At 52.5% G+C, this 115343-nt stretch carries 101 protein-coding genes, 2 pseudogenes and 1 riboswitch (2 of these 104 cut by a window edge); of the genes and pseudogenes, 48 read left to right on the top strand and 55 right to left on the bottom strand.

The window, feature by feature from the left end:
• Positions 1–124, bottom strand: the beginning of a protein-coding gene (locus DDY07_RS06520) for a GNAT family N-acetyltransferase (protein ID WP_171695257.1). 308 nt of this gene lie to the left of the window's left edge; 124 of the gene's 432 nt are visible here — the first part of the coding sequence; it begins with the start codon at positions 122–124; its stop codon lies beyond the left edge, outside the window.
• 234 nt (positions 125–358) lie between these two features.
• On the opposite strand from DDY07_RS06520, the gene DDY07_RS06515 reads away from it, so the two are divergent.
• Positions 359–1069 (top strand): autoinducer binding domain-containing protein, encoded by a 711-nt coding sequence (locus tag DDY07_RS06515; protein ID WP_171695256.1) that lies wholly within the window; start codon positions 359–361, stop codon positions 1067–1069.
• A 27-nt stretch (positions 1070–1096) separates the two neighbouring features.
• Here the strand turns inward: DDY07_RS06515 and DDY07_RS06510 are convergent, their stop codons facing one another.
• The gene (locus DDY07_RS06510) at positions 1097–1645 is read right to left on the bottom strand and encodes an MAPEG family protein (protein WP_171695255.1); all 549 of its coding nucleotides are present in this window, start codon (positions 1643–1645) and stop codon (positions 1097–1099) included.
• Positions 1646–1753: 108 nt separating this feature from the next.
• Between DDY07_RS06510 and DDY07_RS06505 the strand changes: the two genes are divergently transcribed.
• Together DDY07_RS06505 and DDY07_RS06500 are read left to right on the top strand one after the other, a co-directional pair.
• Complete coding sequence (locus DDY07_RS06505; protein WP_171695254.1) at positions 1754–2170, top strand: helix-turn-helix domain-containing protein; 417 nt, start codon at positions 1754–1756, stop codon at positions 2168–2170.
• A 288-nt stretch (positions 2171–2458) separates the two neighbouring features.
• Complete coding sequence (locus DDY07_RS06500; RefSeq protein WP_171695253.1) at positions 2459–3286, top strand: spondin domain-containing protein; 828 nt, start codon at positions 2459–2461, stop codon at positions 3284–3286.
• Between the two features lie 60 nt (positions 3287–3346).
• On the opposite strand, the gene DDY07_RS06495 is transcribed toward DDY07_RS06500, so the two are convergent.
• The 5 genes from DDY07_RS06495 to DDY07_RS06475 all read right to left on the bottom strand — a co-directional run bounded on the left by DDY07_RS06495 (position 3347) and on the right by DDY07_RS06475 (position 8293).
• Positions 3347–3994: a methylamine utilization protein gene (locus tag DDY07_RS06495; protein WP_171695252.1), complete on the bottom strand. Its 648-nt coding sequence runs from the start codon at positions 3992–3994 to the stop codon at positions 3347–3349.
• On the bottom strand, positions 3964–5262 hold the full coding sequence (locus DDY07_RS06490; RefSeq protein ID WP_171695251.1) for a hypothetical protein: 1299 nt from the start codon (positions 5260–5262) through the stop codon (positions 3964–3966). Before DDY07_RS06490 ends, DDY07_RS06495 begins: the two co-directional genes overlap by 31 nt.
• Before the next feature lie 7 nt (positions 5263–5269).
• Positions 5270–7027, bottom strand: a complete 1758-nt coding sequence (locus tag DDY07_RS06485; RefSeq protein WP_171695250.1) for an ATP-binding protein — start codon at positions 7025–7027, stop codon at positions 5270–5272.
• The gene (locus tag DDY07_RS06480) at positions 7024–7746 is read right to left on the bottom strand and encodes a response regulator transcription factor (RefSeq protein ID WP_033158711.1); all 723 of its coding nucleotides are present in this window, start codon (positions 7744–7746) and stop codon (positions 7024–7026) included. The genes DDY07_RS06485 and DDY07_RS06480 overlap by 4 nt, the downstream gene beginning before the upstream one ends.
• A gap of 406 nt (positions 7747–8152) precedes the next feature.
• Entirely contained in the window at positions 8153–8293 is a 141-nt protein-coding gene (locus tag DDY07_RS06475; RefSeq protein WP_165385959.1) for a DUF1697 domain-containing protein, read from the bottom strand.
• Between the two features lie 264 nt (positions 8294–8557).
• Here DDY07_RS06475 and DDY07_RS06470 point away from each other — a divergent pair, with 264 nt between their 5' ends.
• Entirely contained in the window at positions 8558–8956 is a 399-nt protein-coding gene (locus tag DDY07_RS06470; RefSeq protein ID WP_033158712.1) for a nuclear transport factor 2 family protein, read from the top strand.
• Complete coding sequence (locus DDY07_RS06465) at positions 8928–9443, top strand: ATP-binding protein (protein WP_253734423.1); 516 nt, start codon at positions 8928–8930, stop codon at positions 9441–9443. The genes DDY07_RS06470 and DDY07_RS06465 overlap by 29 nt, the downstream gene beginning before the upstream one ends.
• A gap of 10 nt (positions 9444–9453) precedes the next feature.
• On the opposite strand, the gene DDY07_RS06460 is transcribed toward DDY07_RS06465, so the two are convergent.
• Both DDY07_RS06460 and DDY07_RS06455 read right to left on the bottom strand, forming a co-directional pair.
• On the bottom strand, positions 9454–9825 hold the full coding sequence (locus DDY07_RS06460; RefSeq protein WP_171695249.1) for a TfoX/Sxy family protein: 372 nt from the start codon (positions 9823–9825) through the stop codon (positions 9454–9456).
• 87 nt (positions 9826–9912) lie between these two features.
• Complete coding sequence (locus DDY07_RS06455; RefSeq protein ID WP_171695248.1) at positions 9913–11688, bottom strand: serine hydrolase; 1776 nt, start codon at positions 11686–11688, stop codon at positions 9913–9915.
• A 305-nt stretch (positions 11689–11993) separates the two neighbouring features.
• Between DDY07_RS06455 and DDY07_RS06450 the strand changes: the two are divergent.
• Positions 11994–13194 (top strand): annotated as a pseudogene (locus DDY07_RS06450) (IS3 family transposase).
• 62 nt (positions 13195–13256) lie between these two features.
• Here DDY07_RS06450 and DDY07_RS06445 read toward each other — a convergent pair.
• Positions 13257–13613, bottom strand: a complete 357-nt coding sequence (locus tag DDY07_RS06445; protein WP_171695247.1) for an Lrp/AsnC family transcriptional regulator — start codon at positions 13611–13613, stop codon at positions 13257–13259.
• Positions 13614–13796: 183 nt separating this feature from the next.
• Between DDY07_RS06445 and DDY07_RS06440 the strand changes: the two genes are divergently transcribed.
• The 4 genes from DDY07_RS06440 to DDY07_RS06425 all read left to right on the top strand — a co-directional run bounded on the left by DDY07_RS06440 (position 13797) and on the right by DDY07_RS06425 (position 16399).
• Positions 13797–14546, top strand: a complete 750-nt coding sequence (locus DDY07_RS06440; RefSeq protein ID WP_171695246.1) for an IS5 family transposase — start codon at positions 13797–13799, stop codon at positions 14544–14546.
• A 318-nt stretch (positions 14547–14864) separates the two neighbouring features.
• Positions 14865–15521, top strand: coding sequence for a transglycosylase SLT domain-containing protein (locus tag DDY07_RS06435; protein ID WP_253734422.1), 657 nt, complete (start codon positions 14865–14867; stop codon positions 15519–15521).
• An 18-nt stretch (positions 15522–15539) separates the two neighbouring features.
• Positions 15540–15851 (top strand): flagellar transcriptional regulator FlhD, encoded by a 312-nt coding sequence (locus DDY07_RS06430; protein WP_171695245.1) that lies wholly within the window; start codon positions 15540–15542, stop codon positions 15849–15851.
• Positions 15848–16399 (top strand): FlhC family transcriptional regulator, encoded by a 552-nt coding sequence (locus tag DDY07_RS06425; RefSeq protein WP_171695244.1) that lies wholly within the window; start codon positions 15848–15850, stop codon positions 16397–16399. Before DDY07_RS06430 ends, DDY07_RS06425 begins: the two co-directional genes overlap by 4 nt.
• Before the next feature lie 177 nt (positions 16400–16576).
• Here DDY07_RS06425 and DDY07_RS06420 read toward each other — a convergent pair whose 3' ends face one another.
• Positions 16577–17929 (bottom strand): IS1182 family transposase, encoded by a 1353-nt coding sequence (locus DDY07_RS06420; RefSeq protein ID WP_171695243.1) that lies wholly within the window; start codon positions 17927–17929, stop codon positions 16577–16579.
• A 210-nt stretch (positions 17930–18139) separates the two neighbouring features.
• Here DDY07_RS06420 and DDY07_RS06415 point away from each other — a divergent pair, with 210 nt between their 5' ends.
• The 3 genes from DDY07_RS06415 to DDY07_RS06405 all read left to right on the top strand — a co-directional run bounded on the left by DDY07_RS06415 (position 18140) and on the right by DDY07_RS06405 (position 19704).
• Positions 18140–18484 carry a UPF0175 family protein gene (locus DDY07_RS06415; RefSeq protein ID WP_033159614.1) on the top strand — a complete coding sequence of 115 codons (345 nt, stop codon included), beginning with the start codon at positions 18140–18142 and terminating at the stop codon, positions 18482–18484.
• 6 nt (positions 18485–18490) lie between these two features.
• Entirely contained in the window at positions 18491–18979 is a 489-nt protein-coding gene (locus DDY07_RS06410) for a DUF3368 domain-containing protein (protein ID WP_171695242.1), read from the top strand.
• A gap of 122 nt (positions 18980–19101) precedes the next feature.
• Complete coding sequence (locus tag DDY07_RS06405) at positions 19102–19704, top strand: hypothetical protein (RefSeq protein WP_129871397.1); 603 nt, start codon at positions 19102–19104, stop codon at positions 19702–19704.
• A 3-nt stretch (positions 19705–19707) separates the two neighbouring features.
• Here DDY07_RS06405 and DDY07_RS06400 read toward each other — a convergent pair whose 3' ends face one another.
• The 3 genes from DDY07_RS06400 to traF all read right to left on the bottom strand — a co-directional run bounded on the left by DDY07_RS06400 (position 19708) and on the right by traF (position 25428).
• Positions 19708–22905: a conjugal transfer protein TraG N-terminal domain-containing protein gene (locus DDY07_RS06400; RefSeq protein ID WP_171695241.1), complete on the bottom strand. Its 3198-nt coding sequence runs from the start codon at positions 22903–22905 to the stop codon at positions 19708–19710.
• Positions 22906–22969: 64 nt separating this feature from the next.
• The gene (locus tag DDY07_RS06395; RefSeq protein WP_171695240.1) at positions 22970–24421 is read right to left on the bottom strand and encodes a conjugal transfer protein TraH; all 1452 of its coding nucleotides are present in this window, start codon (positions 24419–24421) and stop codon (positions 22970–22972) included.
• Positions 24418–25428, bottom strand: a complete 1011-nt coding sequence (gene traF / locus DDY07_RS06390; RefSeq protein ID WP_253734421.1) for a conjugal transfer protein TraF — start codon at positions 25426–25428, stop codon at positions 24418–24420. Before traF ends, DDY07_RS06395 begins: the two co-directional genes overlap by 4 nt.
• A gap of 488 nt (positions 25429–25916) precedes the next feature.
• Here traF and mobI point away from each other — a divergent pair, with 488 nt between their 5' ends.
• A complete protein-coding gene (gene mobI / locus DDY07_RS06385) occupies positions 25917–26402 on the top strand; it encodes a conjugative transfer protein MobI(A/C) (RefSeq protein WP_171695238.1) in 486 nt (161 codons plus the stop codon).
• 444 nt (positions 26403–26846) lie between these two features.
• On the opposite strand, the gene DDY07_RS06380 is transcribed toward mobI, so the two are convergent.
• The 5 genes from DDY07_RS06380 to DDY07_RS06265 form a co-directional block, all read right to left on the bottom strand.
• The gene (locus DDY07_RS06380) at positions 26847–28241 is read right to left on the bottom strand and encodes an HlyD family type I secretion periplasmic adaptor subunit (protein ID WP_171695237.1); all 1395 of its coding nucleotides are present in this window, start codon (positions 28239–28241) and stop codon (positions 26847–26849) included.
• Positions 28242–28262: 21 nt separating this feature from the next.
• Positions 28263–29534 (bottom strand): glycosyltransferase, encoded by a 1272-nt coding sequence (locus DDY07_RS06375; protein WP_171695236.1) that lies wholly within the window; start codon positions 29532–29534, stop codon positions 28263–28265.
• A gap of 126 nt (positions 29535–29660) precedes the next feature.
• Complete coding sequence (locus tag DDY07_RS24290) at positions 29661–42071, bottom strand: calcium-binding protein (RefSeq protein WP_367650855.1); 12411 nt, start codon at positions 42069–42071, stop codon at positions 29661–29663.
• Positions 42072–42567: 496 nt separating this feature from the next.
• On the bottom strand, positions 42568–43188 hold the full coding sequence (locus DDY07_RS06270) for a hypothetical protein (RefSeq protein WP_171695235.1): 621 nt from the start codon (positions 43186–43188) through the stop codon (positions 42568–42570).
• Between the two features lie 139 nt (positions 43189–43327).
• A complete protein-coding gene (locus DDY07_RS06265) occupies positions 43328–43819 on the bottom strand; it encodes a hypothetical protein (protein WP_171695234.1) in 492 nt (163 codons plus the stop codon).
• A 939-nt stretch (positions 43820–44758) separates the two neighbouring features.
• Here DDY07_RS06265 and DDY07_RS06260 point away from each other — a divergent pair.
• Positions 44759–45430: a hypothetical protein gene (locus DDY07_RS06260; RefSeq protein WP_171695233.1), complete on the top strand. Its 672-nt coding sequence runs from the start codon at positions 44759–44761 to the stop codon at positions 45428–45430.
• Between the two features lie 172 nt (positions 45431–45602).
• Here the strand turns inward: DDY07_RS06260 and DDY07_RS06255 are convergent, their stop codons facing one another.
• The 3 genes from DDY07_RS06255 to DDY07_RS06245 form a co-directional block, all read right to left on the bottom strand.
• Positions 45603–47474 carry a peptidase domain-containing ABC transporter gene (locus DDY07_RS06255; protein WP_367650854.1) on the bottom strand — a complete coding sequence of 624 codons (1872 nt, stop codon included), beginning with the start codon at positions 47472–47474 and terminating at the stop codon, positions 45603–45605.
• A gap of 1354 nt (positions 47475–48828) precedes the next feature.
• Positions 48829–49698, bottom strand: a complete 870-nt coding sequence (trfA, locus tag DDY07_RS06250; protein ID WP_171695231.1) for a plasmid replication initiator TrfA — start codon at positions 49696–49698, stop codon at positions 48829–48831.
• A 10-nt stretch (positions 49699–49708) separates the two neighbouring features.
• On the bottom strand, positions 49709–50173 hold the full coding sequence (locus DDY07_RS06245; RefSeq protein WP_171695230.1) for a hypothetical protein: 465 nt from the start codon (positions 50171–50173) through the stop codon (positions 49709–49711).
• Positions 50174–50304: 131 nt separating this feature from the next.
• Between DDY07_RS06245 and mobH the strand changes: the two genes are divergently transcribed.
• The 3 genes from mobH to DDY07_RS06230 are packed head-to-tail and all read left to right on the top strand — an operon-like array spanning position 50305 to position 55204.
• Complete coding sequence (gene mobH, locus DDY07_RS06240; RefSeq protein ID WP_171695229.1) at positions 50305–52734, top strand: MobH family relaxase; 2430 nt, start codon at positions 50305–50307, stop codon at positions 52732–52734.
• Positions 52731–54575 carry a conjugative transfer system coupling protein TraD gene (traD, locus tag DDY07_RS06235; RefSeq protein ID WP_171695228.1) on the top strand — a complete coding sequence of 615 codons (1845 nt, stop codon included), beginning with the start codon at positions 52731–52733 and terminating at the stop codon, positions 54573–54575. The genes mobH and traD overlap by 4 nt, the downstream gene beginning before the upstream one ends.
• Positions 54572–55204, top strand: coding sequence for a DUF4400 domain-containing protein (locus DDY07_RS06230; RefSeq protein ID WP_171695227.1), 633 nt, complete (start codon positions 54572–54574; stop codon positions 55202–55204). Before traD ends, DDY07_RS06230 begins: the two co-directional genes overlap by 4 nt.
• A 76-nt stretch (positions 55205–55280) precedes the next feature.
• Here DDY07_RS06230 and DDY07_RS06225 read toward each other — a convergent pair whose 3' ends face one another.
• Genes DDY07_RS06225 through DDY07_RS06210 form a run of 4 tightly spaced genes read right to left on the bottom strand, consistent with a single transcriptional unit; the run spans position 55281 to position 57382 of the window.
• Positions 55281–55967 (bottom strand): response regulator transcription factor, encoded by a 687-nt coding sequence (locus DDY07_RS06225; RefSeq protein ID WP_216614720.1) that lies wholly within the window; start codon positions 55965–55967, stop codon positions 55281–55283.
• Positions 55930–56268 carry a sensor histidine kinase gene (locus tag DDY07_RS06220; protein WP_171695226.1) on the bottom strand — a complete coding sequence of 113 codons (339 nt, stop codon included), beginning with the start codon at positions 56266–56268 and terminating at the stop codon, positions 55930–55932. The genes DDY07_RS06225 and DDY07_RS06220 overlap by 38 nt, the downstream gene beginning before the upstream one ends.
• Positions 56234–57121, bottom strand: a complete 888-nt coding sequence (locus DDY07_RS06215) for a histidine kinase (protein WP_171695225.1) — start codon at positions 57119–57121, stop codon at positions 56234–56236. The genes DDY07_RS06220 and DDY07_RS06215 overlap by 35 nt, the downstream gene beginning before the upstream one ends.
• A 21-nt stretch (positions 57122–57142) precedes the next feature.
• Positions 57143–57382, bottom strand: a complete 240-nt coding sequence (locus DDY07_RS06210; protein ID WP_171695224.1) for a hypothetical protein — start codon at positions 57380–57382, stop codon at positions 57143–57145.
• A 315-nt stretch (positions 57383–57697) separates the two neighbouring features.
• On the opposite strand from DDY07_RS06210, the gene DDY07_RS24285 reads away from it, so the two are divergent.
• The 6 genes from DDY07_RS24285 (at position 57698) to DDY07_RS06180 (ending at position 64301) form a co-directional block, all read left to right on the top strand.
• On the top strand, positions 57698–57925 hold the full coding sequence (locus tag DDY07_RS24285) for an ATP-binding protein (RefSeq protein ID WP_367650911.1): 228 nt from the start codon (positions 57698–57700) through the stop codon (positions 57923–57925).
• Between the two features lie 137 nt (positions 57926–58062).
• Entirely contained in the window at positions 58063–58812 is a 750-nt protein-coding gene (locus tag DDY07_RS06200) for an IS5 family transposase (RefSeq protein ID WP_171695223.1), read from the top strand.
• A gap of 235 nt (positions 58813–59047) precedes the next feature.
• Positions 59048–59209 carry a hypothetical protein gene (locus tag DDY07_RS06195; protein ID WP_171695222.1) on the top strand — a complete coding sequence of 54 codons (162 nt, stop codon included), beginning with the start codon at positions 59048–59050 and terminating at the stop codon, positions 59207–59209.
• A 193-nt stretch (positions 59210–59402) separates the two neighbouring features.
• Positions 59403–61232, top strand: coding sequence for an IucA/IucC family siderophore biosynthesis protein (locus DDY07_RS06190; protein WP_171695221.1), 1830 nt, complete (start codon positions 59403–59405; stop codon positions 61230–61232).
• Positions 61229–62431, top strand: coding sequence for an MFS transporter (locus DDY07_RS06185; protein ID WP_171695220.1), 1203 nt, complete (start codon positions 61229–61231; stop codon positions 62429–62431). Before DDY07_RS06190 ends, DDY07_RS06185 begins: the two co-directional genes overlap by 4 nt.
• A gap of 37 nt (positions 62432–62468) precedes the next feature.
• Entirely contained in the window at positions 62469–64301 is a 1833-nt protein-coding gene (locus tag DDY07_RS06180; RefSeq protein ID WP_171695219.1) for an IucA/IucC family siderophore biosynthesis protein, read from the top strand.
• Positions 64302–64442: 141 nt separating this feature from the next.
• Here DDY07_RS06180 and istB (DDY07_RS06175) read toward each other — a convergent pair whose 3' ends face one another.
• Positions 64443–65258, bottom strand: a complete 816-nt coding sequence (gene istB, locus DDY07_RS06175; protein WP_171695131.1) for an IS21-like element helper ATPase IstB — start codon at positions 65256–65258, stop codon at positions 64443–64445.
• The gene (istA, locus tag DDY07_RS06170) at positions 65251–66792 is read right to left on the bottom strand and encodes an IS21 family transposase (RefSeq protein WP_171695130.1); all 1542 of its coding nucleotides are present in this window, start codon (positions 66790–66792) and stop codon (positions 65251–65253) included. The genes istB (DDY07_RS06175) and istA (DDY07_RS06170) overlap by 8 nt, the downstream gene beginning before the upstream one ends.
• Before the next feature lie 88 nt (positions 66793–66880).
• On the opposite strand from istA (DDY07_RS06170), the gene DDY07_RS06165 reads away from it, so the two are divergent.
• From DDY07_RS06165 to DDY07_RS06125, 9 genes are all read left to right on the top strand, one after another.
• Positions 66881–67408 carry a hypothetical protein gene (locus DDY07_RS06165; RefSeq protein ID WP_216614719.1) on the top strand — a complete coding sequence of 176 codons (528 nt, stop codon included), beginning with the start codon at positions 66881–66883 and terminating at the stop codon, positions 67406–67408.
• Positions 67409–67526: 118 nt separating this feature from the next.
• The gene (locus DDY07_RS06160; protein WP_171695218.1) at positions 67527–67859 is read left to right on the top strand and encodes a hypothetical protein; all 333 of its coding nucleotides are present in this window, start codon (positions 67527–67529) and stop codon (positions 67857–67859) included.
• Positions 67859–68860 carry a YqaJ viral recombinase family protein gene (locus DDY07_RS06155; RefSeq protein ID WP_171695217.1) on the top strand — a complete coding sequence of 334 codons (1002 nt, stop codon included), beginning with the start codon at positions 67859–67861 and terminating at the stop codon, positions 68858–68860. Before DDY07_RS06160 ends, DDY07_RS06155 begins: the two co-directional genes overlap by 1 nt.
• A 221-nt stretch (positions 68861–69081) precedes the next feature.
• A complete protein-coding gene (locus tag DDY07_RS06150) occupies positions 69082–69303 on the top strand; it encodes a hypothetical protein (RefSeq protein WP_171695216.1) in 222 nt (73 codons plus the stop codon).
• Between the two features lie 153 nt (positions 69304–69456).
• The gene (locus DDY07_RS06145) at positions 69457–70398 is read left to right on the top strand and encodes a MoxR family ATPase (protein WP_171695215.1); all 942 of its coding nucleotides are present in this window, start codon (positions 69457–69459) and stop codon (positions 70396–70398) included.
• A gap of 2 nt (positions 70399–70400) precedes the next feature.
• Positions 70401–71168: a hypothetical protein gene (locus DDY07_RS06140; protein ID WP_171695214.1), complete on the top strand. Its 768-nt coding sequence runs from the start codon at positions 70401–70403 to the stop codon at positions 71166–71168.
• A gap of 84 nt (positions 71169–71252) precedes the next feature.
• The gene (locus tag DDY07_RS06135) at positions 71253–72458 is read left to right on the top strand and encodes a DUF3150 domain-containing protein (protein ID WP_171695213.1); all 1206 of its coding nucleotides are present in this window, start codon (positions 71253–71255) and stop codon (positions 72456–72458) included.
• Positions 72459–72546: 88 nt separating this feature from the next.
• Positions 72547–74367 carry a VWA domain-containing protein gene (locus tag DDY07_RS06130; protein WP_171695212.1) on the top strand — a complete coding sequence of 607 codons (1821 nt, stop codon included), beginning with the start codon at positions 72547–72549 and terminating at the stop codon, positions 74365–74367.
• Between the two features lie 353 nt (positions 74368–74720).
• A complete protein-coding gene (locus DDY07_RS06125) occupies positions 74721–75257 on the top strand; it encodes a hypothetical protein (RefSeq protein WP_171695211.1) in 537 nt (178 codons plus the stop codon).
• Here DDY07_RS06125 and DDY07_RS06120 read toward each other — a convergent pair.
• Positions 75235–75612 (bottom strand): hypothetical protein, encoded by a 378-nt coding sequence (locus DDY07_RS06120; protein ID WP_171695210.1) that lies wholly within the window; start codon positions 75610–75612, stop codon positions 75235–75237. The two genes, DDY07_RS06125 and DDY07_RS06120, sit on opposite strands and share 23 nt — an antisense overlap.
• Positions 75613–75632: 20 nt before the next feature.
• On the opposite strand from DDY07_RS06120, the gene DDY07_RS06115 reads away from it, so the two are divergent.
• From DDY07_RS06115 to DDY07_RS24405, 6 genes are all read left to right on the top strand, one after another.
• On the top strand, positions 75633–76439 hold the full coding sequence (locus tag DDY07_RS06115; RefSeq protein ID WP_253734420.1) for a hypothetical protein: 807 nt from the start codon (positions 75633–75635) through the stop codon (positions 76437–76439).
• Positions 76440–76588: 149 nt separating this feature from the next.
• Positions 76589–77086 carry a hypothetical protein gene (locus DDY07_RS06110; RefSeq protein WP_171695209.1) on the top strand — a complete coding sequence of 166 codons (498 nt, stop codon included), beginning with the start codon at positions 76589–76591 and terminating at the stop codon, positions 77084–77086.
• Between the two features lie 113 nt (positions 77087–77199).
• Positions 77200–78963, top strand: a complete 1764-nt coding sequence (locus DDY07_RS06105) for a DUF4942 domain-containing protein (RefSeq protein ID WP_171695208.1) — start codon at positions 77200–77202, stop codon at positions 78961–78963.
• 132 nt (positions 78964–79095) lie between these two features.
• Complete coding sequence (locus DDY07_RS06095) at positions 79096–80748, top strand: ATP-binding protein (protein ID WP_253734419.1); 1653 nt, start codon at positions 79096–79098, stop codon at positions 80746–80748.
• Positions 80749–81034: 286 nt separating this feature from the next.
• A complete protein-coding gene (locus DDY07_RS06090) occupies positions 81035–81610 on the top strand; it encodes a hypothetical protein (RefSeq protein ID WP_171695207.1) in 576 nt (191 codons plus the stop codon).
• A 175-nt stretch (positions 81611–81785) separates the two neighbouring features.
• Positions 81786–82133 (top strand): hypothetical protein, encoded by a 348-nt coding sequence (locus DDY07_RS24405; RefSeq protein ID WP_171695206.1) that lies wholly within the window; start codon positions 81786–81788, stop codon positions 82131–82133.
• Here DDY07_RS24405 and cysG read toward each other — a convergent pair.
• The 15 genes and pseudogenes from cysG to DDY07_RS06010 form a co-directional block, all read right to left on the bottom strand.
• Positions 82065–83454 (bottom strand): annotated as a pseudogene (gene cysG, locus DDY07_RS06080) (siroheme synthase CysG). The gene DDY07_RS24405 and the pseudogene cysG overlap by 69 nt on opposite strands.
• A 17-nt stretch (positions 83455–83471) precedes the next feature.
• The gene (locus DDY07_RS06075; protein ID WP_171695205.1) at positions 83472–83816 is read right to left on the bottom strand and encodes a ferredoxin; all 345 of its coding nucleotides are present in this window, start codon (positions 83814–83816) and stop codon (positions 83472–83474) included.
• Positions 83809–85170 (bottom strand): precorrin-3B C(17)-methyltransferase, encoded by a 1362-nt coding sequence (cobJ, locus tag DDY07_RS06070; protein WP_171695204.1) that lies wholly within the window; start codon positions 85168–85170, stop codon positions 83809–83811. Before cobJ ends, DDY07_RS06075 begins: the two co-directional genes overlap by 8 nt.
• On the bottom strand, positions 85167–85559 hold the full coding sequence (locus tag DDY07_RS06065) for a cobalamin biosynthesis protein (RefSeq protein ID WP_171695203.1): 393 nt from the start codon (positions 85557–85559) through the stop codon (positions 85167–85169). Before DDY07_RS06065 ends, cobJ begins: the two co-directional genes overlap by 4 nt.
• Positions 85560–85563: 4 nt before the next feature.
• A complete protein-coding gene (locus tag DDY07_RS06060; RefSeq protein WP_171695202.1) occupies positions 85564–86301 on the bottom strand; it encodes a cobalamin biosynthesis central domain-containing protein in 738 nt (245 codons plus the stop codon).
• Positions 86294–87070 (bottom strand): precorrin-2 C(20)-methyltransferase, encoded by a 777-nt coding sequence (gene cobI, locus DDY07_RS06055; RefSeq protein ID WP_033158752.1) that lies wholly within the window; start codon positions 87068–87070, stop codon positions 86294–86296. Before cobI ends, DDY07_RS06060 begins: the two co-directional genes overlap by 8 nt.
• Positions 87060–88367, bottom strand: a complete 1308-nt coding sequence (gene cbiE, locus DDY07_RS06050) for a precorrin-6y C5,15-methyltransferase (decarboxylating) subunit CbiE (protein ID WP_171695201.1) — start codon at positions 88365–88367, stop codon at positions 87060–87062. Before cbiE ends, cobI begins: the two co-directional genes overlap by 11 nt.
• Positions 88368–88369: 2 nt before the next feature.
• Positions 88370–89473: a cobalt-precorrin-5B (C(1))-methyltransferase gene (locus tag DDY07_RS06045; protein ID WP_253734418.1), complete on the bottom strand. Its 1104-nt coding sequence runs from the start codon at positions 89471–89473 to the stop codon at positions 88370–88372.
• A 4-nt stretch (positions 89474–89477) separates the two neighbouring features.
• The gene (locus tag DDY07_RS06040; RefSeq protein WP_171695200.1) at positions 89478–90146 is read right to left on the bottom strand and encodes a precorrin-8X methylmutase; all 669 of its coding nucleotides are present in this window, start codon (positions 90144–90146) and stop codon (positions 89478–89480) included.
• 6 nt (positions 90147–90152) lie between these two features.
• Positions 90153–90974, bottom strand: a complete 822-nt coding sequence (locus DDY07_RS06035) for a sirohydrochlorin chelatase (protein WP_171695199.1) — start codon at positions 90972–90974, stop codon at positions 90153–90155.
• Positions 90975–90976: 2 nt separating this feature from the next.
• Entirely contained in the window at positions 90977–91777 is an 801-nt protein-coding gene (cobM, locus tag DDY07_RS06030; RefSeq protein WP_171695198.1) for a precorrin-4 C(11)-methyltransferase, read from the bottom strand.
• Entirely contained in the window at positions 91774–93072 is a 1299-nt protein-coding gene (locus tag DDY07_RS06025; RefSeq protein ID WP_171695197.1) for a cobyrinate a,c-diamide synthase, read from the bottom strand. The genes cobM and DDY07_RS06025 overlap by 4 nt, the downstream gene beginning before the upstream one ends.
• A gap of 2 nt (positions 93073–93074) precedes the next feature.
• Positions 93075–93722 (bottom strand): CbtA family protein, encoded by a 648-nt coding sequence (locus DDY07_RS06020; RefSeq protein ID WP_171695196.1) that lies wholly within the window; start codon positions 93720–93722, stop codon positions 93075–93077.
• 1 nt (position 93723) lies between these two features.
• A complete protein-coding gene (locus DDY07_RS06015; protein ID WP_081607879.1) occupies positions 93724–93900 on the bottom strand; it encodes a CbtB domain-containing protein in 177 nt (58 codons plus the stop codon).
• An 87-nt stretch (positions 93901–93987) separates the two neighbouring features.
• Positions 93988–94118: riboswitch (cobalamin riboswitch) on the bottom strand.
• An 80-nt stretch (positions 94119–94198) separates the two neighbouring features.
• Positions 94199–95077, bottom strand: a complete 879-nt coding sequence (locus tag DDY07_RS06010; RefSeq protein ID WP_240618037.1) for a hypothetical protein — start codon at positions 95075–95077, stop codon at positions 94199–94201.
• A gap of 191 nt (positions 95078–95268) precedes the next feature.
• Here DDY07_RS06010 and DDY07_RS24000 point away from each other — a divergent pair, with 191 nt between their 5' ends.
• Genes DDY07_RS24000 through DDY07_RS05990 form a run of 4 tightly spaced genes read left to right on the top strand, consistent with a single transcriptional unit; the run spans position 95269 to position 97341 of the window.
• Positions 95269–95913: a flagellar transcriptional regulator FlhD gene (locus DDY07_RS24000; protein ID WP_240348310.1), complete on the top strand. Its 645-nt coding sequence runs from the start codon at positions 95269–95271 to the stop codon at positions 95911–95913.
• Positions 95903–96511: a FlhC family transcriptional regulator gene (locus tag DDY07_RS06000; protein WP_171695195.1), complete on the top strand. Its 609-nt coding sequence runs from the start codon at positions 95903–95905 to the stop codon at positions 96509–96511. The genes DDY07_RS24000 and DDY07_RS06000 overlap by 11 nt, the downstream gene beginning before the upstream one ends.
• A gap of 32 nt (positions 96512–96543) precedes the next feature.
• Positions 96544–97137: an STAS-like domain-containing protein gene (locus DDY07_RS05995; protein ID WP_171695194.1), complete on the top strand. Its 594-nt coding sequence runs from the start codon at positions 96544–96546 to the stop codon at positions 97135–97137.
• A 12-nt stretch (positions 97138–97149) separates the two neighbouring features.
• On the top strand, positions 97150–97341 hold the full coding sequence (locus tag DDY07_RS05990; protein WP_253734417.1) for a FlhC family transcriptional regulator: 192 nt from the start codon (positions 97150–97152) through the stop codon (positions 97339–97341).
• 141 nt (positions 97342–97482) lie between these two features.
• On the opposite strand, the gene istB (DDY07_RS05985) is transcribed toward DDY07_RS05990, so the two are convergent.
• Complete coding sequence (istB, locus tag DDY07_RS05985) at positions 97483–98298, bottom strand: IS21-like element helper ATPase IstB (protein WP_171695131.1); 816 nt, start codon at positions 98296–98298, stop codon at positions 97483–97485.
• The gene (gene istA, locus DDY07_RS05980) at positions 98291–99832 is read right to left on the bottom strand and encodes an IS21 family transposase (protein ID WP_171695130.1); all 1542 of its coding nucleotides are present in this window, start codon (positions 99830–99832) and stop codon (positions 98291–98293) included. Before istA (DDY07_RS05980) ends, istB (DDY07_RS05985) begins: the two co-directional genes overlap by 8 nt.
• Before the next feature lie 567 nt (positions 99833–100399).
• Between istA (DDY07_RS05980) and DDY07_RS05970 the strand changes: the two genes are divergently transcribed.
• Entirely contained in the window at positions 100400–100660 is a 261-nt protein-coding gene (locus tag DDY07_RS05970; protein ID WP_203531396.1) for an AlpA family transcriptional regulator, read from the top strand.
• On the opposite strand, the gene DDY07_RS05965 is transcribed toward DDY07_RS05970, so the two are convergent.
• Positions 100620–101888, bottom strand: coding sequence for a tyrosine-type recombinase/integrase (locus DDY07_RS05965; protein WP_171695193.1), 1269 nt, complete (start codon positions 101886–101888; stop codon positions 100620–100622). The two genes, DDY07_RS05970 and DDY07_RS05965, sit on opposite strands and share 41 nt — an antisense overlap.
• Positions 101889–102054: 166 nt before the next feature.
• Between DDY07_RS05965 and mutS the strand changes: the two genes are divergently transcribed.
• The 4 genes from mutS to DDY07_RS05945 all read left to right on the top strand — a co-directional run bounded on the left by mutS (position 102055) and on the right by DDY07_RS05945 (position 108392).
• Entirely contained in the window at positions 102055–104655 is a 2601-nt protein-coding gene (mutS, locus tag DDY07_RS05960; RefSeq protein WP_171695192.1) for a DNA mismatch repair protein MutS, read from the top strand.
• A gap of 139 nt (positions 104656–104794) precedes the next feature.
• On the top strand, positions 104795–107056 hold the full coding sequence (locus tag DDY07_RS05955) for a CHASE2 domain-containing protein (RefSeq protein ID WP_171695191.1): 2262 nt from the start codon (positions 104795–104797) through the stop codon (positions 107054–107056).
• Between the two features lie 284 nt (positions 107057–107340).
• Complete coding sequence (locus DDY07_RS05950; protein ID WP_225892855.1) at positions 107341–107787, top strand: FecR domain-containing protein; 447 nt, start codon at positions 107341–107343, stop codon at positions 107785–107787.
• Between the two features lie 14 nt (positions 107788–107801).
• Positions 107802–108392, top strand: a complete 591-nt coding sequence (locus DDY07_RS05945) for an OmpA family protein (RefSeq protein WP_171695190.1) — start codon at positions 107802–107804, stop codon at positions 108390–108392.
• 53 nt (positions 108393–108445) lie between these two features.
• On the opposite strand, the gene DDY07_RS05940 is transcribed toward DDY07_RS05945, so the two are convergent.
• The 8 genes from DDY07_RS05940 to tsf all read right to left on the bottom strand — a co-directional run.
• Complete coding sequence (locus tag DDY07_RS05940) at positions 108446–109156, bottom strand: DsbC family protein (protein ID WP_171695189.1); 711 nt, start codon at positions 109154–109156, stop codon at positions 108446–108448.
• Positions 109157–109220: 64 nt separating this feature from the next.
• The gene (gene rseP / locus DDY07_RS05935) at positions 109221–110585 is read right to left on the bottom strand and encodes an RIP metalloprotease RseP (protein ID WP_171695188.1); all 1365 of its coding nucleotides are present in this window, start codon (positions 110583–110585) and stop codon (positions 109221–109223) included.
• Between the two features lie 4 nt (positions 110586–110589).
• A complete protein-coding gene (ispC, locus tag DDY07_RS05930) occupies positions 110590–111774 on the bottom strand; it encodes a 1-deoxy-D-xylulose-5-phosphate reductoisomerase (protein ID WP_171695187.1) in 1185 nt (394 codons plus the stop codon).
• On the bottom strand, positions 111771–112694 hold the full coding sequence (locus tag DDY07_RS05925; RefSeq protein ID WP_171695186.1) for a phosphatidate cytidylyltransferase: 924 nt from the start codon (positions 112692–112694) through the stop codon (positions 111771–111773). Before DDY07_RS05925 ends, ispC begins: the two co-directional genes overlap by 4 nt.
• Positions 112695–112734: 40 nt before the next feature.
• Positions 112735–113499, bottom strand: a complete 765-nt coding sequence (locus DDY07_RS05920) for an isoprenyl transferase (protein ID WP_171695185.1) — start codon at positions 113497–113499, stop codon at positions 112735–112737.
• A 12-nt stretch (positions 113500–113511) separates the two neighbouring features.
• Entirely contained in the window at positions 113512–114069 is a 558-nt protein-coding gene (gene frr / locus DDY07_RS05915; protein ID WP_020481855.1) for a ribosome recycling factor, read from the bottom strand.
• 4 nt (positions 114070–114073) lie between these two features.
• Positions 114074–114793, bottom strand: a complete 720-nt coding sequence (gene pyrH, locus DDY07_RS05910) for a UMP kinase (RefSeq protein WP_020481856.1) — start codon at positions 114791–114793, stop codon at positions 114074–114076.
• Positions 114794–114876: 83 nt separating this feature from the next.
• Positions 114877–115343 carry the 3' portion of a translation elongation factor Ts gene (tsf, locus tag DDY07_RS05905; RefSeq protein WP_171695184.1) on the bottom strand. The gene runs 412 nt beyond the window's last position, so only the last 467 of its 879 coding nucleotides appear in the window; its start codon lies beyond the right edge, outside the window — the gene reads right to left on this strand; it ends in the stop codon at positions 114877–114879.

Here is a 115343-nt window from a genome sequence, read left to right as displayed (position 1 = left end):
GTCGCTGGCGGCGAACCTGGGCTAGAAACTGCTCTTGCTTGAGGTGCGGGCGCAACTCGCTGAACACCGGAAAACAGGCTTGAATTTCCGCGTCGGTAGCGGCGATGAAAATATCGAAAGTCATGGCTACGGGTTAATACTCAAAAAGGGGGCTGTTGGCTTGAAACATAATACCGGGTGCAGTTTAAACACCTACCTGCTTAGCCGGATTAGACGCTATTTACAACGGTCTAACAACTGTCAACATCGACAGCTTATACCGCCATTCTGGTTTGCCGGTAAGTATTACCGGACATGGGGTTTCCGTGAACTCAGCCTTTAGGATAAGCTGTCGAACAGATTTAACGACGGTAAGCTCATGAAAGCCTGGCAAGAAATTCAACTTCAAGCATTGCAAACCAGCGACAGCGAGCATCAGCTTTTCCAAACCATTGCGGCGTTGGGTGCGGAATTGGGTTTTGATTATTGCGCCTACGGCCTCCGGTTGGTGCTGCCGTTGAGCAAGCCGAAGATCGTGAAAGTGAGTAATTATCCATCGGCTTGGCAAGCGCAATATCAAACCAAAAACTATTGTGCGATCGATCCCACAGTCAAACATGCTCTCCGCTCGTCAAAGCCCATTCTATGGACCGACGGTTTGTTCGCCTCGACGGCGGCGTTTTGGGAAGAAGCCCGCTCGTTCGGCTTGCGTTACGGTTGGGCGCAATCCATGCGGGATGTCCCCGGCGCCACCGGCATGCTCACTTTGGCGCGATCCGATGAGCCGCTGAGCGAAACCGAGCTGGCGGACAAGGCTTTTAAAATGGCTTGGTTGACCCAAACTGCGCATATGGCCCTATCGCGCCGCTTATTGCCCAAATTGCTGCCGGAAGCGGATGCGAAACTATCGAACCGCGAGATTGCGGTACTACGCTGGACGGCCGATGGCAAAACCGCCGGCGAAATTGCCAATATCATGAAAATTACCGAGCGAACGGTCAATTTTCATATCAGCAATGCTGCGGCGAAATTAAATGCCAGCAACAAAACCGCGGCGGCCGTTAAAGCGGCGATGCTCGGTTTTTTGTAACAACCATCGCCTGGACTCCATCCAAGCTTATCCCAACCCAACTGCCGTCACAAAGCGAAACCAAAGTGCGCCCAGAACGATGCAGCTTGAAGCCCACGTCGCGAAGCGATACGGCACCCAGTTTACCGCCATATAAATGATGGCATGGACATACCTGAGTACAACAAAAGCCCAGGCAAGCGCGATCTGAACGTTGTCCACTTCTTTCTCGACAAGCATCAATAGACAAATAACATAAAAAAGCGCGGGTACTTGCATTAGATTATTGAAGGTTCGAGCCGGACGCTCGAATCGATCATCGGCAGGAATATCCGCCTTGTAATCCGCGAAATACCTGATCGACGCATGCCCTCGAATAACGGCAACATTTCGCGCCACGACCATAATCAACCACACCAAAGCCGTCAGAGTAAAAAGTGCGGCCATGGGAGAAATGAGCAGCTCCGGTCGTACAGAGTGATGTTCACCGGCCAATAGCCAGAGTAGCCAAGCTACGACCGATCCAACAATAATGCCTAGGGCCGTGTAAATCCGAAGCAAAGACATTTCGGGGGCTTTAGAATTAATAAGCGACATATACGATCTCCTTATGTACGTGGTTTGCGGGATAACTCTTGGTTGATATACTTGCAATATGCAACCAATTATCCTATTTCAATTGCAATGTGCAAGTAACTAAACCAAATGTCCGACTTGAAGCTCAAAAATAGATGCCCAATTGATTATGCCCTCGAAGTGTTCGGAGACCGATGGACGCTGATCGTACTTCGCGATCTGATGCTAAGCGGCAAACGGCATTACCGGGAGTTGATGACTTCAAAAGAAGGAATCGCAACCAATATTCTGGCTTCGCGACTGAAGAAAATGGAAGCGGACGGACTCGTTATCCGTAAACACAAGCCCGAAGACAAACGCCAAGTGTTTTATGAGCTAACGGAAAAAGCGCTCGATCTGGTACCTGTGCTACTCGAAATTAGCCGCTGGAGCGTCATTTACGACCAGCATACGGCAGCTCCTCCGGAACTCATGCGCCGCTATCGAGAAGAGCCGCAGCAGCTGATAGCCGATTTGCAGCAAGCGGCACGAATTCGGCAATCCTGATCGTTTTGCAACAAAAACGAAAATCCGGAGGGCCATGGATAATCTGAACAGCGTGAAGCACATCGTTCGTGATCGGTGTGGTTCGTGAATTCAACGCTCCCAATGCCTTCCATCTAAGACTGGTAATTCTGTTCCGTCTGGCTGTTTTTGACCGAACTGATACCTTCTGGCATTTGACCCAATGACAGCTCACATCTCACGTGCATTTGACCTCCCCGTGAAGATTTCGTGACTTTTCCGATTGCACAATGGCCGCGCCATTTGGCATTCATATTAAGGAGAATCACGATGCAAAAAAACCATGCTTTTACGCTGTCGGCGCTGTTGTTAGCGGCCAGTGCGGCACCTTTAAGTTCGGCAGAGGCCGCGCAGGTCACGCTGAGTTTCAGCAATTTGTCTGCTGCCAACGGGCCGGCCTTGAGTCCGTTTTTCATCGCCTTGCACGACGGTTCGTTCGACGCGTTCGATGTCGGCACCACTGCGTCGTCGGCCATCGAAGCGATTGCCGAATTAGGCAGCGGCGCCGGTTTGTCGTCGGCATTCGCGGCCAGCAGCGCGGCAGCGGCCGGCGGTTCCAGCGCGACGGTGACCGCGTCGGTCAACGCCTTCGGCCCTGGCATTTTCCTGCCCGGCGCCAAAGGCAGCGTCACCCTGGATCTGGACCCGGTGAAAAACCGTTATCTGAGTTATTTCGCGATGGTGGTGCCGTCCAACGACCGTTTCGTCGGTAACGATTCGCCGACCGAAATCGAATTGTTCGACGCCCAAGGCCATTTCACCGGCGGCACCTTCGTCGAGAACGGCAGCAGCATTTGGGACGCCGGCACCGAACTGGACGGCACCACTGGCGCGGCGTTCCTGGTCGGGTCTAACGCGGCGGATAGCCCGGCGCAAAACGGCACGATTCAGGCCAACCACGACTTCGCGGTCTATGCCGGATTAGGAACGCCGGCCGGTTACAACTTTACCGACCTGCCCGGCGCCAATACGCCGCTGCTGCAAATCAGCGCGGTGTCGCAAGTGCCGGTTCCGGCGGCGGCATGGTTGTTCGGCAGCGCGTTGCCGTTGTTCGGTTGGTTCCGGAAGCGCGCGCCGGTGTCGGCTTTGCCGGCTTGAGGCGGTCGCTTCAACGCAGTGGAGTGCAAAACTAGATTTGTACTCCAGCTTCGCACCGCATCAAAACCCGTCGCCGTAACCCTGATTTTGCAAGCTGGCTGGCGGCTTGCCGGTGGGGAAGCGGGCTTTCAATTCCACCGTCACCGCGAGTTCACCGGCCGGTACGCTGACGATTTGCTCGGCCGTTTGTTCGGCTGCGTCCGGATGCCAAAAGCTCAGGCGGTAGCGGCCCTCCGGCAAATCCAGCGTCCAGCGGCCCTCGGCGTCGGAAACCGCAAGGTAATCGGCATCGCTGACGTAGACGTAACCCAGCATCCAATCGTGAATGTTACAACCCAGCGCGACGATGCCGGGCTGGTCGAAGCGCACCGGTTCGCGCGGCACGCCGCTATAGAGCTTGATCTCAAATCGCTTGGCTGCGGAAAACGAATAGACGTGGTGCTTGATCGCGTCGCTGTTCGGGAAATACACCGGGGTGCCGCTGCGCACCGCCAACACGTGCGGGACGAATTCGCGGCTTTTCTGGTCCAACGCCATTGCCGCCGGCGCCGGCGGCGCTTTGACCCGGCCGGCGGCATCCAAGGCTTGGGCGGCGACCACCAGATCGGCCAACGGCCGGCCGCCGGCGACGGCCTTGCCCGCCAATTCCGCGGCCGGCGCGACGGCGGCCCAGGCCGTTAAAAAAACAGCCGGTAAGCGACTTGCCACAGCGTGTCCTCCTGATAAACGGCTTCGCCGCGTTCCTGCCGCGCCGGGCGGGTGCTGAAAATGCGGCTGAACTCGACGTTCAATTGATGGTGCTGGGCAAAGGTCAGATTGTAATTGACGGTCCAGGCTTGGCCGTGTTCGCCGTTGCGGTCTTGCGGCAGGTAATCGCGTTCGTCGCTGTCGAAGCGTTCGTAGCGCACGCTGAAACGGCCGTCGCCCAGCGGCCGGCTCAACAGCCAGCTCGCCGACCAAAATCCAACATCGACCGCGCGCAAGTCGCCGAGTAACTCGCCCATGCTGGTACGGCCGGTCAGCACTTGCGAAATCAGCGTGGTTTCCCACGGTAATTCGGCCTTGGCGCCCAGGCTCCAAAAGCGGGTGTGCCAGCCGTATTGGCCTGCGGACACAAAGGCCGGATCGGCGTTGTTGTCGTAATACAGCGCGCGCAGCGTGTAGCGTTGCGACAGTTCGGCGGCAATGCCAGCGTAAAAGCCGGGCCGGCCGTCCACTTCGACGAAGGTCTGGCTGGCGTTGGCCTGCTTGGGAAACAGCGCCGGAATGCGAATGCCCTCCGGCAGACGCAGGCGGCCGGTCAACGTGGATTCGAAGTCGTGCAAACTCCAGCCGCGCCAGGTCAGCATCAGGCCGGCGGTGTCGTTATTGGCGAAACCGGCGCCGAACACGCCGAGTTTGTCGCCGGCTTCGGTTTGGTAATCCAGCCGCAACTCGCCGCCGAAGGCGCGCAATTCTTCGCCGACCCAGGCGTTGATCGTCGACGAGCTCAAGGTGTACGGGCTGCTCCAGGCGATGCCGGTGTTTTCCAACGAAATCGGCGGAAAGAACATGCCCAGGCGGCCGGCCAGACGCCAGCCGGCGGCGCCGACCGGCCGGTAGGCCAGATAGGCTTCGGTCAAGTCCAGCGGTGTCGATTGACGGTCGGCGTATTTGACGGTGGCGTTCAGCATCCAATCCCAGTCCAGCCTGACTTGCAAGGTGGCGGCGGCTTCGTTAACCCGCCAGCGGTCGCGCTCGCCGCCGGCGCGCAGCTTGCCCAGGCCGTGTTCCAATTCACCCGGCGCGGCGTCGCTGTGTTGGTAGCGCAGGTCCAGCAGGCCGTGCCAGGTCACTTCCGGAAATTGGCCGTCGGCGGCTCCTCGGGCTGGTGACTGCAAGCTGGAAACAATCAGCAACGCTACGGAAAATCTGCGGCAGACCGAAATCGCGGACTCCGGCCTTAACGGGAACGACGCTGGCGGTCTGCTGCGCATGGTTCGGTTACCGGTTGCCGTCGGCCGCGCGCGCCGAATCTGCCAGCGGCAAATCGAAGCGAAATTCGCTGCCAACGCCCAAGGTACTTTCCACTTGCAAGCGGCCGCCGTGCAGCTGGGCGATCTTACCAACCACGATCAAGCCGAAACCGCCGCCGTCGGCGCGGGCGCGGCGGGCCAGCGGCGAGTCCCAATCGCACAAGGTTGGTAGATATTCCGGGGCGATGCCGATGCCGGTATCGCGCACCGCCACCGCTATCCGGCCGCGCGCCGGCCAGGCGTCCAGCCGAACTCGGCCGCCTGGCGGGGTGTGGCGCAAGGCGTTGTCGATCAGATTGGTCAGCAGGCGCTCGATCAGGCCAATATCGGCGCTGATGAGTGGTAATTCCGGGCGCAGTTCGGCTTGCAAGCTGACGCCGCGCTGTTCGGCCTGCAGCCGGTATTTTTGGGCGACGTCTTGCAGCAATTCGGCCAGATTGAAGGGTTCGGGATTCAAGCTGGCGTCGTCGCATTCCAACTTGGCCAGTTCGAACAGTTCCTGCGCCAGCCGACTGACTTTTTCGGTCTGGCGCAACGCGGTATCCAGAAAATGCTGTTGTTCGGTGGCCGGCAAGGTCTCGGCCTTGCGCTGCATGGTTTCGAGAAAAGCGCGTAACGCAGCCAACGGCGTGCGTAAATCGTGCGACATCGAAGCCACCAGTTCGCGGCGTTCCTGGTCTTTTTGGCGCAGTTCGCCCAGTTGGCCGGCCAGTTGGGCGGCGCGAACGAAGGTATCGGCCAGTCGGCCCAATTCGTCGTTGCGGCCGGTCAGCGGCGAGGCAGCGAAATCGCCGTTGACCGCTCGTTCGCCGGCACCGGCCAAGGCCCGTAGCGGCCGCGACAGATTGCGGGCGATGACCACGCTGCCAGCCAGCGTCGTCAACAGGCCGAGCAGCAACACCCCGGCCGCCAGTAACAGCATATGGCGGTAGCCGGCGAAGGCATCGGTGAACTTGATTTGCAGCAATGCGGCGACGCCTTGATCGCCGCCGGCCGCCGGCAACGTCAGTATGCGGCCGAGGTAGCGGCCTTGCGCGGTATCGACCGTGGCTGCCAGCGCCCGGTTGGTCGAGCTGTGCAGCAAGGCCAGGGCCGCGTCCGGTGCCGACGCGGCCAGCAGGCGGCCGCCGTCGGCACTGAGTTCGGCCAAACCGATGTGCAGCGGCAATAGCGAGTTTTGCCGAAATCGGGCGATACGCTGCTCGTCGACAGCCTGCGCCACTGCCACCCAGCCCACCGGCAGCGGCGCCGACACCGGCACCAGCGCCCATTCCTGCAAGCGGCCGTCCAACACGCCGAACCAGACCAGTGAGCGGGTGGCGTCGGTGTTTGCCAAGGCTTGCGCATACGGAAACGGCTGGCCTTGCCACTGGCCGGCGCTATCGGCGAGCACCTGAAATTGTGGATCGATAAACAAGCCGCGTTGGGCGTGGATGCGCAGCAGCAGGTTTTCCAAGGCCGAGGCGATGGTGGCCGGGTCGCCGCCGGTGACGGTGCTGCGAAACCCAAAATCGGCGACCAGCAAGCCGGCCTCGCCGGCGACTCGTTCGGCGCGTTCGACCAGCAGTTGCCGGAAGGCTTGCTCGGCGTAGCGCAAGTCCTGGTCGAGTTGGTGCAACAGGTTGTCTCGCACCGCCACGTAAATGCACGCCACCGTCAGCGCCTGCACCGCGACGAACAGCGCCGCGAACAATAGAGCGATGCGGCTTTGGAAGCTCAGCGTCATGCGTCGGCGGTGTCCGCTTCGGCAAACTTGTAACCAACGCCCCACACCGTCAGTATTCGCGCCGGTTTGGCCGGATCGGCTTCGATTTTGGCGCGTAAGCGATTGATGTGGGAGTTGACGGTATGTTCGTAGCCGTCGTGGTTGTAGCCCCAGACCTGGTTCAACAGTTCCAGCCGGGTGAACATACGGCCCGGATGGCGAGCGAAGAAATGCAGCAAGTCGAATTCGCGGGCGGTCAGCGCCAGCGTTTGGCCGTCCAAAACCACCGTGCGGCTTTGCACATCGATCCGCAAACCGTGAGCGACCAGAACGGCATCTGCTTGAATGGCGATGGGTTCACTCAACGCCGCCACCCGCCGCAACAGCGCCCGTACTCTAGCGACCACCTCGGCCAATGCAAACGGTTTGACGATGTAGTCGTCGGCGCCCATTTCCAAACCCACCACCCGTTGCACGTCGCTGGATTTGGAACTGACGATGATGATGGGGGTATAAACCGGCCCGGCCCGCACCCGCCGGCAAATTTCCAAGCCGTCCACACCGGGCAGCATGACGTCCAGCAGCAACAAGTCGTAACGATTGCCGGCAATCGCGGCCAGCGCGGCCTCGCCGTCGGCCGCCCAATCCACGCTGTAGCCTTCCTCGCGCAAATTGGCGGCCAGCAGGCCGGCAATGTCGGGATCGTCTTCGACCAGGAGCAGGTGTTTCGTAGGCGGCATGGTTGGCGGTTTTAGACAAAATAAAGCTGATTATCGGCCAAGCGGAGCCGTAAATCTAATCACGAAATTATCACGGCGGCATCAGTTCTCGACAAATTCGCCGAATTTGCCAACCAAACGTTAAGAAATGGGAACGAGCCCGAGCGGCCGCATGCACTGGGCAAGCACATGACGAATGCGCGGGTAAACCAAATGCCGTCTCGCACTTGGCTTATCGATCCGCGGCGTTTGGGAGTGTCATGCTTCTCGCCAGTTCGACGAGCTTGCAAACCGTTCGCCAATTGCGGCCGATCATCGCCACACCAAGGCGCTTTTCGGCCTGGGCCGCCAGTTTCGAGCGGCCGATTCCTTCCGGTGCATGCAGGTAGAAAACTTGATCGATCAGACTAAACCGTTCGCTGTCTTTCTAGATAGCAGCCAGCGCGGCCAGGTCGGGGTTGGCCGGTGCGGACAGCAAAAAATTCAGGTGCAATGTATCGGGCTGGGTTTCCGCGTCGGGAAAGGGATAGGTCCGCACGGCCTGTTCCAGTTCCGCTAGTTCCAGCAATACTAACTGCGGCTCGATCTGTTAGCGTTGTTTTATTGCACGCAGATTCGAATTACTAAAAATGCTCAGCTAGTTTATCGTTTGATCGGCACTATAGCTTCTGTTAGCATCCCATCATGATTAACGTCCTCCCAACCCTGCTGGCTATTATTACCACCATTTCAACAATGGTGGGTTAGCACGTTTACTTTCTACTGCAACCCGCCCTGAGGCGGGTTCAATATTGCCTGTCTCTTGGTGCCTTAACCTACCAAGGAGATCGATATGGCTTACCATCCACTTAAACAAATTATCGAAGCTGCTGACAAAGCAATCACTGAAGAGGACTTCGTTACCTTGATGGCTTTCTACGCAGACAATGCAACGCTCGTCATCAAGCCAGGCTTGATTGCTACAGGCAAGGAACAAATCCATAAGGCGTTCCTCGCGATCACCGAATATTTCAACCATAGTCTTGTGGTCAAACAAGGCGCGATGCATGTCATTCAGAGCGGAAATACGGCTCTAGTGATCATGGAAACCGTTCTGGAAACGGCGGATGCTGCCGGTGTAGCGAATTGCATGTCAAGGCGCGCCACCTATGTCTTTCGGGAAGACCCTGTCGGCAAGTGGCTTTGTGTTATCGATAATTCGTATGGCACTGACTTACTGGGAGCCATATAAAATGCCAAAGCTACTGCCAACATTGCATCTGCTCTGCGGAAAAATCGCCTCTGGCAAATCGACATTGGCAAAGGAACTGGCCAAGACGCCGGACACGGTGATCCTCAGCGAGGACACTTGGCTTGTACATCTATATCCAGACGACATCAAGACTGTGGCGGACTATGTTCGATGTGCTTCGAATTTGCGTGACGCGATCGGTCCACACGTGACCGATTTGCTTCGAATAGGTGTGTCCGTGGTATTGGATTTTCCAGCCAACACCGTCGCAAACCGAAAATGGATGAGATCTCTTATCGACAGAGCCGAATCAAGGCATGTGTTGCATTTTCTTGATGTATCGGACGACAAATGCTTGACACGTTTACGTGCGAGAAACGCGTCTGGCACTCACGCTTTTGTAGTGGCTGATACCGAATTTGACCTAATCACAAGTTTCTTCGTCGCCCCTCAGCAGGAAGAGGGGTTCAACATTATTCGATATTAGGTGTTCTGAATCAGTCTAAATGACGTATCACTGTCGTGTCCGTTTTGCTTTTGCGTTTTTTACGTTGGGCTCTACGCGCGGCGTCGTACGAGCGCCGCGCCCACAGAACGGCCTGCTCCCGGTCTTCCATAAACTCGGCCGGCGCTTGGTAATATGACATTTTCGTCATTTTGCCTTCCCGCTGATATTCGAATGGCGCAAGCCCCTGTTCCTCGAAAAATTTGGCATTCTCGGCATCCGCCTTGAGATACAGAGTATCGTCCGCCACCAGCGCGAACATCAAGCCATCGTGGTAGACACCATAGCCCCCAAACATCTTACGGATCTGAATGGTGCCGAACAGTTCGAACACTTCAGGCAAATAGGCGGTAAATTCGCTCATCGGCATACCTTATTGACGGACGATGGCAAGATGGGGAACACTCATAAAACCCGTTTTGACTGGAGATCGCGATCCTAAAGGCTTTGCTCATTTCTTCCGCAATAAATACCCGGAATAAGCCACAAACTCTTGGCCATTAATCGTCTCCAGCCGCACGGTTTCCTGCATGCCGCGTCCTAATCCAAGAATGACGGCGGCGTTTTCCGATACCGGTACAATCGGGAGGGTCAGATTATTCAGGTCGAATGCGGGAATGGAATACTCCAGCATCAAAAAACCGTCCCGCTCGCGTAGCGCGCATTTTTCCGGAACCATCGCCTCGCCTTCGGCAAGATTGACGATTTCGTAATCGCCCAAGCGGCTGCGCATGGCGGCGGGAATCGGTACGGGTTGGATTTTCTCACCTAATACCAAGGTTTGGCCGTGCCAATGGGCCAGCGCCAGATCATGGCCGTCGACATGGCGCACCGACACGCCGACTTCGGCCAGCTGCTTGGGTTGTATTGGAATCAAGCCCAGCAGTTTATAGCGAATGCCGAATTTGCCATCTTCCCTACCAACCAAATCCAGACTTTTGCCGTTCAGTTCGGTGACCAGGATGTCGCCATCGGCTGATAACTTGATGTAGCCTAGCGCGGTTGCATACTGCCCTGCCCCCAATTGTTGCTCTTGCGCGGTTAAGCCGCGTGTTTCGATTTCAGGCGTTTCGGCGTCCTCCAGCAGCGGCTGGCCGGTTTTTATCGCAACCGCCAGTTTTAGTGCCTTATCGGTGACTTTGTCGATCAAGTCGCCGGTGGGCGGGGAATTCGCCAGCACGACCACGCCTAGCTTGTGTTCCGGCAGCACCGTCAGCAGGCTACGGTGAAAAAGCGTTGCTCCGCCGTGTGCGGCCACATCGCCGATACCGGGCTTGCTGGTCAAGAACCAGCCCAAACCGATTTTATTGCCCACATCCAGCGCCACGTCCTGGTTTTGCTGGCGCAGCATTTCATGTAGGGTTTCCGGCTTCAATAGTTGCCGGCCATTGGCTTTGCCGTCCGCCAAGACCATGGCGATAAAACGGCTTAGATCCAAAACATTGGCATTCAAGCCGCCGGCCGGCATATCGCGCAGTGCCACTTCGGCCTTTTCCTGATCACTCTTATAGGCTTTGGAGGCCAGCTCTCCCGCTATGCCCGGCGCAAATGCCGCATGCGTCATGCCCAGTGGTTTTAATAGCTGCCGGTCGGCATAAGGACTGAAATCCTCGCCGGTCAGCCTTTCCAACATCGTCCCTAATAAAGTGATGCCCAGATTCGAATAGGCCCAAATGCAATTGGGCGGATAGGCGGCATATTCGTCTTTCAGCGGGTCGACAAGCAGACTGAACGGCGCCGGGTTGTTAGTCCACATGCCATTGCCTCTATCACCCGGCAAACCGGAATGATGGCTCATGATGTTGCGCAGCGTTATCGACCCGGCATCCGGGAAGCGACTTTTGATCGCAAAATTCGGCAGATAGGTTTGTAGCGGCTGATCAATATCCAGCTTGCCCTGCTCCGCCAGTTGCATGACCAGCGTATCGGTGAAGAGCTTGGAGATGGAGCCGGTTCGATAAACCGTTTCCGGTGTGGCGACAATCTGCTTGGCTTGATCGGCATAACCAAAACCTTTCGCCCAAACGACCTGCTGATCGTCGACCACGGCGATACTCAAGCCTACCACGTCCTGTTCGGACATTTCCTGCTCGATCAGCCAAGCAAGATGGGCTTGGAGGTAAGTGTAATCGCCGTGTTGTACAGTATTCGGTTTTAGCGGCTGCGAACCGGCGCAACCGCTTAGCAAAAGCAATATCGCGCTTAAATATGTCAAGTAGGCTTTCATCTGGTCCTTGAAGGGGTGATCATCGGTTAGTCCGCCAGCAAGATTTTAAGCCCGTGTGGCGGGGCTGCGAGGCTTTTACCAAAGCCATGTTGGGGCGAGAATAGTATTTGGCGAGCCAATCACAGTCAAACGTTTTAACAGTGCGGCCTTGAGCCTACGCGAAGGCGGACTCTTGCATTGGAAGTAGTTGCGCGTTGAATGATAATTGCGGCGTTCATTTTTTGTGTAACGGTTTGAGTGTAGTGGTCTAATAAAAATGGACACCCAGATAGGTTGATAAACTATCAATCTACCAGGTGAGCATAATGAAACAAGAAAGACGAAGTTTTGATGCGGCGTACAAGCTGCAAGTAGTGAAGATGATTCAGGAGCAAGGCCTGACAGTGGCGCAGGTTTGCCAGGAACTGAAACTGGGCGAGACGGCGGTGCGTCGCTGGCTGAAGCAGGTGCAGGCGGAGCAATCGGGCCAAGCGGGCATCGGCAAGCCGTTAACACCGGATCAGCAGCGGATTCGGCAGTTGGAGCTGGAAAATCGTCAACTGCGCGCGGATAACGAATTGCTAAAAAAGGTTTCGGCCTTTTATGCCCTGTGGGTATCTTTGCGAAGGAACTGCGATGAAACACGAAGTGATTCAGAAGCTTAGCGCAGAGAAGGCCGCGATGGTACGGCGGGTGTGCCGGTTGTTGGGCGTCAGTCGGTCGGGCTGGTATGCCGCTCGGCAGCGGGCGTTGAAACCGCAAACGCTTTGTGGCACGCGGGTTCGGCTGCGCAGTGTGTTCGAGGCGACCGGTCAATGCTATGGTAGCCGCCGTCTGCGTAAGGCCTTGGCGGGACAGGGTATCGAGATGGGTCGGCATCGCGTACGCAGCTTGATGAAGGAGCTCCAGCTCAAGCCAACCTGGAAGCCTAAGTTCGTGCACACCACCGACAGCAATCATAACCTGCCGGTGTACGAAAACGTGCTGGATCGCCAATTCGAGCAAACCGAGGCCAACCGGGCCTGGGTCTCGGACATCACTTACATACGGACCCTGAGCGGTTGGCTCTATCTGGCGGTGGTGTTGGACCTGTATTCGCGCAAAATCGTGGGCTGGGCCATGGCGCCGAATATGCCGGCGGAACTGGTTTGCACGGCCTTGCAGATTGCCATTGCCCAGCGTCGGCCGCCACCGGGCCTGATTGTCCATTCCGATCGGGGTAGCCAGTATGCCAGTCACGAGTACCGGGATTTACTGACCCGCCATGGTTTTCAAGGCAGCATGAGTCGAAAGGGCAACTGTTGGGACAATGCCGTGATGGAGCGCTTCTTTCTCAATCTGAAAATGGAGCGCGTCTGGCGTCGCCAATACGCCAACCACACCGAGGCCATCCGCGACGTGACCGACTATATCGTCAACTGCTACAACAGTCGGCGCTTGCATTCGTCATTGGGCTACCTGCCACCCAATGGCTATGAAATGAAAATGGCAGCTCAACAACCTATCTCGGTGTCCGAAAAAAGTTGACCACTACAGAGTCAGTGATTTGCCATGTTTGCAAACTCTGCCCAGCAGTGGATTCGGAATGATCATGGCCCTACCCCCACCGGAAACGCCGTCTTATCCACGACCCGCCGTAACAAGAAGCTGGAATGCACTGCGGTCGCGCCGGGAATGCCGGCAACCGCCGCCTCGAACGTGTTGAAACATTCCGGCGTATGTCGGTCTATCGGAATGTGGCTCAAGGCCATCAGTGTCAGACCCAAGGCTTTGGCATCCAACAAGGCCCGATAGCCGCCGATCAGGCCGCCCTCCTCCACCGCTCGCACCCACCGCAGGCAGGGTGATGCCGACAGGCCTATGCGGTCGGCCAGTTCCCGTTTGCTGATGCGGCCGTCGGCTTGCAGTCTGACCGCGTCGCTCGGCGCAATGTTTAGCGGCGTCAATCGCTTATCGGTCGACTAAAAACAGCCCACGTCACTACGGTTTTCGGTTAGCGACGGACAATATCAACGACTTTGCTCATCTCTGCAATTTCATTAGGGGCTGTTGCCATTTTGTCATAATCCCTTTGAAAATCGATTGGCGAGCCATACTGATTGAGTTTTCAATCAAACGATAACTAGCGAATGCCACGCCAACTGCTTACAGATACCCACTGGGAAAAGCTAAAAACGATTATGTTGAGTTTCAGCATTTACGACAACCCCGGTCTTCGGCAAACGGTCGAAGGGATTTTTTATCGCTTGCGTGTTGGCTGCCCTTGGCGAGACTTGCCCGTCGCTTTTGGCAAGTGGAATGCCGTGTACAAGCGCTTCAATGCCTGGTCACTGCAAGAAAAGCTGAGGGGTATCTTTCAGGCGCTAGTGATTGAGCCTGATTTGGAATGGCTATTTATTGATGGCAGCATTATTAAAGCCCATCAACACAGTAGCGGCGGCGCCCATGAAAACCCAACAGCCATCGGGAAATCGGTCGCAGGCAACACGACCAAAATCCATATGGCGGTTGATGCCGGTGGACTTCCCATCCAGTTCTCGATTACGGGGGGCGAAGTACATGACTGCAAAGAGGCGCCGGAATTTGTGGCCAAGCTCCCCCAGGCGGGCTACATGATTGCAGACAAAGGGTATGACAGCGAGCCGTTACGGATTCAAATTCGAGATCAAGGCACAGTCCCCATCATCCCAAGAAAACAAAATTCAATAGTCGGGAATGAGGAAATGGACTGGTGTCTCTATAAATATCGCCACCTCGTTGAAAACGTATTTGCGCGACTGAAACATTTTAGAGCTATCGCCACCCGATATGACAAACTAAAACGCAATTTTGAAGGCGCTATCGCCCTGGCTTGTGCATTTATATGGTTACCGATGTGAAAAGGCAACAGCCCCCTATCATTCAACCTAACCATCTCCCGCAACCTACCCACCAAAAACCGCCGTTCCTATTCCTGTCTGGTCAATATCGAGGCTTGCTTGGGTTGTAGAACGATGGGTTGTCTTTCACCTATTTGACGGTCAGTATGATAGGGGCGCTCCGGGTAACAAGGATTCCTTCCGTTCATAAGATTAAGTAAAAAAACAAGGCCAAACTCAGAGGATGGGCGAAAAACAGCTTAAAGAGTGGTTTTTCGAACATATAGAATTTCTGGCAACGTCGTAAACTCGCTTCAAGACCATAACGGTGAGCTCGCGATGTTAATTATTCACATAAAAAAACAGGGGGTTAAGCACCCTGGCGTTTCAATCCAAAACCCTATTCAGCATCTTTGGATTGGATTGCTCAGTGGCCTTTGCCTCATCAGCCAACCCATGGAATCAATGGCTGCTGATTCCATTCAACCGAATGGCAACAGCCAACAGTCCCTGGCATTAAACACCAAATTACAAAACACGCAGTGGGGACAAGTTGCCCGTAGACATCGCATTGATCCCTATATTCTGTATGCCGTTGCGCTCATGGAGTCGCGGAAAAACGGTGAACAGAATCGTGTCATGCCCTGGCCCTGGGCCATCAATAACGCTGGCAACTCTTTTATTCCTAACAGTCAGCAGGAGGCAGAAGCTTTACTCAATCAAATGCTGGACCAAGGCAAGCGCAATATCGACGTCGGCATCATGCAAGTGAATCTGCGGTGGCATGGCCACCGCGTTGCGAAACCCGAACAACTCTTGATCCCGAGCATCAATATCGAAATCGGCGCCAGCCTTCTCAACGAGGCCATCCAATCGGCGCCAGACAATCTCGCTCATGGAATCGGCCGATATTACAGTTGGCAAAACGAGCCAGTAGCCATCCAGTACGGACGAAAAGTTATTGCCTTAGCCGATCAAATCCGCGCGATTCTTTAGTCCATCAAGGATTGCAGAATGGATGAGAATCTATACAAACTCAATCTCGACTACCTCATCGTCGCGCAGTCCTTAATTTTTTCCGAGAGCGAGCAAAAAGCCATGTTCTGCTTAGGCTTAACAACCGAAGCGGTTTCATTACTCCGAAAAATGCCGCTCGAACAGATGAAGAGCCTGGCACGAAGCGATTGCTTGACTTTTGTTCCCCGTTTCAATCCCCATAAATGGAGCAAATTTCTAAACGTCGAAAAATACGAAGATCCCAATGCACTCGACGCACGAACCATCGACCTTCTGATGCTCTTGTCTGCTCACCCGCTTGAGTCATGAGCAAACATTGCCCATTTGCTACTCGGCTTAAAGATCAGTATTGGGCCTATCAATTACTGAAACGAAAGTTGCGTACAAAATTGGCCAGTCGGGTCATCAAAACCTTGCGCCCTAAAGAATTGTGTAATCTTTACTTTTCGCTGCACCGCGAAAGCCCAGTGGCGGGACTGGTCCCCAGCATTATGGCAATGCCGCAGTCACGCGAGTCGTTTCTTTACATGGCCCTATTTGCTTCAATCTATCGAAGCGCTTGCTCAGGCGCTATCAGAGCGGAAATAGACCTGAATGCCATGGTATTTGCCTGGGACACTTTTTGTAAATTCTACCCAAACCATATTCAGGAACGCCGGCCGTTTGGCCGCATACGGCCTGCAAATTTCGATGAAGCCTGGATTATCGTCGAAGCCCTGAGAGACGGACTCGCTGAATTACCTTACTGTACGACCTGCCATACGCCCTATTTGGTCATTCATGGCTGTAAGTACCCGCAAGTCTGCCAAATGTGCATGCTAAGCCAAATCCCTAAAACCAGAATCATCACCGATTAATTGATCCTAGGAGCCCGTCGGACTTAAGTTTTTTTAAGCCGAAAATTTGGCGTCAGCCAAATGATCGAAGCCCTCAAGCTGTCGTAAAGTTACTCAGCCGGTCTTGAGAATTGATGTAGACGCGCTCCCCTTAGGTTATTCGACGGCATGCAACCCTATCATTGAGTTCGGCGGGGCTTATGCCCCGGCCAGCGCATACATCCGTTTCAGGTTAAACGCCATCGCCACCAGCTTCCATTCCCCGGTTACCGCGTCCAGTCCGCGTAGCGAGAACTGGCGAAAGCCCAGTACCTGCTTGATGATCCCGAATACGGGTTCCACCGTGCATTTGCGCTTGGCATAGCGGGCCTTGCCTTCGCGGGTTTTCAGGTACCAAGCCATGTTTTCCACCGGGCCGCCGGTGTTGGGTTTCGGCGCGTCGGCCGCCAGATATTCAGCCAGGGGCACAGGGTGGCTGTCGCGGCCCATGGCGATCAAAGGTTTGATGCCGCTTCGTTCGCAAGCCTGAACGTTGGCGGCGCTGAAGTAGCCCGTGTCCGCCAGCAGGGCATCGACTTGGCCCAACGTCTCGGGGAGTTTTTTCAGCTCGGCCAACATCGGTTCGACTTGTTGCTTATCGTTGGTCTGTTGCGTGACGCTGGTGGCGACGATCAGCATCGTGTCGACGTCGACGGCGGCTTGGTTGTTATAGCCTTGCACGAAGCCTTCATGACTGGGCATGATGCGAGATTCTTCGTCGGTCAGGTTGATTTGGTCGTCAGGCTTGGGGCCTATTTCCGGGGCCTTGGGCTCCGGCCCTCTGGGCTTTTTGCCGGCCTGCCGCCCGGTTTCCCGGCGGGCAATCTTCGCCTCATACGCCTTTTGTGCCTGCTCATCGCGCGGCTTGACCCGCTCGGCGATCTGGGTTTTGGCATCGCGCAGGGCTTTCAATCGGTCTTCACGCCGCGCCAGTTCGGCCGGCAAGTCCAGATCGTCGCGGTCGTCCGCCGCATCGGTTTCGGCGGCCTTTTGTAATAAGACCTGGACCTCGTCCCGCAGCTGCGCTTCCAGCTTTTCGATGTGACCGTGGGACAAGGCTTTATGCCTGGAGGCGTTCGCCTTCACTTTCGTACCGTCCAGCGCAATTTGCCCCAGTTTCACCAACTTCATCGCTTGGGACAGGCTGAGGACCTGGACGAACAGATCTTCCAGCTCGATCAGGAAGGTTTTGCGGAAATGGGCCAGCGTATCGTGGTCGGGATGCGTATCCGCGGACAGGAAACGGAACGCCACCGAATCGTAGGTCGCTCGTTCGATCTTACGGCTGGAAAACACGCCGGTGGCGTAACCGTACACCAGGAGCGCCAGCAACACCGAGGGATGATAGGCCGCACTGCCGCGTCCCTGGTAACGGCTGGTGAATTGGCTCAGATCCAGTTGCTCGATGACTTCGACAACAAAACGGGCCAGATGAGCCTCCGGCAGCCATTCGTCCACCGAAGGCGGTAGCAAGTAAAGTAGATGGCGGTTGACGGGAATGAATCGACTCATCACAGGCTCCGTATATCTGATCTTTTGACCCTCCTTATTTTACCAAACCGATGTCGCGGTTAGATCTACTGCGCTAAAGTCCGACAGGCTCCTAGGAGCAACGTTGTCTTGGCCACATAGGAGATCATTGTCCAGGGAGAAAACTTTATGCAGCAATTTTCATTTAGAGGATTATAATCCACCTATCCAATCTTCCTATGTAATCAGGCCATGAAAACCGTGAATGTCAGTGGTCTAAAGAACAACCCCAGCGAAGCTCTGCGCATGGCTCACGAGGATATGGTCTTGGTTATGAATCGAAACGAACCAGACGCGGTGATGGTCGGCCTCAAAGCCGCCAAAATCATTGGAATGCCGGGCGTGCGTAAAGCCTTGGCAACGGCACTTTTCAAGGACGGTAACCTGTCCCTTGCCCGCTCCGCTAAACTGGCCGATATGCCGTTGGCAAACTTTATTGCGCACGTCTCGCGCCTGGGTATTTCCGTCATCGAGCAAACGGCTGATGAAGTCGAGGATGATTTGGACACTCTGGACCAGTGGCTCAACCAAGCCTGATCGCGGATGACCAAAAAAGTAATTGTCGATGCCAGTCCATTGATCGGACTGGCGTTGGTGGAGGGTTTAATCTGGCTACCGAAGTTATTTGGCCAGGTTTTCGTACCCGAATCGGTGAAACAAGAAGTGTTACCGGGCAAATCTGCGCCAGGTGAACAAGCGCTGGCTCACGCATTTGATTCAGGTTGGCTAACGGTATGGCATGAATCCATAACACCACATTTGGACATTGATCTGGACACCGGAGAAACGGATTGCATCAACATTGCGCTGTCGTCACCCCAAAACTATTTGCTGATCATGGACGAACGTGCCGGCCGGGCTGTGGCCAAAGAATATCAATTACATGTCGCAGGTACTACCGCCGTCATCGGACAGGCCAAAAAGCAAGGTTTGATTTCGTCTGCTCGAGCCACTTTTGAAATTTTGCATCGATCGGATTTTCGGATTTCGGCTACCGTGATCAACAAAATTCTGGCAAGTGTCGGCGAGTAAACCGTTCGATATGCAGGTCATCTTTCTTTGCCTTGTTGAAATAGTTTTGATTTAAAAAACCGACTTGGAACGTTAGCTCAATCGCGGTAGGATTTCCCAACCGCTTAAGCATGGAGAATACAATGTCTTCACAGTCATCACTCTCAGATCGGTTCAAACGGCCCAGCCAATCGATTCAAACTCGATCAAATCACTCAATGTTTAATGGCCATCATGCAACTGTCGATTGTCCCGAATGCAACCGATCCATGGTGCCGAGAGTGGTCGTTTACTATGGCCGACCAGTCAAGTCAGTTTGCCCTTTCTGCGGCGCTACGTTTGCACGGTTTCCGAGCGGAGTTAGACAATTTTTACAGCGTTTTTCACAAAAGTCCCTTTCATTCGATGCTTTTAAACGAATAGCTTTGGTAACCGTTGGCTTTGGTTTGATTTGGCTCCTTGCAACGATGGAAATATTGCCTAACGAAATGGAAGCCCTTGGGATATTCGGTAGCATCATTTTCAGCGCTTTCGGCCTAGCTGAACTTTTTTATCAAACGATCGAATTCATTGCGAAACAGTTATCGCACAACAGTAGCCATTATTGGTCCGCTATAGGTTTGATCGCAATTCTGATTCCGTATGTTAGAGATGATCTAACCCGTTACGTCATGACGGCTTCCTTTCTGATGATAGCTCGATGGATACTGGCCGGTTTTGCAGCCGCCAAAAGTCTCTCTCATTGAAAGTTAATAGTTTATGCGGCCTCGCGCCCGATTGTAATTCCCAATCTGATCAATAAGGTCCACGCGGCCTTGACCAGCCGCACTTTTAAGTAGCTTGGCGATATCATTACCTTCGACACTGCCTTCCTCTTCTATCAACTGGCTTCTAGCGATACCAAGGTTGCCGCCATACTCGCCAGCAACAGCAATCCCCGCAAACGCCTCAAACATCGCGGCACGATAATAAGTTTGCTGAGTCGGAGTTAATTTATCTGTAACCTCATTTACTCTTTGATTTGCCCATACTTGAGAAGCCTCCTTAAATCCAGAATACGATTGGTTTGAAGCAAATTTTATTGAATCCCAAATTCCCATTCCTTGCGCTTGAGATTGTTGAACATATTCTGCAAACTCCTTGATATGTTGGTTACTAACCGATCCTAATGCTTCCAAATTTTTCGCGGAGTTATAAAGACTGCCCGCCAGATAATTGTAAGAAGCCTCTGCAGACGAAGGCGTGTCATTGGCCGCTGCCGCAATCGATTGCCTAAAATGCTCCGCTTTGACATTCGCCAATTGACCAAAGCCTTCTCTTGAGTTTTGTTCACGCTCTGCCAGATTGCGATCATGTTGCGCTTCGACTCGAGCTTCGCCACCGGCAATTTTTCCCGTCGCTGAACCAATCTGTGCTCGTGCTCGTTGATTTAGCGATTCGGTTTCAGCGCGTGGGTCTTTGAGATTGGCCTGTTCGACTGCTGCTTGAACCTTGCCAGTTTCTGGTGCATTGGTTTTCAGGAATTCGTTCCGGTTGGCGTTCCAGCTTTGATCGGCCTGTGGCGCATTAAACGCATCGCCGAGCAGCTGGTAACCCGAGATGTGCGCCTGGTGCGATTGTTGATCATCCAGGGTGCGGTAACTGGGTGACGAAAACCCGGTCAATAACGACATGCCGGCGGCAGCATAGGCTTGATCGGCATCGCTGATCCAACCTGATGCTTTCCATTGTGAGGCCAGTCGCTGCGTATCGCCGCGCAGGCCATATTGGTCTAACGTGCGATCCAGACGTTCCATAAGTCCGGGATCGTGAGACATTATGTATCCAGTCTCCGCCGCACCGAAACTAGCTTGTGTTCCAAAGCGTTGTTGAGCAGATAGGGTTTGTTGATAGGACTCGCTGGCGGATACCGCATCGGTTGCGCTGTGTTGCAGCGAAGACAGCGATTGATTTTGCAGTCCCATTGAGGCTACGTTTCGGGTGCCGGTTTGGGCATCCATCGCCAGGCTTTTGGCTAAGCCGGCTTGGTAGCCTTGGCTGTCGTTGACCGTTTGGCTGATATCCGCGGCAATCGCATCAGACTTATCCTGACTGACTTTGAAATCGTTCTGCAAGCGGCCAGATATTGCGCCGCTCAATTGGTCGCTACCCAACTTGGCTCCGGCATTGGCACTGCCGGCTACCAACGCCGAGAACTGATCGGCGGATATACCGGTATCGGCATGCTTCTTGGCAAAGGCTTCTCCGAACTGATGGTTATAGGCATCGGTATAACTGGAACTGCTGGCGATTTGATTGCCCAAGGAGCGACTATCAAAGGCATCGCTACTGATGCTGGTCGATTTCGTTGCCGTTGACGACACGCTGTGCATGAAGCTACTTGTTGCCTGTTCCGAAGCGCTGTAAGCCGACGATACCGCCGCACTCATGTCCTTGCCGGCGGTGAACGTCGGCAACACCTTATCGACACCGGTTTGGGTGACTGCCGACAACGGACTGTATTGGTGTTGCGCCTGTGCATTCAATACCGGCGCCGGACTGATCACGTCGGGCGTGGCGATTTTTTCATTCACGTAATCGCCACCGTCCATCCGTCCCAGAAAATGGGTGGCAGTGACTGCACCGCGATAAATCAGCATTAAGGTAATGGCCGGCGTTGAAGCGGCCAGCATGCCGCCGATCGACAACCATTGCTGCAACTCCATGTCCAACTGGTAAATGCCCATCATCGACGGCAGGTTATAGGTGGCCGTGATCAGCGCCGCCATCTTGCCCGCAGCCGACATCTGGATGAACAGATTGATCACCGCCAGTATCGGCATCCATAGCTGGATCCAAAGCAACATCGAGAAATAACCGATATTCATCCGGATACCGACATTGCCCAGCATCACCACAAAGGCCATGATCGGCGCGATGGCATAACTCAAGCCTTCGATGAACGCCATCATCGGCCGCACGATCTTGGCAAACAGGGTCTGTTCGGCGGCCCATTGGGTATTGCGTTGCTGAATGGCTTGTTCGACCATCGCCGCCTTGTTCCAATGCAAACCGTCTTCGTGCCGGCCGATGACGCCTTTCTCGAACATGGGCAGGATGGCCGACATCAACATGTAATCGGCGGCATCGACCACGCCGGGGCCGGCTAGCGCATCGAAGGCATCCTGTATTTTCGGTACCGTATCGCCTGCAGTCGGCACGCCCAAGGTCGGTTGCAACAAGCCTTCCAGCGCCGTCGCGAAATTGCCGTTGACCACCCCACTCAAATCGGCCCAGGCATCCGTGCAGGTTTTGGTCTGCGGTTGGCCGCCGACAAAAATTTGGGTCATGTAGATATCGGAATCAAACCTGATCGCATTCAGGGGATCGGCATCACGCAAGATAGCATCCACCGATTTCTGATTCAGATCGACACCGGTTAAGGTGCATTCGCGCACGTAATTGGCAAACGAGGTTTCCATATCACTGCCGGCATTTGGCACGTTGGCCGCGCCTAGATTCACTCGAGACAATAGATTCTTCCGCACCGCCGTCAAGGTCTGCAAACTGTCGGCAAAACCATTGCCGGTCATCGACGGTGTGCCAAAGCCCTGCTCAAACAAGCGTGTGGTTCGATAGCCCATGTTCGACATCACGCTACCGACTACCGCCGGTCCTAACGGTACGTTGTCGACCACCACCACGCTGCCGGTATAAGCATCCTCGATCGTCACCCGCACCGACGGTGCATACAGCATCAGCCACAATACATAGGCCAGGAGTAAATCCTGATAGCGAATACCGCGACCATCCCATTGCAACAAGGCCCGAAGCATGACGATGATGACGCCGATCAAACCGCCGACGGCCGCTGCTGTGCGGTAATCGCCGGTACCGGAGATCATCGCGATGGCATTTAGTACGGCTTGCAAATAGGCGGAATCGCCCACGGAAAAGATTTCAAACATGGGCGACCTGCCTTTTAAACAACGAGGGAGAAAACCACCATGGGGGGGAACGGGAAATGAGTGTTTAAGGACTTGGCCAAGCCATCCCGGAGGCCGGCAACTGCGCCACGGTACCGTAGTGTTTGGGCTTCACGGTGGTCATCAACTGCTGGTAAAACGCCATCAAGGTTTGCGGATTACCATAACGACCGGCGATGGTGACGTATTCGTCTTGAATCTGCTCACGGGCATCTTTCAAGGCGTCCATCAGCAATTTGGCATAGGCGTGGTCGTTCATGTGCGCCGCGGTCTGCACAGCATTCAGTAAATCGTTGACGATCAGCTGTGCCAGTTCCAGAGCGATCACCGGTGCGGCTTCTTCGGCCCAAAGCTTGGCAATGCCGGCATCCTCCCTTGCCAGGTTATGGATCATGCCGCCGATGGCATCTGGTACGGTTTGCATGAAGGCCTTTTCGCTGTCGGTAATTTGGCCGCTGTTGGTCGAGAATTTGTAGATCAATCCGTTGCCGGAATTCGCCGAACCAAGCAGGATCTCCATCACCCGTTGCTTCAAGCCCACCAGATTGACGTTTTGGACGATGGGTTTGAGACACTGATCGGCGTTGTGACCATCCGAACAGGTGTATATCCTGACGGTTTGATAACTATTGCCGGCGTCATTGCCGTACATCAGATCCTTGATCCGCAGCACCGGCGGCGGCGCGCTGATGGCATTGTTTTCGCCTTTGCCGTCGGGCGCGGCTTGCGGCGCATCGACAATCACGGTACCGGATATGCTCATCGCCGCTTCCAGCAAACTGTTTCCACCGAAGCGAAACCAGCCGCCGGCGTTTTGATTGACCAACGCTCGCCACACCAGATTACCTTGGATGATCTTGGTCATATCGGTCGGGTCATTCTGCTTTATCTGCTGTACCGGATCACCCAAGGTGCTGGTATTGGTCCAGCTGGAAAACACATCGGAAATGCCTTGGGTAAACGAGGCATTGGATAGATTGGTTTTGCTTTGCAGATCGAAGGCTTTGACCGTATCGTTGACTAGGCCTTGTGCCAGTCGGCAGGAGTTGCTGAACATCTGGTTCATTTCCTGGATTTTCTTTTGCAGGTCGGTCATCACCGAGGCACACCAGGGACACATCGCTCCAACCGCTAGTTGAAACGCGTAACCCGCCGCATTGCCGGCCACGTTGCGCATCAATTGCACGAACTGGTTGAAGTTAATGAAACTGAAGCTGCCGGCGAACAAATCGATCCCTCCGCAGCCGGCGCTGAATGACGGCGGCACGAACGACACCAGGTTGGTATTGGTGATGCCATTGCGCGGCACCAAGCTACCACCGGTAATTACGCCGCGGCGTTGGCCCAAATGCGCGGTTGGGGCCGTAAAGTTGGTCATGGTGCCGAACATGCTGTCCATTTCCTGTTGCAGGTCGGCATAGGCTGGAAGAGAACTCTCGATCAACAGGATCAATACAACGACCTGGCGATAGCGTAATCGAATCGTAAACGACGTCATGGCGTGCTCCCCAAATGCGCACTGCGTTGCAATGCCTGGATCAGTGACAGTGGATCTCGAGTGACCGCAGGGCTGATGCTACCGGCCGTCGGTAACAACATCGGCGTGTTACGAATGCCCTGGGTGGTTTGGTATTGCGTGGCATCGATCCAGCCGGCTTCCTTGGCCGCCAGCAGAATCCGACCGGTGATTTCTTCCAGCGACAAGGCGCCTTGCGCCAATGGCACAATTTGCTTGGGCGGTTTCATCAGAAACAGCGCCGGGGTTTGCTCAACCCCCAACATCGCAGCCTGACCGTTATCACGTTTGAACTGACTGAAAAATCCGTTCGGCATCGGCAAGCCATCCAGCGACACGGGATAGATTTTGAAGCCGTAGGCGTTTTCCAGCATCGCTAAAATCGGCGCTTGGACATGGCAATAAGGGCAATCGGACCGGAAGAAAAACAAAATGCCGGCTTGGGCGGCAATCCCTTTCAAGGCCCGTTCGGCCACCACGCTGGCCTGATGATTGGCTTCATTGGCCGCATAGGTCGCCACCGGTCGGCGCACGGTTTCATCGAGTTGCGGATCTGACATCACCACGTAGCGGGCGGCATTGGTAAAACGCTCGGCTTTGTCCATCATCACCCGCTGCAGGTAATAAAACGCCGCCACATTCTCGGGACTGGGATCGTCGATGGCCTGGTTCAAGTAATGCTCCAGGTTTTGCTTCAACCAGGCCGAGGACAGTGGTTGGGGTTCTGCAGAGGGCTTGGCTTGTGTTTTTGGTTCAATTTCAGCCTGAAAGTCACTGGGCGGTTTGATGTCAGGTTTGGGTTTTTCCTGATCGGCTTGGGTTTCGGGTCTGGCTTTTTTAGCTGGTTCCGGCAACACCTCATACCAAAACCAGCCGCGCTGTTTGTCGGCAAAATAGGAAACCTCGGGCGCGTCGTCTTTACCCATCGCCAGCGAGGCTCTGAGACACAAACTCATGATGATTGGTAAAGAAATGGCGATTCGGTTCATCGCGCCATTGTCCGTCAGATCTTCCCAGCGACTTTTGCAGCTGACGACGAAAACGCCATCAGCTGCAAGATGGTTCGAAAAGCGATCGCAGACCGTGACCGTAACGGCAGACGATCGCAAATTCGGCGTCAACTGCAATCGGTATCCCATATCGGTTGCCTAAAATGCCGGCGTTGTTGCGAACGGGCGATGACCCGTAAATCCCAATAGGAAATCGACTTTCGATTTGCCTACGTTAGTAGGGAAACGAGGCAACGGCAATCGGCCTGAAAGCCGAAGTTATTTCCTATATAGGCATGAATCACGCCGTTTTGCCAAGGCAATGCCTAAATGAGCCATCGAGAAAATGACAGTGATGTGCCTACTGCGGTAGGCATTTAAGGTGCAAATACCTATGCACTAAGGCGCTTTCCAAGTCTCGCAATGAACAGAAAATGCCGTTAGGCATTGTCCATGTCTATCCCTACAGTTAGGTAATAGGAAAATTCATGTCTAGCGAACAACCGTTCAACAGTCAGCCCAATCTTACTGAACAAGACCTGCTGCATTGGATCGAAACCCAGTGCAATCATCTCCAGGCGCAAGCCAAAGTGTTGGTCGACGATTATTGGCGCCAATTGAGAAGCCAACGCCAGAAACACACCAAAAGCGAATCGGGCCGAATCGGTGTTCGGATCCGCTGCCGGGAAAACCAACGCGCTTTCAGCATTGAGTGGTATCGCATGGCCACATTGCGACAAAACGGTCAAACCAAGCCAATTGCGCAGTACGTTAAGAAAGGCCGCGGCTATCGTTATCCGCTCGGCAACCTACTGAAAGGCGAACCCACCTGGGAGGCAGAATTAATCGAAGAACTGGAAACCGAGTTTGCCCATATCCGGCAACAGCTCGATCGACTGGGAAAAATTCGCGACGCGGTGCAGCGATATTGCAAGGTAATTGACGCCGATGCCAATAACAAATTCTTCGGTTGAGATTGCAAGATTACGAGCATTGTTCCAATGGGCTTGCTAGAAAGATAGACCCCGGTACGGCGATTACCTGTCGGTCGGGATGGCCATTCAATTTCAACGATTAATACATCCTGTAATCCATTCAAATGTCCGGAATTCGGCGAGCAAATTGACGTTATCGCTGGCTCGCCTGTGAAAGCTTGATGTTGGGAACAGAAAAATTAATGTGGACTGCATGTTATTTATGAATGGAAAAGATCTTTGCGACGACTCGACACTTCCCTCTAAATTTATCAGTAGAATCGAAAATTCATCTATCCCCATTTTTCTTCTGATAGCGTTCCTACCATCTTGATGAGGTACAAACCGGCATGAATTCGCTTTTATTTCCCCACACAAAAAACAGGTAACCGTAATAAAACGTCCAAATTAAAATCAAAAAGCAGACTACGAGCAGCCTGAATGTTAGCGTTCTCGGGCCGCTTCATGAAAGGCTTTACGTACTGGCGAAAGTAAATATTCTAATACCGTACGCGTACCAAGCTTGATTTCTGCTGATACTTGCATGCCTGCCGTCAGTACATATTGCCGCCCCTCATTTTCCAGGTAAGGAGCTCTCAAATCAGCTAATGCCCTATAGGCTAATGGAACTGCGGTTTTATTGTTTTTTTCAGCCGGCTGTGACATACCATCCGAGGATTGTTTATCTACGGCATCGGCACTTACATGACTAATATTTGCTTCCACCAAGCCATATTTCTGAAAGGGAAACGCCGAGAGCTTCAATTTAACCGGTTGTCCAGGTCGAATGAAGCCAATATCCTCATTGGTAACCCATACTTCCGCACGCAGGTTCTCATTCATAGGTACCAGAGTCATAAGGATGGTACCCGGCGACGCAACTGTACCGATGGTATGGGTCGCTAGGTCTTTGATTACAGCAGCTTGTGGGGCCTTGAGTTCGAGAAGTTCGTTTCGGTGTTCGATTTTTGCTAACTCCTGGCGCAGTTTTTCTAGTTTTGTCGCAACATCTACTCTATCGGCTTGTAGTTGACGACGATAATCGGCAGAAATCTGCTCAATATGGGTCCTGCTTTGAGTAATCGTCGCTTTCGCTGCCTGTATCACCGATGCTTGGGTCAATAAATCCTGTTCCTTTTCAATTCGTTCACGGACTTTTTCACTGGCTTGGATGCGACCGCCATATCCACGTTGCGCGAGTTGCTCAAAGGCATTTTCCTGCTCACGATAATGCGGCAAGGTTTGAACTAACTTTGCTTTGACTTGTTCCGCTGCCGCCAAATCATGTTGGGCTTTTTCCAATACGCTACGCTCTTGCGACAGTGCGTTTCGGTAGGCATGGATATTAGCCGCGTATTGTGACGCAATTTGACTGTACAGTTCCGGTGGATCAAGATCATCTTTTTGCAACGGACGGTCGGATAATTGGGCATCAATACGTCGCAGTGCGAGGCGATTACTGTGGTAATCGTTAGTCAGTGCTTTACGGTCAGCATCTGAATATACGGCATCCATACGCATTAATACTTGGCCAGCTTCTACGCTTTCGCCCTCCTGCACTAGAATTTGCTTGACGATCCCTTGCTCAGCCGGCTGGACAATTTTGAGGTAACTAGTAGGTACCAGTTTACCTTCGGCCACCGCGACTATGTCGAGCTCACCAAACGCCGCCCATGCCAACAGCAACACCAATAGAATAAGTAGTGAATAAAGCACTACGCAGGCCATAGGATGCGGCGGCTGCCGTTGTATCCTTAATAAACCAGGCTGAAAATCCAATAGTTGTCCACTATTCGTAGCGGGTTTGCTGGGCGCATTATTGAGATTGATGTGGCTCATAAAAACATAGCTAAATAAGGACTAAGGAATCGATTTTATGAGTGGCGTTAGCGATTGATCAGACCCTGATGAACTAGTCTTAACCTTACTGATACCGCCGTATGACAGCATCGTCTCTACTAAATACACCGCTTTGTCGATGACTTGATGGGGCTTGAAGCCGGCATAGCGATTGGCAAAATCAATGGCGCTCTGCCGATAAACCGGATTACAAAGCAAACGCTCTAACAGTTCAGAGAAATGCCCCTGCGTTCTCAATTGCTTGGCCACAAGACCTGCCGCTAAGCTCTCAACACAGTGCCCCATCAAATACTGTTCGATGTTTTGCGGCACGAGTAATAAGGGAATGCCGGCTAGCAAAAAGGCGCTGACTGTACCGATACCACCGTAAGTTATTGCAATGTCAGTGGATTTTAGCAGGCTGGAATCTAAGCGCCCTGGCTGTGCAAACACCTGAAAACCCGGTCTGGTGAGTGCTTCAGCCTGAGCACGTCGAATACCTGGTGCCACTACGACAATGTCAGCCGACTGCTTGGACAAGGCTGTCAGCAAGGCCTCGAAACCAGGTACGCTAGGTCGCAAATAGGCGAATATATGTGTGCTGTCCATCGTGGACCAACTGATTGCTTGGCCGGCATCACGACGATAAATGGGCCCGGTATAGTTTTCGCCGTCGCGTAGCCCGTAATGATCCAGTTCTCCAAAAGTTGCCAATATCTTGCCGGCACCTTCGAATAGTTCCGAGATTCGGCTTAGTGTCCGCCCACCTAACGCTGTAGCAATGGCATTGAGTCGTTCCAAGACACGCTCTTCAGACCGACATAAGCTATCGACATCTATTGCTTCCCACGGTCTGATTGACGGTAATGGTGAGCAATTCGGAGGGATTTCAAAACCGCTACCAATGATTGTAGAGGGCAACCCGATCAATCGAGCCGTGAATAGCGCAGTAGGCGCATGATCAGCCACTATGATATCCGCGTTGAACATTTTCATCAGACTCAACCAGCTCCGCACCATTCCCCACAACGTTGCATGTTCACTGTAGCCGGATGCCAAAAGCATTTCGGCATAATTGGCAGGGGGCCTAACCAAGCGTTTATCACTGGTATCAAGTGGGGCTTGGGTAAACGCAATACCATGCGGCCCAAGTAGATTCGCCGCCACAGTAGTATCTCGAACGACAAAAAACACTTGATGGCCTTTCGCTCTCAAGCGCAAGGCGATAGGTAACTGGCGGGTTAGGTGACCATAATTAGCACCTAACTCCCACGCAAAAAGAATGAGACTCATGCAATGTTATCCATAATCCCCAGGCAACCAACAGAGGAAGCATTTACTTTGAAAGACACGGAGACCCCAATACAGGGGTTCCGTCAAGCAGTCGGAAAACTGCATTACGCCACCCCGTGACCCGATCTACACCAACTTCGTCATGCCTTCTTGCAAACTGGATAGAGAATGCAGAGTTTGGGTTTGTGTGCCCAATCCAGGTGCGGCAATGGTCTCTTGCGCCGCGCTGGTGCTGATACCGCTCAAACTACCATTTTTGCCGTACTGATAGGCCAAGTCGCCGCCAAAGGCTTCGGAATCAGAGCCTCCCAAGTGAAATTGACTCAAGGCATTACTCAGCGCCCAGCTGGAAAGGCCCGGTCGAGACGCTCTAGCCGTATCGAAGGAATCGACTAGACCCGAAAAATCAAACGTTTCGATCTTGTTATCCATGAGCGGATTGGCTGAGTTTTGATCGAATCCAGTCATGGCCTCGGCCACTACCTGCAAATTCAGAACAGTTTTATGTCCGGCACAATCATACCAATCCTCGAATTTGATTCGATCACCATTACCCATGTCCAACACCAGATCGTCACCGTTCTTACGGAATTTTAAATCGCTATAGCGAATACCGCCGCCAAGCGATAAGGTATCGTCCTGCGCGCCCGAGGAATCCAGCGTATCCGCCCGATCACCTCGATTGAATAGAATTACGTTGCTGCCTCCGGACAAGGCCAATTCATCGTTACCGATGCCACCAATCACTACGGCAGCATCGCCAGAGACGGACAGTTCATCGTCGCCGGCACCGCCATCCAATAAATTGTGGCCTTGGATGTCTCGCAAGTTATCGTTGCCGTAGCCACCCTGCATAAGATCGTTGCCGAATCCGCCGGATAGTTGGTCGTTACCGGTTCCGCCTTGCAATACATCATATCCGGCGCCACCATCGATACGATCATTGCCGCTACCGCCCAGTAATAGGTCATTACCGGCAGACGCCCAAATTACGTCCTTGCCGCTGCCTCCGTCAATTTTGATGTCACCGTAACCATAGCGACGGCTGGTTAAATCAACCACGTCATCACCTCCACCCATTTGGATCTCTTCGATCCCGACTAATCGAGGGCCCGACTGACCGGCGGGGTAAGGACTGATATCGTCATCCAGTAATAGAGCATCGCTACCCGAAGTGCCCTTCAAAATGTCGTATCCAGCGCCGCCATTATAAATATCGTAGCTCCGATTTCGTTCCGCCAGGCTGACTGTTTCAGCAGAGCCTTGATATCCGGGACTACCGACATTAATCCTCCGTCCGGATTCATCTTCGCATGAGTGCTCGCCGTCGTCGTGACCATGGTGATGGTCGTTTTCGTCATCCTCATGATCATCGTGGTCATCATCGGTCCAGCGGCTGTCAACAGAATACAGCAGAGTATCGTCTCCCAAAGCTGCCTGCAGCCAATCCCGACCCGCTTTACCGTTGAGCGTATCGTCACCGGCTGTTCCAATCAGTATATCGTCGCCGTCGGTACCGTCGATAACCTGTCCTTGCACCACATTTGGCGCAATATTCAACACAAAGTCATCGGCTACCGATAAACCGCCTGCATCGCTAACTAATATGCGGAGCGACACGATACCCACATCCAGCGCACCGGGCATGCCGCTTAAAGTACGCGACGTACTATCGAAACTTAGCCAGCTCGGCAACGCGCCACCATCGGCCAAACTTAGACCGTAACTCAGCGAGTCGCCGACATCGATATCCATAAAGGCATTCGCCGGAATCTGATAAGCGAAAGCAACACCTTCCTGGGCCGCTTGATCGAGAACCGGGACCACTAGGATCGGTGCGTCGTTGATATCAGCAATAGCGAGATCAAAGTTAGCTGTCGCGCTAGCGCCGACTGAATCGATTGCTGTCAAACGGATACTAAGATTGCCGACATCGCTATTTGCGGGGGTACCGGAAAAACTCAAAGACGCCGCATCGAACTGCAGCCAACTTGGCAATACGGCACCATTGGATAAGGTCGCCGAATAACTCAAGACATCTGCTGCGTCTATATCGACAAAACTGTCGGTCTGCAGTGCGTATTGAAAAGCTTGATCCTGGGTTGCTGCCTGATTAGTCAGTGGGATAGCGAGGAAAGGTGCATCATTAACGTTTTGCACGGTTAACACAAAGCTATCTTCCGCAGTGCTCCCGGCCGAATCGCTCACCAACAGTTTGATCGAGTATGTCCCAACTTCATTGTTACCTGGAGCACCACTGAAGCTTTGTGTGGCAGCGTCAAAGCTCAGCCAAGCCGGTAAAGGCTGCCCGTCAATCAGCGTCGCACTGTAACTTAACGTATCGCCGGCATCGATATCCACAAAGGACGCCGGAGGTGGGGTGAATAAAAATGGCTGATTTTGGGTTGCGATTTGATCAGCGAAAGGCGTTAACAATATCGGAGTATCGTTTACGTTCGTCACGTTGACGGCAAAATCGGCTGTTACATGACTGCCGGATGTATCCGTGGCCGTGAGCCGAATGGCCAAACTACCGACATCGGCATTCGCCGGTGTACCGCTAAAGCTCAGCGATGCGGCATCAAAAGCTAACCAACTAGGCAGCGCTGAACCATCACGTAACGTAGCGGAGTACGTCAAATGGTCACCCTGATCGACATCAACGAAAGTCGTGTCAGGCAGAGTAAATGTCAATATTTGATCCTGAGTGGCAATGATATCGCTGGGATTGACTGCTACTATCGGTGCATCATTAGCGTTTATGATAGCCAGATTCCATTGCGTTTCCGCCGTCGCACCGAAAGCGTCGGTACCGGTTAAGCGAATCGCATAGCTGCCAACTTGCTCATTTGCCGGCGTGCCGGAGAACGTCGCGGTAGCTTGATCGAAATGCAGCCATGCCGGTAACGCGCTGCCGTCAGCCAAGGTGGCCGATAAAATCAGTGCGCTATTGGCATCGGCAAACAGATCGCTTGGCACTTGATAGTGTATCGGCTGATCTTCCCAAGCCATATGTTCGGCCAATACCACACCGACGCCCGGTCCGGCATTAAGCGCGGCTTCAATCGGCAATGCCCCACCATCGGCAAATTCGAAGCGATCTATGACTTGACTGCCAAATACGCCGCTAGGATCGTAATTGAGAATACGCACCGCGTCGCCTTGGTTACCGTAAGACACCGTCAGCGTAGTGCCGTCGCGCACCAACGTCAGATCGTCAGGCCCTATACCCTCTCCAAAACTTAAGGTATTAGCATAGCCATCCAGCAAGGCGTCGTGGATTGTATCGATACCGTCACCTAGGTTAAAGACGTAGGCATCCCGGCCCGCACCACCCAGTAGGGTGTCATCGCCACTTCCGCCGGTCAACACGTCGTCACCATCACCGCCATAGAGACTATCCACACTTTCATAACCATACAGGCGGTCGCCCAGGTTTGTCCCGCTTAAGGTATTCCCGTTTTGATCACCCTGTATGACAAATGTACTTCTGACCAGCTGTCTAAAATCCACTACGCTACCATCCGCAAATCGAAAACTGTCCACAGCGCGTGGGCTGTTTTCGACATCATTGGGATCGAAACCTTGCAGACGAACCTCATCGCCGTTGTCTCCCACACGGATGATGAACCAACCCGGCTCGCCGTTAGTGGGAGCTTCGAAATGCAAATGGTTGATCAAATCTTCCTGGGTGATACCCGCACCAAACTCCAATTGGTTGCCCGCACCCATTACGGCGCTATCAACGATGGTTAGCACCCCGTCACCTACATTAAACAGATAGCTGTCGTCGCCCGCGCCACCGTCGGCCGTATCGTTACCTGGACCGGATTCAATACGGTCATTCCCCTCATAGCCGAATATTCGATCAGTGGTGGCGGTGCCAAATAGCACATCATTATCTGTTGTGCCGTTGATATCGAAGCCGCGTGCAAGTAACTCCGCGTAACTGACTAATGGTCCTGAAGCACCTAACTGGTAATGCTCAATGGCATGCGCACCGAATGGATCATTGCGATTGAAACCGGATAGGCGAACCTGATTGTCTGCATCCGGATAGTCAAGGATTAACGTACCCGTTCCAGCATCCAGACTCAATTCGAGTGCGTCACCATCAAAATCCTCGGCGGTAAACACCAAGGTATTGCCGGCACCGGCTTCGGCTGAATCGGTAATGCTATCCGTCCCTTCATCGGTGCCGATCAGGTAGACATCGTCGCCGGCACCGCCGTCCATTGTGTCGTCACCGGCTAGAGCGCGGAAAATATCTGCTTGATTACTACCTGTCAGTTCATCGTTATTCGGTGTGCCGACGATTTCTATACCGAGCTCCAGTAACTCAGCAAAATCCAAACTCGATCCATCGGTAAACTGAAAACGCTCAATCGGCGTTAGGACTTCAGGATCGGCCGCTTGAAAACCGGTCAAACGAATTTGATCGCCGAAAGGACCGACGTGGATTGTTAACACATCATCTTCAAGACTCAGCTGTAAGTCGCTCTGGGTTATACCGCTGCCAAAGCGTATTTCATTACCCGAATCGATACCTGCCAAATCGGTGATCGTGTCGATGCCATCGCCAAGATTGAACACGTAAACATCATTACCGTTACCGCCTTGCAATGTGTCGTTACCCCGGCTGCCGACTATAAAGTCATTGCCTGCCCCACCCACGATACGATCTTGCAGGAAGGTGCCTTCCACGTAATCGTCCGCATCAGTTCCCGTCAAATCAAAACCACGTGCCAGTAACTCGATATGGGTAAGCTCAGTGCCATCGGCAAACTCGTAAATGGCCACCGCATTGTCTTCATCGGGATAGTCATGGGTAAATCCGCTCAATCTGACAATATCTCCCACGGCGCCGGTATTGATGACCAAATTGTGCTTATCGTCATAAGACAAGGTCAATGACTCGGGATCTATACCCTCACCGAATATCAACCGGTTGCCGTCGCCATCGGCTACGTCGATGATAGTCAGATCGCCGTCGCCCACGTTGAAATGGTAGGTATCGTTACCTTCCCCTCCTTCGGCAATATCGGCACCCGGACCGGCATTGATGTCGTCGTCGCCTGAACCAGCCAAAATCGTATCGTTACCGGTTCCTCCTATCAACAGGTCGTCGCCGCTACCCGCTTCTATCCAATCATCACCGGCACCACCATCTACAATATCGTCGCCGGAACCCGTAGCGATCACATCGTTACCAACCTCTGCATCCACGATGTCGTCGTTCTCGTTGCCGAGAATTAGATCATCGCCATTGGTGCCTATATTGCCGTTGGCGTAGTAAGGCGTGCCAAAAAGATCATCAGTTTGTGCGTACGCTACCGCATAACCCCCGCCCATTGGGGCCGCCGTACCCGTCAATTCGAATTCCGAGGCGTTACTCTGAAAAATGGCGACTGGCCGGGTGCGATCTGACGACATCAGTCCCGATGCCTGTGTCGCAACCAGTCCAGCCAAATTGAAAATACGTGCATGTCCGTCGGCATCGATAAACTGTAATCGGGCAACTGCCGGATCTTCAGATACGGAATAACCATCCCATACCCGGAACCAAGGGAAAGTAATACTGCCGCCCGCGCCGCCATCTAGCAGCAATACCAAATTGCCTTGAGCATCCACCGTTGCCGAAATATCATTGGGATTAATGCCAACACCGAACGATAGGGTATTGATTGCTCCACTATTGGCATAGTTTTCCAGATAATCGTCGCCGTCACCACGATTAAAGGCAAACGTATTGTTGCCGTCACCCCCGTACGAATAATCATCGCCGCGTCCACCCGCTATGATATCGTCACCGCTGTCCCCGTAAACCGAATCGTCGCCGTAACCGGCTGCAATGACATCATCGCCAGAACCACCAACAATAATATCCTCATTGGCGCGGGCATCAATCTTGTCGATACCGTCATAACCATAAATCTCGTCGTCGGCCACACTGCCTAACAGAAATTCGTTCGCGTTGTTGCCGTACTGATTGCCGATCACCCCGGCATCCGCCCGTGCCAAAACCTCGCTCAATGTCAGTTCAGTGCCGTCGGCAAATACAAAACGGCGTACTTCAAAATCTTGCAGGGTGGTATAGAAGCTGTAATAGCTACCACCATAACCGCCACCGTAATCGATGCCACTGTAATAACTTTGCAATTCCAGCAACAGACCGTCGTTACCGCCCACGCCGACCGCCAATAACAGTCCGTCTCCATAATTGCCGCCGTAACCGCCACCATACCCACCGCCGTAGCTTCCTCCGTAAGAGCCACCATAGCCACCATAGCCACCGCCGTAGCCTGACGAGCCCGCATCGCGGATTTGCACCAACAAATCGGCAGCACTGATGCCGGCTCCGAATACCACAGCATCGTCGCTAAATCTGAACGGTTCAGCCATTATGTGATCGAACCCATCACCGCGATTCAGAACATACGTATCGGAACCGCGACCGCTAACAAGTTCGTCATCGCCAGCACCACCGGCGAGGACATCGTTGCCAGCCGTACCATAGGTATCGTCGCCATATAACCGGTCGCGGCCAGCGCCGCCATGTAGCTGGTCATTACCGTTATTGCCATACAAGGTGTCTTCTTCTGCGCCACCTTGCAATACGTCATCGCCTTCGCCACCATAGAGCCAGTTTTCGCCACCTTCGTCTTGCATCGTGTCGTTACCGGCTTGACCGTACAACTCGTCATTACCCGTTCCGCCGTTCAGCGTGTCGTTACCGTCTCCGGCATAGATTTCGTCGCCACCGGCAGCGCCGAACAGCGTATCGTCGCCTTCCAGGCCAATGACGGTATTCGCCCCATCTGTACCTACCAGAATATCCGCATTCGGGGTACCGAGCAGTGTGTTACTGTTGTCCGCAATACTGGCTAACAAGGTTATCGTATCGACGTTCCAGCGCGTGCCGTCGGCAAATTGCAAGAATTCGACCTGATTCCAGCCGCCATAGTTAAAGTTGATGACTCGCATACTATCGGTGCCACCGACGATGCCTATCAATAAATCGTTGCCGTCGAAGGACAGTGCAACATCGGTTGTGGCAATGCCGGCGCCCAGCCGTATAGTATCCGTCCCGTCGTCTTCATCGATAACATCATGACCGTCGCCCAGACTAAAAAGGTAAGTATCGTTACCACCACCACCGTAGAGAAGGTCGCTACCGCGACCGCCGTTCAGCGTATCGTCCCCCCAAGCACCCTCCAACATATCGTCGCCGGCATCGCCGGTGATAACATCATTGGTATAGAACCCTAACAGTTCGTCATTGGCGGACGTACCCAGTAACACTTTTTGCCTAATGACATTAAGGTTCCAGACCGTGCCGTCGGCGAAGCGGATTTCCTCGATTTGATTCAGTTCGGAATAAAAACTGTTTTTCACCGTCAAGACATCAGTAGAATCCTCCAAAGTTAATATCAGATCATTGCCTTGGCGGCTGAGTCGCACGTCAGTGGGAATCACGCTCTCGTCTAGCGTGATGAAATCGTTAATGTCGTCAGAGCTCCCGGCATCCGAGACCGAGTCGCTACCATAACCGTAACCGAATCGATAGCCGTCGTTACCGACACCGCCTGTCATGCCGTCTTGACCGGTGCCACCATCCAGTAGGTCATTGCCTAGGCCCCCCGATAAAGTATCATCCCCGGAGCCGCCAGTCAGTTGATCGTCGCCGGCTTCGCCAAATAAACGATCATTGCCTGCCAAGCCGGTGATGGCATCGCCAGTGGCGTAACCGACGATGTCGTCGTCGCCGGAGCTGCCCATCAAACTGAATGCAACTGCATCGGCAGCCGTCCATACCGTGCCGTCGGCAAATTCGATACGCTCTATCAGGTTAGCGGCTTCCCGACCCGGTTGTGGGTTGAACCAATTTTTGACGGTTAAGGTTTCGCCGGTTTCCTGAATAACAAAACTGAGATCGTTACCGCGATGCCTGACTAACACATTCGTGGGGAGAAGATCGGGGGCAAAGCGGATGGTATCGCTATTACCTATTGAGGCATCGCTATCGATGATGGTGTCGTGCCCGTATCCCCGACCAAACAGATAAATATCGTTACCTGCTTCGCTAGACGACCATTGGCTACCACCGTAAAGCGTATCATCGCCGCTGCCGCCATCCAGTATGTCGCTACCCGTTTCGCCGTACAAAATGTCATTGCCGGCATCGCCATGCACACTATCGTTACCGTAACCGCCGAAGACCCTATCGTTGTCCTCGCCACCGTGCATGAGGTCATCGCCGCCATCGCCGAACAACATATCGTTGCCGGCTAGCCCTTCGTAGCTTTCGCCTTGCCGGCCGCCTCTAAGATAATCGTCTGACTCCGTACCTATCAGACTCAAATGACTTTCCAGGTAAGAAATATCCCACACCGTGCCATCGGAGAATTCGACGCGCTCGATTTTGTTGTCTTCGCGATCGAAGGCAAACCAATCCTGAATAGTCAGACTGTCCGCGCCGTTATTCAGGCGCAATACTAGATTATTGGCGACGCGCAAAATACTGACATCGTTCGGTGTTACGTTGGGTTGAAAGCGGATGGTATCGGTTTCGGTATGCTTTATATCAGTATCCAGAACGGTGTCGTGTCCGTATCCTAAGCCGAATACGTAGGTATCGTTGCCGCTCACTGCACCAAATCGGTATAAATATTTATTGATTATCGTGTCATCACCCAGTCCGCCGTCAATAACATCGTCACCCAAGCCCCCTTCGATTTGGTCGTTCCCCAAACCTCCCTCGATCAGATCGTTTCCTGAGCCACCTACAATTTGATCGTTACCGCTACCGCCATTTATATGATCATCGCCTTGACCGCCGTCTATGCGGTCATTACCTGCCAGACCAGTGATAATATCATTCGTGTAAAAAGCAGGAATGGTGTCGTCCTGCTCGCTGCCGGCCACGATCATGGCCCGCAGCTCGGCTTCGGTCCACACCGTGCCGTCGGCGAATTCGATGCGCTCGATCCGACTGACGGTGTTTTCGTTATAGTAATAATATCCCTGGATCGTGACCCGGTCGGCGCTGCCGGCAATACCTAAATCCAGATCAAAACCGTTGATGCTGACTTGCACGTCGCTCGGCGCGATGTCAGCCGCAAAGACCAATCTATCGACATTGAAGCTAGCGGTATCATAGTCGATGATGGTATCGTGACCACTGCCACGCCCGAAGTGGTAGGTATCGGCGCCGTTATCGTATTCGGATCCGTAGTAGCGAGTATTGGTGTAGTAGTTGACGTTGTAATCGCCCCCCACCAGAGTATCGTCACCGGCGCCGCCCTCCAGCGTATCGTCTTCCGATCCTCCCAGTAGCAAATCATCGCCGGCATTGCCGCTCAGGTTATCGTTGCCAAGACCGCCATGGAGTTCGTCGTTACCGCCCAGGCCTGTGATGGTATCGGCGGCATAACTGCCTTGAATGACATCGTCGCCTTCGGTCGGTTGCGCCACGGTATGGCGCAGCAGTTCATCCGCATTCCATATCGTTCCGTCGGCGAAATGAATGGCAGGAATTGAGCGGCGCATCAATTCACGGGGGTTATTGTAGGCGTTCCACCAGCCGTTAAATCCGCTATTGCCTTGAATGGTTAAGGTTTCGCCGGTGTCGATGATGCGCAGCCTGACTTCCACACGTCCTACCATCTCGACCTGAATGTTGGCTTCGGTCAGTCCCTCCAGTAGCAATACGTTGCTGCCGTCGCCATCGCTTAACACATCCTGGCCGCTGCCGCGCCGGAACAAGTAGACATCGTCGCCGCGTCCGCCCTTTAGTGTGTCATCGCCGCTGCCGCCGTCGAGCCGGTCTTTGGCGTAGCCGCCCTGGAGCAGGTCGTTGCCGGCGCCGCCCATCAGGATGTTATCGCCGTTGCCATCGTAGAGGGTATCGTTTCCGGCACCGCCCAGTAAGACGTCATTGCCGTCGTTGCCGATCAGGGTATCCGCCTGGTCGCCCCCCACTAGAATGTCGGCAGCAGCGCTGCCATCCAGGCGGGTGATGCCGGCGGCAGTGATCCGGACGCCGAAGGTATTGAAAACTTGTTGCAATTCCGGGGTGACGGGGTTGGCGCGCAGCGCGTCTTCCAGGATGTTCCAGGCCTTAATATCGGTACCCTGGAATTGTTGTTGCGTTGAGCGAGTGAATTCGATCAGGTCGGTAATGCCTTCGACCGGGTTGGTTTGAATGTTTTGGCTTAGGGTGGCTTCCAGGGCGGTGAAATCCAGGCGGATACCTTGGCCATCCATAATCAAGCCGACTTGGTCCAGCAGCGGTTTGAAGCGGGTTTGCAGTAGCAGGTTTTGGTAGACGGTTTCTCTAAGGGCTGCGTAACCTTGATCGAGCGCGTAAAGCTGTGCTTGGGCGAAATTGACTAAGAGGCGCTGGCTGGGCTCTCCAACGGCTGGACGGTAGCTGTAATCATTGGATAAACCTAGAATGGCCGAGCTGCCGGGCTGGTTTTGGCCGGGCAGATTGAAGAAGTAACGGCCGTTAAAGGCTTCCAAGACGTGAATCTTGCGGTTCCAACTGGCGATCAGGGCTTTGTAGTCAGCATCGACAAAGGCATCGTTGGTGCCGTCGGGCGAGAGCGTACCGCCGCTGGCGGCCACGGCGGCTGCCGGTAGCAGATGACTGCTGCGACTGACGTTGCCGAAGCTGTCGTAGCGAACCCGGAAGTGCGCAGGGTCGCGTTGATCCATACTGTTGGCCATGCCGGCGGTATCGGCCCAGGTACTGAGTAAGTTGTCCAACAGCGCCAACTGCTCGGTACGCGTAGCGGCTTGGCTATATTGCGTCAATAGCGCATTAACCGCTGTGGATAGGCTGGCGGCTTGGTGCAGTTCGCGGACTTTGCCGGCACCTTGCAGGTTGGGCAAAGCACTAACATCCTCCGCCAGCGGCACCGGCTCGCTGAATTGGCTGCGGAAGGTGTCGGCGGCCAGGTTGATCTCGGCGATTTTGCCGATCGTGCCGTCGTCACGGATAACATCACCCTGACCGAGTAAACGGTTACCATTACCTAGGGCCTGGTTGACGGTGCTGTGGGCGAGCGCGATGGATTGAATACCCAGATCAGCCAAGGTGAATAGCTCGCCGATTTGTGAGGTGCCGTCCTGATTGAGGTCACTCCAGACACGCAGGTCGGCGAAGCGGGCATCGGCTGCATCAATACGGCCATCGGTATTGCTGTCTTCCTGAGCCAGCGCCACGAAACCGTCGGCGGCGGTTTTACCATTCGCCAGCAAGGTGCCGTCGCCAAACAGTTCACGACCCGTGTCTATCGTGCCGTTGCCGTTGCGATCCATTACCAGCAGGCCATCGTCGGACTTGACCCAGCCGGACGCGGTTTTAACGCCGTCGGCATCGTGGTCGAAATACACATTGCCGATGCCGGTGGTTTCAATGCCGTCGCCGTCCAGGTCCAACACCAAGGGGTCGCGGCGGGGGACGAAGTTTTGGGCAGCGTTGAATTGGCCGGCGGTGAGCGGGTTGATGTCGGCGCCGTAGGCGGGGGGAAAGAAGAAATCCCGAATCGATTCCAATAGACTTTTACCCGGCATTGAGGCATCGATCAGTTCATCTACCATCTGCTTGGAGCCGTTCAGGCTCAGCAGTTCGCCATCGGCGGAAATCGACCATTCGACATGATCGCCGGTAGCCGGGTCGTAGGCGTAATAACTGCTTGAACCATCGGGGTTGGCGGTGCTCAACGACAGCAGGTCGCCGGCTGAGGAAACGGTCCACTGGGCGGATTCGCCGGAAGACGGATCATAGGCGGTATACGCTTTGCTGCCGTCGCTGTTATTGGTGGTAAGCGACAATAGCTCACCGCTGTTAGAAAGCCGCCATTCCGCGAAGGTCTGACCTTGTGGATCGAAGGAATAATAGGTTTTTGTGCCATCGGCGTTGGCGACACTGGCGGAGGTCAAATTGCCGGCGGCATCCAGTTTGAAATTAGCGCGGGTATTGCCGTTCGTCGCGTTGGCAAAGTTCGATACTGAATTAAGTTCGCCGGCATTTGCGGAACTAATGAAGAAGTCTCTGATAAGAGCAGAAAAATCGGGTAATGCCTGTTCCACTCCATCGACCATGTTTTTTGAGCCACTCAAGGCCAGCAACTCTCCATTGGCGGACACTGTCCATTCAATATGGTCGCCGCTAGTCGAATCGTATGAGTAGTAATTGGTTGAACCGTCTGGGTTGGCTGTACTCAACGACAATAGGTCGCCGGCGGGCGACACCGACCAGTCGACGTATTGGCCGGTCGCGTCGTTATAGGCCGAGTAATAAGTGGGTGAGTTGCTACTGGTATTGAGTTCGGTGAGCTCGCCGTTGCTGTTCAGCGACCATTGGGCGTAGTTGCCGTCAGGCTTGAAGGAGTAATACGTTTTGCTACCGTCAAGATGAACGATAGCGGTTGAAGTGACTTGGCTCGAAGAGTTTTGAATGAAGGCATAAACCTTGATATTCGGCGAGAATTTAAGCGATACGGTGGATCCATCGGGTAAACTGGACACATATTCGCCAAAATTATTTGCGATATAGTTTAACCCCGTATCGAAACCAGGCTCATAGCGCCAGCTGAAATCTTGTACATTTAGCCCCATTATATCCCCAAAGATATGGAAGGCTGAATTGCTATTGATAACACCGAGAGGATCAATGAATCCTAAAGGTGAATAGGGCAAATTAAGGCTATTCAAATAGTCTGTTGCTGCTTGCGCGTTATTCCAACGGCTTAATACGTCATCTTTAGTTCCAGCATAAACAATTGTTGAACCATCGTCGTATTCGGTTCCACCATAACTATGTCCCCTTGGGTCTTCATAAAATTTAAGCTGATCGCCAATCGTTCCAATATCCTTGACCGCCGGAGGTTGGCTATCCGGGTCATAGGCCAAGCCATGTAATTGGTGCAATATTTTGCCATCAGGTCCGCGTAGCACCCAAAAATTATGATTTGCAACTCCAAGAATGCTCATGTAGTGGGCTTCTATGGTATAAGTCCCAGTGTTAGTCATTTGATTCTCCAACTATTTTAATTTTGCCATTGTTTTCATATTGCTTTTTGTCTATTTCGTAACATTGATTGCTTATATTATTAACCTCAACTTCCAATATCTTGTTATCTTTTGTTTTTATGGCATAGTTAAAATAACTTTCGATAAGACTTGCACTTATCACCTCCCGTCCTAATAATCCCAATCCTTTTAACCCCATGATGTAATCCATTTTCATGGCGCAATCGATTGTAGCAATTGATGCGCCTTCGTTTTTTATGCAGGTACCGCTGGAATTTCTTAAGGTATCTAACATAATGTTTTCATCCGATCCCTTTGGGAACCATCGGTAAAATAAAAAAACTCGTTGATCTTTAAAGTGCTTGAAATAAGACTCATCCAGAATGTCTTTTGGAGGGAACTTTGCTCGACAAGGACCATGAAACATAATATCCTCACGAATACTATCGCTAAACTTTGTTTTCGATTCCAAGTGATGATCGGAAAAATATCCAACAGAAAAATAACCATGTTTATCGCAACCGGTTATTAATAAACAAATAAACCAAAAGGCCGTAAGGCGCAATATCCAACGGGCATTGCGCCGTATTGCTGTTTGTTTTGTATTATTCATATCGCGCCTATTTACATACCTTATTCTTCATCGTTAAGACTGCGGCATTTCACATGCCGGCCAGGGAATTGGCCTGATTTTTAATTCACTCTGATCGTTTAAGCCGCTAATCGCCTGGAATAATAGTCCGGGCTATCAATCAGCGAAGCAACCGGATGCCAGGACGGCAGTAGTCAGCAGCCTTGGCATTGTTAACTCGCTTCTCGACTTGCCATAGCACTTCATTGGCTGCATTCGACTTCCAACCCTTGAAATTCGTCGCCTGGAACTGGCTCTGGGTGGAGCGGGTGAATTCGATCAAGTTGGTGATGCCTTCCACCGAATTCGTTTGGATGTTTTGGCTTAGCGTGGTTTCCAGTGTGCTGAAGTCCAGGCTGATGCCGTTACTGTCCAGTTTCAGCGTGACTTGATCCAGCGAGTGTTTGAAGCGGGTTTGCAGCAGATTTTGATAAACCGATTCTCTAAGCGATTTGAAAGTCTGACTCAAGATGATCAGCTGTTCTTGCGCGAAATTGACGAGTAAGTGCTGGCCGGGTAGATTGAAAAAATAGCGACAGGCAAAAGCTTCCAGCACATCAGGCTTGCAGTTCCAGGTAGTGATTAGCTCTCTGAAGCCTTTTTTAAGACGCATTCCGACGCACTGCGCCTGTGTGGCTTTGGGTCTACTGGGGTATAACGAATGTCTGCGGAAAAATGTCGGTCTAAGGCCGGTCCATCGCGTAATCACTTTTATCGAATCCATTCGCTTTAGTTTGTTCATTAAATTGGTTATTAGAATTTAACTAGCTCTTGACCTCTTGTTTCTGGAGAGCAAATAGTGCGCCAAGTTATCCGGTGCTTAACGGCAAGATCAAATAGAATGATCCATCATGGGGTTACGAGCATCCAGCGTGTATATAAATTTCAGACAAAAACAAAGTCATACCTTAATCAAAGATAGTCCGATTGAGGCTTGTTTAGATTCAATGAGCCGCCGAGCATGTTGAAATATAATTATTTTATAATCAGGTTGAGTGTAAAAAAATTCGACATCTACTTTTACTGAGTTCTATGTAAGCAATTGCGTACATTTTATCAAAAATAGTATTCAATCAAGCGTTTATGCATTTATAGCTATTTGTGTTTTTCAAGCTATACCCATTTGCAATGACTAAATAACTGTCAGATTTTTTGACGTTACGCATGGCACTTGCCTTTATAGATGTGTCGATAAGGTTTTTAGTAATCGCCTAATTCCTGATAGCATCCACTGTCTCTTGTTTTTCGTCGCCGACCGACGCTATATTTTCACCGTTGCGGACAACTGCGTCGAGACGTAAGTTTTTTGGCAAGTGATGCGCGATAAACAACATAGTTCCAAAGTTCTCATTGGGCATCGCGGGATGCTTCAAAGTTGCTGAGGTTCGTGAGTAATCAGGAAAATATTTGGCCTATTTTCTTTTAAATTTTCTGTTTGCCAATTACTACATTTATACAGCATGTTTTCGGTGGCTATTTTATCAAGTGATTTTAAATTCTGAATTGCCAAAAAGCGTTTATAACGATGACGTGCCGTTAATCAGTAAAGCCCATGAATTTGATAATTGAATATTTTAATCCAAACAATGATGAAAGACATCAAGAATACCTTGATTGCCTCCAAAAAAACATCGCGAATGATTTAATTAAAAATGTTCATATCTTTATTTCGGATGGCTCCGAGTTGGATATGGCATGCGAAAAAATTGTAATCAATCGCCCCGTGCAACGACCGACCTATTATGAGTTGTTTAACTATTGCAATGAGAACTTAAAAGAAAAAACATGCATTGTTGCGAATGGCGACATTATATTTACAAAAGATATTTGTTTTTTTAATACTATTTCCTTGGATAAGGTTTTCATCGCTTTAACCCGATGGGAGTTGGTATTGCATCAACAGCAATGGATTCCAGCCCCTTTTAAGAAAGGTACCTCTCAAGATGCTTGGATTTTTAAAGCTCCGATTTTAACCTGTGAGGAAATGAATTTTAATCTCGGAAAGCCCGGCTGTGACAATAAAATTGTCAAATTAGTTTACGATCTTGGGTATGAAATCAGAAATCCGGGAAACGGCTTGGTTACAATTCATAATCACAGAAGTCAATTTAGAACTTATACCGAGAAAGAAAGAGTGCCTGGTCCGTACCTTTTAGTGTTTCCAAACCAAGATATTACAAAAAAAGCCAGATTACTGGAGATCCCCGGCTTTTTTGAAAGCTAGTAATCTGGTTAATTTAGCGGCAAGGCTATAATGTTTGAATCTCGGCTTTCTAAATCACCGCAGGTTCGCCCTCGGTTACTATTCAATGCCCTGCTTTAGCAACCTATCCCGGCCCCGGCCTGTAAAAATCATCAAGTCTTGGCGCGGGGGATAAAAACATATTTTGCAAAAACTATTTCTTGATAGCATCCGCCGCATCCTGCTTTTCATCGGCAACTACCGCTATTTTTTCACCGATGCGGACAACTGCGTCGAGATGTAAGTTTTTCGGCAATTGATGCGCGATAAACAACATGGTAACCCGGCCTTTAAGCTGATTGATGGTCTTGGCAAAATGTTCTGCGGTATGGGGGTCAAGGTTGCTGGTGGCCTCGTCGAAGATCAAAATCTTCGGGCGTTTGAGCAAGGCTCGGGCTATCGCGAGACGTTGCCTCTGACCGCCGGATAGGCCGATGCCGCGCTCGCCAATCTCGGTTTGGTAGCCTTTTGGCAAGGCTTCGATGACGCCATGGATTTCCGCCATCCGACAGGCCTGGACGATCTGTTCAAAATTCGCTTGTGGATTGGCTATCAGTAAATTGTCGTAAATGGTCCCTGAAAACAGAATGGTCTCTTGCGGCACTACGCCGAAGTTTCGGCGCAGTTCATTGGCTGCCAGATGACGAATGTCTGCGCCATCAAGTTTGATGCGACCCTCGCCAGGCAGATAAAAACCTTGCAACAGCTTTGCCAGAGTACTCTTACCGCTGCCGGATGGCCCCATGATAGCCACTGCCTTACCTGCCGGAATTGTTAAGTCAAAGTCGCGATACAACCATGGTAGCTGCTCGTCATAGCGAAAACTCAACGATTGGATTTCGATGTTGCCGTCACCGTTCCCGGTACGAGAGGGTGTCAGGGTGTGCGGCTCTGCTGGCATATCCATTAAGTCACCCAAGCGTTTAACGGCAATGTGCGCTTGTTGAAATTCCTGATACAACCCAACTAAGCGCAGGACGGGTTGGCTAAGGCGTCCCGCAAACATCTGGAAGGCCACTAGCATGCCAATTGTAAAGCCGTCGTTATTCATTACCAGCAAGGCGCCGACAATGAGGATAGCTAGGCTCTGAGTTTGCTCTAGGGTGTTAGCAATGACGTTATAGGTATTAGCTAGTCGTTTGGTTTGAAAGCCGGCACCGAGGTAATCGGCCAAATAATCACCGTAACGATGCTCCAGAAGCGATTCCATTTGCAGGGATTTGACAGTTTCCATGCCGGAGACGTATTCAGTCAGAAAGGCTTGATTACGAGCGCCGATCAGAAATTGTTGATTCAATCGACTACGAAATTGAGGGGTAACGATCAAGCTAAGACCGGTAATGACTAGCAGGAACCCCAGGGAGATTAAGGTTAGTTGCCAGCTGTAATAAAACATCACCGCCAAAAATATTACCAAAAACGGTAAATCGAGTATCAATGTAATCAAGGCACCTGACAGGAACTCTCGAATCGTTTCGACGCCATGCAAGCGAGCTACTAACGTTCCAGTGGAGCGGTGCTGAAAATAGGCCAATGGTAACCGTAGCAAATGGCCGAATACCTGGCTCCCCAATACTGCGTCAATTCGATTTCCGGTATGAATCACTAAATATTGGCGCAACCAAGTCATAATGGCGTTGAATACCGTGAATACACCAAGGCCTATGCCCACGACAGTTAAAGTGCTTAAGGTCTGGTGAACCACGACTTTGTCAATAATCACTTGAGTAAATAATGGCGTGGCTAGACCGATGAGCTGAATAGCGAGCGAGGCCAAAAGCACATCGCGCCAAACTCGTTTGTAGCGTAACAATTCCGGTATAAACCAACGAAAGCCAAACTTTCCTGATTTCACCGTTTCATTTTCATGCCCGTCTTCTGATTTAACTTGGCTTGCTGGAAGGGAAACGCATAACACTACAGGTTCGAATTGTTCCGTGAAATCGGCTACCGATAAAGTCTCAGCAACTTCGCTACCGGCTTTAAAAAACAATACGCGCTCATCATCGGCTTTGATGATGAGCACGGGTTCACTTTGTCCTAAATCAGCTGATTGGCTGGTATAAGCTTCTTCTGTCGATGCCGAATCTGCACTATATATTCCAGGGCTTTCTTTCGGATTAGCGAGCTTCTGTTTATAACACGCGATGCCTGGTAAATTTAGTTCCGTAAATTTACAGGAGCGCCCCAACTGTTTCTCATCAAGCTGAAAGCCAATTGTGATTAGCGCTTGCTGTAAGGTGGTCGTGGTATAGGGTGGAAAGAGTTGCTGTAGTAGTAAATTAGGATCAAACGGCATTCTAAACAACTGGGCTAAGCTGCCCACGAGCCATAACAAATCCGTTTGTGTCAGCGTGCCGATTCGCATTGTGCTTTCCGATTGGTGTGGTAATTAAATTGAGAGGTATATCTATAACAAAGCCAGCAGTATGGCCACGAGATAACTTTGACGGTCTATTATAAGCAATTGGTATGCCATTGAGCTTGGCTTGGTGTAACTCGTTGAGAGGATATCAAGGGAGAATCGAGCTACAAGCGGAAAGGTAAAAATACCACTCAAAACTGATATTGCATACTATTGTCAATGTCATACGCTGAAAATCTTGGAAACGGCGCAAGCGAAGTGAAGATTTTTAGTCCCCGATATACTAGAAATTTATGCCTTAAATTTTCGGGTCGTTCTTCATTTTTTAGCGGCACCTTAATCTTCCGATATGCGTTTAATTTCTAGCACAGAAACTAAAACGCCAAGATCCGCAATTGGCTTGTTGGGTGAGGTCGCCAATGGCTGCTTTGTAGCCTTCCAGTTAGCAGAATCTGGATTTGGCTGACTGGCCGCTTTGGAGAAACACGACCGGCAAGAATGGGTCGTTCTGATACGGTCACCAAGGATTGCTTTGCAGCCCGCCCGTTCCAAGAATCTGGCTTTGGCCGGCTAGCCGGAGAAACGCTACAGTCAGATATGATCGTCACAAGACAACCAAGGCGATTCCATATAAGCCCAGTGACAAACGCCTTACTAGAATTCGTTTCAAAAACGAAATATTTGCTACCACCAGTCCCTTTATATAGATTAAATAAAGATTATATATAGATTAGCACCCTCGATTTTCAGTCTAAAATAATCGCTGAAGCCAACGAATATCAAGGCCTGCAGCGATTTTACAATTTGCTCTAAGCGTCGGTCTAATGCCGTGTCAAACGTCGGCCTAATGCCGTGCTTTTTGTCGGTCTAATGCCGTGCCCGTCGTTCTAATGCCGTTACCTTGTCGGCCGAATGCCGTGCCTCCGTCGGTCTAATGCCGTATCCGCGTCGGCCTAATGCCGTATCGAGAGGCTTAGACCGACCCAAAATAGCGTCGGTCTAATGCCGTGCTTTTTTAGTGCTGCTGGTCGTCCAGAAAGCGCTGTTGACAGGGCGTGGGCTGGCGTTTGATCTTTACCATATCATCGGCGAATTCAAAGCTAGCCAAAGTACCAATGCTCACCAAGGCCTCCAACGCTTTACCCAGCCGATATTTGAAATCGCGCAGGGTTTTCGAGCCACTGCCGCTGAGTCGGTGAATGGTGGTAATTTTCATCGGAAACGGGGCCGCATGGGACGACAAGAAGCCGTGCAACCACAAGGCCAAGGGTTGCTTGCGCAATTTCTGCCGCTGTTCGAATTCAATGTAGGTGTAGCCCTCTTCGAACAGGCGCAGCATGGATTCGGTCAATTCCACTACGTAGCGCTGCGTCCGTTCATCACGGTAATAGCGCAAGAAGCCTTTTTCACCGAAGGCATCCCGTCCGTGAAAAGTGATTTCAACAAAAGCGCCGCCCAACCGGGCCATCGATTCTTTCAACCATTCATGTTGGCTTTTGCCGCTACCGCGCCCCAATGCCGTCAACAGGGCATGGGCGCTGAAGGTCACGCTAAATCCCGGTAATTGTTGCCGGGACAAATGCACGATCTGCATCCAGACATCGAGGTCCGATTGATTGAGCTGTATGCCGAGGTAACGAACCTCAATGCCATCGACCGCAGCCAGCAGGGTGCGTTTTTTGTAGGCAATGCGCTCCTTGCCTTGGATGCCGGCGAACAATGCGCTCCGTAAGCAAGCATTGGGCGTACCGCGTATCGCCGACGGCCAATTGGGTAGTGAAGTCATGGGTTCGACGACCCGCAATTTGGCCTTTTTCCGCTCCGTCAGAGATTGAAAACGTTCGGTGAGATTATCGAGCGAATGGTTTGTGATATGTCTGTCCATGACGACCGCCTCACTTCTTCAAGCTGCCTGGATGACAACCATGACTCAAAACGTTGTGCGGAATTGGCATGGTTTTGACTAACGCCTGCTCCTCCGATGTCATATCGAGCTGATGATGGCAATATTTTCGCCAAGCACGTTCAATGACCAGTGTATCGTCATCCTGGCGATCGGGAATGTGCGACGCGCTGACATCGAGAACGCGATCCGATGAGTCGTCGCTTGCCGCGTAAACGCCAAGCGGCTGATCGACTTGCCTGACAACGTGTTCAATCGATGCAGACCGTAATACCGAACCGCCCAATCCTTCTGTCTGCCAAGCATTATCCAGGCGCCAGGGTTGTTCGGGTTGAATCGGCACAATCGATTCAATGACGGTCTCGCTCACGGCGGCATCGGGCCGGTTCAGCGAGGTACAGGCCGTGCCACACACTGCGGACACAAGACAATGGATTGCGAGCGATTTGGATTTCATGAGAGCTCCAGGGGTAATTAAAGGGAGCTCGTTACACTAAACACTCTTTTTCGAAGCCTACTTGCAGCTGACGTCGAATTCGTCGTCAGCTGCAAGCAACGATTGAAAAATTCCCGGCAAGATGCGGCGTTATGGAAAATACGCCTTCGACGCTCATTACCCGCATTCGCCAACGCCTGTTTGGCGTCGAGTCCGCGCCTGTCAGTCAGGTTGCGCCAACGATGGATGAGGACGTGCCGCGTTATCCGCCATTCATGAAGGGTCTGCAGGCTGCGCCTGTGGAACGCATCCTGTCCAGTCAAACGGAGTTGATTGCGGCCATTGAACAGGCGCTGGCCTTGCCGGATAGCCTTTATCAAACCATAGCCGCGCCGGTGATACGCCGTTATGCAGCCTTCAGCCACTTGTTGCCGGCTTCGGAGTCGCATCATCATCGCGGCGCCGGTGGACTGTTTCGGCACGGCCTGGAAGTCGCCCATTGGGCAACCTTGGCTTCCCAAGGCAGTTTGTTTGCCACGTCGGCGTCACCCAAGGAACGAAAAGCACAAGAATTACGTTGGCGTCTGGCGGTTTGTTTTGCCGGGCTGATGCATGACATCGGCAAACCGGTCGCCGATATCGCCGTGGTCGACGCACAGGGGCAACATACCTGGAACCCTTGCGATGAAAACATCACCGACTGGGCTTTGCGAAATGAGATCGACCGATACTTTCTGCGCTGGCGGGATAACCGCCATAAACGCCATGAACAGTTTTCTGCCTTGGTGATCGAGCGCGTCCTAACCCGCGAAGCCCGCACATTCATTCTGGAGTCCGGCCCCGACATCATGCAGGCCATGCTGGAAACCATTAACGGTTTGGACCGCGGCTCCAAAGTTTACGCACTGGTGATAACCGCGGACTGCAAAAGCGTGGAACGGGATTTAAAAGCGCATTATCAAAACATCGACTCGGCCTTGGGCATGCCGGTGGAAAAGTACTTGTTCGACGCCATGCGCCGCCTGGTGAAGTCCGGACAGTGGACCGTCAACGAAAAAGGCGCTCGGCTATGGCGTTTTGAGGGTGGCCTTCATATCGTCTGGCGGGCCGGTGCGCAAGACATCGTTACCTTGTTGGCCAAGGACAAAGTGCCCGGCATTCCGCGCGACGAAGATACCTTGGCGGACATCCTGATCGAACGCGGCTTGGCAATCCCTAAGTCCTGGCCGGATGGCCGGCAATACCGTTATTGGCAAATGCAGCCAGAAGGCTTGGACAATCCGCTGTATCTGTTGCGCCTGAAATCTGCAGAACTCATTTTCAGTGGCGAACCGCCGCTTGTGGTTGCAGCGCGCGAAATCAACGAGCCAGATGCGACCATCGTAAAAGCCGAACCCGTTACCAGTCAGGCACAGCAAATCAGCAAACCGGTAAAAGCCAAGAATGTCGCGGCTCTAAAGCAATCCCAACGCACAGATAATCCGGCGTCAGATTTGCCAGAAGCAACCTCACCAGAACCCGGGCTTGACCCAAGCGCCCTACCCGACCCGCTGCTAACCGAATCGGCACCAGGCATTTCGAATTCGCAAGCCGCGAAGGACACGACGACCTTGCCATCAGATCCCGATCAAGAACTGTCGCAAGCCAAATCAACCATTGGGACCCATTCGTTGAGTCAGACAGAGCAACCGGAAAACGCAACGTCAGCCAAACAAACCAACTCAGAAAAAACGGCTTCAGCCACAAAACCCAATCTCTCCACGACAGACACGAAAACCATTTCTAATCCGGTCCACAGCGCCAAGTGCTGGTTGGAAAGCCACGGCGATGCCGGCCAATGGTTAATGGATATCGCCTCCATGCTCAACCAAGCCCAATGGCAGTTAGGCAGTGATCTGTTGGAAATCCAGGACAAATACTTGCTCCCGTTTCCAGCGACTGCTGAAAAACTCGCCGTCGATCCACCCCAGTTCATCAAAATCCTGGAGGACAAAGGTTGGCTGGTGACCGACGTCCTGTCGCCGATGCGCAAGGTACAAACCATCCAATCGGTCCGCGGCTTCCTGCTGGCATTGGAACCGAGTTTGGCTTTGAAGGCATTATTGAAACTCCAAGGCGAAGTCACGCTTACAGCGTCAGCAGTGCAATCTCCAACCAGCAATACTGACAACAAGACCATAGATCCAGTTAAGTCGTCTCAGCCTCAAGACGAGACAATTCGGGAACCTAAGCCTGTCCGGCCAAAACCAAACGCGACAGGCAAGCAAAAATCAATATGCGGCAACGCGTCAGACAGTTCGGTCAATTCCAAGCTTGATAAGTCAAGTGATCCCGTAGCTACCCCACCGGCAAAAGCCGGAACGATAGATTTGCTGATTGCGCATGTGGGGCAACAAAATATTCCGCCCGATGAATCATCGCCAGACGGTCACTGGCACACGGTGTCCAATACCGCGCTGGAACAATTTCTGTCGCAACATCCGACAATCAAGCGCACTCGCCTGATGCTCGATATCGCCAACCATCCGGATGGTCGCTCGGTGAGTGCCACAGAAGGCATCCAGGTTCGGTTACGCCCTTGAAATCCGATTACGACTACCAGTTTCCATGGCGCCCCATTTACGAGGTTTACGCCATCTCGGGTTGGTTAGGCGGCGCCGGTTTGGCGTATTGGACCAGCCGATGGTCGGGCTTGCCGCGCGAACCCTTCGATTGGTTGATGACGGCGTGCGGAGTGATGGCGTGTTGGCGGCTGTCACCGGCGCTGAGCCTTTGGTACAGCAAACGCCGATTGCGGCAGTTCCGTTTCCAATACCTAGATGCTGAAAAGCTGGTAGCGATGGTGAAACAGCATCCCGAAGCCTTGTGGTTCGGTTGGGGATTCGATTGGGTGCAAAAGCATGCGCAATTGGCCTACGAGATTTTGAAACGGGATGTCTCGACATTAATACCGAGCGATCATCGACGCATGGGCTCGGCCTGGATTCATGGCCTGGAAGTATCCGAAAACGACATTCGTCAGCCCTTGCAGCATACCGCAGGCCATACGCTGCTAGTTGGTACCACCGGTGCTGGTAAAACGCGGGCCTTTGACGTGTTGGTCACTCAGGCCGTCTTGCGCGGCGAGGCCGTGATCATCATCGATCCCAAAGGCGATAAGGACTTGATGGCCAGCGCCAAGCGCGCCTGCACCTTGGCCAAGCGCCCGGATCGCTTCGTGTATTTCCATCCGGCGTTTCCGGAAGACAGCGTGCGACTCGACCCCTTGCACAATTTCAACCGGCCTTCGGAAATCGCCAGCCGCATCAGCGCCATTTCGCCCAGCGAAAGCAGTAACGATCCGTTCAAGGCGTTCGGTCAAAAATCACTGGACAACGTGATTCAGGGCTTGATGGTGATCGAGGAACGACCAACCCTGGTGAAACTGCGTCGTTATCTGGAAGGCGGTCCTTCGACACTGGTGATTCAGGCCTTGGAACGCTATTTCGACAACAACCTGGGCCATTGGCGGCAAGAGGCGAGGCCTTACCTGAAAAATGCCAAGGACATCGATTCCAAAGCGGCGGGATTGGTGCGATTTTACCGGGAGGTCGTGCAGTACCAATTGCCCAATTTGGATTTGGAAGGCCTGTTGTCTTTGTTCGAACATGACCGAGCACACTTCAGCAAGATGGTGGCGTCCTTGATTCCTATCATGAACATGCTGACCTCGGGGTCTTTAGGCCCCCTGCTCTCCCCTAAACCTCATGATATAGACGATCTTAGGCCGATCACCAATACCGGCCACATCATCGAAAAGGCCCAGGTCGCTTACATCGGCCTGGACTCGTTATCGGATGGCATGGTGGGCAGTGCGATTGGCTCGATTTTGTTAGCCGATTTGGCGGCCGTCGCCGGTGATCGTTACAACTATGGCGTTTCGGACCGGCCGGTGAATGTCTTCGTCGACGAGGCGGCCGAAGTCATCAACGATCCCTTCATTCAGGTGTTGAACAAAGGCCGTGGCGCCAAGATTCGTCTGTTCATCGCCACGCAAACCTTTGCCGACTTTGCCGCCCGCACCGGTTCCCAAGACAAAGCCCGGCAAGTGCTGGGCAACGTCAATAACCTGATCGCGCTGCGGATCATGGACAGCGAGACCCAGCAATACATCACCGACAACCTACCCAAAACCCGGCTCAAATACATCATGCGCACCCAAGGCGTGGCGACTAGCGCGACCAATCCCACCGTGTTCTCCGGCAATGTTGGTGAGCGCTTAATGGAAGAAGAAGGCGATTTGTTTGCGCCGCAGCTACTCGGACAACTGCCGGACTTGCATTACATCGCCAAGTTATCCGGCGGTCGGATCGTCAAAGGTCGCTTGCCGATCCTGCGGTCAGAACTGGATCGACGACGGAATCGACAAGGTGCTAGCTCATGACGCGCAATCTGTTGTTCAGCCTGATGCTGTGGCTACTGGAAGTGATCCTGGTGGCCAGCTTCGTGTCCGACCGCTGGACGCGGGAACTGCAACGCGCCGAAGATCAAATGATGATCGGCTATTTTGGCGCCGATAAAGAATCTCAGATCACTCACACCGCGCAACGCTGGTTCGATCGTTTGTTCGTCACCACCGGCATCCGAGAAAGCGTGTTCCGCTATTTCATCCCAACCGAGCGCGAACGCCAGATGTCGAAAGGCTTCGAGGATGTGGGACGTACCGATCTATTTCCCTTTATCGAAAGCCGACTCAACGTGCTGTGGGACACGATATTCCAAATGATCAAACGCCTGACTACGGCTTGCATCTGGTTGCCGTACCTAGCGACTTCATTGCTGCCGTTTGTCGTCGACGGATTGGTGCGGCGCAAGATCAGCCAGACCAACTTCGATTACCCAAGCCCCATGGCCCATCGCTACAGCCTCTACCTGATTCTGGGTGCGTTGTATCTGCTATTGGTTAGTTTGACCTTGCCGTTTCCGATTCCACCGCAAGCCGTGCCGGTAGGCGTTTTTGTCGTGGCCTACGCCGTCAACGTGCTGTTGGCCAATACGCAAAAGCGGGTTTAGTGAGCGTCGCCATGGATTTAATCGCGTTTTTACCGGGCGACGGCCAAGGGATAATCGCGCCGGAGACCCTTAAAATCTACTGAGTCAGCAAACGATGCCGCCAAGCATACGCTGTGGCTTGATTAGGATCCGTTAAATAAAGTTTGGAAAGAATATTGCTGACATGGGACTTCACCGTTTTTTCACCAATGCCCAGCTTCTCGGCAATCAACACATTGGAAAGCCCTTTCGCAAGCAATAACAGTATCTGCATCTCTCGGTCACTGAGTTCTTCATGAAAGGCACGCTCACTGTGACGACGCGACATAGCGGTCATTAACAGCGTCGCGATGCGCGGGCTTAGGGTGCTTTCGCCCCGTGCGCCAGCGCGAATGACTGCCATCAGTTCATCCGGGTCGGTATCTTTCAGCAGATAGGACAGTGCGCCGGCCTGCGTGGCCTCGACCACGGTTTGCTCGGTTTCAACCGACGTCAGAATAATGATATGGGTATGGGGATTCGATTTTTTAATGCGTTTGGTGGCTTCAATGCCATCCATGTCCGGCATGACGTTATCCATCAAGACGACGTCGGGCAAAAGCTCCGTGGAAAGCGCAACGGCTTGCCAGCCGCTGGCTGCGGTAGCCAGCATTTTTATGTCTTGCTCGGATGATAATAAGGCATTCAGGCCTCGGCAAACAACGCAGTGGTCGTCGGCGGCGATCAGGGTGATAAAAGATGCTGATTCAGACTTCACTAAGGTGTTCCTCCCAAGTAATTGCAATGGTCGTTCCCTGGCCTGGTGCGGTTTCGATTGAGAACGTGCCAACGGGGAGTGAAGCGGCACGCTCGCGCATGGAAAGGATGCCCATCCCCTCGGTGGGGAGCGCTGGATCGAAACCCATGCCATCGTCCGTTATCTGCAACTCCAGACGCATGGCCGATTTGACCAGGGTGACCACGATTAGTTTGGCATTGCCGTGCCGAATGGCGTTGGCGACGCTTTCCTGAATGATGCGGCTTACACAAAAAACTGACTGTCCGGCAGCATTAAATCCGGCGGAACGAGCAGTGGATATGCACATTGAATTTGCGTTCCAGATTGTCGCATAAGGTCAGAAGATTCGCCGTCGTACCTATCTGTTTCGGACCGATCGTTCGCAGTTCCGCAATCGTGCCCACCAGTTGCTCTTGCACCTGTTTCAAGATTTTTCTGGATTCGAGAAGAATTTGTTTGGCCTCGCTTAAATCCGGCGCTTTGGCATTGATGGCCGCCAGTTGCAGCGCAAGCGCGAACAGATTTTGTTTGACCGTGCCGTGCAGTTCCCGCGCCATGCACGTTCGCTCGTATTGAATCGCGGCCTGTTGTTTCAAGCCCAGCAATTCCTTCAACTGCCCGGGCATGACATTTAAGTTGTGGCTATGTTCGGGTAATTCATCAGTGTCGTTATCGATAATGCACCGATCCAAATCCCACTCGCGCCATGCACTGCAAATCGATGTCATGTGCCGTAACCGCCGAACAAAATTTTTCGAGGCTAAATACCTGCTCATTACGATACAGAGGGTAATGACCAGCGGCATGAGTTCCGAAATCCAGTCTTCGTCGCGGTAGAACTGCTTGGCAATACTGAATTTAGCTGTGACCAGCAGGGCGATAGGCCCTATTTTTGTCGGCTCACGGAAGCTAAACGGGATGTTGATAAACACAGTATGGGGCAAGTGCCCAGGGACAAATGCTTCGCCGCCGGCAACAGCGGCACGATTGGTCATTAACAGTGCGTTGACGCGTTCATCGGCGCGCATCAGATGTTGTGCAATAGGGCGGTCATCTTCGTCAAATACCACATAGCTTGCAGTTGGATCACTGAAAGAACGGATGTGATCCGCCACGGAATTATCGTCCAAATTTTCCCGCATCATCAGATCGTCAATCATCTCAGGCGCGTCGGCGATGTCTTACGTATCCAGTGCCGCGCTTTCGATCAGGCGCCGTACTGGTTTCAGGCGTTCGGCCACCGTCTGTAAAACAGCGGCGGGCTGCATCGCTTCATTAAAATGTCGGTAGTGGATAATGAAGTCAAACACCGATATCAACGACTTAATGCCGACTAAAGAGACCAGCGTGTAAACAAGGGTCAGCTTGAACCAGAAACGCTTGGTAAATGCCGGGCGGCAGGATGCGATAAAGCTTTTCATGCGAACAATATAAAGCAAACCCTCTGCTTTTTCTTCGGCCTTAAGGTGTGGCCTTACTCCGCCTTAAGGCGGACTGGCGACGGTCTTGGGTGTGGCGGCCATTCACCAAGGCAAGCGGGTGCGCTTCTACAACGCCGTCGGTCTCGCCAATCAACAGGATAAGGAAAAGCAACAAGTAATGCCGGTAACCCGGCCAAGCAGTTGACCAGCATGGACGCGGTGATCCTGGATTAGCTGGGCTATTTGCCGTCCCCGGCATCCTGTGGCGCCTTACTATTCCATATTATCAGTCATTAGTACGAGAAAACCACGTCGATCATCACCACCAATCTCAATTTCGGGGAATGGGCGCAGGTTTTTAACTACGCCAAAATGACCACGACGCTGTTGGATCGCATCACGCATCACTGCGATATTTTGGAAACTGGCAACGATTCCTGTCGATTTAAACAGCGGAAAAAAGCGGTAGATAACCAAAAGTCCTTCGCAAGAACTGGAAACTTTTCGACGATCTTTCCCGGTTATTTTTGGAAAGTTTTCTAAGCCGTTTGACACCATTTGACTCTATTCGAGAGTTTCATCGCTAATATTAGAGGCTGTTGCCATTTTGGATCGATAACCTTGAAATTGAGCTGCTCTGCCTCATTGATTGAGCTTTTCAATCAAAAGACAAGAAAACTATGCCGCGACAAATGTTTACGGATGAGTACTGGAATAAATTCAAAACCATCCTGCTGAGCGTGAGGATTTACGACAAGCCGACGCTTCGGCAAACGGTAGAAGGTATTTTTTATCGCATGCGAATCGGCTGTCCTTGGCGAGATCTGCCGGCAACGTTTGGCAAGTGGAATGCCGTGTATAAGCGATTCAATGCCTGGTCACTTCAAGAAAAACTGATGAGTATCTTTCAGGAACTGGTTGTGGATCCGGATTTGGAGTGGATATTCATTGATGGCAGTATTGTGAAAGCGCATCAACATAGTAGCGGCGCAGCCCATGAACGGGAAACGGTGATCGGAAAATCTGTAGCGGGTAACACCACCAAAATCCATATGGCCGTGGATGCCTGCGGGCTGCCCATTCATTTCTCGGTCACGGGCGGCGAAGTCCATGATTGTAAAGAAGCACCGGAGTTTGTGGCGAAGCTTCCCTTGGCTAACTATATGATTGCTGACAAAGGCTATGACAGCGAACCCTTACGGATTCAAATTCGAGAGAAAGGTGCTGAGCCAATCATTCCAAGAAAGCAGAATTCGACCATTGGCAACGATGCTGTGGATTGGTGCCTCTACAAGTATCGCCACCTGGTTGAAAATGTGTTTGCAAGGCTGAAACATTTCAGAGCCATCGCGACGCGGTATGACAAACTGAAACGCAATTTTGAAAGCGTCATCGCTTTGGCTTGCGCTTTTATATGGTTGCCCATGTAAAACGGCAACATCCCCTAGTCAGAGGTTTTACAACTTCGTCTTTTCCAAAAAAACTCCTAATAAAAAAAGCGACCATAAAATGCCAAGATTTTTTCCTTGACTTGCTTATGATAATCATTATCATTTGCGTCCATCAATCATCTCTCGTGCTGTCTTTGCCGCACCTTTACAGATTCCTCTAAATTATTCAGTGTATGGCAATGTTATTTTCTAACCTTAGCAACCCAAAGTCGCCATGCTTGAAGACAACTCTATCAGCCTGTCGAGCAACCGCGATGTGCTGCAGATCCATGCCGCGACATGTTTGTTAATGCCGAAGGAGACAGCATTGGCCGAAGATGAAATCCTTAGCAACTGCGTAACGCCGCAAAGCGATTTCCGCTTGGCTAGACCATGAGCATCTTATCCTTTGCAGGTGCGGATTTAACACTATCAGTCAAATATTAAGAAAATAGAAGTACCCCTCATTTAGCCAGCCATCGCCTTGTATGTGAATAGCCAGCCAGAAGCAAGCTAACCACAACGAGTAAGGCGTTTATGAATCATTATAAAAATCGCTCACTGCCAGCCACCCTCCCGGAGGGATCGGCATGAGCGCCTCTGTCGCTTGGCACACCTTTGCCGTAGCGCTGACTTCACCGCACTACCAGACCACGCAACGCCGTGTGCTGCGACAATTGGTTGAGGCGCTGCTGTTCGAACAGGTGCTTATCGCTGAAATTACGCCGAACAGCCATGATAGCGTGTGCTTCGATATTACCGGGCGAACGCAGGACGGCTCGTCAGTCCGTTATCGTTGCTACGGCCGTATCAGCGACAGCTTCGGACGTATCCGCCTGAACGATTCGCCGGTTCTGCGCATTAGTTTGGAAGATACAAGACCTGTAGCATCCCTGCAGGAATTTTTACTGGAGACCAGCGCCATCGTGGGTACAACCGAAGTGCTATTGGCCCGCTTCCTCCGCGAGATCCAGCAAACGCTACTCAAAGATACGCTCGCGCAACACGCCCGGCAGCCGGATGCCTCCGAACGTGATTTGACGGCACTGGAAGGGCAATTGCAGGACGGGCACCCGTACCATCCCTGCTACAAGTCGCGGATCGGCTTCGACCCTATTGATAATTTCGACTATGGCCCTGAGTTCCAGCCATCAGTACGGCTGGTCTGGCTGGCGCTACGGCGGGAACGCGCTACCCTGGCGACCTGCTGCGACATCGACCTCGATGACTTTCTTCGCCAGGAACTGGGCACCGCTCAGCATGACCGGTTTATCGGCAAGCTTCAAAGCGGTGGGCTGGCAGCGCGGGATTACCTGCTGTTGCCAGTTCACCCGTGGCAATGGCGGGAACAGATCGCGCCCAATCTATTCCCGCTGCTGCAGTGTAAGGATATAGTCTGGCTCGGCGAGGGCGAGGACGAATACCGACCGCTGCAATCGATCCGCTCGCTAGGGAACTACAGCAAACCCAACGCGGCGCAGATCAAGCTGCCGATCAGCATCGTCAATACCTCCGCTGACCGGATCTTGTCGTGCCACAATGTCGAGAACGCGCCGCCGGTGTCGGATTGGCTATGCGCTCTCCGCGCTCGGGATAGTTTTCTGCACAACAGCGGGCTGATTTTTTTGCGCGAAGTGGCCGGTATCACTTACCACGATCCTGACTTGCCGCCGTTTCTGCAAGCGCAGCAGTACGGCATGCTGGGAGCTGTATGGCGCGAGAGCGTCAACGGCTTGCTAAATCCGGGAGAGTCGGCGGCACCGTTTTCCGGCCTCTGCCAATGTGAAGCTGACGGCCAGCCATTCATTGCGTCATGGGTCGAGCGCCACGGTCTCGCGCCTTGGCTCGATGCATTGCTGGAAGCAACTGTGCCGCCTCTGATCCATCTGCTCTATGCGCATGGAATCGGCATAGAGAGCCACGCCCAGAATATCGTACTGATTCACCGCCAAGGGATGCCCTGCCGCATCGCCCTAAAGGATTTGCCTGGTGGCCTGCGCTTCGTACGGCAGTATCTCGCCGATCCGGAACTGTGTCCGCGACTGGCGCCGATGCCTTCGTTTCGCAAGCAGGTCAACGCGACAGCAGGCATGGAGGCTGCCACTCCGACAGAGGTACGGGATTATTTCCACGACGCAGTCTTCTTCATCAACTTCGGGGAGCTATCCCTTTTTCTGCGTCAGCACTATGGACTGACGGAGACCGGTTTCTGGGAACGTATCGCGGCCTGCATCTACGGCTATCAGGCACGATATCCCGAGCTTGCTTCCCGCTTTGCCTGCTTCGACTTGTTCGCACCCACTATTCTTGTGGAACAACTCGCCAAGCGTCGATTGTTCGAGGAAACGGAAGCCCGTTTGCAACCAGTGTCCAATCCGCTGCATCGCTACCGGCAACAAGCCGGAAAAGAGGCGGCATGAAGTCCGGCCGCATCGTCGCTGCGACGCTGGCGGGCCATTTCGCGGCCGCATTTGCAGCCCTCGGCATGCCGCCGTTTTATGACCGTATTCTGCGGCAAGCACTGAACAGCGATACCACCTATCTAGCCGGCTGGTTCTTTGTGATTCCGACGCTGTTTGCAGCGCTGGCCAATCCTTGGTGGGGCATGCAGGCTGACCGTTACGGCAAGAAACGATTGCTGCTTCGCGCCCATATCGGCTTAGCGCTGAGCTTCTGGCTCACCAGCTTATCCGGCAATCCTTGGGAGTTCGGCGTGGGGCTTGCGTTGCAAGGCATGCTCGGGGGGACTTTCGCCGCCTCCAATGCCTACCTTGCCACGGTGGTTACCGGACACCGATTGACCCGGCTGCTGACCGTGATGCAAGGCTCAGCACGCGCCGCGCTGTTTCTCGGTCCGGCGTTGATGGGTCTGCTGGCCCATGGCGCGGACCCGTTGATTCTGTATCGATATCTGGCCGCGCTGCCGCTGTTGTCGGCTGCGCTAGTCTGGTATCTGCCGGCGAGTGAAGTCCCGGCAACACCAGACACGCTGAGTTCTGCGGATGCAGGCAGCGCCTCCATAGTTCGGGAGAGCATCCCTCCACGCCATTTGTATGCGCTCCAGCTTGCCTTCATCTTCGCCACAGTGATCACTTTCCCCTATTTTGTCACTTTCGCGGAACACACCTTGGCAGACCTACCTGCGGCGGCGCCCGGACTGTTGTTCGGGCTGCCGCATCTGGTCTACTTGCTGTGTGCGCATCCTCTGTCGCGCTACCTGGGACGGCGCCGATTGCTCGCCACTCTGGCCGTCTGCCAGATACTGGTCGCGCTCACCCTGTTGGGTCAGGCCTGCAGCCATGATCTGGCGATGATGGCTGGCTGGCGCATCGTGATGGGCATAGCCCTGACCGCCTGCTACATCGCACTGCATGGTCTGATTGCCGCTATCACCGATGCCGGCAATGCCGGTCGGCGCTTCGGCTATCTGGAGGGCAGTACCAAGTGGGGCGCTGTAGCCGCCGGACTGGTGGCAGGTACCGCCGCCGCACATTGGGGCGTGCAGGCGCCTTTTTTCATCGGTGCCGCCACTCTCGCGCTCGCCAGCGTTCTAACCTTTTTTCTCATGTCCCGACTTGTCCGGGGCACCTTTAAACAGCCAACGCAAACAGCAAATTGACCGTGCGCATAGCCAATAACCATTGTTGGAGAATTTCATGTTAACCTTAGCTCCCCACCCTAGTCCAAATATCTCGGCGGCTTATTGCGCCGCCAGCCAACGCAGCCTTGAAACCCTGCTCAATTGTTACTGCCGCGAGGTGGCCATTCCCGAGGGCCACGCCAGTGTCGGTTTGCTGTTCGGCCATAACGACTGGCCACTGGCGCTACGCTGTGCATTGGCCACCGGCCAAGCTCTCCATATCCTGCTGCCGCGCCTGGACAGCCGTGTGGTGACGGCGGTACAGCACGCCTCGCCCACCGGCAACTACCGCTATCTGTCTGCAGCCTATTGCAAGACTGCGGGACAGCCTTGGACGCTGCTAGACTGGCACGCTCTGGCCTGTCTGGTGATACGCGACCTGGCGGCAAAGCACGATCAGCCATTCAACGAAGAGTTATTGGCCCAGATTGAAGACAGCGTGCATGTCACGACCGCCATCCTCGAAGCGCCTTGGTCCACCGGCATCCCCGCCGACCCTCTGCAAGCTTATCTGGATTCCGAGCAATCGCTAACCTATGGCCACCCGTTCCATCCCGCGCCGAAAAGTCGCCAGGGCTTTACCGCCGAGGACTTGCGCCGCTATTCGCCGGAGTTGCGCGGCGGCTTTGCGTTGCACTATTTTGCCGTGCAGCGGGATGCGGTGCACCAGCAATCGACTCTGGATCAGGAATGCACTGCCATCGTTGCAGCCCAGGCGCCGCAAGGACTGGTAACGAATGACGATTTTTTCCTTATCCCCGCCCACCCGTGGCAGGCCCGTTGGCTGCTGGAGCGGCCTCTGATTGCCGATGCGATGCGTGACGGGCGGGTTCGTCACTTGGGCGCGCAAGGAGAACTGTATTACCCTACTTCGTCGGTGCGTACGCTATACCAGGCGGGCAATCCCTATTTCTACAAGTTCTCGCTACATGTGCGCCTGACCAACTGCGTCCGCAAGAACGCGGTGTACGAACTGGAAGGGGCATTGCAGGTGAACCGTATCATGGGGCGCTTGATTCCCGAATTGCGCGCGCTGTTCCCCGGCACTGCGATCATGGAAGAGCCGGCCTTTCTGTCGGTGGACTTGAAGGCTAACGATGCCGAGCGCAATCGGGAAGTTAGCGAGGGGTTCGGTTTGATTCTGCGGCGCAGCTTCGATGCCGATAACCTGCAGCCCGGAGCTGTGCCGCTGTTGGCCGGTGCGTTATTCGGCAATCATGTGCTGGGCGAAGCCCGCATGGCAGCGCTACTGCGCCAGGTCAGCGAACGGGAAGGCCTTGCGCCCGAAGCAGCGGCGGAACGTTGGTTCTCGCGCTATGTGCAGCAGGTGATGTATCCGGTGCTGCACTGTTATTTCGCGCACGGCGTGGTATTCGAGCCGCATCTGCAGAACGTGGTCATCGGCCTGGTGGATGATTGGCCCGCACAGGTTTTCCTGCGCGATTTCGAAGGGGTCAAGCTGGACCGCGAACGCTTTCCGGCTGCCGCCTTGTCCGGCATCAGCCAACGAGCCCGGGATGCCTTGTTATACGATCGCGAACTCGGCTGGAAGCGAATCGCTTATTGCCTGTTCGTCAACAATTTCTGTGAGGCGATCCATCAACTCGGCACCGGCAATCCGGTCTTGCAGCAGCGGCTGTGGGCGCAAGTACATCGCCATTTGCAGCACTACCATGCTGAGCACGGCAGTCTGGAGTCGGCAGCGCGTATCGCCGATCTGCTGGCCGGAGCGCCGTTTCCGACCAAGGGCAACCTGTGCAACCGCTTTCTCAAGCAGGCAGACCGGTCTGTAGCCTACGTATCTCTCGCCAACCCGCTGGCCACTGCGATCAGGAATCAGATATGTTGACACCGGTATAAAATTGACCAACCGTACCGGTTGAAATTTGACCAGGGGGCGGAGCCGGTTTTTGAAGTCACCGGCTGTGGATAAGTGTAAAGGAAACGGATAACAATCGGTAGTCTTGCTACCCGTTTCCAAGCTGGATTTTTAAAACGGATTTTCCTCGTAGGCGATATCTTCCGGTGTTTTTCCACTGCGTTTAGCTTGCTCTCTCGCTTGTATCCGAGCCTTGGCTTCTTCAGAACTTTGCCGGAAGCGATAGGATTCGTTGCCAGTTTCAAGGATATAGCAGTGGTGCGTCAGTCGATCCAATAAGGCGGTGGTCATTTTGGCATCACTGAACACGCTGGGCCATTCGGCAAAGGTCAAGTTGGTGGTGATGACCACGCTGGTTCGCTCGTACAGCTTCGATAACAAGTGAAACAACAACGCGCCACCATCCTTGGAAAACGGCAAGTAGCCCAGTTCATCCAAGATGACCAAATCGACCTGCATCAAGCGATAGGCTAATTTGCCTTGGTTGCCAGCGGCCTTTTCCCGTTCGAGTTGTGTGACCAGATCGATGGTGGAATAAAAACGGACGCGCTTGCTGTGGTCAGTAACGGCTTTGACGCCGAACGCGGTGGCCAGATGCGTCTTGCCGGTACCGGTGCCGCCCACCAGCACCACGTTATGGGCGGCGTCGATAAAGGCGCCGCTCGCCAGTTGTTCCACCAAGACGCGATCCACCTTGGCTTGCTCAAAGTCAAAACCGGCCAAGTTGCGATGCACGGGGAATCGTGCGCTTTGAAGTTGGTACCGAATCGAGCGAATGTGTTGATCCTCGATTTCCGCGTGCAGTAGTTGCCACAGCAACCATTCCGAGGATTGCAATTTGGCACCGCCTTGGCTGGCGACTTCGGCGTAAGCTGAGGCCATGCCGAAGAGTTTAAGAGATTTCAATTCCGCTTCCAGATCACGCATCGCCGTTCTCCTGATCCACCAGAGCTAAGTCGAACGCTTCGCGCAATTGCTCATATCGCGCGGTATCGGCGATGGGCGCATCCTTGATCTGTAAGACGTCAGGCGTGATTACCGTCTGCGGTTCGGCAGGCGGTTGACCGTCCCCGGCGAGCGTAGACACGAGATGTTTGACCTGCTCGATACTGATCACCCCGGCGGCCAGCAAAGACTCAACCGCCGCCAACACCGCATCCAGCCCTTGCCGGGGTACGCAGGCTAAAAGATCAGCCATCGCTCGATCACCGCCAGGGCGCTTGTTTAACACGAGCCGCAAAGAAGACAACGGTTTCGGCATCTCAACAAAGGGCGCACCATTGCGTAACGCGCCGGGTTTACGCGCCAATAACGGCAGATAGTGTTGCCAATCGTAGCTGACCTGATCGCGATCCAACAGTCGCACATGGCTGGCAATCCAGGCATCGTCGGCATAGAGTTCAAGCTGTTCCGGATACAAGCGCACACTGATCCGTCGATTAGCAAAACGGCAAGGCACCGAATAGCGGTTTCGTTTCACCGTCACCAAGCAGGTGCTGGATACACGAGCCACAAACTCAATGTAACCATCGAACACGCCAGGCATGGGCATCAACTCCGGTTGTTCCAGTTCCAGCGCCTCTTGTAGCGTTAACCCTTGGCGTTCCGGCCAAGATAGTTCCGTCCACAAGGCTCGGCAACGGGCTTCCAGCCACTCATTCAACTCGGCAAAGCTGGCAAAACATTGTTGACTGGCATCCAGCCAAATGCGCCGCCGGCTATCCTGCACATTCTTCTCAACGATGCCTTTTTCCCAGCCGGATGCGACATTGCAGAAGTCAGGATCGAACAAGTAATACGCCGTCATTGCCGCAAAACGCGTATTGACGATGCGTTCTTTGCCTTTCTGTACCTTGTCGACCGCCGTCTTCATGTTGTCGTATATCCCCCGCAAGGGCACGCCGCCAAAAGCCTGAAATGCGCGGCGATGGGCGTCGAACAGCATCTCATGGCTTTGGCTTGGATAAGCGGAAAGCAAAAAGGCACGGCTGGCACACAGCTTGGTATGGGCAATCTGCAAACGCCTATAAACGCCACCGACCACCAGAGACTCTTCGCTCCAGTCGAATTGAAAGGCTTCCCCCCAACGGAATTTCAATGGGACAAAGGCGTGTTTGCCAGCCTGGCTACCGGCACCCTGACGCCAGGCACGGATGTAATCGGTAAGCTGCGTGTAGCCGCCGTCATAGCCGGCTTTCTGTAACTCTTCCAATAACTTCAAGGCGGTTCGTCGCTCCCGCTTGGGGCGATAGCTGTCAGCGATCAGCGCTTGTTTGAGTTGATCCTCAAACGGGGAAAGCTTGGTTGAGCCGGGCTGGCGTTTATATTTCGGGTCGGTCCCATTGGGCATACGCAACCACTTTTTAACGGTATTGCGAGACAGACTCGTCCGTTTGGCAATCTCGTTGATGGAGAGTTTGTCACGGAAATACATCCGCCGAATTTTTGAAAATAAGATCATGGTTATCACCTTCTAAGCTCCTGTCTAATTTTTGGACAGGACAGGTTAATAACCCTGGTCAATTTTCGGCCGGAATTCGGCCTCTTACTTGGTCAATTTTCAACCGGCGTCAACACAGCTGGCCAAGTGCGGTAAAGCGGCTTCGCTACGTGCAGCCTTTCCGGAGGAATGCGGATACGCGGCCGAGGAAATGGATGGCAAAAGCATCGACGACATGAATGACAGCAGCGTGATTAACGGCACTGCCAGTCGTATCGACGAAGCGGATGTTATCGATGATGCGATTGTCGGCAGCGTCGAACCACCGAGGGTGATTGATTTATCCATGATACCGCCCAAGGTGCAAAAAGCGGTCAGTGAACTGGTTAGACGCACAGCACTTGCCGGCGCTTGGAAAGCCGCCTACGACTATGCCAATAACAAGTTTGTGGGACTGGATCTGACTTATGCCATTGCGGAGCTGGATAAAGCCTCAGCAGCGGCTAAGGCTACAACGACTCAGGCTGATATTAATCATCAGCCCCAAGACGCTTCCGGTATGCCGCCCGCTCATGATCCGGCTTCAGAGGCTCTGAACAAGGCTCGCGAGACCTTGGGATCGGCACGTCAGTCATAGCCGTTTTACTCATCAACCGCCAGTAAATTGCCGGTGATTATTTTCAACCCTACCAGGGCGTCCTGAATCGCCCTTGGGGTGAAATTCATGACGCCTTTTTTGTTTAAGAGGAGATGTCATGAATGCCATTGATCAATCATCCAACCGCATACCGTGTCATACCGACTGGCATCGCTACGATTCACCGACGGTGATTCGCCGGCATGGCCGTGGTTACCTGGAGCGTAACTGGAGTCCGGGCAATTCTGTCCATGAAATCCAAGCGCCTACCAAGCCCGAACTGCAAAGTCTGGTCGAAAGCTATGGCGGTTTATATCTACCCACAGCCGATCAAACCCTGCTGCTCTTTGCCGATTATCACTGGGCCCGGCGCTGTGAAAACCAACTCATCAAACGCGGCGTGTCGACACTGCGCCTAGGCTGCCATATCCAATTGCAGGAGCATCGGTGATGAAAGTCATCAATGTCTCTCAGCGATCACCGGAATGGCGCTTATGGCGTTCACAAGGGGTTAGTGCCAGTGAGGCGGCGATCATTATGAATCGTTCGCCACACAAAACTCCTTGGCGATTGTGGGCGGAAAAGACTGGTCTCGTGCTGGAACAAAGCCTGGACAACAATCCGTTGATCCGAGCTGGCATCCAAAACGAGCCGCAAGCCTTGCAACGCTTCGAGGAAAAGCACGATGTAATGCTGCTGCCCCTCTGCGGCGAGTCTGATTGGTATTCGCTAATGCGGGCGTCCTTCGATGGTTTGTCGGAAAACAACGAACCGGTCGAAATCAAATGCCCGCATGAATCGACGTTTCTGGATGTGCTGCTGAACCGCGAACAGTCTGAAGCCTATCAGCTTTACTGGTGCCAGGTGCAACAGCAAATGCTGGTGGCGGATGCACAGCGCGGCTTTTTGTTCTTCTATCACCAAGGTCAGGATGTGGAGTTTGAGATCGAGCGGGATGAAGTCTTTTTAAACCGGCTCGTCGATACCGCCATGGAATTCTGGTCGAACGTCAAACAGCGACAGGAACCCGAAAAAAATCCTGAACGCGATCTTTATCTACCCAAAGGTCATGCCGAACTGCAATGGCAGCAATTGGCGGCGAATTTTCGCAGCCATGCGTTAAAGATCGATGACCTGAAAGCCCAGCTCAAAACCCTGGAATCCGCACAATTCGACATCGAGCAAACCCTGGTGTTGTTGATGGGGGATTTCATGGCAGCCGAGCATTCGGGTTTACGTGTCAGTCGCTTTCAGAGCCAAGGCAGTGTGGATTTCAAAGCGGTGATGAAGGCCTTACTGCCGGATGTCACCGAAGCGATGCTCGACACCTACCGAAAACAACCGGCTAACCGCGTTCGCATTACGTGCCGGGATGACTCCGGCAGGTTGGCGGAAGTACCTTTCGATGCGGACGCGTTGAAAGAGATGGTCGGCGCTGATTTCTGGTTCTGATCTCGGGTATTGACGTCAGTGAGGAAAATTTAGCTCTCAAACAGTTTGGCTGTTTCTGAGGAAACACGCTGAATCCGGTGTAAGCCGGCGTTCCGCTATCCAGCGGCATGAAGGTGAAATACTTTCATGTATCAGGTGCGTCAAGCCTGGTTTGTAGTCCCGTCGGGGTTCATCACCCTAGCGGGTCATGGTGGCCCCTTTTATCCACATAGGAGGTCGCTATGAATAAAGACTTTTGGAAATGCCTGTTTTGCTGGTTGGAAACGGCCAGTGTTGACGAGATTAGGCACAAGCAATGCGTGGTTCGGCAGATGCTCGATCAGACCCGAGATCCGGATTTCAAAACCGACATTCGGCGAATATTGCGCTTTATGGACGAGGAAATTCTTGCCCGTGCGGAATTGGCGAACCTGATGCTAATGTCCGTATCCATGCCGCGCTAAACTTAGGTTTGACAGCGCTTTAACCTTTTATCGTTCAACGTACTAACCTCCTGGCTAGCCAGGAATTTATCTCAACCCGACGGGGACACACTACTCGTCAGGGAAATGGTGTGTCTCGTGTTGCGGGTTTAACCCAAGCATAAGGAGTTCACCATGTATCAATCCTATTCGATTGCCGACACATTCGGCATACCTGCACCAGCCTCCATGAAAGTGGAAGGCTTTATTCCAGGCAATAACCCCTATGTGCCAACGACAAAGCCGTATGTGTTTCGCAAGGATCACTTGCGGGATGTATTGGCATTTTTGGGCGCACACAATGGCGACGGCTTATACCTGACCGGTCCTACCGGTTCCGGAAAAACGTCGCTGTTGGAGCAAGTCGCGGCGCGACTTAATTGGGGCGTGCATTCGGTCACCGGTCACGGTCGACTGGAACTCAACGACCTGCTGGGTCAGTACATGCTGGTCGACGGCGGCGCAATGAAATGGATCGATGGTCCCTTGACCTTGGCGGTTCGCCTGGGCAATGTGTTGTTGATCAATGAAATCGATGCGATTGATCCAGCCGAGTTGATCGGTTTGAACGAAATCGTTGAAGGCAAGCCGTTGACGATTCCGCAGACCGGCGATGTGATCACCCCGCATCCCAAGTTTCGTTTGGTCGCCACCGGCAATAGTGCAGGTAGCGGCGATCAGTCGGGCTTGTACCAGGGTGTGTTACGTCAAAACCTGGCGTTTTTAGATAGGTTTCGTCTGATGGAAGTCGGTTACCCCGAACCCAAAGACGAAATGAAACTGTTGGCGGACGTAGTGCCGAGCATGCCGGAAACGGTGCGCGAAAGCATGATCAAAGTGGCCAACCAGATTCGCAAGGTGTTTATCGGCGGCGCGGATGGTGGTGGCATGTTATCGGTGACCTTATCGACGCGCGGCTTAGTACGCTGGGCATCGTTAGTGGCCACTTTCAAAAGTGCGCCGAATGCCCTGGCATATTCGCTGGACCGGGCATTGACCTTTCGGGCCGAACCCGCCGAACGCGAGGCGATCCATCGCATCGCCAAAGATGTGTTTGGCGATGATTGGATGGTTTAGCGATGGCCGCCTGGAATTTATATCGTCATCGTAACAGTGACGGCAGTTCCAAAGACTGGGCAGTCAGGAGTAATTCGGATGGTTCGATCACCACCCGCTGGGGCAAAACGGCATCCAATTTACCGGGTGTCAGTAGCCGTAGCGGTGTTCGGCAATTCGACATCGAACGGCAAAAACAGGCCAAGGGCTATGTGTTTGTCGCAGAGGTCGATATTGATGGTAACGGCAATGTGGTGTTTCCGGGCAATGCTTCGGCAACTCCATCACCATTGCCTGAACCTGATTCAAATCCCGAACTCGTGCCAACGCCCCCGGTCGAGGTACTGTATTGGACCATTGATTGCCGGGCAAAACAGGCCGTTCGAGTGGAATTGGGTATCGAGGTCAGACGACTGATCGGCGCTATTCAAGCCTTGGCGGATAGTCATGCTACGCCTGAACAGGAGTGGAATGGCTGGCAACAGTGGATTGATGCAACGCTTAATGCTGAAGTCTTTGAACTGAGCGGCCAGATTAAATCTACCCACGGCGTTTTGCCATGTCTGTTTTTACTGGCTCTCAAGCATCAAGGCTTTAAAGGCGTGGACATTGATATTGCCACCGAAACCGCCCGAGACCTCTCGGTCGATCTGAAAGTTGAACAGGACGTGCTGGCATTTTTTGGCACCGATCTGGACAGCATTCGTGAAACCGCTGAAGTCTTGGGTCTGCTCAAACCCCGCCTAAATCTGGCAGCGGCCATGTCCAACACGGACGACTGCTGGTTTTAACCCATGTTGTAATTTTTATTTAACCCGAAAGGGGCACATCGGCCCCAGCGGGATGGGTGTGCCTCTTTTCTTTAGGAGGTTCCCATGTCGAATGAAACACAAGTGATATTAGATCGCGTGGTCTTGGTGAAAGTCGAAGCCAATATCTACGGCGCCCGCAAGAAACTGAAAAAAGAAGACCTGGTGCTGGCCGATGGTAGCAAATTGCCGCCGGAGGATTTAGCCAGCCTGGGTTCCAAACGTTTGCTCGATCCCGATAAGCTGACGGTATTTAACCGCCTGAAGAAGGAAGCCGAACGCATTTGCTTGCGCGTTGGCACCCGCTTTCTGGGTGGCTTTGCCGTACCGGTTGAATCGGCCGCCAGTATTACCGCGGAACTCGAGCGCATTGCGCTGGATTTTGCAGCGGCTAAAACCGAGTTTATTGCCGGTTACGATGCGGCGGTGACTGACTGGGTGGTTCGCCATCCGGAATTTGCCGGCATTATCGAGCAAGCGGTGGATTCGGTGGAGTTTGTCTCGACGCGGCTGTCGTTTGATTTTCTGGTGGTCAGCGTCGGTTTGCCCGATAGTTTGCCGCCGGCAGACGTCGCGCGTCTGGAAAGCAAAATCGGTTCACTCAGTGAGCAGATGTTCTACGAAATCTCCGTGGAAGCCAATCAACTCATCGAGCAGTCGTTGCTAGGCAAGGAGCAAGTGACGCGAAATGCGTTACGACCGATTCGCCGTATGCGTGACAAACTCGATGGTCTGGGTTTTCTGGATCATCGGGTCGCGCCGGTCGTCAGCACCATTGACGACCTACTGGCGAGAATTCCCAACAAAGGTGCCATTGAAGGCAGCATTTTGCAGGAGATTTTAGCTACGGCGATGCTGTTGTCCGATCCGGATAAAACCCGTCGGCACGGTGAAGGACTATTAGCGACTCAACCGCCCGTTGTTGAAGAGGTTGATATTGATGAAACCATTGATCACGCGGAGTACGAGCCACCGACAGTACCAACAGCAACAACAGTCGCAACAGAACCAACACCTGTCATTATTGAAACCGTTCCAGACAGCCACGATTATACCGATCTGTTTGACGGCATCTTCGACGATGAACTCGAACCGGAATCGGCATCGGATGACTGGGCGCTTGAGGTCTTACTTGATAAAAATCAGACCAAACTGGTAACCGACAGCGATGCAGATGAATCCAACCCTTCTGAGCATTCAGCAGAACCGGCAACAGTGACGGCGGGAGACGATGAGGAAGCGGACGATTCTGACCAGGACTACTGGTTCTGAATGATCTGACGCCATTTAACTATTCACCCATTGGGGCAAATTCATGTCCCAATGGGGTCATGGTTTGCCCTGTATTTTGGAGCACACCATGAAAAATAGAACCTTACACAGCGCATTCCCCATCGTCGCGGCGGCCATTGGCAATCGCTTTGGCGTCAAAGTCAGTGTCGGCGGTGATAAAGCCGAAACCGATGGCCAAACCATTTGGCTGCCAGCCTATGAGGGCGACGATGCGGATTATCAGGATTACGCCTGGGGACTATTGGCCCACGAGGCGGCGCATATTCGTTATTCGGATTTTACGCTGCGCTTTGGGCATTCGGTATTACGCAGGCGCTTATGCGGTGCCATCGAAGATGTCCGCATCGAGCACGAACTGGCCAAGGACTTTCCGGGAACGCGACTAACCATCCGCACCGTAATTGAAAAGATGATTGCCAAAGGCGACTTTGTGGCCAGTAGTATTGATGATCATCCGGCTAATATTCTGTACAGCTTTGTCTTGAAAAGTTTGCGGGCAAAGGTATTAGGTCAATCGGCCCTGCAACCTTTGGTCGCGCAAACCGAAGTGGCACTGAAAGCGAAATTTCCGAAAGGTGCCGTCACGCGGCTGAAAGGCTTGTTGTCGGAAGTACCGGAAGGTTTGCAATCGGAGTCCGATTGTCTGCAGTTGACCGATCGCATCCTGACCATGATTGAGCAGGAGTTCGAGCAACAACGGCAACGTAATCAGGCACGGCCATCGGCAGATGAGGACACATCGCCTGAATCGGATGATACGGATCAGGATAGTGAATCAGCCAATTCGGAAGATTCGAATGGCTCTGATTCCGAAGATGATATGGAACACGATCAAGGTTTACCTGCGGATAATGACGACAAACAGTCTTCAGAATCCGGTGATAACGATGATTCCAGCCAGGAAAATCCTGACGATGACCCCAGTGCGCAAACAGAAAATTCTTCATCCAACCCGCAAGGGGATAACGAAGAGAGCACGGAGATTGCAGACCCGATGGGCGTCTTGCAAACCCTGTTGTCCGCCGGCGACGGTGACATTGAACAAGACCTGTTTGAATCCCTTAAATCAGCCTTGTCGTTGGCGGCGGAAAACGTGTCAGAACTGCTAATGCCCAGTGGCCACGAGCCGCCCATGGATGAGCGGGCCAGTGCGTTTTTACTGCGCAAGGTGCAAGGCGAGTCGGGAAAAATCCGCGCCGCTTTACAAGGCCTGGTGCAGTCGCAAACCCTCAACCGCTCGCAACACGCCTGTCGTGGACGGCGGATGGATGGCAAGCGTTTACACCGTTTGCCATTAGGAGAAACCAAGCTGTTTCAACGCAAAGAGACCAAAGCGGCACCCAATACGGCGACTCATCTGCTACTGGATAAATCGGAAAGCATGGGTTATCAGGTGACTGATAGCCAAGGCCAACCGATGGGATCGCGGATGCCGATTGCGTTGGAAGCCACCTTGGCGCTGGCATTGGCCTTTGAAGGCATTCCGGGGGTTAATCCCGGCGTGACTGCGTTTCCAGGGCATCAGGATGACTCAGTTTTCCGATTGCTGGAGCATGGTCAACGCGTCAATGCCCGAACCGGCGCCTTTTCTCTGGCCGCCACTGGCAGCACACCGATGACCGAAGCGATCTGGTTTGGTGCGGCATCACTACTGCGTTGCCGGGAACCGCGCAAAGTGTTGATGGTGATGACCGATGGCCAACCCAACGATACGTTGAGTACGCTGGAACTGTTACAGCGCTGCCGCGATAGTGGAATCGAAACGGTCGGCGTGGGATTGGGATTGGATGTCAGTCATCTATTCCCGATTGCCATCACCATTAACGATCTTTCAGAGTTGAGAGCGCAATTGTTCGATCTCTCGAAATCGTTATTGTTGGCGGCCTAAATCTCGGCCAGTCAATTATCCGTAGCCCAATCCTTAGGTCATAACCTATGCGATTGTGGCTATGGGTAACTGATTGCAACTGCGGTTTGTCGAATGCACTCCATATAACGAGCCCATTCGACAAACAGACCTTTCATGTGTTCTTTTCGAAGAATGCTGAATCCGACTTCGGTCGGCGTTCCGTCTATAGGCGGCGAGCAAGGTATTCCCTTGATCGTGTCGGGTGCGTTAAGCCCGATGTAAATCGCAGAGGTATTACCCACTGCAAATCCAAAACCCGCTTTGGGCGTCCATCGCCCGACCGGGTGCTGTTCGTTCGAAGTGATTTTTTAAACTTTTAAAGGAGAACTTCAATGAACTTTATTTTCGGCATCATCATTTTGGCGATGTTTATCATCGCTCTGCGAGTCCTTTGGGCAACAGCGTTGCAAATCTTTAGCACGTTGAAACACGTAACTCAAGCGTTTCACCGCTATCGTATGCAGCGATTGGCAAGAAATCGGCTACCGGTCATCATGCCACGTAGCCGAGAAGACTTGGATTGGTTGGCGATATCGGATTCGGTGCGCCAGGAAATTCAGAGTCGCAATCGTGAAACCAATCGAGAGTTGGAGCAATTGGAGCTTCAATATCAAGCCAAACAGAAAACAATCAAACTCTACGAGGCGGATATTGAAATCACCAAATTGGAGCGGGAGCTATTGAAAATCAAACCGACGATTGTCTCGGCGGAAACCGAGACCAAACCCCGTCGGCGGTCTAAAAAAGTGGGCGAATCAGCTTTGGCAAATGACAAAACCACCAAAACCGCCCAACAGGTTTTTCAGTTGCGGGAAGCGCTGAAAGGTAACGCCAACGCGTTACCGGTTAATCAGCAAGCCCGCCATTGAAGACCCGTAACGTGGTTCCGGTTGCCGTATTGATACGGCGAACCGGAGTCTCGTCTTGATTCGATTCATCAGTAAATACCCAGCTGCCTTCGGGCAATAACGACAACAAATCGTTCTGGGTTTCCCGGCGAATCTGTCGAATCTTGTTTAGAAACGGCCAGGCTTGTTCAGGATTATCAATCCGCTTGAGCACGTCGGCTTCCAAAACATCCAATTTTTGGAAAATTTGTTGGCAATGTCGAATGACTTTTAGTGGTTCGTCGACCGGAATCGCCATCGGTTTTCGACTTGGATACGTCTCTTCCGTCTGCTTAGGACTGAGGAAATCAAAAATGCGCAAAATATCGTCAAACATGGCTATTTCTCTGCTTTTTAATGAGTTTTAGTCACCATATACCGATTTTTGCGCGAATTCAACCCCGCTGTGCGAGCCGATTTTCGGCTTTAATCAGCGATTTATTACCTGCAGGAACCTCATCCTGCCGGGTGGTCGTTCCTGCATTTTTTGGAGGACATGACCATGAAAACAATCAACCAACCCAGCGTTGGCACAACCGCTATCGAAAACAGCACGGTTCGCTATCTGAATCAGTACCGCTGCCCTTACTGCCAACCGAATGGGAGGATGTGTGGGATTGCGCCTGTAACGATCGCTGCCCGGACTGCAACAAGGAGATCGAGCCTTATGAAAGCACATTGCTCGAGAGTGAGTCGGTGAAAACCGATTCGCCAGTCGAAGAACCCGCCATAGCTACTGCCTCGGCGGAAGGCATGACTCGGCACTTCGTGGTTTCGTATGAAATCGATTATGTGCACCGAGTCTCGGTAGGTATCACCGCGGACAGTCCCGAATCGGCACAACAGATTGCCGAGCAGGCATTCAATGACGCCACGATTTGGGATGACACTGTCGCCATGCCGTTATTGTCCGACGAATACCTTGAGTCGGGCGATGAAAGCCTGGTCTGGGAATGCGTTGCCGTTGCACAGTGGCCGGAACCAGATTATTCGGTACGGCAATTGAAGAAAGAGCAAGCGGCCCTGCAAGTTTGCCGCAGTTTGGTTGAAGCCTATCAACAAGGCGAAGCCAACGGCGGCAGTATCGATTGGGAAAATTTAGATCAGTTAATCCCTCTGGCCTTACAAGCCTTGGGAAAACCTGCGCTAGAAATCCAATCCTGAAAAATGTGCGCGATTTAAGCGCGCAATTTGCAGAAACCTGAGTTAGCTAAGTCATTCGATTCGGCACTCATTTTTATCCATCCACACGGGAATGTCCTATTCCCGCTGGGGAATCGTGATGTTTCCGTATTTTTATTGAGGACAACATCATGACACAAATCTTTCAACACACCTTCGGTACGGGTCATTGCATTCGCTATCAGCGTTTGTCATCCGGCACCTGTTATCACGCCGACACACCAGAACCGGTAGTCGAGTTGTTGGAACAGCTTCGCCATAGCCGGCGAAAAATCCGGTTGTATTACGGCGATCCAACTACCGGTCAATCGTGGCTTGATGAACACGATGTCATCGGTTGGATTAGTCGCTCGACCGGCACGATTAAAGTGCCATTGTTAATAGAACCCGGCGATATCGGTGGTCCGGCATTACTGGATCAGTGCATCGTTCGCATTGATAGCCCACGCCAGGTACTTTATCAACACGACGACTTTCGGGTTGGCGCGGTGGAACTGGTCAGAGGCGAGCTTAACCGTTTGCCATGGGAAATTTGGATCGACGGCAGCGTACATGCCCGATTCAAAGCAAAAACCGAAGCCCGGCAGTATCAGGACTTCATTCAAGGTAAGCGGTTCGCGTTGATATGACGCGCCGTTTGATTTCGACACTCGGTTAAACCGAGTCTTTCACTCTACCCCTGCGGGATGATTCTATCCCGCCAGGGATAAATCGGTCGTCAGGGGCTTCTTTGGAGAATACCATGACAGACCCTTATCAATATTACCCCACGCCAGAAGCACTGAGCCGTAAAGCCTGGGCTATGTTCAAGAACCAACAATTCACTCGGGTATTGGAGCCTTCAGCAGGCGAAGGACATTTGCTTCGTTCAGTACCCTACCAATACGGGAAACGTTTGCCGATCGATTGCATTGAAATCGATATCCGCAAACATGCAGTTCTGCGCGATGAAGGCTTTGCCGTGGTGGGGATGGATTTTCTGCAGTTTCAAAGCGGCAGTGTCTATTCGCACATCATCATGAATCCGCCGTTTGCCGACGGGGCCAAACACGTGTTGAAGGCTTGGGAGATTTTGTTTGACGGTGAAATCGTCGCCATCCTCAACGCCGAAACCGTGCGCAATCCGTTTTCGAAAGAACGCCAGCTGTTATTGCGTTTGATCGAGCAGCACGGCGAAGTCGAGTTTCTGCCAGAAATGTTCGCCGGCGAGGATGCCGAACGCAAAACGCCGGTCGAGGTGGCCTTGGTCTGGTTGAGGAAAACCTCAACGTTTGAGCAGGACATCCTCGGCTGTATTCTGGATGATTTGCGCCAGGATAGGCGGGAGGCCGACGATTTAGCCGGTGAGTTTCAAATGCCCAACGAGTTGGCCTTACCAAACGCCTTCATCGACAATGCGGTACTGATGTTCAATGCCGCGGTCGAAGCCGCGCGCCAAGCCGTATTCAGTGAAGCCCGAGCCAGTCGTTATCGGGCCATGCTGGGTAAAACTCTCGGCGAACTGAGCGGTGGCGGTATCAGTAGTGAAGACGAGTCGTCTTCGGATGCGGTGAAGCGGACGCTGTTTAAACGCTATCACGATTTGAAGAATCGGGCCTGGGTCAGCATTTTACGCTCGACACAGGTCACGTCGCGCTTGTCGTCGGCGGCGCAAAAACGCTTGGAATCGGATTTCGAAACGGTGAAGTCCTTGGAATTTGCCGTACCGAATATCTATGGCTTTCTGCAAGGCATCATCGATCAGCAAGGTGAAATTCAACTGAGCATGGTCTTCGATGTATTCGATCTGATCACCCGCTATGTCAGCGATAACGCGGTGTTTTACATGGGCTGGAAATCCAACGACAAACATCGCACGTTGGGGATGCGGATCAAAACCACGCGCTTCATTCTGCCGGGTCATGGCTCGAGTTCTTACCAGAAAGGTTTGAACTGGGAATCGGAACGGCTGCTGGCCGACTTCGACAAGGTGTTCGCTTTGCTCGACGGCAAGACCGAAGCGGAAGTGAGTTTGGTGTCGGTGTTTCGGCAGCATTTTCACGCGCTTCGGGTTGGAAAACGGATCGGTGGCAGTTATTTTGACGTTCGCTATTATCCGGGCGTCGGCACCATTCACTTTTTTCCGAAAAGCAAAATCTTGATCGATCGGATGAACCGTTGGGTCGGCCGCCAGCGCCGCTGGTTGCCGCCGGTGGACATCCAAGCTGGAAAAGGTTTCTGGCAGCAGTTCGAACAGGCGGAAGCGTTCGATAAGGCGTTTCACACCGAAGTGAACAAGCAGTGCAAACGCAATGGTCGAGCTATCCGATTCGATCCCTTTTGGGCGATCAAGCACGGTGGCGAGTCGGAACGGGAAAAAGGCCATCGTCTGTTAACCCAGGCTATGAGCAGCGTGTTGACCAGCCGCGGCATCGATCCCGATGCGGTATTGGAAAACGAACAATCCAGCTTGTTGGAATGGACGGGGTCTCTACCATCGGCTACCGATCTGGCTTTGGCATCGTAATCCGGTGTTAGACGGAACTTAACTTAACCACTGGCCTCGCCAGTATCACCCGCCTCGGGGAGATGATCCGTTCTCCCCGTCGGGGTTGGACTGTGTCGTGTCCTCGGGGCTTTTTTATACCCGGAGAATTACATGAAAACACAAACCAACGAAGTCGCGATGAAAGTGAACCCAACCAACTTGGTCAACAGTCTACGCTTCAGCTTCACCAACAAAACCGCGGTCCTGGGCGAGCTCATTCAAAATGCGCGCCGAGCCAATGCGACCACGGTGGTGATTAACTTTTGTCCTGAAACCAGAACGCTTCAAGTTTTGGATGATGGCTGCGGCATCGACTCGATGGCAACATTATTGACAGTAGCCGAATCCGGCTGGGATGCGGATGTGATCGCCCACGAGCATCCGTTCGGAATCGGCTTTCTATCGGCTCTGTTTGCCTGTCGTCACATCAGCGTCATCAGCAAAAGCGGTTCGATCGATGTCGAGACCGACCACATTCTGGCATTTAAACCGGTAACGATCACACCAATCGAAGATTGGAACGGTATCACCTGCATTACCTTACAGGATGTCGCGTTGGAGATGGGGCAAATTGCCGCCACGCTGAAACGCTTGGTGCGCGGTTTCCCCGTTCCCGTGCTGTTCAACGATCAATTGCTGGAACGTTCCTGCGCGCTGGATAGCGGGTTGATTTTTGTTGACACCGAGATTGGTGTGATTTATCTGCATGGCATGGATCAACCCGACGGAGCGCAATATGAGTTCGATGTCTACCTGCAGGGTTTACCTATATATTCCTCGCACAGCTATACATCGCACCGCCATATCATTCATCTGGATTCTGCCGGTTTTCACGCCCGCTTGCCGGATCGTGACAAGCTGGTCGACGAGGCTGATGTGGTCAAGCGGGTTAAAGCCGTGCTGGCGAAAGCCATCGAACAGCGCTTTATCCAGATGAAAGCCACGCTCTCTGCTGAAGAGTTTGTCGGTTTTTATGACATGTTGCGGCATTGGGAACTTCTGCGGTTACTCAACGATGTGCCCGTAGTACCGCCCGAGGCCTTACGCGAACTCATTGCTTATCCGGTTTGCGATACCGAAGTTTTTGATAACTTCGAGCAACGGCCGGAAAAAGCCATGACCCGTGCAGACATAGTGGCCCGCGGTATCGTTTCGATTGATGATGACATCAAGCAGGACGGCGCTGCGCGTTTTATGTTTGCATGGAGCCGTAATTATTTGCTCTACCATGGCTCGCTGGATAAGGGACATTGGCTTCATTCGCTGGTTCGGCATCTTAAGGATGAGGAGCTAGTGATTGAAACGGTCAATGAATCGCACCAGGCTCAATTTCAAGGTGATTGGTGTTGGGTCTACGTGCGGTTTTGCGATGCTTACCGAATCCGGCTTGGACAGGATATTGTTGAGATCAGGGATGAGGCTTGCTACCAAGGCCAGGAAAACGCTGATGACATCATTGTGCCCAAGGGCGATTGCTCGGCTCAGGTTTTGCAACAAATGGCCAGTTTCAGAAGCGAATACGATGAATTTCAGGAATCGACCTTTGAAAGTGATTCGGATGCCTTCATCGCCTTTGTGGTGGCCAATACCGCCAGCGATCCAGCCAATGCCATACAGCAACTATTGCCAAACTTTTGCGGCTGTCCGGCGTTGTACGGCAAAGCCTTCGTGGTGGAGTTGGATCAGCAAGGTAAACTGGCTTCGGTAATGGCGTATCCAGCGGCTCAATCCGTTCAAGCACAAACACCTGCAGCTGATAGGTAGCTAAGTCACTTTTATATTAGCGCATTATCCAGCCGAATAATGCGCTCTCCTTAATCACCGCAAATGAAATCAAATTAAAGCTCCATTCATGGATAGTGAAAAATCAACTTTAGACATTCAGCCGCCAGATCCGTTAGGGTCGGCGGCTTTTTTGTGCATGGCTTTTTCACGTTGCGTAAAAAAGTAGTTAATATAATACCTAACCCGCGCGGCCGCCACTCGACAACCCTTTGATAGATTGTCGAGTGGCGGCCCTTGGAGCATTTATTTGCTCCGGGTTCACTTCATGTCCTTTTCTCTGCGTAGTAGCCATTTTCTGTCCCAATGGATTTCCGCCTTGCTTCCAGCCGTGCCGCCGCGTTCGCGGGCGACCTTCATCAGATTGCTGCGCGCCTGCCTAGTGTTGCCGGTGCAAACCCTGAACTTGGTGATCGACGATACACTGGCGATGCGCCACGATCATGAGCACAAAACCAGTCGCCCTGATTTCGTGCAGGCACAATGTTGGGTGACGCTTAGCGTCAGCGTCTTGGGTCACAACAAGGCTAAGTTGGTGCTGCAGATTTTTTCGCGTTTGGTGTCAGACACCGGCAATCGTAACAAGCTGCCCCTCGCATTAGCCTTGCGCGAGTCTTGGCAACAACACAGACGGTGCCGACACGGTTGTTATGCGACTCATGGTTCATGCGCGGCCGTTTGGTTTTGCCGTTGCTCAGCCGTGGCATCCAGGCCATTACCCAAGCCCGCATCGATCCGCCTTGTTTTTGCCGCCCGACATGTCCGGCAAGTCTGGTCGTGGCCGACCGCGGAAGTATGGCCAACGCCTGACGGCGGAGGCGATCACCACCTCGCCGGCGATTGAGTTGTCGCTGACCATCTATGGCAAACGCGAATACGTTCGGCGCTAGCCTTGGCCCGCTTCCTGAAAGGAGCACCTGTGCGGGCCGGCTGGTGCGAGTTTTACGACGACAAAAAACTATCCTGGGCAAAGCCGCGCCTGTTGTTGGTGACTGAAACCGAACTGTCAGGTCGAAGCGATGGTCGAGTTTTACGCCCGTCGCTGGTGGATAGAACCCTTGTTCCACAATCTGAAACGCTCGTGGGGGATTTCCAATCTCTGGCAACAATCGCGAACCGCCCTGGAAACCTGGATGCAAATCCGCTCCACCGCCTCCGAGGTTGATTTTCGTCAGTTCTTGAACATAAACCCGCTATCGTCTGTTGATTGGCTCGTTTTTAAGAATCTCATATTGTTCCTAATGAGACCGTTTACCAAAAATCCTCAGTTTCGGGCAATGCTAACCTCCACTTGTGATTTAGTCCGAACGCTGAAACCAGTCCAATTGTTGATGAAGTGTAACTACCGCACCGACAATAATCAGTGACGGCGGCTTGATCTCGGACTGTTCCATACGACTTGGCATATCCGCTAGTGTTCCGGTTAAAACCCGCTGGTTTCGGGTTGTACCTTCCTGAATGACGGCAATGGGGTGATTGGCCGGACAACCGTACTGGATCAGCGATCGGCAGATGATTGCCAATCCAGCCAGTCCCATATAAATCACAATGGTTTGATGGGGACGAGATAATTGCTGCCAGTCGAGATTGATACTGCCGTCTTTTAAGTGGCCGGTGACAAATGTGCAGGATTGAGCATGATCGCGATGGGTCAGCGGAATGCCCGCATAGGCGGCACAGCCTGCCGCTGCAGTAATGCCAGGCACAACCTGAAAGCGGATCCCTAGTTGGATAAAGGACTCGATTTCTTCACCCCCACGACCAAAGATAAAAGGATCGCCACCCTTTAATCGGGCGACACGTTTGCCGGCCAGGGCTAAATCAATTAACAGTTGATTAATCGACTCCTGCGGTAGGCTATGGTTATCCCTCTGTTTGCCGACATAGATTTTCTCGGCGTCTCGTCGGGCCATATCGAGCACTTCTATAGAAACCAGCCTGTCATAAACAATAACGTCTGCCTGCTGCAACAGACGCAAGGCTTTAAACGTTAATAAATCGGGGTCGCCAGGACCGGCGCCTATTAAATACACTTCACCCTGATTTGCTGTAGGGTCAGCCTGCTGCAGTTGCGACCGCAGCAGTTCTTCCGCGTCGCTCTGCTTGCCTAAAAAAACTAATTCAGCCACGGGCCCTTGTAAAATTTTTTTCCCAGAAAACTCTACGCTGATTCGGTTGCGGAATGCGTTGTTTGACCAATAATTTGAATTTTTCAGCCAATTGCACCAACAGGCCAAACGATGCCGGAATGGCACTTTCCACCCTGGCGCGTAAAAGTCGCGTTAATACGGGCGATACACCACTTGAGGATATGGCGATAAGTAGGGGCGAACGATCAATAATGGCCGGGAATATAAAGGAACATAACGCCGGATCATCAACCACATTAACGGGGATTTTCCGCTGATTCGCCAACTTGGAGACCTCTATATTCGTGGAGCGGCAATTGGTAGCGGAAACCACGAGTCCCATACCGTCGATATCCTCATGCGTAAATGCTTTTTGACGGATAACGATTTGATTCGAATGATTCATAGCAGCTACCGTGTTACCAATTTCCAAAGCAACGACGACGATGTTTGCTCCAGCTCGGACCAGTAATTCAATTTTTCGCGCCGCAATTTCGCCAGCGCCTACCACCAAACACGTTTGGCCTTTAACTTTTAAGAAAAGAGGAAAATAATCCATAACGCTTTGTTTTACTGCTATGGAACCGAGCAAGTACTTTGATGATAAATCAGCGCTTCGACAGGTCGACCGCCCACCAAATGCTCGTCAATGATGCGCTGTAAATTGGTTTCATTGACGTTGTAATACCAGACGCCATCGGGCTGTACACACATGATGGGACCGGATTTACAGGTGGCAAAACAGTGGGTGCGGGTGCGCTTAACCCTGATGCCGGCCGCTTTGAACTTCTCGCCCAGGGTTTCGAATAAGGCCTGCGCTTCGCCATTTTCGGTGCAGCGGGGGCCGGTACACACCAGCAAGTGGCGTTTGTAGTCACCCATTTTGGGTTTTTCCGGCATGGGGATGGTGTTATCAGTCATGGTGGGTTGGTTCCAAAACAGTTGGGGCGCTAAATTGCGCTCGGTCATCGCGGTAATGTTGTAGGGCTGTGCTGTCGAAGCCTGCTTCGTCAGCGACTAACCATAAGTTGAATAAGGCGTCGCCGTGTTGATCGAGTACCTGAATGCCATAGGTTTGATCATCACGGCTGACAAACCAAATCTGCTGCGTTTTGCGCCAGTCGATGTGCAAATGAAAGGCGTCGTTGACGATACTCATCCAGCCGTTTTTGTTTTGCAAATCAGCGGCCTTGATCAACAATTCCGCCACGGCGCCCGCTTCGCTGCGCACCACAGCGCGTAATTTGCCCCAAGCCTGGCATGATTCCAGCAAACGATCATGGCTGTCCGGGATTGCCCGTTGCGCGCAGAACAGGCCGGCTTGATCGCCCGGCGTGGACTGGCTGACGGCATCGAGAATCTCCGCCAGCGGTTGCGCGAAGTATGCTGCCGCCTGTTGCAATGTCACCTTGGGCGTGTCGCGCAAATATTGCCGCACACAAGCTTTCCAGCCCTCCAAACCCATGCTCAGCGAACGCCCCGCCTGCTCGCCTGCGCGGGTTTCGCCGGTCATGGCGTCATATTTATTGGCATAGCCGCGCGGCGTCACCATCAACCCTGCGCGGACGAAGGTACTGCTATTGCCGACCAACACCGTGGTCAACATGCCGATGTCGCAATCGGCCATCTCCGCTAAGCGTACGAGCTGGATGTGTTGCCGAGCACGATAACCGGATTTAACGATGGCAACCGGCGTGTCCGGGCTCCGATGACGCAGCAATATAGTTTGCGCTTCGACGATATGCTGCGTGCGGCGACCGCTTTTCGGGTTATACAAAGCTACCACGAAATCCCCGCGCGCCGCGCTTTCCAGGCGGCGGGCGATCACCGACCAAGGCGTCAACAAGTCGGACAGCGAGATCGAACAAAAATCATGGGTCAGCGGCGCTCCGACCAGGGATGCGCAACTCGACAACGCGGTACTACCGGGGACCACTTCCACCTGAATTGGATCATCCGGCGTCCAACCACTGTCCAGCAGCAGTTCGTAAGTAGGCCCGGCCATGCCGTAAACACCGATATCGCCGGACGACACCATAGCGACGATTTTGCCCTGCTTGGCATGTTCATACGCTTCGATACTGCGATCGAGTTCTTCGGTCATACCTTTTTTGATGACTTCCTTGCCATCGAGCAAGTCTTGCACCAGTTTGATGTAGGTGCTGTAACCAATCACCACGTCCGCTTCCGCAATCGCTTGACGAGCGCGGGCAGTCATGTGCTCATGCGCGCCGGGGCCGATGCCCACCAGTAAAATTTTGCCTGCTTTTTTCATTTGATTCTCGCTATCGAAACGGTGGCGTTCTTGCCGTCCGTGCCGCAATATTTATGTTTCTCGACCAGTAAATCCGACAATTCGGCATTGGCCGCTCTCAAAGCGGCCGCTTCCGCCACCGCCGGAGTACCCATGTATTTCATGACCACCTCGGATGGATTCGGTACCGGGATGGCGGCCAAGACTTCTGCCGGGTAAAAAAACAACGGCCAACGGTGTAGTTGGGCCAGTTGTAACAGGGCCGCTTCGTCGTTTTTTTTGTCGATGCTGGCCAAACCGGCTACCGCTGACACGCCTAGCCCGCATTGCCACAAAGCCTGAGCCAAGGCTTGCCGTAAGGTTTCCAGGCTGGCATTGCGGTCGCAACCCATGCCAATCATGACTTTCATACGCTTACGCTTGATCCCTGGGCGGCCGATACACCACCAATCGCTCAGCCAGTTGTTGCCAAACAGCCGGATCGATTGCCCGGTGTGTGACCCATAGAATTGACCGGTATTGTTCGGTGTTGACGTCCTCAAAGCGCTGGAACAGATGAATATTGGCCGGTAACGGCGAGGGCCGCGTCCACCAATTTGAGCTGCCGGCTTCCTGCACGAAGGCAATTGGCAGTTGATTGACCACGTCCGCCGACACACGCGTGATGTTGACCTTAGGGGCTTCCACTTGCCAGCCCAGTTCACGGCCCAAGATATCCACCGGAATGGTTTTGCCCACGTCCGATGCGGTGGTCAGTACCGGCGTGGCATTTAGCAACGCGGCGACCTTTTCGGCATAAGCATTGGCACCGCCGACATGGCCGGATAGCACCGGGATCACGAATTCGGCGGCATCGTCGATCACCAGCACACCGGGATCCACATCCTTGGATTTAAGATGCGGCGCAATCAGCCGTACCACCGCACCGAGCGACACCAGAAAAATAATTTGGTCGTAGGCTGCGAACAACTCGCCGAGTTGCGCGCTCAACGCCCCCTGATACACGCGGCGCGGATTGGCAAAATCACCCAAATGTTCGGATTGCTTCTCCGACACCACCACCTCCGCTTCGGGGAGTTGTGGTGCCAGGCGAGTGGCAATCCCGGCGCCGTGTTTGGTAATCGCCACCAGGGCGACACGCACTTCATTCATCGATTGAGTCCTTTTTCTTGCGGCAACCGCGCTGCATTTCGCTGCGCTGACGGCCTGGGTTTTTGATGATAAGTAACGACAGATAATTGACCTTTTGCCCCTCGAGGCTGGCGATGTCGTGCACCATGCGTTCTTCCGGCGCCCCGGCTTTTTCGATAAACCAGCCTTGACCGAGCAAATCACGGCGGCGCAGCAAATCGATTACATCGTCCAGCAAAGGTTTGACCTTAAGCAGCACCAAGGTGTCGAAATCCTCGAGCAGGCGTTCAATCTGATCAATGCCGTATCCGGCGGGGATGATGGCGATAGTGTCATCAACATCAGCCAGCGGTTCGCCACTACGCGCCGCAGCGGCATGAAACGACGACACCCCCGGCACGACTTCCACGGTGACATCGGCTTGCAAAGCACGCACGCTGCGTTGCAAATGGCCGAAAGTGGAATAGGTCGAGGCGTCGCCCTCCACCAGAAACAACACATCCTCGCCGCGTTGTAATAGTGCCAACACGGTTTGTGCTGCTGCCAGCCAGTAACGGGCCAGAATCTCGGCATCGTGAGTCATTGGAAAATGCAGCTCGCTATGTTCGACAGGCAGTTTCAGGCCGGCGCGCAAGGCTATATTCAAGGCATAACTGTCGCTATTTTTCTTGCGTACCGGATAGGTCCAGTGCCGGGACCCCGATAGTAAGTCCCAGGCACGGCGGGTAATCAGGCCAGGGTCGCCGGGGCCGAGTGAGACGCCGTAGAGTGTGCCGAGTTTAGTGTTCATCGTGACCGAATAATATGGGCTGTAAAGAATGGGTGGCAGATACGATCCACACTGGATTTTCGGCCTGCATGCGATGCATATTGAGAATCGGGCTACTACGCGAGGCTTGAATCTGACAGACGTCCCAGTCTGCGCCGAGTTGTTTAAGGGTATCGACGGCGGTGGACAGGTTTTCCAGCGTGACGAAGTTCATCACCAGCCAACCCGCCGGGCGCAAACGCCCTAAACACAAGGCTATCAATTCCGCCAATTCGCCACCGGAACCGCCGATGAATACTGCATCCGGATCGGGCCAGGTGTCGAGAAATTGCGGCGCCTTGCCATGCACTAAGCTGTAATTGCTGATACCCCAGGCAGCCTGATTCTGTTCGACATTAGCCATGTCATCGGCGTTTTTTTCGATGGCAAAGACATGACCCTCCGAACACAGCCGCGCCGCCTCCAAACCCACCGATCCGGAGCCGGCGCCGATGTCCCAGACAATACTTCGACGCGCCAATTGCATCCTCGCCAACGATACCGCACGCACTTCGCGTTTAGTGATCAGGCCTTTTTCCGGCTTGCGCTGCTGAAAGCTGTCGTCGCTGACGCCAAACAATACCGGTGCGGACAAAGCCGTTTTGCGTTTTAGAATGACGACGTTGGGATCGAGATAACGGCTTTGAGCGACCTCCGCGATACTCAGCCAGGCGTTGACTCGCTGTTGCGGCTGCTTTAGAGCTTCAGCAATCGCCATTTCGAACGCATCAGCCAAGCCTTCGATTTGCAATAAGCGGGCGATACGTGCTGGGGTGTTGTCCGGGCTGGTCAATATCGCCAGCAAATCGTGTTTGCGGCAGCGCTGAGCTAATTCGTACAAGCCATGCTCCGGCGTGGCCCCGCCCAGCCATTCACCGGCATCCTTGCTGTGGATCGAAACGATAGCGGCGGTTTGCCAAGACAATTTCAACTCGGCAAAGGCTAGTTGTATCGTACTTAGATTGGGCAAGATGCGTACCCTTCTGGACTCCAGCTTGCCGGCCAGGAAACCGGCGATGCCGTGGCACAAGGGATCACCAGTCGCTAGTACAGCTACTGCTTCATTTTGTGCCAACGCGACATTGATCCAGTCCGGCACTTGTTTGAGTTGCCCTGTTAAGTCGTAGTGTTTGGCCTGAGTAATGTCTTTAGCCAGCGTTGCCAGCAGACGGCTGCCGGCGATGACATGCTTTGCTTCGCGCAATGCCTGCAAGGCCTCCTGGCTCAGGCTGGTGACGCCGTTGTCTAGTACGCCGATAAAACTGCACATCGCTTGCATGATCAATTCCTGCCGGCTTCGGCCAGTTTGTTGCCATCGAAATCGCACACCAGAACACTGATGTGAAAACCGCCGGGATAACGGTTTTCCAAGGTGGCGATGACTCGGTTAGCCAGTTCGACATGAAATTCGTATTCCAACCCCAACTCGGCCATGCATTCGGAGGCGTAGCGAGCGGTTTCTTGAGCAGAGATGGCGTCGCACACATCGTCCGGCGCACCGATGCTACGGGCAATATCAGCGACCAGTTCCACGTCGACCGGGGCGCGACCGGCATGCGTAATGGTTTCACCCTGAGCCATTTTGGTCAGCTTGCCGACCATACCGCCAATGATGATGTTTTGAATGCCGCAACGAGCGGCGGTGTCCAGTGCCGGTGTCAGAAAGTCACCCATTTGCACGAAACAGCTTTCATCCAGGTCGGGCAATTCGCGCATCACGAATTTCTCGGTGCGGCCGCCGGTGGTCAGCACCACGCTAGCCTGCCCCTGATTGGCCGCAACTTCCACGCCTTGCACCACGCTAGCCCGAAACGCCGCCGTGGAATACGGATGCACGATTCCGGTCGTACCTAGAATCGAAATACCGCCGATAATGCCCAAACGATAATTCAGGGTTTTTTTCGCCATCTCTTCGCCGCCCGGCACCGAGATCTTTACCTGTAGACCTCGGGTTTTTAGCGCTTCGGCGGCGATCAGACGGATGTTCTCCTCGATATTTTTACGCGGAACCGGATTGATGGCCGGACCGCCGACCGCCAGCCCCAAACCGGGCCGAGTGATCAGGCCTATGCCTGCGCCGCCTTGCAATACGACAGTGTCCGGTTGTTCTATCCACATCACATCCGCCGTCAGCCGAGCGCGATGGGTGCAGTCCGGATCGTCGCCGGCGTCTTTTTCGATGACAGCATGTGCTCGGTCGTTCTGTACGAAGCTTTCTTCGACTTTGAATGCCACGTCTTGCCCATTGGGCAGCACGCAGTCGATAGTGTCCGGCACGCGCCCATTCAGCAAACCCTGCACTGCCGCCCGTGCCGCTGCCGCCGAACAGGCGCCGGTGGTGTAACCCTTGCGGGTACCTTTGGGTTTGCGTTCCGGCATTGCCATGCTATCAGCCGTTTTTCTGCCGGGTTTCCGCCAAGCTCAACAAGGCATGAATCGCCGCGACGACCAAGGTCGAGCCGCCCTTACGTCCACGGGTGATGATCCATGGCACATCGGCTAATTCGGCGAGTAAATCCTTGGATTCCGCTGCAGAGACAAAACCGACTGGCATCCCGACGATCAGTGCCGGCTTGACGCCTTCTTCTTTGATCATCCGCAACACTTCCAACAGCGCGGTCGGTGCGTTGCCAACTGAGACGATACCGCCGGCGATTAAACCCAGGCGCTGCGCTTTACGCATGGCTTGTACCGCGCGGGTACTGTTGACCTGTTTGGCGGCGGCTATGACATCCGCATCGGCGATGAACTGGCGGGCGCTGATGCCAAAATGCGCCAGGCGCGGCTGCGATAAGCCGACGCAAATCATTTCCACGTCGGCAACGATAGGCGCACCATTTAAAATGGCTTGAATACCATCTTCGACTGCATGCGCGGAAAACTCGGTCAGGCCATTAAACTCAAAATCCGCAGTGGCGTGGATCATGCGACGCACCACTTGCCATTGGCCGTGGGAATAATGGTGCTCGCCGACTTCGCGGTCGACGATGGCAAAGGAATCGTGTTCGATTTGTTGCCCAGCCTGGGTCAGTTGTTCGGTTTGAATGTTGTGGCTCATGGCTAATCAATGATGGTGGTGATGTTCGGCTTGCTCGCGATACTGACAGCCGTCGCATTCCAGCATTTTCGGCGCGAGCGGGTCCCAGGCTTCGGTAACCCGTTGATCCAGCAATTTAAAAATGGCCGGATCAAAACCAAAATACGTACCGGCACCGAAGACAATCTGCGGATATTGGCTTTGCAAGCGTTCGATTTGTTTGCCGATGCGCTCGATCAGCAAGCCGGTAAACAGGTAATAGGGCAAAATCGCAATCTGCGTCATGCCCAGTCGTACTTGACGTTGCACAGCGGTTTCCAAACGCGGATGGGTAATACCGGTGAAGGCAATGTCGACGAGTTCATGCTCGGTAGCTTCAAACAGCCAACGCGCTAATTTTGCCAATTCCCCGTTGGCGACCTTGTCGGAAGAGCCGCGGCCTAATATGATCACACCGGTGGTTTTTGGATCCGGCATCGCCAGAGATTTGAGTGCCGTTTTGAGCTGTTTTTGCAGAATGGCCAGTAATGTTTCGTTGCTGCCCAAATGCGGCGCGTAGATGAATTCGACCGCCGGAAAATTTTCGCGGGCTTCCTCGATGTGCTCGGGAATCTCCATCTTCACATGCCCGGCGGCGCTGATGATCAGCGGTACGATTATCACGCGGCTAGATCCTTGCGCGGCGCGGCTCAATCCTTCTTCCAACAGCACCTCGGCGAGTTCGATATAGCACAACTCAATGCGCCAGTCGGGGTGTTGCGCCTGCCATTGTTGTTGAAATTCGCGAATTTCATCGTTGCCGGCCTGATTGCGCGATCCGTGGCCGACCAAGAGAACGGTGGTTGTCATACTTATTCCTTAGACTGAGGCCGCTCGGCGCGGCGAAAACGATGGGTAAAACCGGCATCATAAAGTTTGGATTTTTTTAACGATGGCCAGTGCCGCGCGCCCAAGGTGGGGCTGATGACGATCATGGCCTGACTGTTGATTTTGGCGGCCCGGCAGCGTTCGCGAATATCAGCCAGGGTGCCGCGAATAATCTGTTGTTCACCCGGCCAGCTGGCTTTGTGGACCACCAATGCCGATGCATCATCCGACCAACCTGCGTCTTTTAACTCGCGTTCGATCGTGGGCAGCAAGGTGATCGATAAAAACAGGCACAGCGTGGTGTGATGGCTGGCCAATTCTTGCAATGATTCACCGTCCGGCATCGGCGTGCGGCCTTCAACACGGGTTAAAATCACGGTCTGCGTGACTTCGGGCAAGGTCAGGCTTTCGACTGCACAAGCCATCGCGGCAAACGCCGACGAGACGCCCGGCACTACTTCGACGGCAATGTTGGCCGCATCCAGTGGTTGCACCATTTCGATTAATGCGCCGTACAAGCCAGGGTCGCCGGTTTGCAGGCGAATGACGGTTTTGCCCGGACCGGCTTGTTCGGTCAGCCAGTTGGTAATCTGCTCCAAAGTCATGTCTTTGGAGTCTTTGATCACGCAAGTGCTTGGTGCCCATTGCGTCGCGGCGGCTTGTACCAGCGAACCGGCGAACAAAATGGCATCAGCCTTGGCGATTAAGTCGCGGCCTTTGACTGTGATTAAATCCGGATCGCCGGGACCTGCGCCGACAAACCACACTTTAGGTTGAATGCTCATAGAAAAAATCCAGCCGCGACCTGGGGGTTGAACGGAAAGTAGGTGTGCAGATAAGACGCTTGCAACGAACCCAGCTGATAAAAGTTTTCGTTACGGCGACGATTGCGTTGGGGCTTCGATTCGGTGAACGGTTGCCGTGTGGTTTCCAGTTGCGAGTGATGAAAGCTATGCCCGCGAATTTCACCTTGTTCTAACTGCACGCCGTGCATGCCAAGATTGACCAGCCGGTTTTGCATCTGCGCGCTACCGGGTAGTAATCCTGCCATCGCTGCCGTATGGCCGTCTTTATCGGCCAGGCGTTCCAGCAAATATAAAAAACCGCCGCATTCGGCGTAAATCGGTTTACCGGCTTGATGATGTTGCTGCAAGGCTTGTTTCATGGCGACATAGTCGGCCAATGTTTGGAGATGTAGTTCCGGGTAACCGCCGGGCAAATAAACACTGTCTGCCTCGGGTAATACGTGGTCTGCGAGCGGCGAGAAAAACGTCAGTTCAGCGCCCATGGCTTGCAAACAATCCAGATTGGCTTGATAGATAAACGAAAACGCGGCATTACGAGCTACTGCGATACGCTTACCAGTCAGCAATTTCGGCGGCGGATCGGTAGTAATCGGCGCGAAGGTGACCGGCTGCGGCAATCGGCACGGCGCAAGGCTGCTGAGCAATTCTGCGGCGCGGGCCAGGCGAAGATCGAGGTCGCCGATTTCGTCGGCCTGCAACAAACCCAGGTGCCGCGACGGCATGCCGACTCCGGTATCTTTCGCCATCGCCGCCAGCAAAGGTATGTTATTCGGCAACGCTTCTTCTAGCAGTTTGGCATGACTAGGACTGCCGACTTTGTTGGCGATGACCCCGGCAAACGTTAAGTTGGCACGGTAATGGGCTAAGCCATAAGCTACTGCGGCAAAAGTTTGTGCCATGCCGCCCGCATCAATGACAACGGCCACAGGCACGTCTAGTGTTTGTGCCAAATCGGCGCTGCTGCTATCGCCGTCGAACAAGCCCATGGCACCTTCAATCAAGATAACGTCAGCGTCGGCGGCGGCGTTATAAAGCATCTCACAGCAATGCGCTTCGCCCATCATCCATAAATCCAGCTGATAAACCGGTTGTTCGCAAGCAAAGCTCAAGATTTGCGGATCGATAAAATCCGGGCCGGTTTTGAACACGCGTACCTTGCGGTTTTGCTGACGATGGTAATAGGCCAAAGCTGCAGTTATGGTGGTTTTGCCTTGCCCGGAGGCAGGGGTGCTGATCAATATCGCCGGGCAATGGCGTGTTGCGGCAGCATTCATCACTAAAACGTTACTTTACGCAACAATCGGCCCGATATTGTGCCTAAGGCCAGCCAGAAAATAGCGTTGTTGATGGATGTCAACACCACAAAATGCTGTTGTAAGGCTTCGGGCGCTAAAGCCTGAGCAACCTCGGGATGCGGTGCGCCGATCAGGTGCGGTAAGGTCAGTAAGCCAGCGCCGCCGATTTGCAGCCAGCGCTGTTTGGTCAAAAACAGACCAAACAAGCCAATCGCGGTAGCGGCGGCCGTAAAAAGCCACCACGCTTGGCGACTATGTAATTCGGCGCTGTCGGTGCCGGGCAACTCCGGCGGCAAGCCCAATGATGGCGCGACAAAAAATACCAAATAACCGGCCAAACCCCAGCCGAGTCCGTACAGGTAACCATGTTGATCCCGCCAGTACAGGGCGACACTGATAAACAAGGCAAAGCCGAAGCCGGTTAGGCCATTGAACAGCAAGGTAAAGCCATTACGTTGCCAGCCGTCCATCGGTTGCCAGTCACGCACATGCTCAGCCGATGGCGTTTCGAATTGTTCGGCGGCCAAAATCAAGGGCAAGGTTTGATAGTGTTGTAGCACGCTGAGTAACAAGCCGCCCAATAGTCCCGCCAGTAGCGAGATGGTGACCAGCTTACGAAAATCCGCCATGTTAATGGCAAGGAAAAGCTGCGCTGTGACGTCCGTCGTGGGCGGCGTTATGCAGGTAGTTGTTAGCGTCCTGCAAGAAACCCAAACCTAACACGACGGTCAGGCCCAAAACAATAGCACTCAGGCCGGGCAGGATTTTTGAGGAAGAAAGGGTGGTAGATGCCGCGAGTGTTTTCATGGTTGTCTGTTCCGAATAAGGTGGACGGAATAACAGAGGGAAAGACAAACCAAAAAAAACCGATTTGACAGATCGCCCTCCGCAATACTGTTGACTACAGTTTTAGGCCTGTCTCCGGGCTCGTGACGAATCACCTACCGTTGCGGGGGCAGCGTCGGCATTTAACCGACTTCCAGTTTCACCCGCCAAGAGCGGGAACCTTAAAACCAGCGGCGATTGTATGCCGCAGCTAGTCGTAGGGCAAATGAAATGTATTGAAATAAGAATAAACGGTGCGGCAGCAGCTCCTCTCGACAAGTTATCGATCAACCAGTAATCGCCCGCAACGAGTGATTCTATCAAAACTAAACACATGCTCTCTCGGGCTTTCATAACAACGCCCCACCAATCTTCGTCTGTAATCCGGCTCGCCTTTTTCGAGATAAATAGTGGCGCCACAAATGGGACATGCCGCCGAATACCGAACTAACCGAATTACTCTTAAATCTCCGTCTCGAAGCAGTTCGAACTGCGCAGACTGTTCATAAAAATTTGTGAATAGTTCATGGGCTACGACAATTCGATCATCCAACAATAATATCCAAGGCTTGATGATAGTTACCCAGGAACCATAGGGAATCGCAAAAATACTGACCAGTAATGTCAAATCTTGCGTTGTCACCGGCCTAGGCACGGATAACGATAGCCATCCGGCATAGGCAATTAACAATGCAAGTCCGCCTATTGTTGCCAACCAGCCCAGTACTCCCCATACATGCCATCGGCGTAATTCGATTTGTCCGTGCCGAAATAACCAACTCGCGATCCAACTGGGTTTGACTTCACCCAATTCTGTCAGTTGATAGCTGGCTTGCAAATCGGCTATGTTGCTCCCAGCCCGAACATTCTCGATTGCTTGGTCTTCTTCCAATATCACCGGAACCGTTTCAGCTTTGATATAGAACGTCGTGTGTCGTCCCGGCCCTCCCTTTGTGCTTTTACGCTCCGGCTTTGGATAATGCGAAAGCCTACGCTTACGGGCAAACTCCATGATTTGCGGTTCACGGATTTCGCAATATTTTTTTAACGAACCCGGCCAGTCGATCCATTTTTTAGGTTCGGCACTGTCTAAGGACTCACCAACAGCAGCGACGATTGCATCGGCCGTGAAACGTCGCTCCGACTCTTCGAAATCCACTTTCTTTAACGATTCCTGAGCTAACGCGCGCAATATGCGGTGGCCTTTTTCATCGCTTGGCTCACTATCCAACCAATCGATCAAGCATTGAATTACCTCGCGCATAAACCACCCCAAACCAGGTAACCGGTAGTTGCGGTCTGGTTAGCGAATAGCCGATTCATAACAATATCCTCCATAACGAATGCGAGATGAGCGAAGTAAAAATGATTTTGGAAAGCACTTATTCAGGTCAAACGCCAATTAAGACTCCACTTGTTGTGGGCAAAGCCTCTAATAAGCAGAACGAGGTTAGAAGAATTTCAGAATCATTCAATCCATCAAACCATGCAAATTGCCTGGCGTTATCAAATTGGCCGCACATCACATGCCGAAAGAAGCATCACCAGCCCAATAAGCCAATTATTTTCAACAACGCCAAATCAGATCAATCGAGGCTTCCGGAGCTTTGTGACCCAAATCAGGTCACTTTGCGACCGAGACATTTGCGCGTTGCTCTCCTAGCATATCGACAACAGTCGTTAATCAACTCAGAGGCGTTTATGTCAACACTGGACGAAGATCTTGCCCGGTTAAATTTCGAATATCTCATGCTTGCTAGAGAGTGCGCGCGCAGTAATCCTGAAGAAGCGGCCTGGCGATTTGGATTAGATCGAGTTGGCATAGACCGTCTCGCCGGCATGACACAGGAGCAACTTCGTGAACACGCCGAAAGCAGTCGCGCTGTGATTCAGTTATTGCCTGTCTATACCCCAAGCAACTTGCCCCTGGTTGCCTATGTGGATCTCCTCCAACCTTGTATCACTAGAACTGCGGATGAAACCAATGCCGTTTAAAAGCAGGTCAAATATAGGCGCAGACTTGGTCTTGGCGGAAAGGCTAATTCAACTCGGCACCCGTCCGCCAATTGTCAGCCAACTCTGCCATCTAACCCGAAAGCAAAGCATCACATTTTTTAAAGCTATACAAGGAAAATCGCCCAAACAAGGCATGCTGCCACATGATCATCAATGGGCCATTCGCTCAGCATTCAACAATATTCATGCTTCTTTATTTTTAAGCATTATTGAAGACATTAGGAGCCGGCTTTCTACCCCAAGCCTAAGCGCGACCTTACTGGTTGCGACCTATGAGATCTACAGCAACGTTGCTTCCAGAATTTTAGCCGATAGGCAATTTATCCAACCACGCTCCAGTCAACTTTATCCGTTAGACATCAACAGGGCTTGGTATTTGACCAGCCTGCTCTCTGCGGGTGATTTGGTATTCATGGTTTGCGGTCGTTGCCGCGCCCGCTACCTGGGCATGATTCACCCTGATGCCGCATTTAGCCAATGCCCTATCTGCGAGGTGTGGACTGATCGGTCGGGGCGGCGGCGTTGGGTTTCCGCAAAATCAAAAAGTCAATCTTTGAACAAACCAAGCACTCGTTAGAGGCAATCAATGAGCTACTAAGGAGAAGTCGCATGCATATCGTTGTCGTTACAGCCACCCATTCCCAAATACCCCAGGCAATCCATGGCAAAAATTTCGCGCGACTGGCACGGGAGTGCTTTGCCAATCAGCAATCGCTGACGATTGATTTTAAGGACGTCAAAACCATCACGCAGAGTTTCTTTCAGGAATTGTTTTTGCCACTGGTTGCCGAATTCGGATCCGATTATCTGAAATCGAAACTGAAAATAGTCAATATGGCGGAGCACGTCGACAACATGATGCAGTCAGCATTCAAAAATCTTGAGGCCTACTTTGACAAACTGACGGCGATAGATCAACTGGGTTGCGATGAAGAGATCTATTCCATGAATCAGGCATGGCTCATCAAAGCCAGAGAAATCGCACGGGAGAACCCGGTGCTGACCGAATTAATCTTGGGGATTACCGATGAGGCCATGCGCTTGGCAGTTGGTCGTTTATCTTTAGAAGACATTGACTTAATTTCCCGCTCAAACTGGCTATGTTTTACCCCTCGATTTTCGAGTCAGTTTATTCAAAACATCAATAGAGAATCGCCTCCGATGCTGGAAGCCATGCTTGGATTAAGCGGCACTATTGATTAAGGGAGGCAGCTAATGCTCAAGAAATATCAACAACAAACCTTGGCGATAGAACTGCTCAATCTCCATGCGAAAGTCAAAATCGTGCATCAAGCAACGGGAGTACCAATAAAGTTACTGAGGCAGACATACCGTCAATTACATGGCCAATCGCCCAGTCGTGGATCGATCAAGTTTTCAACCCGAGGTTTGACCGGTAGTTGTTGACACCGGTATAAAATTGACCAACCGTACCGGTTGAAATTTGACCAGGGGGCGGAGCCGGTTTTTGAAGTCACCGGCTGTGGATAAGTGTAAAGGAAACGGATAACAATCGGTAGTCTTGCTACCCGTTTCCAAGCTGGATTTTTAAAACGGATTTTCCTCGTAGGCGATATCTTCCGGTGTTTTTCCACTGCGTTTAGCTTGCTCTCTCGCTTGTATCCGAGCCTTGGCTTCTTCAGAACTTTGCCGGAAGCGATAGGATTCGTTGCCAGTTTCAAGGATATAGCAGTGGTGCGTCAGTCGATCCAATAAGGCGGTGGTCATTTTGGCATCACTGAACACGCTGGGCCATTCGGCAAAGGTCAAGTTGGTGGTGATGACCACGCTGGTTCGCTCGTACAGCTTCGATAACAAGTGAAACAACAACGCGCCACCATCCTTGGAAAACGGCAAGTAGCCCAGTTCATCCAAGATGACCAAATCGACCTGCATCAAGCGATAGGCTAATTTGCCTTGGTTGCCAGCGGCCTTTTCCCGTTCGAGTTGTGTGACCAGATCGATGGTGGAATAAAAACGGACGCGCTTGCTGTGGTCAGTAACGGCTTTGACGCCGAACGCGGTGGCCAGATGCGTCTTGCCGGTACCGGTGCCGCCCACCAGCACCACGTTATGGGCGGCGTCGATAAAGGCGCCGCTCGCCAGTTGTTCCACCAAGACGCGATCCACCTTGGCTTGCTCAAAGTCAAAACCGGCCAAGTTGCGATGCACGGGGAATCGTGCGCTTTGAAGTTGGTACCGAATCGAGCGAATGTGTTGATCCTCGATTTCCGCGTGCAGTAGTTGCCACAGCAACCATTCCGAGGATTGCAATTTGGCACCGCCTTGGCTGGCGACTTCGGCGTAAGCTGAGGCCATGCCGAAGAGTTTAAGAGATTTCAATTCCGCTTCCAGATCACGCATCGCCGTTCTCCTGATCCACCAGAGCTAAGTCGAACGCTTCGCGCAATTGCTCATATCGCGCGGTATCGGCGATGGGCGCATCCTTGATCTGTAAGACGTCAGGCGTGATTACCGTCTGCGGTTCGGCAGGCGGTTGACCGTCCCCGGCGAGCGTAGACACGAGATGTTTGACCTGCTCGATACTGATCACCCCGGCGGCCAGCAAAGACTCAACCGCCGCCAACACCGCATCCAGCCCTTGCCGGGGTACGCAGGCTAAAAGATCAGCCATCGCTCGATCACCGCCAGGGCGCTTGTTTAACACGAGCCGCAAAGAAGACAACGGTTTCGGCATCTCAACAAAGGGCGCACCATTGCGTAACGCGCCGGGTTTACGCGCCAATAACGGCAGATAGTGTTGCCAATCGTAGCTGACCTGATCGCGATCCAACAGTCGCACATGGCTGGCAATCCAGGCATCGTCGGCATAGAGTTCAAGCTGTTCCGGATACAAGCGCACACTGATCCGTCGATTAGCAAAACGGCAAGGCACCGAATAGCGGTTTCGTTTCACCGTCACCAAGCAGGTGCTGGATACACGAGCCACAAACTCAATGTAACCATCGAACACGCCAGGCATGGGCATCAACTCCGGTTGTTCCAGTTCCAGCGCCTCTTGTAGCGTTAACCCTTGGCGTTCCGGCCAAGATAGTTCCGTCCACAAGGCTCGGCAACGGGCTTCCAGCCACTCATTCAACTCGGCAAAGCTGGCAAAACATTGTTGACTGGCATCCAGCCAAATGCGCCGCCGGCTATCCTGCACATTCTTCTCAACGATGCCTTTTTCCCAGCCGGATGCGACATTGCAGAAGTCAGGATCGAACAAGTAATACGCCGTCATTGCCGCAAAACGCGTATTGACGATGCGTTCTTTGCCTTTCTGTACCTTGTCGACCGCCGTCTTCATGTTGTCGTATATCCCCCGCAAGGGCACGCCGCCAAAAGCCTGAAATGCGCGGCGATGGGCGTCGAACAGCATCTCATGGCTTTGGCTTGGATAAGCGGAAAGCAAAAAGGCACGGCTGGCACACAGCTTGGTATGGGCAATCTGCAAACGCCTATAAACGCCACCGACCACCAGAGACTCTTCGCTCCAGTCGAATTGAAAGGCTTCCCCCCAACGGAATTTCAATGGGACAAAGGCGTGTTTGCCAGCCTGGCTACCGGCACCCTGACGCCAGGCACGGATGTAATCGGTAAGCTGCGTGTAGCCGCCGTCATAGCCGGCTTTCTGTAACTCTTCCAATAACTTCAAGGCGGTTCGTCGCTCCCGCTTGGGGCGATAGCTGTCAGCGATCAGCGCTTGTTTGAGTTGATCCTCAAACGGGGAAAGCTTGGTTGAGCCGGGCTGGCGTTTATATTTCGGGTCGGTCCCATTGGGCATACGCAACCACTTTTTAACGGTATTGCGAGACAGACTCGTCCGTTTGGCAATCTCGTTGATGGAGAGTTTGTCACGGAAATACATCCGCCGAATTTTTGAAAATAAGATCATGGTTATCACCTTCTAAGCTCCTGTCTAATTTTTGGACAGGACAGGTTAATAACCCTGGTCAATTTTCGGCCGGAATTCGGCCTCTTACTTGGTCAATTTTCAACCGGCGTCAACAGGTAGTCGCCGTAAGTATAAAGATGTAACCATCTTCGCCGTGTGTTTTCAGGTTGCCACGGCCAAATCGAAAGAAGGCCAAATCCAGACGCTAATTACTGCCTTTAATGCGTATAAAAAATCATATCCCTTGGGACAACTCGAGTTTTCCGATGCTTGGGTGGTGGCACAGGACATCAAAGATAAACGAGTTCAACTTTCGAAGTGTCCACAATGTCAATCTTGGGTTTTGTTAAAAGCCCGTGAAGATCTCACTGATCGCTGCAGCATCTGCAAAATACATTTATGAGAAGGTTAACCAAAAATATTTGAATCCTGAGTAAGATAAAATGGCAACCAATCCGGTCATTGCTTTATTTAAAACAAGGCCGGATCGAACGAGCGACCTATTTATTGGTAGACAACAAATACATGAGTAACGCCCATAAACGTCAGTCGGTATTGAGACCCATCATGATTGATCTTGAGGCGGTTTCAGAAGTCACAGGGCTTTCTGAATCTACCATCCAATCATTGATTCGTGCCGATGAGTTCCCTAAGCCTCGTAAAGCATCTGCACGCCGTTCCTGCTGGTTACTACGCGAAATTGAAGAATGGGCTGAGTCGCGTCCTGTTTCCGATTTATTACCCCCTCCTAATACGGCAATAGGCGGACGCAACGGCAAACCTAAATCTAGAAATTTGCCAATGACTCAAGATGCTCTGACAGATTAAAGAGCCATAGGCGTTTTTCATCGTCATATTGATGCCGATTATAAGTTCCTACCACACCGGGTAACATATGACCGAGAATCGTTTCACCTACGGAATCTGGACATCCTAATTTTGCAAGCAAGGTGCGTGAAGTCCGTCGCAAATCATGCGGTGCCCAATGAGTCACCGTTAATCGAGGCCTCACCTGCTCAGGGCGTATCTGACTATAGGGCTGTCTATAAAACACCTGTTCAGTGACGTATTTTTGTTCGATGTGCCCCACTTTATGACGGGATGGAAATAGAAAACCGTCTCCATACAATTTTTTCCGCCGTAACACCACTGCCAAACCCCTACCGAATAAAGGCACCCTTTGATCTGTAGCAGTTTCATGTCGAGCATTTTTCGTTCTAATTTTCGGTATCGTCCACCAAACTTGACCGCCCTCTTCACTAATTTCAGTTCCTGACATGCCGACAATTTCTGAGCCGCGAGTTCCGGTCCAAAGATATAACATTAGAACGTCAGTAATTATCGGTGCGAAATTTGGAAGCCAAGCTATCAATTCACCGATTTCGTCTTCAGTGAGTACGCGTTTGACCACGCCGATGTTCTTACCTTCTATGGTCTTTCCTTTTGATCTAATTTTTCCACGTAAAATTAAGCGCCACCAATTTACTGCAGCTTCAGGTAGTCTGCCGGCATCCATTGCATAATCCCATGCTGCTCCTAACTCACATCGTAATTTTCCGGCCTGCACGGGCGATATTGCGGCGTACTTTTGAATCAAATCAAAAGCCATTGAGCGGGTAATTGCAGTGGATGGTAAATCCGCCATATCACCCAGCATTGTGTTAAACATCCTAGTAATTTCAGTAGAACCTTTTTTGGCTCTGTGGCGACAAACATGTCCAGCTAAATATTCATCACACAGCACTCTAACTGTATAAGCGTTTTCAGAATTTGCCGCCTCTTGTTTTAATATTAAAGCTTTTGCCTCTAATACAGGATCATTACCAGAATCACGCTGGTTTTTCAAAGCTTCCCAAGCGACAATAGCCACGGGAAATGACATAGATGGCCAATGACCAATTGACACCTGCCTAAGGCGTCCATCAACAGTGCTTCTATACCGATAAAACCAAGTTCTCACTTTTGCCATGGCAGACAAACGCAGTCCTGGGTAATCGTCAAAAGCCATATGCTGTCCTGGCTGCAAAGCTTTAGCGGTGCGGGCATCGAATTGCATTTTAGTATAGGTTTTTTATGTTGATCGATGACACGAGTATAACTCGAAAAAACCTATACTAAAACCTATACTAAACAGCAAAGTGCAGGGAAGTTTTGAAAAGTGTAGCTGGAGTGAACCCGGCTCACAACATAGACATATTATCTGTTATTTCATTAACTTACGAATGAATATCCAAACAAAACAAGACAGCAGGCAAGGCAACAAAACACAGCACACCCCGATGATGCAACAATATATGCGCATCAAATCCGGCCAGCCTGACACGCTGTTGTTTTACCGAATGGGAGACTTCTACGAGCTGTTTTTCGATGATGCGAAAAAGGCCGCGCAGTTATTGGATATTACGCTGACCGCTCGCGGCCAGTCCGGGGGACAACCCATTCCTATGGCCGGCATTCCTTATCATGCGGCGGAAAACTACATCGCCCGCCTGCTGAAACAAGGCGAATCGATTGCCATATGCGAGCAAATTGGCGACCCGGCCAAATCCAAAGGGCCGGTGGAACGCAAGGTGGTGCGCATCGTCACGCCCGGCACTGTCACCGACGAAGCTTTATTGGAGGATCGCAAGGATAATCTGCTGGTGGCTTTAGCCGTATTCGACAAGTTCTTCGGGCTGGCTTGCCTGGACTTAGGGAGTGGTAAATTCACGCTGCAGCAAGTAGACAATGAAACCCAGCTACTCAGCGAGATCGAGCGTTTGAATCCGGCTGAATTGTTGTATAGCGAGGATATTAAACTGCCGTCGGCCGTCAAGGAGCGCCGAGGCTTGTGCAAACGGCCTCCCTGGCATTTTGACTTGGATAGTTGTCGGTTGTTGATTTTAAAACAGTTCAATAGCCACGATTTAAAAGGCTACGGCTGCGAACATTTACCGGCGGCGATTTGCGCGGCAGGTTGTTTGCTGCAATACATCCGTGACACCCAGCAAAGCGCCCTGCCCCATATTCAAGGCATTCGCGTCGAGAACAGCGATGACAGCATTAGCCTGGACGCCGCCAGCCGCCGCAATCTGGAGCTGGACAGTCATCCCAGCGGCCAACTTCAATACACCTTATTGGGCGTACTGGACAAAACCGCCACCGCGATGGGCAGCCGCTGCCTGCGACGCTGGATACACCGACCGCTGCGAGATAATGCCGTTGTCAATGGCCGTTATGCCTGCATCGCCAGCCTGTTGCTGAATCATTTATATGAAGATCTACAAGCCAGCCTGCGCCAAGTGGGCGATATAGAACGGATTAGTTCACGTATCGCGCTGAAATCCGCACGGCCACGTGATTTACTGGTATTGCGCCAGACCTTGGCGGTTTTGCCGCAACTGCAAAGCCAACTGGCCGATAGCGAGAATCCGCATCTGGAAAGCCTGCGCACGCAATTACGCGAACAGCCGGCATTGCTGGCTTTACTGCAACGCGCCATCATCGACAACCCACCGGTACTGATTCGCGACGGCGGCGTGATTGCCCCCGGTTATCATCCTGAGCTGGACGAGTTACGTAATCTCAGTCAGAACGCCGACCAGTTCCTGATCGACATGGAGCAGCGCGAGCGCGCCGTTACAGGCATCGCCACACTAAAGGTCAATTACAACCGGGTGCATGGTTATTACATCGAAATTTCCAACGCCCAAGCCGACAAAGTCCCGGTACATTACACCCGCAAACAAACGCTGAAAGGTGCGGAACGCTACATCACGCCGGAGCTTAAATCTTTTGAAGACAAGGTGCTAAGCGCCCGCGAAAAATCGCTGTCCTTCGAGAAAGCCTTATATGATCAATTGCTGGATACGCTGGGCGACGCATTACTCGATCTACAGCAGTGCGCTAATGCCTTGGCCGAACTGGATGTGCTGGTAAATTTTGCCGAACGTGCCGAAACCTTAAACTTGTCCCAACCGATATTGGACCAACAGCCGGGCATCGACATCGTCGCCGGCCGGCATCTGGTGGTGGAAGCACTATCCAGTATTCCCTTCGTGGCCAACGATCTTAATTTCTCGACAGAGCGGCGGATGCTGGTGATCACCGGTCCGAACATGGGTGGTAAATCGACTTTTATGCGCCAAGCGGCATTGATTGTACTGATGGCTCACATCGGTTGCTATGTGCCGGCTACATCTCTGCGTTGCGGGCCGATAGACAAAATATTCACCCGCATCGGTGCTTCCGACGATCTGGCCAGCGGCCGCTCGACTTTTATGGTGGAAATGTCGGAAACCGCCAATATTCTGCATAACGCCACCAGCAACAGCTTGATATTGATGGATGAAATCGGCCGCGGCACCAGCACCTTCGACGGCTTGTCCTTGGCTTGGGCCTGCGCCGATTATTTGGCTCGCCACACCCAGGCATTCACGCTATTCGCGACCCATTATTTCGAATTAACCACGCTGGCCGAAGAGCAAGGCAATATCCATAACATCCATTTGGACGCGATGGAACACGGCGACAAGATCGTATTTTTACATGCCGTGAAAGACGGTCCGGCCAGTCAAAGCTACGGTTTACAAGTGGCGGCACTGGCCGGCGTGCCGCAGAGTGTGATTGCCAACGCCAAAAACAAGTTGGCGCAACTGGAAAACACCGCCTATATCGAGCTGCAAAATCATAGCGAAATCAACCAGTTTGATTTATTCACCAGTCAGGAATGCCATCCGGCGGTCGTGCTGCTGGAAGAACTCGATCCTGATCATTTAAGTCCTCGGCAAGCATTGGACGCTTTATATCGATTGAAAGCGCTGCTAAAAGCTAACAAGCGTTGATAGTGGCGGGTTTGCGGATTCAAGACAATTTGCGCCCTGCTGTCAGGCCATTAACAGCGGAAAGCCTTGTTTTACATTAACTGTTTGCGGTTGCAACTAGTATACTTTTCCTAGTATTTCCACTTTCACAGTAAATTCCATGGCGACTTGCCGCTTCGAAAAATCATTGATCGTCTTGCTGCTGATACTGTTTACGGTCGGCTTAAGCTATACGGATGCACTGTGGCGCTTTGATCGGTGGATTTATGATGCCCAACTAAAGCTGTTGGCTACACCGGCTTCAAAAGATATTGTCATTATCGAAGTCGATCAAAAAAGCCTGCAAAAACTGGGGCGCTGGCCTTGGTCAAGAGATATTCACGCTCGCCTATTGGAGACGCTGGCGCCGGCAAAACCCAAGGCAATTGGGCTGGATTTTATTTTTTCCGAAGCGGATCGGCAACATCCTGAGTTGGACGCGCACTTAAGCCGTGCTCTAGCCAATAATGGACAGGTCGTACTGCCGGTAATTATCGAACAAAACGATAACAAGATGGTGGAAACGCTGCCCTTGCCGGACTATGCCAAACATGCAGTCCTGGGACACGCCAATGTCGATTTGGACAAAGACGGCATCAGTAGAAGCATTTTATTGCGATTGTCCTTGGGCGACTCGCAGTGGTCGGCGATGCCGCTGGCTATTTATGCGTTGAGCCATCCTGAGATACTTGCCGATTTACCGGGCTTACGGATCGAAACATCGCCAGAAAACATAAATGGCGATTATCGGGTGTGGTTGCCGTTCTTTGCGCCGGATAGTGATTTCATTAGGGTTTCTTATTTGGACGTATTATCGGGTAATGTGTCCGGACAATTATTCACCGATAAATACGTATTGGTTGGGCTCACCGCCAGCGGTATAGAACGTGACCTGCCGGCACCTCTGGCTATCGGTAGTCGGCCCATGAGCGGGGTGGATTTCGTCGCAGCCGGCTTGGATGGCCTGATTAAGCAAACGCTTTGGCAACCGCTACCGGGCCATTGGCAATTTCTGTTAAGCCTGGCCATAGCCGGGATCGCCATCAAGATCAGCACCTGTTTTTCACTGCGCTGGCTGGCGCTGGCGGTTTCTATGCTGTCCATGGCAATTTTACTGTTTTGCTTAGTCTTACTGCATACCAGCCACTATTGGTTTGCACCGTCCGTGGCATTACTGGTGTTAATAATCAGCTATCCACTGCGCAGCTGGCGGCATTTTGAGAAACTGATCCAATCCTTATTCGCAGAACGAAAGCGCGCCTATATCACCTTAAACGCTATCGTCGATGGGGTAATCACCACCGATAACAAAGGCTCGATTGAATACATGAATGCCGCCGCTCTGGACATCATCGGCAGCAAACGTCCCAAGACTAGCAGTCAAAATATCGACGACATTTTTAGTTTGGAAATAGACGGCAAACCGCATCGAATCGCAGAATTGATACAACAAAGCGTCATCAATCAAGGACCGTTGAAAATCAGCAATACCCGCTTATCCATTTCCGACCATTATGCGATGAACGCGAATCTGACCATCGCTCCTTTGATAGGCAGTCGGGGCGCACTGATGGGCACGGTGTTGACCATCAACGATATTGGCGAGCGGATGCTCATGGCGAAAATGCTGCTGAAAAAAGCCGAAGAACAAACGGTAATGCGAGAATTGATTAACCGGACCGAACAAGTCAGCTTGGCCAAAAGCCAATTTCTGTCGCAAATGAGCCACGAATTACGCACCCCGCTAAATGCCATTATCGGTTTTGCGCAGCTGATGCAAATGGACGACCAGGAACATCCTTTGGCTGAAACTCACCTGGACTCGGTGAATGAAATACTCAAGGCCGGTCTGCACTTGCTCGGGCTGATTAACGAGCTTTTGGATCTGGCTAAAATCGAGTCCGGCAAAATCAGCGTGAATATCGGCAGCATCAATTTGGCGGAGCTAATCAAGGATTGCCAAACCCTGATCACACCCTTGGCGCAAAATAAAGGTCTGGCGTTGATTGTCGATAATTGCTTACCCGAGAACATTGAGTTGCAAGCAGACCCGAAACGCGCCAAACAAATTTTATTGAATTTTTTGTCCAACGCCGTGAAATACAATCGCCCCAACGGTTCCATCAACTTGAGCAGCAGACTGGTGGACGATAACCGGGTGAGAATTTCTATCACCGATACCGGCAACGGTCTGGCGGAGCAACAACAACAATTGTTATTCCAATCGTTTCAGCGCCTCGGTGCGGATAATACCGAAATAGAAGGCACCGGTATTGGATTGGCAATTACCAAACAACTGGCGGAATTGATGAACGGTACCGTCGGGGTTAGCAGCACACCGGGTGTGGGCAGCACGTTCTGGGTGGAATTGCTGACCCGTTAAGCCGCTGAGGTTTTTATCTAATACCGGCAACCGTTCCGTAAGCGCTAGTTTCCGATGTTGGGCGAGCGCGCAGCCTGAAGCCAAACATTGAACCGAATCCCACATAGCCACCAGGCTCCCGCCTTCGCCGGTGAGACGATATATAAAAGCGGCGTACGAATAGCCCTAAAACAAATAAGCTCTTGAATCTGACAACAATTAAATGCTGTCTATACTTACACGCTGAATTTCGATACCGCCCGCGCGGCTATTGATGTCCCAAAACACCGTTTGTAGAGGCCATTATGAAACGTCTTTTCGCCTGTTGTAGCCTGGGGTTAGCCCTTTGCATGCCGAATGCGGCATCGGCCGATGAAACAGTCATCGGCTACATCAAAACCATCAACGATCAAACGACTATTGACGAGAGTAGCGGCCCGATCAAAGCCAGCCTTGGTTCGCCGATTCATGTCGGCAACGTTATCAAAACCGACCAAAACGGCGCAGCCGGGGTAACGCTGAAAGACAATACCATTTTGTCGATCGGCCCGAATACCGAATTCAAAATAGAAGCATATCAATTCGAACCACAACAGGACAAATTGCAATTAAACGCCAGTTTATTAAAAGGCACCCTGCACTATATTTCCGGCGTCATCGCCAAACTCAAACCGGAAGCGGTAACGGTAAAAACCCCCACCGGCGTGATTGCGGTAAGAGGCACACGTTTTTTAGTCAAAGTTGAAGATTAAACTGAGTATTTGCCATGACGACAATTTCCATACCCAAAACCTTAACATTCGCAGTCGCGCTGGCTTTAAGCGGTTGCGCCAAATCTTATTTGGTCTTACTGGAAGATCACGACGGCTCAACCGGAAAAGTGATTTTCAGCGGTGCCGGCAGCGAAACCGTGGTTGAACAAGCCGGTTTTGGTGCGGATCTGGATAACTCTAAAACCGTATTCAAAGTAGAACAAGAGAAGATCAATAAGGACTTTGGCCGAGCCTTGGCGTCCGAGCCGGTATTACCGGAAACATTTCTATTGTATTTTGAAACCGGCGGCACCAAGCTGACCGCGGATTCTGCGGCCTTGATTCCGAAGATCATCGAAGCCGCCAGCAAACATCCGGCCGCCGATATTTCAGTGATAGGCCACACCGACACCGTGGGCGATGCCGGCAAAAACGAAAAGCTGGCTAATGAGCGCGCCGTTCAGGTCAGCAAGTTATTCGATGCCGGCAAAATGGATGTCAAAGAGGTCGCCGTGACATCGCACGGCGAAAAGAATTTGTTGATCAAGACCGGCGATGAAACGTCCGAACCGCGAAACCGTCGAGTAGAAGTGACGATCCGATAATTTTCTAACCCATCAAACCGCCAACTCGAAAGCTGGCGGTTTTTTGTATTTGCTTATTCGCTGGCCAGTACTTTTGCCAACTGCGCGGCAGGCACATAGCCCGGCAGAATATTACCTTTTTGCGTGACTATCATCGGTGTGCCATTCATACCGAACGCTTCACCCAAGGCCATATGTTCATCCACTGGATTTTCACAGGTTTTCGCGTCCAGATGTTCACCCTTCTTCGCGGTGGTTAATGCTTTGTTTTTGTCGGCGGCACACCAGACTGACACTGCTTTTTTATAGGAATCCGACCCTTTGCCGGCTCTAGGGAAGAACATGTAGCGTATCGTAATGCCCTGCGCCATGTATTGATCGATTTCAGAGTGCAACTTACGGCAATAACCGCAATCGATGTCGGTAAAGATAGACACGACATGTTTGCTGTTTTCCGGTTTGAAAATAATCATTTTTTGTTCGCCGACTTTATCCAGCGAGGCTTTACGCACCTCAGCCAGCTTAGATTCGGTGATATTTTTCTTTGCTTCGGCGTCAAATAATTGCCCTTGCAGTAAATATTTACCGTCTTCGGATGCATAAAAGATATTGCCGCCCATAGAGACTTCGTACAGACCTTTGACTTCCGATGGTTTCACCGAGTCTATCTGTCCCCCAGGCATAAACTCACTCAAGGCTTTTTTAATGGCGGCTTCGTCGGCAAATAATGCTGGGCTAGTCAAAGCCAGTAGCGTCAGAGCCAGAATGTGTGTGATTTTTTTCATGTAATTACCAGGGAAGATTAGAAAGGAATGTGGTTGACCACAACGCTGGTGCCTTTGTTCAGCGTTATTGAAATAATCTGCCTATATCCAGAAACATCGCCAAGCCCATCAGCAGCATCAATAGCAGCATGCCGGCTTGCTGAAAATACAGTTGCATTCTTTCCGGAATCGGGCTGCCTTTAACGGCCTCAACGGCGAAAAACAGCAAATGACCACCATCCAACACCGGGACAGGCAGCAAATTCAACACACCGAGACTGACGCTAACCAAGCCTAGAAACTTCAGAAACGCCGTAAATCCCATTTCAGCCGATTGACCGGCATATTGGGCGATACTGATGGGACCGCTCAAATTCTCGACGGAAGCCGAACCTACCACCATTTTTCCCATCATTTTTAATGTGGTCACTGCGTAAAACCAAACTCGCTTTCCGGCGACCGGAACCGCGTCCCAGGGAGACAAGGCATGGGTCACCATCATGGAGTCCAGCAAGTCTTTCGGCGTATCCACACCGGCGCCGATTTTGCCGACAGCCTTGCCCTCACCCTGCTGTTCGCTACGCGGCGTGATGCTTAAGGATAATGGCGCGCCGCTACGCTCCAGCAATAACTTAATTTCAACATCCGGCCGGGCCTGCACATAATCTACCCATTGTTGCCAATCGGTAATGGCGGTGCCGTCTGCGCTGATAATTAAATCACCGCTTTGTAAACCGGCTTGTTTGGCAACCCCATCCTCAAGCACCTTACCGATAACCGGTTTAATAGTGGGCACCCAAGGTTTCAAACCCAAACGCTTATGTAGCGTTTCCGGGGTTTGTACGTCTTGTTCGGTCAAGTGAATCAAGCGTACTTGTTGACTATCGTCTATCGCTTTAGTCACTACGCTGATTTCGGTTTTACCGTCAATCGCCGAGGTCAACAAGGTGTCCAGAGCTTCTATCCAGGTAGGCGTGGCAGTCTCATCAACGCTGATTATTTCGTCCCCTGCCGCAAAACCGGCCTGCTCGGCCAGAGATCCGGCCTCCACTCCACCGATAACCGGTCTAACGCCCGCTTCACCGATGACCAATACCAACCAAAATAAAACCACGGCCAGCAGTAAATTGGCAATCGGTCCGGCTGCGACGACGGCGGTTCGGGCTAATAGCGGCTGTCGGTTAAATGCGTAAGGTAAATCTTCCGCCTTAACGGCTTCTTCGCGTTCGTCGACCATTTTCACATAGCCGCCCAACGGGATGGCAGCGACGACGAATTGAGTATCGGCAGGGCTTTTTTGCCAGCTGATTAACGGCTTGCCGAAACCGATGGAAAAACGGATAACTTTGATGCCAACCTTGCGTGCCGCCCAAAAATGGCCGTACTCATGAAACGCCACCAGTACCGCGATGGCGACGATGAAATAAAACAAGGTGTGCAAAGTATCCATCTAACTAGTGTTTGAGTTCGGCGATCACTTTATTCGCAACGTCTCTGGCCTGCTGGTCGGCTGCCAAGACGTGTTCGAGCGTATCGGCGCAATCGGCAGTAAATTGGGCCATGCTTCGCTCTATGATGCGGGCAATATCGGTAAAGCGTACCTGCTCGTTCAAAAAGGCTTCCACGGCAATCTCATTCGCGGCGTTCAAAACGGTCGGCATGATGCCGCCGGCTTTGATAGCTTCGTAGGCCAGCCGCAAACACGGGAAACGTTGCAAATCAGGTTGTTCGAAATCCATGTGCTTGACTTCGAAAATATTCAGCGGCGCCACGCCGGAGTCAAAGCGCTCCGGCCAAGCCATGGCGTGCGCGATAGGTGTGCGCATGTCGGGGTTGCCCATTTGCGCTAACACAGAGCCATCGACATAATCGACCATGGAATGAATGATACTTTGCGGATGAATCACTACTTGGATGGCATCCGGGTCCATGTTGAACAACAGGCAGGCTTCGATTAACTCCAAACCTTTGTTCATCATCGTCGCGGAATCCACCGAAATTTTTCGGCCCATATCCCATTTCGGATGCGCGACCGCTTGTTCGGGCGTCACAGTATCCAAATCGGCAATCGGCGTTTGCCGAAACGGACCGCCGGATGCGGTCAACAAAATACGTCTGGCCTGTTTGGCAGTATGCCCGGTCGTATAGCCAGCCGGCATGCACTGAAATATTGCGTTGTGCTCGCTATCGATGGGCAGTAGCGTCGCGCCGTTTTCGGCGACGGCTTGCATAAAGATTTGCCCGGACATGACCAAGGCTTCCTTGTTAGCCAGCAACACCGTTTTACCGGCTCTCGCGGCTGCCAAGGTTGGCAACAAACCGGCCGCGCCGACGATAGCGGCCATCACTGCGTCAACATTGTCCAAGGTTGCTACTTGCGTCAAGGCGTCCGCGCCGGCTAACACCTTAATATCGGCAAGAGGCGAACCGGCGATTTTGTCCTTGAATGCTTGAGCGTTATCCGGATTGGCGACTACCGCATACTCAGGACGATGGGCCAAACATTGTTCGTACAAGGCTTCGATATTACCGTTGGCGGTTAACGCTACCACTTTATATTGGTCGGGGTGGCGCGCAACCACATCTAAGGTGCTGACGCCAATCGAGCCGGTCGCTCCGAGTATGCAAAGACCTTTCATGCGTAAAACACCCTACCAATCAATAAAATCCCTGCATAGAAAAAAGGCGCGGCAGCAATGATGCTATCCACTCTATCTAATATGCCACCGTGACCCGGTAACAAGTTACCGCTATCTTTAACACCTTTTTTGCGTTTTATCAGACTGAAAAACAAATCGCCGTAAATTGAGATCAACACGGTCATAACCGACAATATCAACATATCGGTCCACACCAATCCATTGAGGAAGCGCAACGTTCCAGAGTCAACATCTTCTGGCTGAGTCGCGGTAATCCAGCCATACACCGTGAAGCCTATGCCACAGACAGCCGCGGAAATTAAAGCACCGTACATGCCTTGAATGGTTTTACCCGGACTTATTTCTGGCGCGAGTTTATCTTTACCCCAAGTTTTACCGGCAAAAAAGGCGGAAATATCGGCAGCCCAAATCAACAGCAAAAAGTAGATCACCATGCCAGGACCGTAATACGCTCTTAACTTGCTGAGAAACATCCAAGCAGAGAGCAACACCAACCAACCGCTAAAAGTCTTAAGCCGTGACTTGAATTCGATATTCAACAACTGCGGACCGGCTTTTCTGATCAAAACCATCGTTAGCACCCAGAACAGCACCGGAACGATAACAAACCACTCTAAAGCATCCGAATAGTCTTTGATTTCCGGCCATTCCATCGCCTCGCTAAGCAACTCCAGCAATACCGTCCAATAAGTAACGCCCAACATCGGCACAATTAAAAACAAGAGGAAAAGTATTTTGCGGATAAGCGTGTTTACGTCAGTCAAGGCCATCCATTCGAAGGCAGCGATCAGCGTAACCACAGCGATAAACAAGGAGAAATAAAGGGCTGGCAGCAGCATAACTGCCGTTATGACCACGGTAGCCAGTACTAGCGCGGTTAAGATGCGTTTTAATAACATGTGTGTGGTTTTTTAATTATTATGGTTATAGAAAAAATCCCTAGAGAACTCTGTTATCGATCACTTGTTCGCCAGTGTGCCCAAAACGTCTTTGCCGGCCTTTGAAGCTGCCGATAGCTTTTTCCAATGCTTGCTGATCGAAATCCGGCCAAAGCGCATCGGTAAAATAAAATTCGGTATAAGCCAGTTGCCACAGCAGAAAGTTACTAATCCGTTCCTCTCCGCCGGAACGAATAAACAAATCAGGCTCGGGTAACTCAGCGGTCACCAGATATTGATTGACGAGCTGTTCTGAAATGGCTTGTTCGTCGATCTCACCCGATTTCACCCCGGCGACGATTTGCCGCAAAGCTTGGGTGATGTCCCAACGTCCGCCGTAGTTGGCAGCAATCAGCAATGTCAATCCATCGTTTTGTGCGGTCTGCCCTTCCGCTGCGGCGATTTTTTCGCGCAGTTTTTCCGGAAACGCGCTTTTATCGCCGATGATTTTCAGTCTGATGTTGTTTTTGTCGAGTTTATCGACCTCGGATTGCAGCGTGTTCATGAACAGCTCCATCAACAAACTCACTTCATCTTGCGGCCTGCGCCAGTTTTCGCTGCTGAAAGCGAACAATGACAGCACTTCAATGTTCTCTTTGGCACAATACTCGACGATCTTCCTGACCGCCTTCACACCAGCGTAATGCCCCATGATTCTGGGCATCAAGCGTTTTTGCGCCCAGCGGCCATTGCCATCCATGATGATGGCAATATGCCGTGGGTTGCCGTTATTTATCGCCGGTTTATCGTTGTCAGCAACTGTCATCTCGCCTCTCGATTACATGGAAAGCAAATCGGCTTCTTTTTCTTCAAGATGCTTCTCTACTTCCTTGATGTATTGATCGGTGAGCTTCTGAATTTTTTCTTCGGCTTGACGCGCATCGTCCTCAGAAATTAATTTCTCTTTCAAAGCATCTTTGATCGCGGCATTGGCGTCGCGGCGAATATTGCGAATCGCTACGCGGCCTTGTTCGGCTTCATTTTTGACGATTTTAACCAAATCGCGACGCCGCTCTTCAGTCAGCGCCGGCAAAGGCAGTCTGATGACGGTACCTTGAGTGGCGGGATTTAAGCCCAAGCCGGACGACATGATGGCTTTCTCGATAGCCTGGATCATGCTCTTTTCCCAAGGCACGACTTTCAAGGTGCGCGCGTCCTCGACAGAGACGTTGGCTACCTGCGACAAGGGCGATTCGTTACCGTAATACGTGACGCTGATTTGGTCCAGCAAGCTGGGATGCGCGCGCCCTGTTCTAATTTTGGTAAATGCTTTTTGTAAGGACTCGATGCTTTTTACCATACGGCTGGCGGCATCTTGTTGAATATCGCTGATCATTCTGTTAGTTCCTCTCGATTAGGGAGCCTATATCTTCACCGCGCATTAAGCGCATAATCGCTCCCGGCTCAAATACATTCATTACCCGCATGGGCAGGTTGTTATCCCGGCACAAAACCAAAGCGGTGGTGTCCATGACATTCAAGCGTTGATCGATAGCTTCGTCATAGGTCAAGCGGGGATAAAATACGGCGTCAGCCACCTTGTTCGGGTCGGCAGAATAAACGCCTTTGACTTTGGTCGCCTTAATCATCAACTCGGCGTCAATTTCAATAGCACGCAAACTGGCAGCGGTATCGGTAGTAAAAAACGGATTACCGGTACCGGCAGCGAAAATAGCCACTCTACCTTTTTCCAAATGTCTGACAGCCCGGCGACGGATGTAATCTTCGCACACCTGATTGATTTTCAGAGCAGTCATGACCCGAACGGGCTGCCCGAGATACTCCAGCGCGTCCTGCATCGCCAAAGCATTAATCACCGTAGCCAACATACCCATTTGGTCGCCGGTAACCCGATTCAAGCCTTCCGATGCTTTCTCGCCGCCGCGCAAAATATTGCCGCCGCCAATCACCAAGCCGACCTGGATACCTGCATCGCACAAGTCTTTCACTTCTTGAGCCAAGCGTTGCACTATATCCGGATCGATACTGCCGCCGCGTTCGCTCGCCAGTGCTTCGCCGCTCAATTTAAGTAAAATTCTCTGACAAATCAATTGACTCATAATCAAATATCCACCGTAAACATGGGTTAAAAGCAACGAACTGATATAAATAAACCCGGCGAACCGGGTTTATTCCGAGGCGTTTAGCCTCTAACTTGTGCCATTACTTCGGCGGCAAAATCTTCTTCTTTTTTCTCAATGCCTTCGCCGACTTCGAAACGGGCGAAACGCACAACGGCATTACCTTTAGATGCCAGCAATTTACCAACGGTAACGCTGTCGTCCTTGATGAAAGGTTGACCCAACAAAGTCACTTCCGCCAGGAATTTATTGATACGACCACCAATCATTTTTTCAACGATCTCGGCAGGCTTGCCACTTTCCAGTGCTTGCGCGGCAAAAATTTCTTTTTCCTTGGCGATGACATCGGCTGATACTTGATCATCCGATACATATTCAGGTTTAGCAGCGGCAACATGCATCGCCACGTCCTTACCCAAAGCGGGATCGTTTTTGCTTAACTCAACGATAACGCCAATTTTACTGCCGTGCAGGTAAGCCGCCTGACCACCTTCAGTGGTCGTGAATTTAACGAAACGGCGCACAGTAA

Source organism: Methylomonas sp. ZR1, from assembly GCF_013141865.1.
Lineage (GTDB): Bacteria > Pseudomonadota > Gammaproteobacteria > Methylococcales > Methylomonadaceae > Methylomonas.
Note: the sequence above shows the minus strand (reverse complement) of the source record. Positions and strands in the feature narration are given on the sequence as shown.

Coding starts and splice junctions, on each gene's coding strand:
- DDY07_RS06105 (WP_171695208.1), top strand. CDS start 77,200: ATGACAGACCCTTATCAATATTACCCCACGCCAGAAGCACTGAGCCGT.
- DDY07_RS06160 (WP_171695218.1), top strand. CDS start 67,527: ATGAATGCCATTGATCAATCATCCAACCGCATACCGTGTCATACCGAC.
- DDY07_RS06260 (WP_171695233.1), top strand. CDS start 44,759: ATGAATTTGATAATTGAATATTTTAATCCAAACAATGATGAAAGACAT.
- mobH (WP_171695229.1), top strand. CDS start 50,305: ATGGAAAATACGCCTTCGACGCTCATTACCCGCATTCGCCAACGCCTG.
- DDY07_RS06145 (WP_171695215.1), top strand. CDS start 69,457: ATGTATCAATCCTATTCGATTGCCGACACATTCGGCATACCTGCACCA.
- pyrH (WP_020481856.1), bottom strand. CDS start 114,793: ATGAGTCAATTGATTTGTCAGAGAATTTTACTTAAATTGAGCGGCGAA.
- DDY07_RS24000 (WP_240348310.1), top strand. CDS start 95,269: ATGAGCGAAGTAAAAATGATTTTGGAAAGCACTTATTCAGGTCAAACG.
- cobM (WP_171695198.1), bottom strand. CDS start 91,777: ATGAGCATTCAACCTAAAGTGTGGTTTGTCGGCGCAGGTCCCGGCGAT.
- DDY07_RS06195 (WP_171695222.1), top strand. CDS start 59,048: ATGCTTGAAGACAACTCTATCAGCCTGTCGAGCAACCGCGATGTGCTG.
- DDY07_RS06400 (WP_171695241.1), bottom strand. CDS start 22,905: ATGTTTGAAATCTTTTCCGTGGGCGATTCCGCCTATTTGCAAGCCGTA.
- DDY07_RS05955 (WP_171695191.1), top strand. CDS start 104,795: ATGGCGACTTGCCGCTTCGAAAAATCATTGATCGTCTTGCTGCTGATA.
- DDY07_RS06480 (WP_033158711.1), bottom strand. CDS start 7,746: ATGCCGCCTACGAAACACCTGCTCCTGGTCGAAGACGATCCCGACATT.
- DDY07_RS06135 (WP_171695213.1), top strand. CDS start 71,253: ATGTCGAATGAAACACAAGTGATATTAGATCGCGTGGTCTTGGTGAAA.
- DDY07_RS06460 (WP_171695249.1), bottom strand. CDS start 9,825: ATGAGCGAATTTACCGCCTATTTGCCTGAAGTGTTCGAACTGTTCGGC.
- DDY07_RS05970 (WP_203531396.1), top strand. CDS start 100,400: ATGATTGATCTTGAGGCGGTTTCAGAAGTCACAGGGCTTTCTGAATCT.
- cobJ (WP_171695204.1), bottom strand. CDS start 85,170: ATGAAAAAAGCAGGCAAAATTTTACTGGTGGGCATCGGCCCCGGCGCG.
- DDY07_RS06140 (WP_171695214.1), top strand. CDS start 70,401: ATGGCCGCCTGGAATTTATATCGTCATCGTAACAGTGACGGCAGTTCC.
- DDY07_RS06115 (WP_253734420.1), top strand. CDS start 75,633: ATGAGTTTTAGTCACCATATACCGATTTTTGCGCGAATTCAACCCCGC.
- DDY07_RS06415 (WP_033159614.1), top strand. CDS start 18,140: ATGAAAACCGTGAATGTCAGTGGTCTAAAGAACAACCCCAGCGAAGCT.
- DDY07_RS06090 (WP_171695207.1), top strand. CDS start 81,035: ATGTCCTTTTCTCTGCGTAGTAGCCATTTTCTGTCCCAATGGATTTCC.
- DDY07_RS06410 (WP_171695242.1), top strand. CDS start 18,491: ATGACCAAAAAAGTAATTGTCGATGCCAGTCCATTGATCGGACTGGCG.
- DDY07_RS06180 (WP_171695219.1), top strand. CDS start 62,469: ATGTTAACCTTAGCTCCCCACCCTAGTCCAAATATCTCGGCGGCTTAT.
- DDY07_RS06505 (WP_171695254.1), top strand. CDS start 1,754: ATGTCCGACTTGAAGCTCAAAAATAGATGCCCAATTGATTATGCCCTC.
- DDY07_RS06220 (WP_171695226.1), bottom strand. CDS start 56,268: ATGTGCATATCCACTGCTCGTTCCGCCGGATTTAATGCTGCCGGACAG.
- DDY07_RS06430 (WP_171695245.1), top strand. CDS start 15,540: ATGGATGAGAATCTATACAAACTCAATCTCGACTACCTCATCGTCGCG.
- DDY07_RS06435 (WP_253734422.1), top strand. CDS start 14,865: ATGTTAATTATTCACATAAAAAAACAGGGGGTTAAGCACCCTGGCGTT.
- DDY07_RS06210 (WP_171695224.1), bottom strand. CDS start 57,382: ATGAAAAGCTTTATCGCATCCTGCCGCCCGGCATTTACCAAGCGTTTC.
- DDY07_RS06515 (WP_171695256.1), top strand. CDS start 359: ATGAAAGCCTGGCAAGAAATTCAACTTCAAGCATTGCAAACCAGCGAC.
- DDY07_RS06405 (WP_129871397.1), top strand. CDS start 19,102: ATGTCTTCACAGTCATCACTCTCAGATCGGTTCAAACGGCCCAGCCAA.
- DDY07_RS06245 (WP_171695230.1), bottom strand. CDS start 50,173: ATGAAATCCAAATCGCTCGCAATCCATTGTCTTGTGTCCGCAGTGTGT.
- DDY07_RS06155 (WP_171695217.1), top strand. CDS start 67,859: ATGAAAGTCATCAATGTCTCTCAGCGATCACCGGAATGGCGCTTATGG.
- istA (WP_171695130.1), bottom strand. CDS start 99,832: ATGATCTTATTTTCAAAAATTCGGCGGATGTATTTCCGTGACAAACTC.
- DDY07_RS06015 (WP_081607879.1), bottom strand. CDS start 93,900: ATGAAAACACTCGCGGCATCTACCACCCTTTCTTCCTCAAAAATCCTG.
- DDY07_RS06060 (WP_171695202.1), bottom strand. CDS start 86,301: ATGAATGAAGTGCGTGTCGCCCTGGTGGCGATTACCAAACACGGCGCC.
- DDY07_RS06045 (WP_253734418.1), bottom strand. CDS start 89,473: ATGGCAATGCCGGAACGCAAACCCAAAGGTACCCGCAAGGGTTACACC.
- DDY07_RS06095 (WP_253734419.1), top strand. CDS start 79,096: ATGAAAACACAAACCAACGAAGTCGCGATGAAAGTGAACCCAACCAAC.
- trfA (WP_171695231.1), bottom strand. CDS start 49,698: ATGGACAGACATATCACAAACCATTCGCTCGATAATCTCACCGAACGT.
- DDY07_RS06130 (WP_171695212.1), top strand. CDS start 72,547: ATGAAAAATAGAACCTTACACAGCGCATTCCCCATCGTCGCGGCGGCC.
- DDY07_RS24405 (WP_171695206.1), top strand. CDS start 81,786: ATGGTCGAGTTTTACGCCCGTCGCTGGTGGATAGAACCCTTGTTCCAC.
- DDY07_RS06420 (WP_171695243.1), bottom strand. CDS start 17,929: ATGAGTCGATTCATTCCCGTCAACCGCCATCTACTTTACTTGCTACCG.
- DDY07_RS05920 (WP_171695185.1), bottom strand. CDS start 113,499: ATGACAGTTGCTGACAACGATAAACCGGCGATAAATAACGGCAACCCA.
- cbiE (WP_171695201.1), bottom strand. CDS start 88,367: ATGCAAGCGATGTGCAGTTTTATCGGCGTACTAGACAACGGCGTCACC.
- DDY07_RS06485 (WP_171695250.1), bottom strand. CDS start 7,027: ATGACGCTGAGCTTCCAAAGCCGCATCGCTCTATTGTTCGCGGCGCTG.
- DDY07_RS06020 (WP_171695196.1), bottom strand. CDS start 93,722: ATGGCGGATTTTCGTAAGCTGGTCACCATCTCGCTACTGGCGGGACTA.
- istA (WP_171695130.1), bottom strand. CDS start 66,792: ATGATCTTATTTTCAAAAATTCGGCGGATGTATTTCCGTGACAAACTC.
- DDY07_RS06425 (WP_171695244.1), top strand. CDS start 15,848: ATGAGCAAACATTGCCCATTTGCTACTCGGCTTAAAGATCAGTATTGG.
- DDY07_RS06510 (WP_171695255.1), bottom strand. CDS start 1,645: ATGTCGCTTATTAATTCTAAAGCCCCCGAAATGTCTTTGCTTCGGATT.
- DDY07_RS06040 (WP_171695200.1), bottom strand. CDS start 90,146: ATGAGCCACAACATTCAAACCGAACAACTGACCCAGGCTGGGCAACAA.
- DDY07_RS06035 (WP_171695199.1), bottom strand. CDS start 90,974: ATGACAACCACCGTTCTCTTGGTCGGCCACGGATCGCGCAATCAGGCC.
- DDY07_RS06265 (WP_171695234.1), bottom strand. CDS start 43,819: ATGCGTCTTAAAAAAGGCTTCAGAGAGCTAATCACTACCTGGAACTGC.
- DDY07_RS05995 (WP_171695194.1), top strand. CDS start 96,544: ATGCATATCGTTGTCGTTACAGCCACCCATTCCCAAATACCCCAGGCA.
- DDY07_RS05925 (WP_171695186.1), bottom strand. CDS start 112,694: ATGTTATTAAAACGCATCTTAACCGCGCTAGTACTGGCTACCGTGGTC.
- traF (WP_253734421.1), bottom strand. CDS start 25,428: ATGAACCGAATCGCCATTTCTTTACCAATCATCATGAGTTTGTGTCTC.
- DDY07_RS06500 (WP_171695253.1), top strand. CDS start 2,459: ATGCAAAAAAACCATGCTTTTACGCTGTCGGCGCTGTTGTTAGCGGCC.
- DDY07_RS06440 (WP_171695246.1), top strand. CDS start 13,797: ATGCCACGCCAACTGCTTACAGATACCCACTGGGAAAAGCTAAAAACG.
- DDY07_RS06150 (WP_171695216.1), top strand. CDS start 69,082: ATGAATAAAGACTTTTGGAAATGCCTGTTTTGCTGGTTGGAAACGGCC.
- mobI (WP_171695238.1), top strand. CDS start 25,917: ATGTCTAGCGAACAACCGTTCAACAGTCAGCCCAATCTTACTGAACAA.
- DDY07_RS06375 (WP_171695236.1), bottom strand. CDS start 29,534: ATGAGTCTCATTCTTTTTGCGTGGGAGTTAGGTGCTAATTATGGTCAC.
- rseP (WP_171695188.1), bottom strand. CDS start 110,585: ATGGATACTTTGCACACCTTGTTTTATTTCATCGTCGCCATCGCGGTA.
- DDY07_RS06200 (WP_171695223.1), top strand. CDS start 58,063: ATGCCGCGACAAATGTTTACGGATGAGTACTGGAATAAATTCAAAACC.
- mutS (WP_171695192.1), top strand. CDS start 102,055: ATGAATATCCAAACAAAACAAGACAGCAGGCAAGGCAACAAAACACAG.
- frr (WP_020481855.1), bottom strand. CDS start 114,069: ATGATCAGCGATATTCAACAAGATGCCGCCAGCCGTATGGTAAAAAGC.
- DDY07_RS05990 (WP_253734417.1), top strand. CDS start 97,150: ATGCTCAAGAAATATCAACAACAAACCTTGGCGATAGAACTGCTCAAT.
- DDY07_RS05965 (WP_171695193.1), bottom strand. CDS start 101,888: ATGCAATTCGATGCCCGCACCGCTAAAGCTTTGCAGCCAGGACAGCAT.
- DDY07_RS05945 (WP_171695190.1), top strand. CDS start 107,802: ATGACGACAATTTCCATACCCAAAACCTTAACATTCGCAGTCGCGCTG.
- ispC (WP_171695187.1), bottom strand. CDS start 111,774: ATGAAAGGTCTTTGCATACTCGGAGCGACCGGCTCGATTGGCGTCAGC.
- DDY07_RS06000 (WP_171695195.1), top strand. CDS start 95,903: ATGCCGTTTAAAAGCAGGTCAAATATAGGCGCAGACTTGGTCTTGGCG.
- DDY07_RS05940 (WP_171695189.1), bottom strand. CDS start 109,156: ATGAAAAAAATCACACACATTCTGGCTCTGACGCTACTGGCTTTGACT.
- cobI (WP_033158752.1), bottom strand. CDS start 87,070: ATGAACACTAAACTCGGCACACTCTACGGCGTCTCACTCGGCCCCGGC.
- DDY07_RS06120 (WP_171695210.1), bottom strand. CDS start 75,612: ATGTTTGACGATATTTTGCGCATTTTTGATTTCCTCAGTCCTAAGCAG.
- DDY07_RS06465 (WP_253734423.1), top strand. CDS start 8,928: ATGGCACTGACTTACTGGGAGCCATATAAAATGCCAAAGCTACTGCCA.
- DDY07_RS06110 (WP_171695209.1), top strand. CDS start 76,589: ATGACACAAATCTTTCAACACACCTTCGGTACGGGTCATTGCATTCGC.
- DDY07_RS06190 (WP_171695221.1), top strand. CDS start 59,403: ATGAGCGCCTCTGTCGCTTGGCACACCTTTGCCGTAGCGCTGACTTCA.
- DDY07_RS06455 (WP_171695248.1), bottom strand. CDS start 11,688: ATGAAAGCCTACTTGACATATTTAAGCGCGATATTGCTTTTGCTAAGC.
- DDY07_RS06025 (WP_171695197.1), bottom strand. CDS start 93,072: ATGAATGCTGCCGCAACACGCCATTGCCCGGCGATATTGATCAGCACC.
- DDY07_RS06490 (WP_171695251.1), bottom strand. CDS start 5,262: ATGCGCAGCAGACCGCCAGCGTCGTTCCCGTTAAGGCCGGAGTCCGCG.
- DDY07_RS06470 (WP_033158712.1), top strand. CDS start 8,558: ATGGCTTACCATCCACTTAAACAAATTATCGAAGCTGCTGACAAAGCA.
- DDY07_RS06395 (WP_171695240.1), bottom strand. CDS start 24,421: ATGACGTCGTTTACGATTCGATTACGCTATCGCCAGGTCGTTGTATTG.
- DDY07_RS06075 (WP_171695205.1), bottom strand. CDS start 83,816: ATGACTGATAACACCATCCCCATGCCGGAAAAACCCAAAATGGGTGAC.
- DDY07_RS06270 (WP_171695235.1), bottom strand. CDS start 43,188: ATGAATAATACAAAACAAACAGCAATACGGCGCAATGCCCGTTGGATA.
- DDY07_RS06215 (WP_171695225.1), bottom strand. CDS start 57,121: ATGATTGACGATCTGATGATGCGGGAAAATTTGGACGATAATTCCGTG.
- DDY07_RS05950 (WP_225892855.1), top strand. CDS start 107,341: ATGAAACGTCTTTTCGCCTGTTGTAGCCTGGGGTTAGCCCTTTGCATG.
- DDY07_RS06065 (WP_171695203.1), bottom strand. CDS start 85,559: ATGAAAGTCATGATTGGCATGGGTTGCGACCGCAATGCCAGCCTGGAA.
- DDY07_RS06380 (WP_171695237.1), bottom strand. CDS start 28,241: ATGAGCCACATCAATCTCAATAATGCGCCCAGCAAACCCGCTACGAAT.
- istB (WP_171695131.1), bottom strand. CDS start 65,258: ATGCGTGATCTGGAAGCGGAATTGAAATCTCTTAAACTCTTCGGCATG.
- istB (WP_171695131.1), bottom strand. CDS start 98,298: ATGCGTGATCTGGAAGCGGAATTGAAATCTCTTAAACTCTTCGGCATG.
- DDY07_RS06125 (WP_171695211.1), top strand. CDS start 74,721: ATGAACTTTATTTTCGGCATCATCATTTTGGCGATGTTTATCATCGCT.
- DDY07_RS06230 (WP_171695227.1), top strand. CDS start 54,572: ATGACGCGCAATCTGTTGTTCAGCCTGATGCTGTGGCTACTGGAAGTG.
- DDY07_RS06185 (WP_171695220.1), top strand. CDS start 61,229: ATGAAGTCCGGCCGCATCGTCGCTGCGACGCTGGCGGGCCATTTCGCG.